This is a genomic window from Mycobacterium sp. 236(2023) (genome assembly GCF_029623955.1).
Taxonomy (GTDB): domain Bacteria; phylum Actinomycetota; class Actinomycetes; order Mycobacteriales; family Mycobacteriaceae; genus Mycobacterium.
Window position 1 is genome coordinate 1 of sequence record NZ_JARSBP010000007.1, and the last position, 115,343, is coordinate 115,343.

98 protein-coding genes and 1 pseudogene (1 of these 99 running past the window's edge) are annotated in these 115,343 nt (G+C 64.9%); 23 read left to right on the plus strand and 76 right to left on the minus strand.

Annotation, left to right across the window (positions count from 1 at the left end; translation table 11 throughout):
• Positions 1–143 (plus strand): annotated as a pseudogene (locus P9A17_RS25055) (pyridoxal 5'-phosphate synthase lyase subunit PdxS); the annotation flags it as partial.
• A gap of 373 nt (positions 144–516) precedes the next feature.
• The gene (locus tag P9A17_RS25060) at positions 517–1,284 is read left to right on the plus strand and encodes an enoyl-CoA hydratase (RefSeq protein ID WP_278041460.1); all 768 of its coding nucleotides are present in this window, start codon (positions 517–519) and stop codon (positions 1,282–1,284) included.
• Between the two features lie 29 nt (positions 1,285–1,313).
• Here the strand turns inward: P9A17_RS25060 and P9A17_RS25065 are convergent, their stop codons facing one another.
• The gene (locus tag P9A17_RS25065; RefSeq protein ID WP_278041461.1) at positions 1,314–2,231 is read right to left on the minus strand and encodes a TIM barrel protein; all 918 of its coding nucleotides are present in this window, start codon (positions 2,229–2,231) and stop codon (positions 1,314–1,316) included.
• A gap of 270 nt (positions 2,232–2,501) precedes the next feature.
• Positions 2,502–3,359 (minus strand): DUF2637 domain-containing protein, encoded by an 858-nt coding sequence (locus tag P9A17_RS25070; protein ID WP_278041462.1) that lies wholly within the window; start codon positions 3,357–3,359, stop codon positions 2,502–2,504.
• Positions 3,360–3,937: 578 nt separating this feature from the next.
• On the opposite strand from P9A17_RS25070, the gene P9A17_RS25075 reads away from it, so the two are divergent.
• Genes P9A17_RS25075 through P9A17_RS25085 form a run of 3 tightly spaced genes read left to right on the plus strand, consistent with a single transcriptional unit; the run spans position 3,938 to position 5,915 of the window.
• On the plus strand, positions 3,938–4,195 hold the full coding sequence (locus P9A17_RS25075; protein ID WP_278041463.1) for a hypothetical protein: 258 nt from the start codon (positions 3,938–3,940) through the stop codon (positions 4,193–4,195).
• Entirely contained in the window at positions 4,192–4,938 is a 747-nt protein-coding gene (locus P9A17_RS25080; protein WP_278041464.1) for a hypothetical protein, read from the plus strand. The genes P9A17_RS25075 and P9A17_RS25080 overlap by 4 nt, the downstream gene beginning before the upstream one ends.
• 41 nt (positions 4,939–4,979) lie before the next feature.
• Positions 4,980–5,915: a hypothetical protein gene (locus P9A17_RS25085; RefSeq protein WP_278041465.1), complete on the plus strand. Its 936-nt coding sequence runs from the start codon at positions 4,980–4,982 to the stop codon at positions 5,913–5,915.
• A 94-nt stretch (positions 5,916–6,009) separates the two neighbouring features.
• Here P9A17_RS25085 and P9A17_RS25090 read toward each other — a convergent pair whose 3' ends face one another.
• The 7 genes from P9A17_RS25090 to P9A17_RS25120 form a co-directional block, all read right to left on the minus strand.
• Positions 6,010–7,122 carry an NDMA-dependent alcohol dehydrogenase gene (locus P9A17_RS25090; RefSeq protein WP_278041466.1) on the minus strand — a complete coding sequence of 371 codons (1,113 nt, stop codon included), beginning with the start codon at positions 7,120–7,122 and terminating at the stop codon, positions 6,010–6,012.
• Between the two features lie 102 nt (positions 7,123–7,224).
• Positions 7,225–8,076 (minus strand): NAD(P)-dependent oxidoreductase, encoded by an 852-nt coding sequence (locus P9A17_RS25095; protein ID WP_278041467.1) that lies wholly within the window; start codon positions 8,074–8,076, stop codon positions 7,225–7,227.
• Positions 8,077–8,083: 7 nt separating this feature from the next.
• Positions 8,084–9,325 carry a cytochrome P450 gene (locus tag P9A17_RS25100; protein WP_278041468.1) on the minus strand — a complete coding sequence of 414 codons (1,242 nt, stop codon included), beginning with the start codon at positions 9,323–9,325 and terminating at the stop codon, positions 8,084–8,086.
• Between the two features lie 64 nt (positions 9,326–9,389).
• A complete protein-coding gene (locus P9A17_RS25105; protein ID WP_278041469.1) occupies positions 9,390–10,673 on the minus strand; it encodes an amidohydrolase family protein in 1,284 nt (427 codons plus the stop codon).
• 146 nt (positions 10,674–10,819) lie between these two features.
• Positions 10,820–11,881: an NAD(P)-dependent oxidoreductase gene (locus tag P9A17_RS25110; protein ID WP_278041470.1), complete on the minus strand. Its 1,062-nt coding sequence runs from the start codon at positions 11,879–11,881 to the stop codon at positions 10,820–10,822.
• 63 nt (positions 11,882–11,944) lie between these two features.
• Complete coding sequence (locus tag P9A17_RS25115) at positions 11,945–12,823, minus strand: mycofactocin-coupled SDR family oxidoreductase (protein ID WP_278041471.1); 879 nt, start codon at positions 12,821–12,823, stop codon at positions 11,945–11,947.
• 112 nt (positions 12,824–12,935) lie between these two features.
• Positions 12,936–13,574, minus strand: coding sequence for a hypothetical protein (locus P9A17_RS25120; RefSeq protein ID WP_278041472.1), 639 nt, complete (start codon positions 13,572–13,574; stop codon positions 12,936–12,938).
• A 224-nt stretch (positions 13,575–13,798) separates the two neighbouring features.
• Here P9A17_RS25120 and P9A17_RS25125 point away from each other — a divergent pair, with 224 nt between their 5' ends.
• Positions 13,799–14,881, plus strand: a complete 1,083-nt coding sequence (locus P9A17_RS25125; RefSeq protein WP_278041473.1) for a dihydrodipicolinate reductase — start codon at positions 13,799–13,801, stop codon at positions 14,879–14,881.
• Here P9A17_RS25125 and P9A17_RS25130 read toward each other — a convergent pair.
• The 12 genes from P9A17_RS25130 to P9A17_RS25185 form a co-directional block, all read right to left on the minus strand.
• Positions 14,868–16,106 carry a cytochrome P450 gene (locus tag P9A17_RS25130; RefSeq protein ID WP_278041474.1) on the minus strand — a complete coding sequence of 413 codons (1,239 nt, stop codon included), beginning with the start codon at positions 16,104–16,106 and terminating at the stop codon, positions 14,868–14,870. The genes P9A17_RS25125 and P9A17_RS25130 overlap by 14 nt on opposite strands.
• A gap of 9 nt (positions 16,107–16,115) precedes the next feature.
• A complete protein-coding gene (locus P9A17_RS25135) occupies positions 16,116–17,129 on the minus strand; it encodes a Rieske 2Fe-2S domain-containing protein (RefSeq protein ID WP_278041475.1) in 1,014 nt (337 codons plus the stop codon).
• Positions 17,130–17,138: 9 nt separating this feature from the next.
• Positions 17,139–18,341 (minus strand): acyl-CoA dehydrogenase family protein, encoded by a 1,203-nt coding sequence (locus P9A17_RS25140; RefSeq protein WP_278041476.1) that lies wholly within the window; start codon positions 18,339–18,341, stop codon positions 17,139–17,141.
• 2 nt (positions 18,342–18,343) lie between these two features.
• The gene (locus P9A17_RS25145) at positions 18,344–19,411 is read right to left on the minus strand and encodes an acyl-CoA dehydrogenase family protein (protein WP_278041477.1); all 1,068 of its coding nucleotides are present in this window, start codon (positions 19,409–19,411) and stop codon (positions 18,344–18,346) included.
• Complete coding sequence (locus P9A17_RS25150) at positions 19,398–20,246, minus strand: amidohydrolase family protein (RefSeq protein WP_278041478.1); 849 nt, start codon at positions 20,244–20,246, stop codon at positions 19,398–19,400. The genes P9A17_RS25145 and P9A17_RS25150 overlap by 14 nt, the downstream gene beginning before the upstream one ends.
• Positions 20,247–20,254: 8 nt before the next feature.
• Positions 20,255–21,886 (minus strand): AMP-binding protein, encoded by a 1,632-nt coding sequence (locus P9A17_RS25155; protein ID WP_278041479.1) that lies wholly within the window; start codon positions 21,884–21,886, stop codon positions 20,255–20,257.
• A gap of 88 nt (positions 21,887–21,974) precedes the next feature.
• A complete protein-coding gene (locus P9A17_RS25160) occupies positions 21,975–23,177 on the minus strand; it encodes an amidohydrolase family protein (protein ID WP_278041480.1) in 1,203 nt (400 codons plus the stop codon).
• A 20-nt stretch (positions 23,178–23,197) separates the two neighbouring features.
• Positions 23,198–24,061, minus strand: coding sequence for an enoyl-CoA hydratase (locus P9A17_RS25165; protein ID WP_278041750.1), 864 nt, complete (start codon positions 24,059–24,061; stop codon positions 23,198–23,200).
• A gap of 128 nt (positions 24,062–24,189) precedes the next feature.
• Entirely contained in the window at positions 24,190–24,744 is a 555-nt protein-coding gene (locus P9A17_RS25170) for a hypothetical protein (protein WP_278041481.1), read from the minus strand.
• A complete protein-coding gene (locus tag P9A17_RS25175) occupies positions 24,741–25,751 on the minus strand; it encodes a dihydrodipicolinate synthase (RefSeq protein ID WP_278041482.1) in 1,011 nt (336 codons plus the stop codon). The genes P9A17_RS25170 and P9A17_RS25175 overlap by 4 nt, the downstream gene beginning before the upstream one ends.
• Positions 25,752–25,798: 47 nt before the next feature.
• The gene (locus tag P9A17_RS25180) at positions 25,799–26,914 is read right to left on the minus strand and encodes an ABC transporter substrate-binding protein (protein ID WP_278041483.1); all 1,116 of its coding nucleotides are present in this window, start codon (positions 26,912–26,914) and stop codon (positions 25,799–25,801) included.
• Positions 26,907–27,971 (minus strand): dihydrodipicolinate reductase, encoded by a 1,065-nt coding sequence (locus tag P9A17_RS25185; protein WP_278041751.1) that lies wholly within the window; start codon positions 27,969–27,971, stop codon positions 26,907–26,909. The genes P9A17_RS25180 and P9A17_RS25185 overlap by 8 nt, the downstream gene beginning before the upstream one ends.
• A 105-nt stretch (positions 27,972–28,076) precedes the next feature.
• Here P9A17_RS25185 and P9A17_RS25190 point away from each other — a divergent pair, with 105 nt between their 5' ends.
• Positions 28,077–28,853, plus strand: coding sequence for a glucose 1-dehydrogenase (locus P9A17_RS25190; protein WP_278041484.1), 777 nt, complete (start codon positions 28,077–28,079; stop codon positions 28,851–28,853).
• A gap of 10 nt (positions 28,854–28,863) precedes the next feature.
• On the opposite strand, the gene P9A17_RS25195 is transcribed toward P9A17_RS25190, so the two are convergent.
• The 4 genes from P9A17_RS25195 to P9A17_RS25210 form a co-directional block, all read right to left on the minus strand.
• Positions 28,864–30,219 (minus strand): NAD(P)-binding domain-containing protein, encoded by a 1,356-nt coding sequence (locus tag P9A17_RS25195; protein WP_278041752.1) that lies wholly within the window; start codon positions 30,217–30,219, stop codon positions 28,864–28,866.
• Positions 30,220–30,236: 17 nt separating this feature from the next.
• Entirely contained in the window at positions 30,237–31,706 is a 1,470-nt protein-coding gene (locus P9A17_RS25200) for an aldehyde dehydrogenase family protein (protein ID WP_278041753.1), read from the minus strand.
• A 25-nt stretch (positions 31,707–31,731) separates the two neighbouring features.
• Positions 31,732–32,508 (minus strand): SDR family oxidoreductase, encoded by a 777-nt coding sequence (locus tag P9A17_RS25205; protein ID WP_278041485.1) that lies wholly within the window; start codon positions 32,506–32,508, stop codon positions 31,732–31,734.
• A 170-nt stretch (positions 32,509–32,678) separates the two neighbouring features.
• On the minus strand, positions 32,679–33,464 hold the full coding sequence (locus P9A17_RS25210; protein WP_278041486.1) for a GntR family transcriptional regulator: 786 nt from the start codon (positions 33,462–33,464) through the stop codon (positions 32,679–32,681).
• A 316-nt stretch (positions 33,465–33,780) separates the two neighbouring features.
• On the opposite strand from P9A17_RS25210, the gene P9A17_RS25215 reads away from it, so the two are divergent.
• Positions 33,781–35,064: an EAL domain-containing protein gene (locus P9A17_RS25215; protein WP_278041487.1), complete on the plus strand. Its 1,284-nt coding sequence runs from the start codon at positions 33,781–33,783 to the stop codon at positions 35,062–35,064.
• Between the two features lie 48 nt (positions 35,065–35,112).
• Here P9A17_RS25215 and P9A17_RS25220 read toward each other — a convergent pair whose 3' ends face one another.
• The 7 genes from P9A17_RS25220 to P9A17_RS25250 are packed head-to-tail and all read right to left on the minus strand — an operon-like array spanning position 35,113 to position 43,179.
• Entirely contained in the window at positions 35,113–35,643 is a 531-nt protein-coding gene (locus tag P9A17_RS25220; protein ID WP_278041488.1) for a hypothetical protein, read from the minus strand.
• Positions 35,640–37,172, minus strand: a complete 1,533-nt coding sequence (locus P9A17_RS25225; RefSeq protein ID WP_278041489.1) for an MlaD family protein — start codon at positions 37,170–37,172, stop codon at positions 35,640–35,642. Before P9A17_RS25225 ends, P9A17_RS25220 begins: the two co-directional genes overlap by 4 nt.
• A complete protein-coding gene (locus P9A17_RS25230) occupies positions 37,172–38,395 on the minus strand; it encodes an MCE family protein (protein WP_278041490.1) in 1,224 nt (407 codons plus the stop codon). Before P9A17_RS25230 ends, P9A17_RS25225 begins: the two co-directional genes overlap by 1 nt.
• Positions 38,392–39,756, minus strand: a complete 1,365-nt coding sequence (locus P9A17_RS25235) for an MCE family protein (RefSeq protein WP_278041491.1) — start codon at positions 39,754–39,756, stop codon at positions 38,392–38,394. Before P9A17_RS25235 ends, P9A17_RS25230 begins: the two co-directional genes overlap by 4 nt.
• Positions 39,753–40,844 carry an MCE family protein gene (locus P9A17_RS25240; protein ID WP_278041492.1) on the minus strand — a complete coding sequence of 364 codons (1,092 nt, stop codon included), beginning with the start codon at positions 40,842–40,844 and terminating at the stop codon, positions 39,753–39,755. The genes P9A17_RS25235 and P9A17_RS25240 overlap by 4 nt, the downstream gene beginning before the upstream one ends.
• Positions 40,844–41,866 (minus strand): MCE family protein, encoded by a 1,023-nt coding sequence (locus P9A17_RS25245; RefSeq protein WP_278041493.1) that lies wholly within the window; start codon positions 41,864–41,866, stop codon positions 40,844–40,846. The genes P9A17_RS25240 and P9A17_RS25245 overlap by 1 nt, the downstream gene beginning before the upstream one ends.
• The gene (locus P9A17_RS25250; protein WP_278041494.1) at positions 41,863–43,179 is read right to left on the minus strand and encodes an MCE family protein; all 1,317 of its coding nucleotides are present in this window, start codon (positions 43,177–43,179) and stop codon (positions 41,863–41,865) included. Before P9A17_RS25250 ends, P9A17_RS25245 begins: the two co-directional genes overlap by 4 nt.
• 511 nt (positions 43,180–43,690) lie before the next feature.
• Between P9A17_RS25250 and P9A17_RS25255 the strand changes: the two genes are divergently transcribed.
• The gene (locus P9A17_RS25255; protein ID WP_278041495.1) at positions 43,691–43,933 is read left to right on the plus strand and encodes a hypothetical protein; all 243 of its coding nucleotides are present in this window, start codon (positions 43,691–43,693) and stop codon (positions 43,931–43,933) included.
• Between the two features lie 264 nt (positions 43,934–44,197).
• On the opposite strand, the gene P9A17_RS25260 is transcribed toward P9A17_RS25255, so the two are convergent.
• From P9A17_RS25260 to P9A17_RS25270, 3 genes are all read right to left on the minus strand, one after another.
• A complete protein-coding gene (locus P9A17_RS25260; protein ID WP_278041496.1) occupies positions 44,198–44,734 on the minus strand; it encodes a DUF3618 domain-containing protein in 537 nt (178 codons plus the stop codon).
• Between the two features lie 21 nt (positions 44,735–44,755).
• Positions 44,756–46,762 carry a serine/threonine-protein kinase gene (locus tag P9A17_RS25265; RefSeq protein WP_278041497.1) on the minus strand — a complete coding sequence of 669 codons (2,007 nt, stop codon included), beginning with the start codon at positions 46,760–46,762 and terminating at the stop codon, positions 44,756–44,758.
• Between the two features lie 136 nt (positions 46,763–46,898).
• Complete coding sequence (locus tag P9A17_RS25270) at positions 46,899–48,206, minus strand: hypothetical protein (protein WP_278041498.1); 1,308 nt, start codon at positions 48,204–48,206, stop codon at positions 46,899–46,901.
• 442 nt (positions 48,207–48,648) lie between these two features.
• On the opposite strand from P9A17_RS25270, the gene P9A17_RS25275 reads away from it, so the two are divergent.
• From P9A17_RS25275 to mobF, 7 genes are all read left to right on the plus strand, one after another.
• Positions 48,649–50,265 carry a ParB N-terminal domain-containing protein gene (locus P9A17_RS25275; protein WP_278041499.1) on the plus strand — a complete coding sequence of 539 codons (1,617 nt, stop codon included), beginning with the start codon at positions 48,649–48,651 and terminating at the stop codon, positions 50,263–50,265.
• A 230-nt stretch (positions 50,266–50,495) separates the two neighbouring features.
• The gene (nrdH, locus tag P9A17_RS25280) at positions 50,496–50,732 is read left to right on the plus strand and encodes a glutaredoxin-like protein NrdH (protein ID WP_278041500.1); all 237 of its coding nucleotides are present in this window, start codon (positions 50,496–50,498) and stop codon (positions 50,730–50,732) included.
• A gap of 62 nt (positions 50,733–50,794) precedes the next feature.
• The gene (locus P9A17_RS25285; protein ID WP_278041501.1) at positions 50,795–51,379 is read left to right on the plus strand and encodes a DnaB-like helicase N-terminal domain-containing protein; all 585 of its coding nucleotides are present in this window, start codon (positions 50,795–50,797) and stop codon (positions 51,377–51,379) included.
• A 308-nt stretch (positions 51,380–51,687) separates the two neighbouring features.
• Positions 51,688–52,230 (plus strand): hypothetical protein, encoded by a 543-nt coding sequence (locus P9A17_RS25290; protein WP_278041502.1) that lies wholly within the window; start codon positions 51,688–51,690, stop codon positions 52,228–52,230.
• Between the two features lie 76 nt (positions 52,231–52,306).
• Positions 52,307–52,615: a hypothetical protein gene (locus tag P9A17_RS25295; RefSeq protein ID WP_278041503.1), complete on the plus strand. Its 309-nt coding sequence runs from the start codon at positions 52,307–52,309 to the stop codon at positions 52,613–52,615.
• Between the two features lie 386 nt (positions 52,616–53,001).
• Positions 53,002–53,961, plus strand: a complete 960-nt coding sequence (locus P9A17_RS25300; RefSeq protein WP_278041504.1) for a DUF4192 family protein — start codon at positions 53,002–53,004, stop codon at positions 53,959–53,961.
• A 405-nt stretch (positions 53,962–54,366) separates the two neighbouring features.
• Positions 54,367–57,171 carry a MobF family relaxase gene (gene mobF / locus P9A17_RS25305; RefSeq protein ID WP_278041505.1) on the plus strand — a complete coding sequence of 935 codons (2,805 nt, stop codon included), beginning with the start codon at positions 54,367–54,369 and terminating at the stop codon, positions 57,169–57,171.
• A 264-nt stretch (positions 57,172–57,435) separates the two neighbouring features.
• On the opposite strand, the gene P9A17_RS25310 is transcribed toward mobF, so the two are convergent.
• Together P9A17_RS25310 and P9A17_RS25315 are read right to left on the minus strand one after the other, a co-directional pair.
• The gene (locus P9A17_RS25310; protein ID WP_278041506.1) at positions 57,436–59,376 is read right to left on the minus strand and encodes a cyclic nucleotide-binding domain-containing protein; all 1,941 of its coding nucleotides are present in this window, start codon (positions 59,374–59,376) and stop codon (positions 57,436–57,438) included.
• Positions 59,373–61,271: an aminotransferase class V-fold PLP-dependent enzyme gene (locus P9A17_RS25315; RefSeq protein WP_278041507.1), complete on the minus strand. Its 1,899-nt coding sequence runs from the start codon at positions 61,269–61,271 to the stop codon at positions 59,373–59,375. The genes P9A17_RS25310 and P9A17_RS25315 overlap by 4 nt, the downstream gene beginning before the upstream one ends.
• A gap of 171 nt (positions 61,272–61,442) precedes the next feature.
• Here P9A17_RS25315 and P9A17_RS25320 point away from each other — a divergent pair, with 171 nt between their 5' ends.
• Entirely contained in the window at positions 61,443–62,945 is a 1,503-nt protein-coding gene (locus P9A17_RS25320) for an adenylate/guanylate cyclase domain-containing protein (RefSeq protein ID WP_278041508.1), read from the plus strand.
• 287 nt (positions 62,946–63,232) lie between these two features.
• Here the strand turns inward: P9A17_RS25320 and P9A17_RS25325 are convergent, their stop codons facing one another.
• The 11 genes from P9A17_RS25325 to P9A17_RS25375 all read right to left on the minus strand — a co-directional run bounded on the left by P9A17_RS25325 (position 63,233) and on the right by P9A17_RS25375 (position 74,845).
• A complete protein-coding gene (locus tag P9A17_RS25325; RefSeq protein WP_278041509.1) occupies positions 63,233–64,987 on the minus strand; it encodes an AAA family ATPase in 1,755 nt (584 codons plus the stop codon).
• Positions 64,988–65,003: 16 nt separating this feature from the next.
• Complete coding sequence (locus P9A17_RS25330) at positions 65,004–66,938, minus strand: hypothetical protein (RefSeq protein ID WP_278041510.1); 1,935 nt, start codon at positions 66,936–66,938, stop codon at positions 65,004–65,006.
• Positions 66,935–69,481: an ATP-binding protein gene (locus P9A17_RS25335; protein WP_278041511.1), complete on the minus strand. Its 2,547-nt coding sequence runs from the start codon at positions 69,479–69,481 to the stop codon at positions 66,935–66,937. The genes P9A17_RS25330 and P9A17_RS25335 overlap by 4 nt, the downstream gene beginning before the upstream one ends.
• Before the next feature lies 1 nt (position 69,482).
• A complete protein-coding gene (locus P9A17_RS25340; RefSeq protein ID WP_278041512.1) occupies positions 69,483–69,827 on the minus strand; it encodes a hypothetical protein in 345 nt (114 codons plus the stop codon).
• 1 nt (position 69,828) lies between these two features.
• The gene (locus P9A17_RS25345) at positions 69,829–70,122 is read right to left on the minus strand and encodes a hypothetical protein (RefSeq protein ID WP_278041513.1); all 294 of its coding nucleotides are present in this window, start codon (positions 70,120–70,122) and stop codon (positions 69,829–69,831) included.
• Positions 70,123–70,139: 17 nt separating this feature from the next.
• Positions 70,140–71,054 (minus strand): conjugal transfer protein, encoded by a 915-nt coding sequence (locus P9A17_RS25350; RefSeq protein ID WP_278041514.1) that lies wholly within the window; start codon positions 71,052–71,054, stop codon positions 70,140–70,142.
• A 5-nt stretch (positions 71,055–71,059) separates the two neighbouring features.
• Positions 71,060–72,013: a hypothetical protein gene (locus P9A17_RS25355; RefSeq protein ID WP_278041515.1), complete on the minus strand. Its 954-nt coding sequence runs from the start codon at positions 72,011–72,013 to the stop codon at positions 71,060–71,062.
• Complete coding sequence (locus P9A17_RS25360; protein WP_278041516.1) at positions 72,006–72,314, minus strand: hypothetical protein; 309 nt, start codon at positions 72,312–72,314, stop codon at positions 72,006–72,008. Before P9A17_RS25360 ends, P9A17_RS25355 begins: the two co-directional genes overlap by 8 nt.
• A gap of 55 nt (positions 72,315–72,369) precedes the next feature.
• A complete protein-coding gene (locus tag P9A17_RS25365; protein WP_278041517.1) occupies positions 72,370–73,023 on the minus strand; it encodes a hypothetical protein in 654 nt (217 codons plus the stop codon).
• An 82-nt stretch (positions 73,024–73,105) separates the two neighbouring features.
• Complete coding sequence (locus P9A17_RS25370; protein ID WP_278041518.1) at positions 73,106–74,383, minus strand: TraM recognition domain-containing protein; 1,278 nt, start codon at positions 74,381–74,383, stop codon at positions 73,106–73,108.
• Positions 74,384–74,524: 141 nt separating this feature from the next.
• The gene (locus P9A17_RS25375) at positions 74,525–74,845 is read right to left on the minus strand and encodes a hypothetical protein (protein ID WP_278041519.1); all 321 of its coding nucleotides are present in this window, start codon (positions 74,843–74,845) and stop codon (positions 74,525–74,527) included.
• Between the two features lie 345 nt (positions 74,846–75,190).
• Here P9A17_RS25375 and P9A17_RS25380 point away from each other — a divergent pair, with 345 nt between their 5' ends.
• Positions 75,191–75,511, plus strand: a complete 321-nt coding sequence (locus tag P9A17_RS25380; protein WP_278041520.1) for a trypco2 family protein — start codon at positions 75,191–75,193, stop codon at positions 75,509–75,511.
• Between the two features lie 24 nt (positions 75,512–75,535).
• The gene (locus tag P9A17_RS25385) at positions 75,536–79,264 is read left to right on the plus strand and encodes a bifunctional trypsin-like peptidase domain-containing/SEL1-like repeat protein (RefSeq protein WP_278041521.1); all 3,729 of its coding nucleotides are present in this window, start codon (positions 75,536–75,538) and stop codon (positions 79,262–79,264) included.
• Positions 79,265–79,417: 153 nt separating this feature from the next.
• Here P9A17_RS25385 and eccE read toward each other — a convergent pair whose 3' ends face one another.
• The 11 genes from eccE to eccCa all read right to left on the minus strand — a co-directional run bounded on the left by eccE (position 79,418) and on the right by eccCa (position 95,283).
• Complete coding sequence (gene eccE / locus P9A17_RS25390; protein ID WP_278041522.1) at positions 79,418–81,139, minus strand: type VII secretion protein EccE; 1,722 nt, start codon at positions 81,137–81,139, stop codon at positions 79,418–79,420.
• A gap of 10 nt (positions 81,140–81,149) precedes the next feature.
• The gene (mycP, locus tag P9A17_RS25395) at positions 81,150–82,814 is read right to left on the minus strand and encodes a type VII secretion-associated serine protease mycosin (RefSeq protein WP_278041523.1); all 1,665 of its coding nucleotides are present in this window, start codon (positions 82,812–82,814) and stop codon (positions 81,150–81,152) included.
• A complete protein-coding gene (gene eccD / locus P9A17_RS25400) occupies positions 82,814–84,331 on the minus strand; it encodes a type VII secretion integral membrane protein EccD (protein WP_278041524.1) in 1,518 nt (505 codons plus the stop codon). The genes mycP and eccD overlap by 1 nt, the downstream gene beginning before the upstream one ends.
• Positions 84,328–86,088, minus strand: coding sequence for a chromosome partitioning protein (locus P9A17_RS25405; protein ID WP_278041525.1), 1,761 nt, complete (start codon positions 86,086–86,088; stop codon positions 84,328–84,330). The genes eccD and P9A17_RS25405 overlap by 4 nt, the downstream gene beginning before the upstream one ends.
• Positions 86,089–86,146: 58 nt before the next feature.
• Complete coding sequence (gene eccB, locus P9A17_RS25410; RefSeq protein ID WP_278041526.1) at positions 86,147–87,664, minus strand: type VII secretion protein EccB; 1,518 nt, start codon at positions 87,662–87,664, stop codon at positions 86,147–86,149.
• Between the two features lie 75 nt (positions 87,665–87,739).
• Positions 87,740–88,597, minus strand: a complete 858-nt coding sequence (locus P9A17_RS25415) for an ESX secretion-associated protein EspG (RefSeq protein WP_278041527.1) — start codon at positions 88,595–88,597, stop codon at positions 87,740–87,742.
• A 93-nt stretch (positions 88,598–88,690) separates the two neighbouring features.
• Complete coding sequence (locus P9A17_RS25420; protein ID WP_278041528.1) at positions 88,691–88,993, minus strand: hypothetical protein; 303 nt, start codon at positions 88,991–88,993, stop codon at positions 88,691–88,693.
• 32 nt (positions 88,994–89,025) lie between these two features.
• Positions 89,026–89,349, minus strand: a complete 324-nt coding sequence (locus P9A17_RS25425) for a hypothetical protein (protein WP_278041529.1) — start codon at positions 89,347–89,349, stop codon at positions 89,026–89,028.
• A gap of 74 nt (positions 89,350–89,423) precedes the next feature.
• On the minus strand, positions 89,424–90,650 hold the full coding sequence (locus tag P9A17_RS25430; protein ID WP_278041530.1) for a PPE domain-containing protein: 1,227 nt from the start codon (positions 90,648–90,650) through the stop codon (positions 89,424–89,426).
• A 31-nt stretch (positions 90,651–90,681) separates the two neighbouring features.
• Positions 90,682–90,987, minus strand: a complete 306-nt coding sequence (locus tag P9A17_RS25435; RefSeq protein ID WP_278041531.1) for a PE domain-containing protein — start codon at positions 90,985–90,987, stop codon at positions 90,682–90,684.
• Positions 90,988–91,113: 126 nt separating this feature from the next.
• Positions 91,114–95,283 (minus strand): type VII secretion protein EccCa, encoded by a 4,170-nt coding sequence (gene eccCa / locus P9A17_RS25440; protein ID WP_278041532.1) that lies wholly within the window; start codon positions 95,281–95,283, stop codon positions 91,114–91,116.
• Positions 95,284–95,600: 317 nt separating this feature from the next.
• Between eccCa and P9A17_RS25445 the strand changes: the two genes are divergently transcribed.
• Positions 95,601–95,792, plus strand: coding sequence for a hypothetical protein (locus P9A17_RS25445; protein WP_278041533.1), 192 nt, complete (start codon positions 95,601–95,603; stop codon positions 95,790–95,792).
• A gap of 921 nt (positions 95,793–96,713) precedes the next feature.
• On the opposite strand, the gene P9A17_RS25450 is transcribed toward P9A17_RS25445, so the two are convergent.
• From P9A17_RS25450 to P9A17_RS25465, 4 genes are all read right to left on the minus strand, one after another.
• Entirely contained in the window at positions 96,714–97,232 is a 519-nt protein-coding gene (locus P9A17_RS25450) for a hypothetical protein (protein WP_278041534.1), read from the minus strand.
• A 644-nt stretch (positions 97,233–97,876) separates the two neighbouring features.
• A complete protein-coding gene (locus tag P9A17_RS25455; protein ID WP_278041535.1) occupies positions 97,877–98,353 on the minus strand; it encodes a hypothetical protein in 477 nt (158 codons plus the stop codon).
• A 287-nt stretch (positions 98,354–98,640) separates the two neighbouring features.
• Positions 98,641–99,387 (minus strand): hypothetical protein, encoded by a 747-nt coding sequence (locus P9A17_RS25460; RefSeq protein WP_278041536.1) that lies wholly within the window; start codon positions 99,385–99,387, stop codon positions 98,641–98,643.
• Positions 99,388–99,432: 45 nt separating this feature from the next.
• Entirely contained in the window at positions 99,433–99,612 is a 180-nt protein-coding gene (locus P9A17_RS25465) for a hypothetical protein (protein WP_278041537.1), read from the minus strand.
• Between the two features lie 39 nt (positions 99,613–99,651).
• Here P9A17_RS25465 and P9A17_RS25470 point away from each other — a divergent pair, with 39 nt between their 5' ends.
• Complete coding sequence (locus P9A17_RS25470) at positions 99,652–100,689, plus strand: hypothetical protein (protein ID WP_278041538.1); 1,038 nt, start codon at positions 99,652–99,654, stop codon at positions 100,687–100,689.
• Between the two features lie 333 nt (positions 100,690–101,022).
• Here P9A17_RS25470 and P9A17_RS25475 read toward each other — a convergent pair whose 3' ends face one another.
• The 4 genes from P9A17_RS25475 to P9A17_RS25490 form a co-directional block, all read right to left on the minus strand.
• Entirely contained in the window at positions 101,023–101,592 is a 570-nt protein-coding gene (locus P9A17_RS25475) for a hypothetical protein (RefSeq protein ID WP_278041539.1), read from the minus strand.
• A gap of 4 nt (positions 101,593–101,596) precedes the next feature.
• Positions 101,597–104,089, minus strand: a complete 2,493-nt coding sequence (locus P9A17_RS25480; RefSeq protein WP_278041540.1) for a chemotaxis protein — start codon at positions 104,087–104,089, stop codon at positions 101,597–101,599.
• 20 nt (positions 104,090–104,109) lie between these two features.
• Complete coding sequence (locus P9A17_RS25485; RefSeq protein ID WP_278041541.1) at positions 104,110–104,700, minus strand: hypothetical protein; 591 nt, start codon at positions 104,698–104,700, stop codon at positions 104,110–104,112.
• Positions 104,701–105,043: 343 nt separating this feature from the next.
• Positions 105,044–105,517 carry a hypothetical protein gene (locus P9A17_RS25490; protein WP_278041542.1) on the minus strand — a complete coding sequence of 158 codons (474 nt, stop codon included), beginning with the start codon at positions 105,515–105,517 and terminating at the stop codon, positions 105,044–105,046.
• Positions 105,518–106,184: 667 nt separating this feature from the next.
• Between P9A17_RS25490 and P9A17_RS25495 the strand changes: the two genes are divergently transcribed.
• A complete protein-coding gene (locus tag P9A17_RS25495) occupies positions 106,185–106,697 on the plus strand; it encodes a hypothetical protein (RefSeq protein WP_278041543.1) in 513 nt (170 codons plus the stop codon).
• Positions 106,698–107,071: 374 nt separating this feature from the next.
• Here the strand turns inward: P9A17_RS25495 and P9A17_RS25500 are convergent, their stop codons facing one another.
• From P9A17_RS25500 to P9A17_RS25535, 8 genes are all read right to left on the minus strand, one after another.
• A complete protein-coding gene (locus P9A17_RS25500; RefSeq protein WP_278041544.1) occupies positions 107,072–107,758 on the minus strand; it encodes a GAF and ANTAR domain-containing protein in 687 nt (228 codons plus the stop codon).
• A 76-nt stretch (positions 107,759–107,834) separates the two neighbouring features.
• Complete coding sequence (locus tag P9A17_RS25505; protein WP_278041545.1) at positions 107,835–108,167, minus strand: hypothetical protein; 333 nt, start codon at positions 108,165–108,167, stop codon at positions 107,835–107,837.
• Entirely contained in the window at positions 108,164–109,798 is a 1,635-nt protein-coding gene (locus P9A17_RS25510) for a PPE domain-containing protein (protein ID WP_278041546.1), read from the minus strand. Before P9A17_RS25510 ends, P9A17_RS25505 begins: the two co-directional genes overlap by 4 nt.
• Positions 109,795–110,103, minus strand: a complete 309-nt coding sequence (locus P9A17_RS25515) for a DUF2694 family protein (RefSeq protein ID WP_278041547.1) — start codon at positions 110,101–110,103, stop codon at positions 109,795–109,797. The genes P9A17_RS25510 and P9A17_RS25515 overlap by 4 nt, the downstream gene beginning before the upstream one ends.
• Positions 110,100–110,399, minus strand: coding sequence for a type VII secretion target (locus P9A17_RS25520; protein ID WP_278041548.1), 300 nt, complete (start codon positions 110,397–110,399; stop codon positions 110,100–110,102). Before P9A17_RS25520 ends, P9A17_RS25515 begins: the two co-directional genes overlap by 4 nt.
• A 24-nt stretch (positions 110,400–110,423) precedes the next feature.
• Positions 110,424–112,280, minus strand: coding sequence for a DUF4226 domain-containing protein (locus P9A17_RS25525; protein ID WP_278041549.1), 1,857 nt, complete (start codon positions 112,278–112,280; stop codon positions 110,424–110,426).
• A gap of 15 nt (positions 112,281–112,295) precedes the next feature.
• A complete protein-coding gene (locus tag P9A17_RS25530) occupies positions 112,296–112,448 on the minus strand; it encodes a hypothetical protein (protein ID WP_278041550.1) in 153 nt (50 codons plus the stop codon).
• A 57-nt stretch (positions 112,449–112,505) separates the two neighbouring features.
• Positions 112,506–113,582, minus strand: a complete 1,077-nt coding sequence (locus P9A17_RS25535) for a C40 family peptidase (protein WP_278041551.1) — start codon at positions 113,580–113,582, stop codon at positions 112,506–112,508.
• A gap of 434 nt (positions 113,583–114,016) precedes the next feature.
• On the opposite strand from P9A17_RS25535, the gene P9A17_RS25540 reads away from it, so the two are divergent.
• Positions 114,017–115,093 carry an IS110 family transposase gene (locus tag P9A17_RS25540; protein ID WP_278041552.1) on the plus strand — a complete coding sequence of 359 codons (1,077 nt, stop codon included), beginning with the start codon at positions 114,017–114,019 and terminating at the stop codon, positions 115,091–115,093.
• Here P9A17_RS25540 and P9A17_RS25545 read toward each other — a convergent pair.
• On the minus strand, positions 115,071–115,343 hold the 3' portion of the coding sequence (locus P9A17_RS25545; RefSeq protein ID WP_278041553.1) for a hypothetical protein. It continues 213 nt past the right edge of the window; only the last 273 of its 486 coding nucleotides appear in the window; its start codon lies off the right edge, out of view; the stop codon is at positions 115,071–115,073. The genes P9A17_RS25540 and P9A17_RS25545 overlap by 23 nt on opposite strands.

Consider the following 115,343-nt stretch of genomic DNA (forward strand, 5'->3'; position numbering starts at 1 on the left):
GCGCCGCGATCGTGAAGGCGACCACGTTCTACGACGACCCCGATGTGCTGGCCAAGGTGTCGCGCGGTCTGGGCGAGGCGATGGTCGGCATCAACGTCGACGACATCCCGGTCCCGCACCGCCTCGCAGCACGCGGCTGGTAAGCCTTGACGTGTGCTGGGTCGAATCGAGTGGATGCCGCCTCCCGGGGGAGAGGTTCCCAGACGAGGGCACGCCGATGAGCGACCGTCTCGAGCTCATCGCCGGCATCGGGGAAGTGTCCGTAGGTCCTGCGACTGCACAGCTGCGTGCCACGCATGGGAGGGCCGGAGCGGCAGCTGTGTCCGTCGGCAACTGCGACCAGGCCGCCTTCACCGACAGCACCCTGAGGACGACTTCCTCGGGCGCAGCATTCGGACATGAGACCTGCGGAGCGACCGAGAACGTCACGAGTCCTTGGGCACGCCACAGCGCGACACGGGTCGAATATAACCGTTTACAGTTCAACCCTCGGCCGCCGGAATTGAGGCACTCGCAATGACCGTTGAGACCACGCTCAGCCATACAGGCACCGTGCTCACCGTCCGGTTCAACCGGCCCGAGCAACGCAATGCGATGACCTTCAGCATGTACCGGCAACTGGAGGATGCCTGTCGACGAGCCAACGCCGACAACAACATTCGCCTTGTCGTCCTACGCGGAACCGGAGGCCGAGCCTTCGTCGCAGGTACCGACATCGGACAGTTCGAGAATTTCGACGCACACCGTGGCGTCGACTACGAGAGGCGGATTGACGCCGCCATCCGGACGTTGCTTGCCGTTGACGTCCCTGTCGTTGCGCTGATCGAGGGCTTTTGCGTCGGAGCAGGTCTGCTGATAGCGCTCGCATCCGACCTTCGCCTCGCCACGACAGACGCCTCGTTCGGCTTTCCCATCGCCCGCACACTCGGCAACACTGTCTCAGTACAAAGCTTGGCGCTTACGACACGCCAGCTTGGTCACGCCCGCACCGTCGACATGCTCATGACGTCGCGACTGCTCGGGGCGCAGGAGCTCCGTGCCGCGGGATTCCTCAGCAGCGTCGCCGACGAGATCGATGACGCAGCCGAGCGGCTCGTTGAACGACTCCTAGCGAACGCACCGCTGACGATGTGGTCGGTCAAGGAGACACTGCGCCGAATCACGGCATCCGTCCAAGGCGTCGACGCCGACGATGTGATCGCCAAAGTGTACGGCTCAACCGATTTCGCCATCGGGGCGGCGGCATTTCACGGAAAGGCGACACCACGCTGGACCGGTGCGTGAGTATCAGATCAAGGACCTACTGGAGCCGATCAAGCGCGCTGCGATCGGGGTATCCACCAGAATGGGTCTCCGACCTGTCCCTTGTAGGCCAAAGCGATCTGTCCCTCGTAGCCCGACTGCGCAAGCCGTGCGGCAAATCTAGCTACATCAGGGATATTGCAGCCGAGGGCGGGAAGCTCCGGCATTCGGGTGATGCGCACGTGCCCCACGCGATCAGCCCGCGCGGCAACGAGATTCACCACGTCCTCGCAGGAGACGGCGCGATGGTCGACATTGGCCGACACGAGCACATTGTCAACATCAAACTCGGCGCGGACACGGTCGACGAGGGCGATGGCCGACATGGTCGCATCCCAGGACTGTGCCCCGTCCAGAGGGTCAACGACGATGTCGGCATTGATGTGCGCCATGACCTGCGCAGCGTAGCCGATGTTCGCGGCAACCACGCTCAACGTGTCGCCAACGTGGGTCTCGTCGTGAAATCGGTACGCCGCCGTGAATGTTGTCGTCCCGAGCGCACTTCCGATGCCGAAAGCGATATCGCAACTTGCCCGATACAGCCGGCACAGTGACGGGTCCTCCCACAACGAACGGGCAGCCGTGCGAGTGGTGAGATCGATGGCGGTCAACGAGACATCTGCGACATCGACGGCCGCTAGCAGCGTGCTGAACTCGGCGTCAGTCGGGAGCGCACCGCGAAACGGCCAGTAGAACTCAACCGCGCCAAAGCCTGCCGCCCTGGCTCGTCGTGGTCGAAGCGCCACGTCCTCGTCGGCAAACAGCGCCGAGCAGTTGACGCTGAAGTCCGCCATCGCCCCCAACAACCCTTCTATTTCGCATATCAAAATAGTTATTCCACATAGAGAGACTACAGGAGTGTGCGCCTCTGAGGACGACAGGCTTTGCGCCGGGCGATTCCGCCGCTGACCGACTTCATCGACGCTCATCCGCGCAATTGTTAGCGCTGGCAGGAAGCGCACGGCCGTACGGGGTGAACGCTGCGATAGCCCTCGCGTCGTCCTGAAAGTGTTTGTCCACCAGCGCCATGTCGGGGTCCAGTCGGCGCCTTCCTCGGGCAGGTTGAGGGCGCCGCCACCACGCGCCGCGACCGCTGCGGTAGACAGACGCTTAGTCGCGCGGCGCGATGCTATGACCAGGATCCGACAGTCTGTGATGCTCTGACCGACACCGTCGAACCCCGTGGCGAGGCAACGGGGTCAGGTATCAGCGCCTCGGGAATCAGCGGCCGACAGGATGCGCGCCACGGTGCTGTGGTGCACGCGGTGGGTACGCCCGATGGTGCTCGGCGGCATCCCGGCTTCGCGCTGGGCCAGGATGGCGGCCACGACCTCGGTGTCCTTGGCGGTGATGCCCTCGCGTACAAGGGATTCGGCAATGGGCGACCAGCGTCGCACTGCGGCCTCGTCGATGTCTGGTACGTCGGGTGGATCGTCGGTGCTCTCGGTGCTCTCGGTGCTCTCGGTGCTCTCGGTGCCCGGCTCGCTGCCCGCCGCACTGGGCATGTCCGGCGCCGCCGTGCGCGATCTATCGCCGTCGTCGGAAGGCCCTGTTTCGTCGGTGATCTCGGCACAGGCATCTGTGACCTGATCGTCTCCGCTGGCCGCGAGCACTCCCGCACCTGACACCCGCCGGCTCAGCGACAGCAGGCATAACGTCGCCTGCGCGATCGCGACGTCGATCGCACACGGCCACAGCCAGGCAATCGAGGTCGGAAGGCCCAGGCTGACGGCCAGCGAGCGCAGCGCGTCGAACGACAACACGAAGGCACACGCGGCCAGCGCCAGTGTCATAGTCAGCGCCGCCCAGTAGATGGCTCCGCCGACCTGGACGCGCACCAGCGCGGACACCGAATGCGTTGCGGCCAGCAGCACCACCGGCGGAACCAGTGCCGCCCCGGCGGCAAGCCACGCGGTGGCGGCGGGGGCGTGCAGCAGCGCGTGGGCGATATTGCCGATCACCGACATCGCCGTCGCGATGACCAGCCAGCACCAGAAGAACCGGACGGCGCTGCGCTGTTCGACAGTTCCGTGGTCGAGCGGGGCGGTGAGAGCCATGGTCCTTCCCGGTCAGCCAATTCACGGCGCCTCAGGGGCACCATCATCAGCCTAAGGAGGACCCGCAGCCGCGATGTGCAGGATTTTGGAGGTACGCGCCTCAGCTTGCCACCATTGCGCCGCCGCGCTGACCGACTACAGCCGCCCATGACTGGTGCGCCGACCACCCCGCAACCTCCTTTACGGTGGATTTGCTGAGGAATGGGGTGGCCGCACTTTGAGGGTGAGGGTGCCACGGGTAGACCGTGGCGGCGGTCCGCGCTGGGGAACCGATGGGGGTTCGTGGTGAGTGTGTCGTTGGCCGAGCTGAATCGCGTCGATCCGGACGCAATCGATGCGGTGTTCAAGGCCGCCACCGACCGTGCCGCCGGCGTCCGCAACGCCGCCGGCGCTATCGGCGACATCGTCACCGCCACTCCCTGGGAGGGCAGAGCCCGCGACGCGGCGCTGGAGGCCACCGGTCGCATCCAGCTCGACCTAACACCCATGCCATCGAATGCGACGCGATCGCTAAGGCCGCCGAACTCGCCGAAACGGAGTTCCGCGACATCAAGGCGGAGTGGACCCCGGTGCAACGCATGGCCGACAAATGGGGCATCAGCATCAACGTCGAGACCGGCGAACTGTCCTACATGCCGGTGGAGCCGCGTCTGCAACGCAAAATGGAGGAACGCGTCGACATCATCGAAGCCGAGATCCAGAACCTGCTGCTGCGCGCCGGCGCCGCCGACGACGGCCCTGGCCGGCGCGATCCGCGTCGCGACCGGCCTGGAGACCGCCGAACAGCTGGGCGACCGGCCCGAGGTCCCGATGGACGAAGAGGCCGGCAACGGTGACGCCCAGGACCTGCTCGACGGTCAACTCAGCCCCGAAGCGTGGGCGCGTCTGCAGTCCGGCCACCACGCTGACCGAAGATCAGCGCAACGCACTGCTGCGCGGCGACACCGCCCAAATCCCGGTCGAACAGCTGGAATACCTGGCGGCACTGTCGAATTCGTTGGACGGGCAGAGTGCCAGCGAGCTCACCGGCCTGCTCGGCCAGCTGTCGCCGGAGCAGGGGCAGGCACTGTCGGGGGCGGTTGCGTTGGCGTCCAACCCGCATGTGGCGGCCGGGCCGGCGGCGCCGGGCAGGCCGGACGGGCCGCAGCGCGGCGATGCCGCCCACATTCCGCAAGCCTTCCAGCAGGTCCTCAACGGTCCGGTGCTCAACGAGCACTGGAGCCAACCCGCGATGCCCGGAACCCCGCAGCCACCCGGCGGACCGCAACTGCCGCAACCGATTTCGGCGCCCACTGTGGCGCCGGGGCTCGACGACCTGGCCACGTTCGTCGGCGCCGCCGACCCGACCCTGCAGACCGGGTCGACCATCAGCGATGGCCTGATGGACAAGTCGCGTGAGCTGCTCGACGTCTCGGAGAAGGTCACGATGCCCGTCTACCCCGACGGCCATATGCAGGACCGGCCGCAGTGGTATCACGACCGGGTCGACTCCACGTTGCAGCACATGCTGTCGGTGGCCGGACGCGACTCCATCTCGTTGCAAGACGCGGTGACCGGCCGGGTGCCGACGACTTCCTGAGCGACCTCAACCGCCACCAGTGGGCCGACGACGGTGTCGCGGTGAACGACATGTTCGAGACGGTCAGCAGCAACGCTCTGATCCAGAACGCCAACGATGCCACCGACGTAGCGCTCGCGACGCGCTCCGGGGAGACCGCACACGCTTTCGCTAACTATTGGGCCAACAACTGGGACACCCTCAAAGACATCGACGGCAACAGCGGCATCGGTCAGGTGAACTCGCACCTGACGCGCAGCATGGCCCACATGCTCGACCCCTACATCGGCGACATGGTCGGACGATCGACAAACCTGACCGCAGGCTTCGAGGCGCTCGACAGCCAAGCCGAACTGGCCAAATTTAACAACCAGCACACCCGCCAGCTGTTCGCGCTGATGAACACCGACGATGAAGCCGCGCAGTTTTTCAACACCGAAGCGATGAAAGACATGCTGTTCCTGCAGGATCGGGCCACCGACAGTCTGGCCCGCGATCCCAGCGGCGCGTGCTACTCGGATATGCAGGCGATGGGTCAGCTCCAAGGTGTCATCGATGCCGCCAACGAGGTGGAGTTCACCGAGCGGCGCACCGACGGCAACGCCGACGCACAGAACGCCTTCGACCGCCGCAACAAATGGATTGACTGGATCAGCCAGGATGCGGGCCATCTACCTGTCGTCGGCAGTTACACCGGGGATGCCACCTTCCTGCTCAGGCGGCTTTTCGAGCCGCCCGTGCCCCAAAGCACCACGCAGGCGCCCGCGCCGGCCGACATGAATTACGCCCACTATTACATGGTGGACAACTTCGCCCGCCAACAGCTGGGCGACCTGTCCAAGATCGACATCTTCCGGCCTGGTGGCGAATTCATGTCCTACGATCAGGCGCTCAATGATGTTGGCGCTAGCGGGATCACGGATAACGTCGGCCAGTACATCGATTCGATCAACAAGACCGGCCGCGACGCCGACAAGTACGGGCGAGCCCGTAGCTGACCCCTGTGGACCATCAATTCAGGCGGCCGATGCGTAGCATTTCGTTAACAAGTTTGTGTCGAGCGGCGGACAAGGCGCCGGTATCACGCCTGAATCAGTGATCGTGCACGATAACGCCACGGATGTTGTGCCCGTCCCTCATATCTGCGTACGCCTCGTTGATTTCGGCGAGTTTATATTCTTGGGTGACAGTCTCATCGAGGAGTAGCTTGCCCTCCCGGTAGAGTGACAGAAGCCGGGGGATGTCGGCGCGTGGATTCGCTTCTCCGTACAAGCTGCCAAGTAGGCGCTTCTGAAACAGCGTGAACATCGTCAGCCCCAACGTGGGTGTGGTGTCCGCCAAGTCAGCCATCGCCGTCATGACTACCGCACCGCCCTTGCGGACCATGTTGGCCGCGTCTTCGAGTGTGGAGCCCTTGAGCTGGCCCATAGTGAGGATCACGGAATCAGCCATTACGCCTCGGGTGAGATCGCCGACTAGAGCGGTGGCCTCAGGTAAGGCCGTGCTGAAGTGGGTGGCGCCGAACTGAAATGCTTTCTTCCGCTTGGCTTCTACTGGCTCGATGACGACGATCTTCTCCGCGCCCGCTAGCTTGGCGCCCTGGACCGCTCCGCTGCCAATACCGCCCATGCCGACGACCACGACGACGTCGCCCGGTCGCACATTGGCTGTATTGACCGCAGATCCCCATCCCGTCGTCACGCCGCATCCCAGTAAACACGCGCGTGACAGCGGAACGTCGTCGTCGATCTTGACGACCGACGCCTCGGGCACGGTGCCGTACTGGGCGAAAGTTCCGACGAGCGCCATCACACCGATGTCCTGACCACGGGCACGTCGCCGATAGGTGCCATCTAGTTGAGTGCCGGTCATGATCATCGCGCCAAGGTCGCACAGATTCTGCTGGCCAGTGGAGCAGAATCGACAGCGGCCGCACGCGGGAAGGAACGAGGCCACCACATGATCACCGGGCGCTAGGCCGATGACGCCGGACCCGACTTCACGCACGATGCCGGCCCCCTCATGGCCGCCGATGAGTGGAAGCGGAGCGGGCAGATCGCCAGCACGGATGTGCTCGTCGGAATGACACAGACCGGTCGCCTCCCACGAAACGAGTACCTCGCCGGCGCGCGGCGGGTCGAGCTCCACTTCCTCGACACTCCAGTCAGAGCCGTATTCCCACAAGATGGCAGCAGTCATGTTCACCGCTTCAGTCTAGAAATATCTAGCTCTTTTGATCAACTAATCCGCCTGCTTGGTAGTGATCGGTTGTCATCCATGCGCTGGTCTCGTGGCGACCCGGCTCGCTCAATTCGCTTCGTATCCGGGCGGATTAGCGGAGTCGACCCACATGTCGACGCGCAGCGCGGTTCCAGCGCAGTAGTTGTACTTGTCGAGGTCGGTCGCCCCGGCCTGGATAAGCACATCCTCGCAAAGCAGGCTCATACCCGTGAAGTGTGCGGCCGGTCTAGCGAAGACTGCGTAGGCGGCGTCTGCGCAGATTTCGGGCCTGCGGGATTGGCGCAATGGACCCTCTCCTCGCAGGTTGCGGATTGCAGCGGTCGCCACGGAAGTCCTTGGCCACAACGTGTTGGATGCGATGGCGTCACTACGGAGCTCCTCCGCAAGTCCTAACGCACACAGGCTCATTCCGAACTTGGCCATCATGTAGCCCGTGGGACTCAGCCACCGTGATTCCAATCTGATCGGTGGCGACATGGTGAGGATGTGTGGGTTGTCGCGGCCCCGCATATGTGGAATGCACGCTCGTGACACCGCGTAGGTGCCACGTACCTGGATACCATTCATCAGGTCGAACCTCTTCATCGAGAGTTCGCCCACTGGCGAGGTATCCAGCGCAGAGGCGTTGTTCACACATAGGTCGATGCCGCCGAACTGCTGCACAGTGGCCGCCACCGCGCCATCGACGGCATCAGCGTCTCTGACATCGCCGACAATCGGCAGTGCATGCCCTCCGGCCGCCTCGATGGCTCTGGCCGCCGTGAAGATGGTTCCGGGTAGCTTCGGGTGCGGCTCAGCAGTTTTCGCTATGAGTGCGACGTTTGCGCCGTCTGCAGCTACACGTTGGGCGATCGCCAGTCCGATACCGCGACTGCCACCCGAGATGAAAAGAGTCTTACCTGCCAGCGGCGCAACCATCGGCGGTCTAGTCCCACACGACGTCGAGCCGCGGCGGGGATCGGAACATGACGCCGGCGACGTAGGGTGGCGCGGCGTCGGGGTCCAGCCGGAGTCCCGGAAGCTCATCGAAGAGTGCGTTGAAGATCTTGATGCTCTCCAGACGAGCGAGATGCATCCCGAGACAGACGTGAGCGCCATGCCCAAACCCGATGTGCGGCTTGCGTGCTCGGAAGATGTTGAACGAATCGGCGTCTTCCCAGCGGCTTTCATCTCTGTTGGCGCTTCCGAGGTTCATCCACATCTCCGATCCCTTCGGGATCTCCACGCCAGCCAGTTCGGTGTCAGTACTCACCTCACGGACGAAGTTCAGCAGCGGAGTTTCCCACCGGATGCCTTCCTCGATCGCCTGAGGCAGAAGACTGCGATCAGCACGCACTGCATTGAATTGATCCGGGTGAGTCAGCAGCGCCATCGCCAAGGTTGCGGTCGACCGGGATGTAGTCTCCGCACCCGCGGGCAGCAGATTCCGCATGAAACCATAGATCTGTTCGTCAGACATTCTGACGCCGTCAATCTCGGCCTGAGACAAAATGGTGACCATGTCGTCCTGAGGCGACTTGCGACGGTCGGCCAGTACTCCGACGAAGTACTCTTTCATCTCCGTCGACGCCTTCATCGCGGTGGCCATGTCTCCGCGGAAACCGAGTAGATCAATTGCAAGGCGATGGAATTCTCCGATATCGGATTGAGGGAGGCCCAGTAAGGCCGCGATGACGCGCACGGGTATGGGCATGAAGACAGCATCGACGAGATCGGCGCGTTTGGCATCTTTGAAATTGGCAATCGTGCTGTCGACAAGCGGCCCGACCAGTTCTGCGTCCCAACGCTTCATCGACGACCGAGCGAACGCGAACTCATGCAGCTTGCGATACAGCGCGTGCTCGGGGTCCTGCATCTCCAGAATCGTGGGTCCTTGAAGCGGGCGGACCATGTCTTCATAGATCCTGGTACTGAAGGTCACGTTGTCAGTGAACACCGCCTTTACCGCATCAAACGAGTAGGAGGTGAAGGTCTTCTTGCCGTTCTTCGCAACGGCCGGCACGCCCATCTCCACCCAGCCGCCGTGGACGCCGCCCTTGGCGCGCAACTCCTTCAGCAGCGGGTATGGCGAGGCGTCACCGTCGGCGCCCATGCCCGTGTTGAATCTCTCCTGGGCTTCGCGGATACGTTGTTCGACGTCATCCTCGGCCACCGACGGCTCCACCATTCGCTCTACCTCTCACGTCACTGAGAATGCTGAACATTGCACAACCGTTGTGTGCAGCGACAGCTCAGGAGTTGCCCCGCGTGGCCTCGCTCAACACGTTGGAGGAACGCCCTCCGGCCTCGTGTTTGGAGAGCGCCTGTATGGAGACGTCATGTCCTTCAGCAGCTTTGCGCAGCGCGCCAACAGTGGCTTGCTCTTTGGTGATGTGAGTGAAGGGGTCCCAGTGGTACCACCGCATGGCGTTCTCGTATGTCATCTTGTTGATTTCGACATCAGGCACGTGGTGCTGCTTGAGTACCTCGTCGAGTTGCTCGGGCGCGTTCGGCCACATCGAGTCACTGTGCGGGTAGTCGGCCTCCCAGCAGATGTTGTCAATGCCCACGTCGTTCCGAAGCTGCACCCCTACATGATCAGAAATGAAGCAGGTCAAGAAGTGCTCGCGGAAGATCTCGCTGGGCAGCTTCCCCTTGAAGTCCTGCCCTGTCCAACCGGAATGCATCTCGAAGGTGCGATCCGCGCGCTCTAGGAAGTAGGGAATCCAACCGGTGCCGCCCTCTGACAACGCAATCTTCAGATCTGGGTACTCCTTGATGGGTCGGGACCACAGGAGGTCCGCAGCGGCTTGCACGATATTCATCGGCTGGAGCGTAATCATCACGTCCATCGGTGCGTCGTCGGCAGTGATGGCCAGTCGTCCCGATGATCCGATGTGTACGTTGACTACAGTGTCGGTGTCGACCGCGGCATCCCACATCGGCTTCCAGTAGTCGAAATCGTGGAAGCTCGGATAGCCAAGAGCTGCAGGGTTTTCCGTGAAGGTCAATGAGTGCACGCCGCGCGCGGCGTTGCGCCGGATCTCCTTGGCGCATGCCACCGGGTCCCAGATGACCGGCAGCGTCATCGGGATAAATCGTGCCGGATAGGCCCCGCACCACTCCTCCACATGCCAATCGTTGTAGGCCTGCACCAGAGCCAGCGAAAATTCGTGATCCTCGGTCGCGAACAGCCGTCCTGCAAAGCCGGGGAACGACGGGAAACACATCGAACCCAGGATCCCGCCGGCGTTCATGTCCTTGACTCGCTCGTCGACCTGCCAACACCCCGGCCGGATCTCATCGAGTCCTTGAGGTTCGAGGCCGTATTCCTCCTTCGGACGACCAGCCACGGCATTTAGCGCCACATTCGGGATCACGACATCGCGGAACTGCCAAGTATCCGAACCGTCCTCGTTGTGCACCAGCCGTGGTGCCTCATCAAGGTACTTCTTTGCCAGGTGATTCTTGAACATGTCCGGCGGCTCGACGATGTGGTCGTCGACGCTGACGAGGACCATGTCGTCCTTATTCATGACGTGCCCCATTCCGATCTTCGAAGTCTGCAGTTATTTATCTAGAGGTTTTGTCTACTGTTGAGGTTACCGTACAGCACCCGGCGAGCGTGAGGCTTCTACAGCATCCGCATTGCGCCGCACTACCGCTCCGTGCCGTAGCGCGGTCAGTCAGGCGACGGATCCCCCCACTTGTCGCGCACCGCACTCCAAGGATCCGCGCACCGCAGCCCCTTGCCGTAGTACGCCGACATTCGTGTGAGAACCAGCCGTGACGCCGGGGCGACGACGCGCAGAAGCACCCGCTTCCACCCGGAGTTGGAAGCGATCTCCGCCATCATGGCGGGCCAGGAGTTTCGTTGGAAACCGAGCGCTTCCTGAGCCGGGGTGGTGTCCATCCAGTCGGTGGTGAACCAGGCCGAATCGTCGTCAGGATCACCCGCTAAACCGACGGGCACGCCGTTCACGAGGCCCATTGCCGCGGCCATCGCCGAACCGACATCGCCCTGCAATAGCCTGTTGGTTTCGTCGGGGCCGCCGATGAGCAAGGTCTGGCCACCGACGTCGGCGGTACAGGCGGACACGAATGCTCTGGCCACGTCGCGGACGTCGACCGTCTGCACCCTTCCGTCCTCCGGCAGTAGCCGTTCGAGGTACATATTGTCCAAGTTCGACTGCGCCCCCGGATCGGTTGACACAACCCCGCCGAGCCGCAGAATCACCCACTCAAGTAGCGCATTACGCACCAGCGTCTCCGCCTCGACCTTGTGTCCGCCGTAGAGGTCTGTCGGGTTTACAGGCGTAGTCGTGGTGAGCACCTCAGCAGTGCGGTGCGGATTGCGTGCGCCGTAGACCGCGACACTAGACGCCATGATGAAACGTGGTGGCTCGGGGAGCTTTTCGGCGACTCGCAGCAATGTCGCCACGCCGCCGACGTTCACGTTGCGGGCGACATCGCGGCGGGCGTAGATCAGCGGCGGGATGACGGCGGCGAGGTGGATAACCGCGCGCGGCGCCACCTGCCGTAGCAGAGTTTCGACAGCGACCGGATCGACCAGGTTCGCGAATCGCACATCGACGATCTCACTGAAGGACGCCGCGACCTTCCGCGTTGCCGGCGTTTGCAGGTCGGTTGCCACCACGTGTCTGTTCTGCTCGGCGAGCATTCTGACGGTGGCGGCACCGACAAGTCCACAAGCGCCCGTTACCAAGACGGAGTCAGTTGGCATCAGCGGTTCATCCCTCCAAAACTCCGAGTTACCAAAGGCATAAAGACAAGAGCCCGGGATCGATCAAGCCGCAGGTCCGTTCGGGAACTTGATCATCGCCCCTGCGTCGACCCGAATCTGCTGGCCGGTGACATACCGCGATTCATCGCTGGCGAGATATACGCCGAGGTGTGCAATGTCCTCGGGCTCAACATATGGGATTGGCATCGCCTGGAAGTAACTGAACGCCGGCTCGGCGTCCTCACGCGCGATCGGTTTCCTGGCCTTCCTCAGGTCCGGTCGGAACACCGCATAGATGCCGTCGTTGTGCAGCAGATGAATGTTGACGTTCGTGGGGTGAATGGCATTAACCCGAATCATCCGTGACGAGAGGTGCAGTGCCATCTGCTCCACATAGCTGATCAGGGTGCTCTTGGCCCACGCGTACCCCGCACCGCCGGGTCCCATAAGCGGGTCCGTGGTCGTGCCGGGCATCATGCCCGCAGTCGAGCCCGTCACGATGACCGACCCGCCATCAGCGATATGGGGTAGCGATACTGCGACAGTGTTCAGGACCCCTACCAGGTCGACATCTGTGGCATCGACGAAGTCCGACGCCTGGGGATTGCCCATCGCCATGGGCAGGATCCCTGCATTGGCGACAACCACGTCAAGGTGCCCTAGCTCCGCTACGCCGGCGTCGAGGGCCTCTCGTAATTCTGGCCTTTCACGGACATCCGCTTTGTGCGTTATGCACCGACGTCCGTATTTCTCGACCAGTCGGCATGTCTCTTCGAGGTCATCGCTGGTCGCCAACGGATACTTATTCGACTCGATCTGGTCACAGATGTCGACAGCAATGATGTCGGCACCCTCGCGCGCCATCTCGACAGCGTGCGCGCGTCCCTGACCACGCGCCGCGCCGGTAACAAATACAACCTTGCCGTTGAGACGACTTCCCATGGCTCCTCGAAGCTTTCGCAGCTGACACGGACTCGGCGACTGGGTGTATCCCATCGCGCGGACAGCGTCATTTAAATCTCTATAGGTATCAGTTGTAAAGCGGCTGCGGGCGTCAGATGGCGTCCGCATCGATCAAGGACGCCACATGTTCGAGAATGCAATCCAGTCCGAATTCAAAAGCACGTTCGTTAACCCCTCCGACGATCAGCGATGCGACGCGTCGATCAGCCGACTCCCAATCGGCGTCGGATCCTTCAGACTCCCGAAGACCGGGATACCTAGAATTGACGTGCTTTAGCCGTTCGACAGCGACCCATCCAAAAACGTGCCGCTCCAGGGCGGCAACTACCTCCGCAGAGCCGGAACAAGTCAGACCGGCATTCTCCAGCGCGCTACTCGTGGCCTCCAACTCGCGCTTCCAACGAGGGCACGTCACCCAATCTGGACCGCCGCGCGCGCCGACGACCTCGACCAGAGCGGAGTTCAATTGCAGCCTAAGCCGCATCTGATATGCACTGTCGCGCAGGCCTTCTCGCCAGTTCGCGATATCGAAAGCGAGGCTGGGCACGGGGAAGTCACGACACGCGTGCTCGGCGACAGCTCGCCTAAGGCCGCCTAGACTGAGAAACTCCCGACCGATCTCAGTTGTACTGATACCAAGACGATGAGAGAGCTCGGTCACGTTGAACTCGACGGACCCGACCTCGTTGGCGAGATCCAGAGCCGCGTCGAGAACCGTTTCTCTCTCCATCTTTCTCCGGCCGCTCGCCGTCCGACGAGGCTCTCGCGTCTCCATATACCCGCCTCAGGTTTCGATAGTGCCCACTACAACCATCGGATCATAACTCGTAAATCTATAGATCTTTTACAATAGCGTGGCATACGAGCTTGCCAGCCAGGCACACGGGTCCGACCCGCGCTTCTCCCGGATGGGCATGCCAAGGCGAGGTGAGTGATAAAGATCGGAGCTGCGCAATGCATCGCGTTGTTCACGCGGGAACAGGTCTGACCGGACGGGAAGCGCTGCGGGCAATCATCGAGGACCCCGCCCTCGAACTGGTCGGGGTCCATGTGTCTACTCCAGCCAAGGTGGGCGTCGACGCCGGTGACTTATGTGGCATGCCGGTCACAGGTGTGATGGCTACCGATAAGTGGGACGAGATTCTCGCGCTCGCGCCTGCGTGCGTCTGCTACTGCGCCACCGCGGTGCGGCGCGAACCCGACGCAGTGGGTGACTTTGTGCGACTTTTAGAAGCCGGTATTAATGTCGTTGCTATTTCGGTGATTCCGATGGTGTATCCACCGACCGCGCCGCCCGGTTGGTTTGCCGCCCTCCAAGAAGCGACGCAGCGAGGCCGATCCACCTTTTACGCGACCGGCAGTGAACCTGGAGTGCTCAGCCTCAACGTTCCTACCGCGCTGTTGGCCTGCGCCGGGCGCGTCGACTCCTACCGAATGGACGAGTACGCCCTGGGTTTGGACGAGTCCTACCCGATTTGGGATGTGCTGCACGAATCCATGGGGTTCGGTAAGCCCGACGGTCACGTACCCACTCGAATTGCTTCAGGCAAGGTCAGCGCAGACTGGGAGACAGTGGTTCGCTACATCGCCGATATGTTGGGGCTGACACTCGACCGGGTCGAAGTCGACTGGGAAACCGAACTGGCGCCCGACGATCTGCCGACGGCGGTGGGTGTCATCGCACGCGGCACAATCTGTGCGCATCGCTGGCAACTTGCGGGAATGGTCGATGATCGACCCGTTGTGGCGGTGCAGTACTTCGCCACCGTGTCGACCACGCCGTGGCCCGAACGGTGGCCTCGGCCAGAGGGGGCCACGACACACGCCGCCCTTGTCTATCGTGTCCACGGCAGACCGCAGATGTCGATGCAGCTGACATTGGATCCTCACCTACCCGATGACGGAGCCAACCCGGGCATCGTCGCGACAGCAATGGCTGCGGTCAACGCGATGCCCGCGGTGATCCACGCACCCTTCGGCGTTGCGGCACAACCGCTATCGGGCCCGACCCTCGCTCCGAGATTCAACGCCTCCTGATCGCGTACTTCACGGGCAAGTGCTTGAGCCCGCCCACGAAGGTCGAGGCGATATGCTCGGGCGGACCTGCAAGTTCGATCGAGTCCAGCCGCGGCACCAGTTCATTGAAAAAGCTGCGGACTTCCATGCGGGCCAGGGCGGCACCCAGACAGAAATGGACCCCGTACCCGAACGCCACATGCTTATTCGAAGTACGCGCAACATCGAACCGGAACGGGTCATCGAAGACTTCCTCGTCCCGATTTCCCGAGGGATAGGACAGAAGCACCGACTCACCCTCGCGGATCCGGACCCCCCGGATATCATTGTCGCGCTGCGCAGTTCGCATGAATGCTCGCACGGGGGTGACCCACCGGATCATCTCCTCGGCGGCGGTTGTCATCATGTCGGGTGACGCCCGTAGACGCGCCAATTCGACGGGGTGGTCGATCAGCGCCCGGAGCCCACCGGAGATCGTCCCGGTCGTGGTGTCGTGGCCGGCGGTCGCGATGATGACGTAGTAAGACACAATTTCGATGTCGGAGAGGGGTTCACCGCCAATCTGAGCATTAGCGATAGCCGAAGCGAGATCCTCGGTCGGATTCTCCCGCCGCGACGCCGTCAGCGCTGTAAAGTAGCCGAACATCTCGAGCAGGGCGGCCGTGTCATCATCGGCATCCTTGCGCTGCATCTCTACGTCATCGTTGCCCAGGAGCTCCTGAGTCAAGCGCAGCATCATCGGAAAGTCCTGCTCCGGCACTCCGAGCAACGACATGATCACATAGAGCGGAAACTTGACCGAAACCTCCTGCACGAAGTCACATTCGGGACCGACTTCAGCCATGTGATCGACATAGATCTTCGCCAGTTCGTCGACACGATGCTGCAACGCGCGCATTGCCTTGGGGCGAAACCAATTTGCGCCGACAGCTCGAAGATCACGATGCTGCGGACCGTCCAAGTGGATGAGCGTGCTGATCCCGACGCCTGCGTGCAGGGCGTCCTGCTCAGCCTTGAGGAGAACAGGACGCGGCGCGTTCGTGAACACCTCGTCCGCTCGTTCGATCGCCATGATGTCAGCGTGCTTGGTGATCGCCCAGAACGGGTTGTAGCCGGGCGCCTCCACCCAGGACACGGGTGCGTTGGCGCGAAGATGGGTCAGCGCATCGTGAATTCTGGCGTCATCGGTGTTAGCGGCGGGATCGGTGAGAAGCAGGGCCGCCTCGCGCACGAGGGGTGAGTTCATAGCCATACCTCAGACAGATACTGTGCTCGGTGTGGCGGCATCCTCGTAGAACTGGGTTGCCCATTTGCGCATCGCCATGTACGGCTTGGCGTCGATCTTGGCCAGAGCTGGGCGCTCGATGTACTTCTGATACCGCCAGATGTCGCAGTCTTCCCACACCGTCTTGAGGAACTGACGTTCCACCTGAGCACGCACGTGATCCGGTGGTAAGTCTGAGGTGTCACCATCGATCTTCGGCCACCAGATCGAATAGAACATGTCAGACACTTCATCGTCGACCGGAGTGCAGGCGAATATCAAGCGATGATTACTTGATCCTTCGAAAGCACTCATCGCGAATCCGAGACCCGAAAAGTGGGAGTGGATGCGCAAAGCCATCTTGTCCGGGTCGTCGCTGCGGGCGTCGGGCCATCCGGTCAGGAATCGCCACTCTTCGTCGACGTGCTCCCAGTGCAGACAGACTGGAGTCACCGTAGCTCCGTGCACGTAGCGGAAATGCGAACTGTCAGGACCATTTTCGGCGACGATCTGGGGATGCACCGGGATGGCGTCCGCTCGGCTGGAGAACTCCGGATACGGGCGGTAATAGCGCGCCGGGTCGGTCTCGAACTGAGGGAACTTGTGAAAGATATCCGGCAGTTCCCATCGAGGCGGCTCGCCTTTCGGGTGGTACCACATGAAGATGCAGCCGTACTGTTCCTTGACCGGGTAGGAGCGCAGCTTCAGACCGCGATTGGGACGATCCGGTTGGTACGGGATGTAGGTGTTATCTCCCTGCGGACCCCATCGCCAGCCGTGAAAAGGACACTCGATGCAATCCCCAACCACGGAACCGCCGTGCCCGATATGCGCACCCAGATGCTTGCAGTGCGCCTCCAGCACGTGCAGTTGCCCGGAGTCGTCACGGTAGGCAGCGAGGTCCTCCCCGAAATACTTCAATGCCTTCACGGCACCGACTTCGTACTCCGCCGACCATCCGATCATGAACCATCCGGTGACCTTCCACGTGAATGGCACCTTCATGCAGTCCTCCTAAACCTTCGAAAACTGTTGTGTGGCCTCGGCTGGCGAATAATTCGGCCGCCCGAGGCCGAGCACGTGCTGCGCGATCATGTTGCGGAAGACTTCCAACGTTCCGCCGTAAATACCCGCGAGCGGTCCGAAGCGGTAGATGTAGCCAGCGAGCCCTTCGTCTGCGGCGCCCGGCACACCGTGTGACAGTGACGATTCCGTGCCCAAAAGGTCCATGAGGTCTGGTGCGCAATCCCGCATCGCCTGCGCGACAGCGACCCTGCCGAATATGGTCGGCGTGGATATGGCCGCTTCGAAGCGCGCACTGGACTTGCCCAGCCGGTAGGCGACGGTATCGTCCTCGATCAACGCTTGCCCGCCGTCGGACGAGGCAGCCACATGGGCGGCCACATCAAGCGCGTGCCCGAGGAAGCCGGCCTGGTGGTCCATGATGGACACGTCGGAGAGCCCATCTGGTGCCGCAGCGACGTCTCCGTGTTCGGTGCTGAGCGGTTCACGCAATACCGTCCAGCCTGTGTTCACGTCGCCCAGTCGGTAGGTGTCGTCGATCCTGACGTCGCTGTAATAGACGATGTTGGTCCGATCGCCGTCGACGGTGCGGATACCTTGGATCTCGACGCCAGGAGCGTCCAAGGGCACGAGAAACATCGTCAGGCTCTGGTGTTTTCGCGCGCTCGGATCGGTGTTGGTGATCAAGAATGTGTACTGGCAGTTGTGCGCGCCGGTGGTGAACATCTTTGAGCCGTTGATGACCCACTGTTCTCCATCGCGTACAGCTTTGGTTTTGCAGGTGGCGATGTCGGACCCACCCTCCGGTTCGGTATACCCCAGGCACATACGCACGCTGCCATCGAAGACTCCGGCGAGCACCCGGTCCCGGATTTCGGGCGACCCGTAAGACTGCACCGACCGTGCGACGATCGCCGTGGTCCCCCACGTGATCCACGGAACCTCGAAGCGGCGCTTCTCCAATTCCCAGATCCGTCTCTGCGTTCGGGTGAATCCCCCGTCCGTCTCCGGCCGCCATTCGCGCTCGAGATAGCCCGCCGCTCCCATCGCCAGGTGAACGCGCTCGTTGAAGTTGTCGCCGGTTTCGCGATCCTGTTGTCGCACTTCATCGGTGACATGAGTAGCGAGGAAGTCACGGACTTCATCGATAAACGCTTGATCGTCATCAGACAGTTGCACACGGGAGAAGTCCATCGTCAACTTGCTCCTTGGGTTGCTGCTTCGCGTTGGGCGATCCGCCTGCCGATGGCGACCGCGGTGGCCCCTGGGTCCCCGCCTCCCAAGGGCCAGCCGCGGGCGCGGACCAGATAGGCAGTGGCTGGAGCCTCCGTTGAGACGCCGAGACCGCCCTGCACGTGGACCGCCAGGGTCGCTCCCTTCGCGGCCTCATCCACCATGTACAGGAATGCTGACGGGGCGAGGTCCATACGCTCGAGCGGCTCGTTGTCGAGATACCACGCTGCACGGCGAGTGAGGTTACGGCCACCTTCGATGGCGATCGCAATGTTCGCCAACGGGTGTGAGATCCCCTGAAGAGTGCCGATCGGCACGCCCAGCGTGAAACGGGACTTCGCGAATTGAACGGCGATGTCGAGGGTTGCACTAAGCAATCCGACCAGTGATGCCGCGGTGAGCAGGCGCCATTCATCGAGTGCGCGTTCGTAGATCCTCGCGGCCTCGTGTCCCGAGCCGACCACGGTGCGGGTGTCAGCCTGTGCCGGGTCTACCCATGCCATCGGCAGATGCCCGAGGTTGTCGACCTTGGGCGGCCTGGTCGCAAAAGTCAGTGCCACGACATCATCACCGTCACGGATGATGACGCGGTCTGCCACTGAGGCGCAGCCGACTAGCAGCGGTCCTGCCGTCGGCCGCACTCTCGCGTCAAGCGCGACCACCACTCGGCCATCGATCACTTCCTGGGCGAAACTCGCGTCGTCCAGCGCCCCTAAATTCGCCAACAGTCGTGCGCCGCAGACATGATCGACCCACGGAACGGGCGCCAGAACCCGCCCGATCTCTTCAGCAAGAAGAGCGAGGTCGACCAGCGTGGCACCGTCGCCGCCCACTGACTCGGGTATTGCCATGCTGGTCGCACCTGTACCGCAAAGCCTTTCCCAGAGTCCCTTGTCGAAGCCGGTCCCCTCGGCGGCCCAGACAGTATCGATCGGACAATGTGTCGTGAAGAAATCGCGATACGCCGACTGCAGGTCTACCTGGTCTTGGGTCAAGTTGTAATCGAGGCGGCGTAGTTCATATCGGTCCATGCGCTCGATCCCCTTGTGCCGCGAAGAAGAAATTGTCGGCGTTGTTGAACAGATAGTTGTCGATGACCTCGGGCGGCAAGTCCAGCGCCAGGGCTTCCGGGACGACGCGACTCTGCCGCAACACCGGCCAGTCGGAAGCGAAGATGACTTTCGTCTTGCCGCGTGTGCGCATGAAATGCAGGAGGCTCTCCGGCAACCGCTTGGGTGACCATGCGGACGTCATCAGGCTTAGGTTCTGGTACTTGATCAGGAGCCGTATCGCGACGTCCCACCACGGGTCTGCGCCGTGAATCATGCAGAGCTTCAGCTCAGGAAAACGGACGCATACGCGATCGAGGTGAATGGGGTGCTGCGCTTCACCGGGGATCGGCGGGCCCGGCAGTCCAGTGTTCACACACAGCGGAAGCTCCAGCTCGGCGCATTTGGTGTACAGCGGGTAATAGATGGCATCGCTGGGCGGGTACTGTCCGTCGCCCCAGAAGCTGGGACCCACCGCCGCGTAGGTGACGGGCAAGTCACGGCGCAGCGCTGTGAGCTCACGCAGCGCCGGCATCGGACGCAACAGATCAAGACCGCCGACGCCGAGGCTTAGTCGTTCGGGGCATTCCTGAACGAACTTGCGCGCCGTGACTGATGGCTTGCCGAGGTTGTCCATCAACACCGCCCGCATCACGCCGTGTGCGTCCATTTCGTCCAGAAGCTCGGGCAACTCCACCTGGTCGTAGAGTGACGTGGGACCTTTGAAATAGTCATCGCGCACCTTCAGCATGAATTCGGGCTGCTGAGCCATCTCGCCGAAATGCACGTTCACCAAGCAGTCGATTACGCTTGTCATGTCATCCCTTATCCGGCGGTCGCCTCGGTCGGCGTCGGTACTGTCAGGGCAGCTGCCGTTCTGGCCCAGCGGTAGTCAGCTTTGCCATTGCCGAGTCGCCTAACGGCGTCTACAACGATGATCTCCTTGGGAATCTTGAAGCGCGCCAGTGATTCAGCACAGTGTTCGCGCAGCGCCACGGGGCTTACGACCTCGCGCAGTGAGACGAGTGCGGCAATCTCCTGCCCCCACCTTTCGCTGGGCCGGCCGACGACCAGAGCGTCGGTGACCGCCGGATGTGCGCGCAGCGCTTCCTCCACTTCTTCGACGAACACCTTCTCCCCGCCAGTATTAATGACCAGAGAATCGCGGCCGTGCAGACGCAAAGTTCCGTCGGACTCGACTTGAGCACGGTCGCCGGCGATGACCACGCGTATGTCCTCGACGCGCCGAAACGCTGATTGCGTTGCAGCTTGATCGTCGAAGTATCCCAATGGAATTCGACCGGAGCGCGCCACCCAGCCGATCTCGGTATCTCCCGCCTTCAGGAAACGGGCGTAATCGTCGGAAACGACCACCGTACCCGCGCGCAGTGCAAAAGTGTCTTTGCGGTCGCCGATCTGGCTGTGGCCAAAGCCCATGTTCCCAGTCTCCGAAGAGCCGTAGCCGTTGGCGAGGGTGATATGTGGCAGATGGTTGAGCAGCGCTTGCTGATGCTTCACGTTGGTTGCCGCGCCTCCGATGCCGATGGCGGCGAGTGAACTCAGGTCATAGGTATGCCGATTGAGCTCCTCGATGAGCGGGGCTGCGTAAGCGTCGCCGACCATGGTCATCATTGAAACCTTCTCGCGCTCAGCGATTTCCAGTGCGCCTCGCGCGTCGAAAGGCTGCCGGCTGTCGTGGACGACAACCGGAATGCCCACCAGAATCGCGTTGAACGCGGTCCACATGCCGGCGGCGTGCATGAGTGGTGAGAGCGCAAACCACGGTGCCGCAACCGTTGCGACCCGTGCGTAAACGTCGTCGATCGATTCATGGTCATCCCCACTCATCGACGAGACATACATATCCCCTTGACGCCACAGGACCCCTTTGGGCCTACCGGTAGTACCGCCCGTGCACATCATCAGCAGATCATCGGGTGAACTCATCAAGGCGTTGCCGGCATCCGAATCTGCGAGGGCGGTGTCGAAATCGATTGCACCGAAGGGCTGTACCGCATCACTGTCGTCGTCGATGGACAGCATCACAGGTACGGCCAGTTCTTCCAGAACAGCCGCGAATCTGGCCCCGAGACTGCGATGGAAGATGACAGCTGTGGGCTTGATGTAGGCCAGGAGTTCACCCACTTCGCGGGGCGTGTAGTAGTGGTTGACGTTCACGGGAATCGTGCGTGCCCTGAGACATCCGATGACCGCATCGGGATACAGGTCGTTGTGCATGATCAGGGCAACGCGATCCTGGCCGCACTCCCAGTCCTGCAGAGAATCACGTTCGTACCGAGCGCCGAGCCCCGACGCTGTCAGGAAATTGGCAAGCCGTACCGTGCGGTCGTGGACTTCGGCGAACGTGCGCCGCCGATCACCACAGATGGTCATGGTCCGATCCGGCACCTTGTCGACCACCGCGTCGAAAATCGCGGCTATAGTCCACTCACTCACCACACACCCCTGTGTCGTTCGATCGCCTGCGTTGGCGGCAAATCATCCGGTGACCGCTCTGCGCGGCCATTCCGCGTGTCCGGCTCGGTCAGGCTCTAGCTGTCACCGAGACGCCGAGAAGATCTAAGGCGTTGTCCCGCATGATCTTGCGGACATCAGAGTCACTGAACATTGTCAGATCCTCGGTGAATGACACCGGGGACTGCAGACCTTCACCGTGAGGCCAGTCCGAGCCGAAGAGGATCTTGTCGACGCCGACGGCCTCTGCCAAGGTGGCGAGATCATCCTCGTAGTAGGGGGCGATCCAGACGTTGGTCCGCAACTGTTCGACGGGATCCACCGGGAACAGCTTCGGGTGATTGTTTGCCGCCTTCTTGAGCCGCTTGATCAAGCGGTAGACGAAGTAGGACCCATTCTCGATGCTGACAACGCGCAGATCTGGATGACGGGTGAAGACGCCGTGGGCGATCATGGAGGCCATGGTGTCGTGAATTGCCCTGTCGTCCACCAGGATTTGATCGAGTGGGTCGGGCGGCCCCATGAAGGGTTCGAACTTGGATTTTCCACCCCACATTGCCGCGCCTTGAAGGTAACCACTGTCACTGAGGTGAAATCCGACAGGTACGCCCGCTTCGGCCAGTCGAGCCCAGACGGGGTCGTGGGATTGATCGCCCAGCGAACGCGGCTTGACGATGCCCGGGACTGGAGCCGGCCGTACGAGGACGAGCCTGGCGCCGGCGCCAAGGACAAAGTCGACCTCTTCCACCGCTTTCACCGGGTCGGCGAGAGAGATGATCGGCGCCGAGATGATCCGGCCGTCGGGCCGGTTGAAGCCCCAGTCCTCGTCCAGCCATAGGTTGAACGCGTGGACGGTCGCCATGGTGGCCTCGATGTCGCCCTTGAGCGCTTCCTCCACGCCGCAGACGAAAGTCGGCAGCATGAAAACGGTTTCGATGCCTTGGTCGTCCATGATCGGGATGCGGGACTCGCGGCTTTGGTACTCGGGGTGTTCGGCGAGGCGGTCCACCTTCATCAGCGAGGCGGGATCGACGCCGTCAGGGATTTCGCCGCGGAACATCAGATCAAGGCAGCCCGGAACGATGATCGGATCGAAGGTCGGGTTCGCGATGAAGCGATTCACGGTGTCGCCGATAACAGCAGTGACCCGCTTGCCCTCCTGCACCATCTGAACGCCGCGCTTGCGGAATTCCTTGGGCAGGTGACGGGTGCACGCATCGAGTGGCTCGTAGTAGTGGTTGTCGACATCGATGGCCAGGTAGTCCAGAGACATTTGGGGAATCCTTTCCAATTTCAGGGGTTGCGCAGACCAGCGCCTGCATCCACGAGCGACGGAAACTGTGGGCGTCGTTTCTCGAAGAACGCCGTGATGCCTTCGATGAAGTCGGGCCGGAGCATCGACGCGTGCATGAAATTCTCTGCGCGCGAACTCGTTTCGTTGATGTCGCGGAGAGCATCGCCGTACATCTGGTGTTTGATGACGGCCAACGAGGTAGGAGCGCAGTGCAGTGCCATCTCGTCGGCGTACTCCAAAGTCCTCGACATAAGATCCTCGGGCGCGACGACTTCCTTGATCATGCCCAGCTGTGCGGCCTCTTCGGCGTAGAAAGTCCGTCCGGACAGCATCAGATCGAGCGCATGATTCCAACCGATCAGTCGTGGAAGGATCCAGGACACCCCGTACTCTGCGGTGAGACCACGCCGCGCGAACGCTGTCGTCATCTTTGCGCCCGCCGCCGCGAACCGCACGTCACACATGAGCGCTTGGACCAGGCCTATACCCGCGCACGATCCGTTGATCGCCGCGATGACCGGCTTACTCATCGTGGTAACGAAGCTCGGGTAGCGCTCGCCGACGAGCTTGCTCATATCGGCGTCGCCGGAAGTGGTGGCATTTCCGATCGAGTCGAGATCGCCCATGTCGGCGCCGGCGCAGAAGGCCCGACCCCGTCCGGTGAGCACGACAACACGGACTGCGGGATCAGACTCGGCTTCATCGAGGCGCGCATACAGAGCCGAAGACAGCCCTCCGCTCCAGGCGTTCATCCGGTCGGGACGGTTCAATGTGACGACCGCGACGCCGGAGTCACGCAGCTCGTACAGAACTGGCGCCGTGTCATCGACTGTGATCTGCCGTCGCTCACCATTGTCAGACAATTCCACCTCGTAACTCCGATAGCAAAACATCTAAAGGTTATCGGAACTCTACACCCATCGTTACCGACGCTTCCAGGGATGGCGAACGCGGCCGCCAAGAGCGGCGCCTGAGCACTGCCGCAGCGGCATCAGGCGTTGCGCGCCGGATCAGAGATGATGGTGAGCGGCGCCTGGCGTCGGGTGCATTGAAATTCCTCGACGGGAGCCACTGGATGGCTTAGTTCCGGGTCGAGCGCAAGGTAGGCATGGGCCTTGAAGCGGCGCGCCGCGTCGCTGAGGCGGTGCGAACCCGAGCTGAATCCGATTGTGCAAGTCGACGATATGCCGCAGTCTCCCCAGAGGGCGATCGAATTGAACCGTCCGCGTGCAGCCCGATCCACGAAGGCACCAATCACTGAATCGGAACCGTAGAGCCCGGCGTCCACCGCGATGGCGTTGGCAGCTGTGGCGTCGTAGCCACTCAGGAGGGCACTGGTATCTACGGTATCGACGCCGAGAATGCGCAAAGCAGTGGATCGTCGTGACACCGGCGCGGCAACAGACGTATTCCATCCTTGCTTCATGTGGTCATAAAGCCAACCACCGATATGCTCGACGATCCTTGCAGGATCTGTCCCGATGGCGGTGGCGCAGTACCGTGACGGCCATTCACCCGGTCGAATAGATCTCTCCTTACTCGTCATTGGTCCCATTCGTAGGTGCCGAAGATATGCGGTGTAACTACCTTGCCGGGGGCGGATCCCATCACATCGTCGATGGCGCGAATCGCGGTCATAGCTACGGCGAGTTGGCCTTCGGAGACTCTGGGCAGTCCCGCCACCGGTCCATTGCTGATCTGGAGGTCGAGGGTCATCGACGGCACGCCGGCCACGATGACACGGACAAGGAACTGTCCGGCAACTTGCACATCCCATTGCGGGATATCGCTGGTCACCGACCAGTACTCCTCAGCGACCAGTACAGCCTTATCTCGCCGATACGCCGTCCAGCACAACTTCTGTCCGACGACGGTACCGGCTTTTATTGTCGCGCAACGCAATAGCACATCGCGAGGAACCACGGCGGTTTCGATCGTCGGTTCGATTCGGTCGATATGACAGTCCAATACATCTGCGGCGCCGCCGAGGGCCTGTTCGTATTGCCGTGAAACGGCCCTGAACATCGGCGAATCGACGGTGATCTCCTCGGGCCGCTTACCCATCCCCATCAGGTCGATGAGCATGCCCGTTTCGGAAATACCAGAACAGTCCACGAATTCCTGGACGGTGATGCAGTCGACACGTTGCGATAGCGCGGTCACCGACGTTGCCAAGCGTTCGAACACATACCCCGGATGTTCTCCCGCCGCAAAGAACCGGGAACTGCCCGCACGACACGCAGCGGCGATCCGCTCGCCGGTTTCGCGGCCATAGCTCGGGAGGTGGTTGTACGACGTTGTCGTGATCACCGTTTTTCCTGCAGACAGCAGCGCCACGATGTCGTCCACGTTGGTGTCGACGGTGCCGGCCTTGCTCGCGGCATGCAATACGAGGTCAGCGTCGAGTGCGAAGATCGCGCGCTTGTCGGTCGTGGCCAAGACACCTGTCGCCGGACGGTCCACAAAGACGCCTGCATCGACGCCGGCTTTCTTGTCCGAGTAGACCAAGACACCGACCAGGTCGAATTTAGGGTTGTCGATGACCTCCCGCAACTGCGCCAATCCGACGGGTCCGGTGGCCCATTGGATCACCCGGATAGTCACGAGGCGGGCCTCGGGTCGATGAGACCCTCGATGGTGGCGTAGAGCTCGCTTCTGCTGGCGTCGGGCAGCACGCGCCGCGCAACGAGGAATTCGCTGCCCATCCAGCCGTGCCGAATGTACTTGCCGAAACGCAAGCGGGTGCCCGGAGCGCCCGTGGCCGCCGGCATCATCTTGACCTTCTCGAGCGCCTCTTTGACGCCGGCTCCGGTGAGCGGGCGCGCTGTGGCCAGCGCGGTCAGCATGAGCCTGCCCACGTCGTAGCAGTACGGGGGGAAGAAGTACTCGGGTCGCCGGCCGTGGCGGGCCTCAAACGCGTCGAGGAATCGCCGGCAGGTCTGATTGCGTTCATCGTACTGATCAAGCCCGATCCAGCCGGCGAACTGGCCCCGCCACCAATCGCTTGTTGCCGCGAACTCGAAAGCCGTTGTGGTGTAGCGAGGTGGCATCCAATCGAGCGTTCCGAGTGCGGCGTTCATCCCGATGATTCCCAGCCCGAACCCCACGTGCATGATGCCGTCGGGTTTGCTCGCCGCCAGCGTCGACATCGCCGCAACCTTTTCCGATTCCACCTGCGGTATCGCGACTTCGGCGACGATACTGATGCCTGTGTCGTAACAGGCGACCCGCGTCGTGCGTAGGTACTCACGTCCGATCAGTGAATCTTCGAAAGCGACGCCGACCGTGCGGCATCCGTCCAGAGCCGCCACTGTGGCCATGATGATCGGCTCCTCTTCCATGGAGCCGGCCGGTAGTCCGAAGACCCATTCGCCGAGCATGCTCTCCGATGCCCCCATCGTGATGATCGGCACTTCTGCGAGCGTTTCCACGTGAGGGCGGAGCGCGACGCCGTTCTCGGACACCCACGGCCCGAACACGACTAGGGCATCTTCTGCGACGAGTTCATCGAACGCATCGCGGACCGCGCGGAACGACCCGTTGGGCAGCCCTTGAACGGCTCGAACCACGAATTCGACGGGACGCTCCAGAATGCCGTTGTCGACAAATTGGTCGGCGACAAGCTGAAGGCTCGGCAGGATGTTCTCGTCGTACCCGCCGTCGGCATCCAGATAGTCGATCAGCAATCCGATTCGGGCAGGCGTTACGTCAGCCATGGGCTACCTTCCAGTCGTGTTGTACGTCGGCGAGATCGAGCACTCCAGGGGGCGCCGCCAGAGCCAGCGGGACGGCGTGCACGGCATGCATCGCCGTTGCTAGACAACCCATTTCGGTGTGATCCTCGCCGGCAATGCCGAGGACGAGGTTGCATCGCAGACTCGGAGCCCCATCGAATTCGATCTCATAGCCCTCACTACCGGACCACTCTGGAGCTACATCGTCGGCCATCCACGTGACGTGCTCGACAGAGATCGTGAAGTCATCACATACGGCTCGCACGCCCAGCTTCATCGCTGCGACGGTCCCCGCCGGTATGACGCCCGCTGCGACCTTGAGCTCGGCGTCAGTCGTCACGGTCTCCCGGAACGGTTCAAGACTGTGAACTTGCGCCCCCAGCGCCTTGGCCAACACCGACGCTGTGCCCAGAAATGCAGCTCCAGCACGGCTCGGATCACTCAACAGTGCCGCCCTTGACTCAGGATCATGCCCGTAGCCCATGACATCAAAGATGAGACTTGCGCTGGGATACCCTGCGTAACAAAGAGACTCGCGGACTGCCAGATGCCCGCAGCGTGCCGAAAGCCGCGCCAGCACGGGGGCCACCGATTCGCCCCAGAAGCCGGGAAACAGCCCGAGCCCGAGAAATGAAGACCCACCGTGAGCACACGCCTCATCAAGGCGCGCGCCCCATTCCGGCGCGAAGGCGTGCACATCGATGAACGAACTACCAGTGGCGATGACGTCGATTCCCGACCGCAGGAGCGTCGCGACATCCCCGATGCATTCGTCCGGATAGCGTTCCACCGCGCCCATGTAGAGGACTGCGTCGGCGTCCAATGCCAGGATTGCCTCGATCGAATCAGTCGCGGTCACACCTGTGGCGGCCGTCCCGGCGATCTCCCCAGCGTCGACTCCGATCTTGTCCGGGTCGTAGACCCGAACGCCAACCAGCTGATAGGCAGGCGAATCGATGATCGCGCGCAGCGCCAGTCGACCAGTGGTACCAGTGGCCCACTGCACCACCCTGGCTGGCAAATCGCTCATCGTCGCCATCTCCAACTCTCAAGTCGAATGCGTGACATCACATACATCTAGAGGTATAGGCTAGCTCATCGCGCGCCCGTCCTGTGACGCCGCATCCGATGGAAGGGACCGCCGTTGACGAATCCTGGTGAACTGTTCGACCTCACGGGCAAAGTCGCCCTCGTGACAGGCTCCACCCGGGGCCTCGGGAAGGCGATGGCAGAAGGATTCGCACGAGCCGGGGCCAACGTGGTCGTCAGCAGCCGCAAGGCCGAGTCGTGCCAACAGGTCGCGGCAGAGATCGCAGCGGCCACCGGAAGGGATGTGGCGGGTGTCGCCTGCCACGTTGGCGATTGGGAGTCCATACCCGCGATGGTTGAGCAGGTTGTCGAGCGGATGGGCCGGATCGATGTGCTGGTCAACAACGCAGGGATCAATCCGGCAGCACAGTATGCGGCTGATGTTTCGAAAGAACTGTGGCAGAAGATCTTCTCGGTCAATCTCGAGGGTCCATTGCGCACCAGCCAGTGTGTCGCGCCGGTGATGCGGGACGGAGGCGGGGGCAGCATCATCAACATCGGTTCGATGAGCGGGTACGGGTCGATACTTCAATCCGCGGCATACGGCGCGTCGAAGGCTGCGCTTCGCCATCTCACGGCGACCATGGCCCAGGAGTTCGCCCCCTGGAATGTCCGCGTGAATATCCTGAGTCCGGGCCCGTTCCTTACCGAAATGATGGCTGCGGCCGAGGGCGCTCAGCCCGGTGCACTGGCGATGATGGCTGCGACGAATGTGCAGAATCGCGTCGCCGACGTGGCAGAGATCGTCGGACCCGCCCTGTACCTGGCCAGTGATGCTTCCTCCTACGTCACCGGAGATGACCTGACGGTCAGCGGCGGTATGCGCAAGTAAGGAGTTCAGCTCAGCCGACACCGGCCGACGCGGCCGCGGAGTTCGTCTGGGCGGCACGTGTGAACCCTGCAGGCAACTCACGGGTACGCATGTCGTGTTCGTAGTGGAAGAAGTCGACCTGCTGGGTGTGCCTGGCGCTTCCTTGGCAGTGCCCGGTGTAGAGCTGCTGATCCGCCACGATGATCCGCTCCATCTCTGCGATGGTCGGCAGCGCATAGCGACCGATCGCATACGCCGCAAGAAGCCGGGACTGGCACTCGACGAAGGGGAACAGCGTCGGCACCGACTGCGCGAAGCCAATGAAGACCAGGTCGTCGAACCCAGGCTTGAACATGCGTTTGTAGAGCGGCAGATGATTGCCCGGAGCGCTGAGGAACTCAGGGTCGAAGAACGGGAAGGTGATGTTGTATCCGGTGGCATAGATGATGACGTCGAATTGGCCACTGGTGCCGTCGACGAAGTGCACCGTGGAGCCGTCCAGCCTGGCGACGTTGGGCTTCGGTGTCACATCGCCAGAACCCAGTCGCAGCGGCAGTTCCACCGATTGGGTGGGGTGTGCTTCGAACAGTTTGTGGTTGGGTTCGGGCAGTCCGTACATGGTGGGCTTGCCCGTCATGATCGGAGCAACCAGCTGCATCGCTTTGCGCTGCCAGGACAGCGGCAGGCGCGGTGTGGTCCGCCACAGCGTGTCGCCGGGACGGCCAGCGATGTATTTGGGCACGATCCACGCGCTGGACCGGGTCGATAGCGTGACGGCGTTCTCTAACGTCCTCGACGACAACTCGACAGTGATGTCGGCGGCACTGTTACCAAGGCCCACGACCAGAATGCGCTTGCCGGACAACGACAATGGCGTCTGCGGGTCGATGTAATGATGGGAATGCATCGTCTCGCCGGCGAATTCGCCAGGGAACTCCGGATACCGAGGATCCCAGTGGTGTCCGTTGGCGACGACGAGCAGGTCGAACTCGCGGGTGTCTCCGGCTTGATCGTCGACCGTCCAGCCGCCGGCAGCTTGCCGGGTCGCTCGCACCACGCCGTTCTGGAACTCGATGTGTTCAAGCAGTCCGAACGCCTCCACGTAGGCGTCCAGATAGTCCTTGATATCCGAATGGTGCGGGAACGCCGGATAGTGCTCCGGCATAGGGAAATCCTTGAAGCACAACCGCTGTCTGGAAGTGTCGATGTGCAACGAACGGTAAGCACTGCTGTGACCATTGGGGTTGCCGAAGGCCCAGTTCCCCCCGATACGATCCGAGGTCTCGAAGGTGGTGTACGGCACGCCGTAATCCTTGAGCATCTTCCCGGCCGTCAACCCGCTGATGCCGGCGCCGATTATTGCGGTGCGCGGGATACCTTTGATCATCTGAGCTCCTCCGCGCGTCAGCTGTTCGAGGACACGGCGCCGGGCCATGCGACCGTCTTTGTCTCGGTGAAGATCTCCAGCCCTTCGAGACCGCATTGCCGACCGATACCGGACTGCTTGTAGCCGCCGAATGGGGCGTCCGCCCCGACGAACAGCGCCCCATTGATACCGAGCGTGCCGGTACGGATTCGCCTGGCGACTGCCTTGGCCCTGTCGACGTCACCGGCAGTGATCATCCCTGACAACCCGTAGATCGAGTCGTTCGCGATACGGACGGCGTCATCGTCATCGTCATATCCGACGATCACGAGCACCGGTCCGAAGATCTCTTCCTGGGCGATGACCATCCGGTTGTCCACGTCGGCGAAAAGTGTTGGTTCAACGAAGAACCCACGATCAAGATGCTTCGGCACTCCGCCACCGGTAACAATCCGCGCACCCTCACTCACCCCTGTGGCGATATATCCCAACACGCGCTCGCGCTGCTTCGCCGATACCAGTGGCCCCTGGAACACGTTGGGATCGGTGGGGTCGCCATACTTTGTCGCCTCCAACGCCGACTTCGCGACCTCGACCGCCTCGCCGTACCGGGAATTCGGGATCATCAGCCGGGTGGGCATCGCACACCCCTGACCCGCGTGCATGCAGACAATCGACGCGGCTCCGGCCACCGCGCGCTCGAAGTCCTCGACATCATCGAGAATCAAGTTGACCGATTTGCCGCCCAACTCCAAGAATGTCGGTTTCAGCGACTCCGACGCCGCGGCCATCACCCGCCGGCCGGTCACGGTCGAGCCGGTGAACGCCACCATGTCCACATCAGGGGAGGTCGAAAGCACCTCGCCGACAAGATGATCAGAAGAGGTCACCACATTGACCACACCTGGAGGGATGTCGGTCGATTCCGCGATCAGGCGTCCGATTCGCGTCGCGTTCCACGGGGTGTCCGGGGCCGGTTTCAACACGCAGGTGTTCCCCATTGCCAGGATGGGACCCAGCTTGTTCAGAGTGATCTCGAGCGGAAAGTTCCACGGCACGATCACACCGACGACGCCAATCGGCTCTTTCCACACCTCGCGCGCTGCAACGAGGCCTGTTCCGAACGGGTCTTTGTCCTCGAGGGGCCGCGACCACGGGAAGTCGTCGATCATCGCGGCAGGCCAGCGCAGCGCCTCTTGCATCGGTACGTCCAGTTGCGGACCGTAGGTGGTGAGCACCGGGCAACCGACCTCGGCGACGAGTTCGGCACGGAGTTCCTCACGCTCCTCTTCCAGCGCTGCCTGCAACTGCAACAGACCGCGTTGACGCGCTTTGGGGTCGGTGGCCCACGGGGTGCCGTCGAAGGCAGCCCGTGCTGCGGCGACCGCTCGATGCATATCGGCGCTAGTGCCGTCGGAAACTGAGCCGAGCACCTCCTCGGTCGCTGGGTTCACATTGTCGAATCGCGCACCTGTTTCGCCGTCGACGAGTTTGCCGTCGATCAGCATCCGTGCTTCGTGCATTCGAGATTCCTCACTGTCGAAGGGCGCGAGGCGTTGCTCTCGGCGCAAGTGTCAGGGACGGGAAAGTGCCGGCGTTACTACAGGTCAAGACCGCTTCGACGGTGTTGATGACGTCGTCGACCTCGACAAGATTGCCGTTCATATAACCCAGCGACATCCACTGCGTGGACGCCTGCGCAAGCACTTCGGGGTCCAGCAGACCCGGCAGTCCGCTGCGCGAATCCCCCTCTCCCCCTAGCGAGTCCCCGACGGTCATACGTGTGAACCCGACGTCGGGGTGCTCTGCGCGCCACGCATCAACCAGTTTGTCGAGGGCCGCCTTGCTTGTGACATATGCACCTGCCATCGGCCACGGGGGTGTGAGCGACGCGCTCACCGATGACAGATACACCGCTGCCCCACCGCTATGCCGAAGATGGGGAAGAGCGGCGTTGGTGACAAGCGCGGCTCCGATCACGTTCGTGCTCATCAGCCGCGACCAATCCGCCTCGCCGACTTCCTCTAATGGTGCGAGTAGGAACACGGCGGTCGAGTAGATCAGTGCATCGATTCCGCCCAGCACTTCGGCGCTGCGCGCGATCGCGGCGCGACAGGATTCCTCATTTGTGACGTCACAGGTGATGGCGACTGCTCCGTGGCCGGCTTCTGCGGCGGCGCGGTCGAGTCTGTCTCGCCGGCGCGCGAGAAATGCCACGTGGGCGCCGCGTTGGGCCAGTCCGACGCCGATACTGCGGCCGAGTCCGCTGGATCCGCCCACCACCACGACGCGCTGCCGTTTATTCGCCACTACTGTGCTGCCCAAGTGCTGATCCAACTGACCACAGACTCCCACTCATCGTGCGTACAGCACAGAAACATCTGATATTTCGAGTGAGGTCAACCTACCTCAGGGCATCCCGAGGGTCTACCAAATACCTCTAGATATTTGTTGTGCGATGCGGCGTGGCCCGTGAGGCGTCAGAGATGCGGCGTCAATTCCACGACAGCCGAGCCACGTTCGCCAAGCAACGATCGACGTAGCCGAGCCATGTGGGTGTTCCAGTGCGCCTGTGCCGCATCGCCTTCGCCTGCCTCGATCAACTGAACGAGGCCCTCGTGCGCACGAATGGCGCTGCGCCGTGCGTTGACGTCTTGAAGGCGCGACTGAGTGAGCACATCTTCGATGGCGCGACCGATCACCTCGTTCAACATCTCCGACACGAGGGTGAGTGTGCGGTTCCCAGCCGCATCGACGATCGCCTCGTGGAATGCGACTTGCGCGTTCGTGAATCCGACGGCGTCGCCGACCTCGCGCTTTTCCTGGGCGATGATGTCGCGAAGTTGCTTGGCGACGCGTCCGCGTCCACGCGATGCCGCAACGGCACGTGCGGCGGCAGGTTCGATGATTGTGCTCGCTTCGAATACATCGGCGAGGTCGACGCTTCGGGCTCGCAATACGAGCGCAGCAGCTTTTGCCGTCATCCGGCGGTCAGGCCGATGCACGGCTACCCCGCCGAGGACGCCTCGAAGGATGGAGATAAGGCCTTCGGCTTCGAGAATGCGCAGGGCTTCACGCAATGTCGGGCGTGAGACTCCGAACCGCTCCACCAACTCGGCCTCGGTGCCCAGCGACTCCCCCTCGGCGAGTTCACCGTCAAGGATGTCGCGGCGAAGCTCATCGGCGACCTGTTTGGGCTTCTCTCGGGAGGGTGTTGCCCCGCCGGCGGCCTGCGTCTCCCGCGGAATACGAACCGTCTTGGCCACCTGCGCACATCCTTATCCTCAAGAGCCGATCAGCGGTTAATTCTATAGTGTTTCCCCCTTTGGTCGGTGTACAGCGCGAGGGGCCAACTCCGCGCACGGCTCGAGAAAAGGTCTGATATTTCGCAGCAATCACTGCGGATGTTTGCTCCTTCTGCAATAGTTCGCACGAGTGATCTCGTTAGTGAGCCGCTAGCAACAGGTTTCAATTTTCGCTCGCTGCCAAATTACGGCAGCCGGGTGAAACGGGGCATTGCTGGCCAGGCGACCGTTCGTGACGGAAGCCTCGACATCGCGGCCCGGTGTGGAAGGAACCTCTATGGAGAACGTGATCGCCGCGCTGTCGGCATCCGTGGACCCCGGTTCGCTGATCAGAGGGCTCGCCCAGCAGACATGTGTCTTCACGCCGAAAGCCCAGGGCGCTACAGTGAGCCTCTACACACCGTCCCGCGGCTTCGCCTTCGTATCCACCCACGGCCTAGTTGAGCCGTTACTCGGTTTGGTGGTACCTCCGACCGGGACGTTTCACGCTGCAGCCCTCGAAGCGCGCCGCCCGCACGCCTGCCACGACGTCTCTTGCGACCAGCGGGTACCGCCACAGATGCGGAATGTTGCCGCTGTGCTGAACATTCGCTCTTGGGTCGTGGTACCCCTGCATCACCGCGGCATAGAACTCGGGACGCTGTCGGTGGTCGCCTCCGACCCGCATGCCTTCACTGAAGTCGACATTGCCGGTGCGGCATCCACAGGGCGTTTCCTTTCGGCTCTGCTCGGCTCTCGCCCCGACATGTTCAACCATCTGGACGGCGGCCCCTCCTCCGAACCGACAGGTCACCCGTCCCCGGCCGGTGGCCGCTTCCTTTCGTCGGTGCTCACGCCCAACCGGGCTGCCAAAAGCCGGATGCATCGCAGGCTCGACGCGCTCCTGTCGGACCAGTCCAACCTGCGGGCGGTCTTTCAGCCTATCGTCGATCTCCAAACACGACAGACGTGGGCGTTCGAGGGCTTAACCAGGTTCCCAAGGGACGCCGATCTCGATGTAGGGCAGTGGTTCGACACCGCGCGGGAACTCGGCCGCGACGCGAGCCTTGAACTGATGGCAATGCAGGTTGTTCTGACTGCAGCACAACATATTCCGCGGGAGGTACTTGTTGCGGTCAACCTCAGTCCGACAATTGCGATGAACCCTGTGTCACTGAGGCTCCTCGGCGATTCACCCCGCCCGGTGATCATTGAGCTGACCGAGCACGAGCCCTTCCCCGACGACCTCAACGAGGGTTTGAAGGCACTGCGCGACAGCGATGTGAAGATAGCGATCGACGATGCCGGGGCGGGCTTTGCCAGCCTGGATCAGCTGGCCCGACTGCGCCCGGACATCATCAAGATTGATGGCGGTTTGACCGCCGGCTCTGAAGCAGACCCCGTCAAGCGAGCAATGATGGCGGCGATCGTACAGCTCGCGAGCGAGTGGAATGCTCGGGTCATCGCCGAAGCTGTCGAGAACGCCCGACAGCTCGACGCACTCCGCAGTCTCGGCATCAACCATGGGCAGGGTTACTTTCTCGGCAGACCCTGCCCGCTGGAATCTCTGTCGTTCGCCTGACGGTAGGTACTGCGCCCCTTCTCATTCCGGTGACGCTGCCGCGACAGGTCAGTCGGCGCGACGCATCGATAGCGGCATCCTGACGACCAACCAGTCGCTGACCCCGCAAGCGCCGCTGACGCCGAGAGTCTTGTCTTCTCCCGTCAGGATCGACGACGTATTGGACAGGTCGACGACCCCTCTGTCGTCCACGCGCCAGAACCGAAACAGCTGCGTCCCAGGATATGCGGTGCCGTCGGGGCACCGTTGCCAGTCCGGAATGACGTGCTCGACACTGAACGCTTCGCTGTCTTTGCGCAGCGGTGCCGTCCAACCCTGATCGCTGACGACAACACCTTCGCAGGCATTGGGCGCCGTACACGTGGACGAGATCGTCCACGTGCTGTGCACTGTCGGAACGTCGCTGTATTTCTGTCGCACCCTGGCCCACTCCCCGTCGGAGACCACGACGAATATTCCGTTCAGCGCATACTGCTCGGAGGCGAATCCCGTGGGACAGCAGGCGATTTGCGCAGCCACCGCACCCACCAGAGCGATCGCCCCGAAGGTGGCTCGACGGATAACTGCCGGTCGCGTCATGGCAACAACATCTCGTCAAGGGTGCGGGGTCCGGTGCCCGACACCAAATCCGCTTGCTTGTGCATCCGACCGTCACTGATGTAGGTCCCTGTCGCGGGGTCATAGTTGGCAAAAGCCACGGGCGGCGGCGCGTCCTCAGGTGTACTTGAGTGTGCGCTCGGGGTCGCCGGCTGCGGCACCACGCCCGGCACGGGCACACCCGGCACCTGTTGACCCGTCAGTGGCGGAGGCGTTCCTTCCGAGGGTGTGTAGACACCCTCAGAGTCGACGCGGCTGTCGAGCGGGACGCCCTGTGAGACCAGGTTGGGGTCAAACGGATAAGGGCCCAGCGCGTGCTGGCGCATCGCCAGCGGCTCAAACGGTTTGTCACTGTTACACAACTCGACCGTCGGCGCCCTCTTGCCAGGGTTGCTCATGCATGGATAGTTCCGCGCGCCGCGCACGGCGATCGGAGAGTCCTGAGGAAGCTTGCAGTACAAGCCATCTGGCGTATCGATGTCAGACGTGTCTTCCGGAGACCGCCATTGCGAAGGCGGTAGGAAACCCACCGTGCAGGGCGGCGGGTCGCCCAAGGTGACCGCGAAGTCGCCGAGCGCGATACCGGTGGGATTGTTACTGGGCACAGTCGCTTGGATCGTCGCGACATTCGGTGGCAGTAAGACCAGAAGTTGCTCCAGGGAGGGATGGTAGGTGACGCCTACTTGTCCCAACGACGTCAAGTTGGCGAGCAACAACGGCAAGGTGGGTTTGACCTCCTCGAGCAGATCCGACACTTCGGCGGCGAAGCCAGGACCCCGCTGCACGATGGTCCTCACCTGCTGGTCGTCATCGACGATCTGCTGACTGACGGCGGCCAGTCTGCTCGTCCATACCCGCAACGAATCCGTGGACGCGGCCTGACCGTCGAGGAGCGGAGCACTGTCGTCGATCAGTATCCGGGTTTGATCGCCGACACTGCTGAGATCCTCGGACAGGGTCGCTGTCGAATCGATCAACGAGCCGAGATCGTAACCGGCACCGTCGAAAGCCTTGAACGACTCGTCGAGTAACGACGAGATGGCACCCTTGGGTACCGATGCTACAAGGCTGCTCGCCGCATCGAGCAAGGGTCCCACCGGCTGGGGCAACGACTCCTCGTCCACCGTCAGAACGGACCCGTCGACCAAGAACGGGGGATCGCTGTTGGGAGGCTGGAGGTCGACATATTGTTCGCCGATCGCCGAGACGCTGCGGATCTGAACCGCGACGCTCGAAGGGATCTTCGGTGACGAGTCCAGCGACAAGGTGGCAACCACCCGCCTGCCGTCCACCACTTCGACGTCGGTGACCTTACCCACTTGCACGCCACGGTAGGTGACGTTGCTGAAGCGGTACAGGCCTCCGCTGCTGGGTAGTTCGAGGGTGACGGTGAGATGTCCGACGCCCAACAGGCGCGGGACTTGTAGATAGCCGAACACCATGGCCACGGACGCAACGAGTGAGGCGATGGCGAAGACGACGAGTTGGACACGCACGAATCGGCTAAGCATCAGTTGCCGCCTGCTTCTGCGGGTCCCGGTCCCTGCGGCGCCGGAGCCGGGGCGTGGGCATTGGGGGGCGCCTCGCCGGGCAGCGCGCCAATCGGATCGGGCGGCTGCGGCGGCGGGTTGAGTGCCGCGGTCATGGGATCGTCGGTGTAGGGGATGCCGAAGGGCTCGCCGGGGGCGGGGACGAGCTGCACGTCGTTGTCACCCCATCGGGTCCCAAGGAACATTGTCCGCTTCAGCCTGGGAATCGTGAGGTCGACCGAAGCCCAGAGATTCATGTAATCGCCCTTGAGGCCGCGATCCAAGGTGTCCTGGTTGTAGGGGAACTTCGTCGCGATCGACAGCGCGGTGGGCAGGTGAGGTCCTACGTCGGCGAGCGCCCGAATGGTCGGCGCCAGGTTGTTGAGGTTTTCGACCAGATCAGCCTGGCCGGCATTGATGACCTTCACACTGGTGTCGCTGAAGTCGCGGAGTCGCTCGAGTGCGGTGGTCACGCGCGGCCGCTGTTCGGCCAACACCTCCAATGCCTTGGGGAGCCGTTCGAGGGCGTTGCGGATGACCTCGTCCTGGCCTGCCAAGGTGGTCGCCAGGCGACGCAGAGCATCGATAGTCGCCGCGATGTTGTCCTGCTGTTCAGCGAGAACCCCCATGAGGTGGTTGAATCGAGCGATCAGGTCTCGAATCTGGGATTGTTTGCCGTTGAGTACCTCGTTGAACCCGTGGATGATATCTCCGGCCTGACCGAGACTGCCTCCGTTGACAACGGTCGAGAGCACCGAAAGAGTCTGCTCGGTGGACGGAAAGATCGACGAATCTGCCAGCGAAATAGTCGAATTGGGCTGCAGTCGACCGCTGGGAGCTTCCCCGACTCGCGGGTCCAGCGCCAGGTGAAGTGAACCGAGCAACGACGTCTGCCCGATAGTCGCGACCGCATTCGCGGGTATTGCGACTTCGGGGCGCACCGAAAACTGAACGTCGACGTGCCAGTCGTCGAACGACATCTTCTCGACGGTTCCGACGATCACATCAGACAGCATCACCGGCGAGTTCGGTTCCAACGTACTCACGTTCGCCAGCTCGGCGTGGTAGATCACTCCCCCTGGCCCGCCACCCACGGTCCCGGGCAGCGGCAGCGAGTTCAGGCCGCGGAAGCCACATCCAGGCGCTACTGCCACCACGGCGCACCCGATGGCAGCCAGCTTGACGATCCTGCTCGCGCGTTTCACGGGCGACCCCCTGCCTCGGCGGGCAGCAGCATTTCCGGTAGCGAGCCCGCCGGCGGTGCCAGCCCCTGTGGCGGTGAGACCGGCAAGGGAGGCGGCGGTGGGCCGTACCCAGCAGGCGGCGGCACGTCGTTGTTGCCGGTGTAGGCGCTCACCGCCGGCGCCCTCTCGGGGAGCTGCGGCTTCGGGCCCTCGCCCCCCGGAGCGAGGCGGGGTTCGGAGTAGATCACCTTGTCTGGGGAGGGCGCAGGAGCGAGGAACGGGCTGAACGGGATCGGTAGGTAGTTGAAGTTCAGCGACTGCAGTGCCGGACCCAGATACTGAGCGCAAAGTTTGGCAGTCTCCGGTGCGGTCGCGTTCTGGATTGCGCCGATGTTGCCGCAGATGAACGCTAGCGGGTTCGACATGTTCGGGAGCACGAATGCGCCGACCGGAGCACCGTCGTCAGGGTTGTAAATGTTCATCTGATTGGCGATCGCGTTCGGGGCGACATGTAGGACGTTCTCCAGATCGATCCGGTGCTCGACGAGGTTCTGCGTCACCTCCGTGAGGCGAGCGACCTGTTCGGATGCCTGCGGTCCCGTGTTGGCGACGAAGTCATGGATATCGCCGACAGCGATCGACAGGTCTTTGAGCACCGCGTCGAGATCCGTGCGGCTGTTATCGAGAACACTTGTCAGCGTCGCGAACTCGCCCTGAAACTGCACGATCTGGTCGTTGCTGGCGCGCAGCGCCGAGACGAAAGTCTGCAAGTTCTGCAGCACCGAGGCGATGTCCTGGCCGCCGCCGCCGAGTGTGCGCCCCAACTCCGAAAGCTGGGCCAACGTCTGACGAAACCTGTCGCCGTTTCCCGCCATCGCCGCAGAAGCGCTATCGAGGAACCGCGAGACGGCCGTACCTTCTGCACCGCTCTGCGGTCCGAGATCGGTTGCCAGGCGCATCAACTGCTGCTTGACCTGATCCCATTCGACCGGTATCGCGGTCCGTTGTAGCGGTATCGTCGACCCGGCGGGCATCGTCGGGCCTTCGTCGGCATACGCCGGCGTCAACTGAACGTAGCGGGGAGCGAGCAGATTCTGCGCCACAATGACCGCCCGAGCGTCTTCGGGAATGTCGATCCCGGAGTCGATTTTCATCGTCATCCGCACGATCGCACCGTCGGCGTGCATCTCCTCGATCGTGCCCACTTTCACACCCGCGACACGGACATCGTCACCGCTGTAAATCGCCGTTGCGCTGGCAAATTCGGCGAACAGCGTCGTCGGACCGAAAAATTGCAGGCGCACCAACGTCGCCACTCCGCCCAGGGCGATCACGCCCAGCAGCACGAGCAGGATTCTGCTGCTTCGTTTGATGGTGTTCACGGATGCCCGCCGCCCTGCAAAGGGATCCCGTTGTAGGGAAACGGCAGTTCGGCGCGCGGACCCGCGTTGTCGGGCGGTTGGCCCTGGTTGACTCCTCGCCGGAAGCCGAAGGCGTAGTCAAGAAACGGCTGCAGCGTCTGCAACGGCAGGATGTTCGGCTCAAACGCCTGGTAGTAATATCCGCTGGACACTGATTCGCCCTGTGTTAGTTGATATTTGGCGAGCCCGGGGAGCGCCTTTGCGATGTTGTCGCGGTTGCGCTGGAGCACCTCGGTGACCGAGTTCAACCGCTCCAAGGTGGGCGCGAGTTCCGCCTCATTGTCAGCAACAAGGCCCGAAAGTTGCCGCGACACCGCGGCTACATTGGCAAGCAGACTGGCGATGTCCTCGCGCCTGCTGTTGAGCTGAGCCACCAAATCATTGGCGTTGAGAATCAACGAGTTCACCGCGCCGCTGCGCTTGGCGAGTATCTCAGCGACATCACCGGCGCTTTTCAACAGGTCGGCCAGCGAGTCTCTCCGCGAGTTCAACTCGCGGGAAAGCGCGGCGACACCGTCGAAGGTCGCCGCAACCTGCGGGCTGATCGCGTCGATTGTGCTCGCCAGCGTGTCGAGCGATTCATTGAGGCTTTGTGTGTCTGTGCCTGCCGTGTTCTCGGTCAAGTCGCCCACCGCGTCACTCAACGAATACGGAGCCGATGTCTGCGAGACGGGAATGAGATCCCCCGAACTCAATTTCTCCTCGCCTCGCGGTTCCAGCGTCAGCACCCGCTGTCCGAGCAGGCTTCCCGTGCGTACGTGCACTGTCGTCTCAGACCCAAGCGGCGTTCGCGCATCGACGGTGAAGGTGACCACGGCCTTACCGTGGGAGAGTTCGATACCGGTCACGCTTCCCACGATCACGCCAGACCTTGAGACATCATTGCCGATGGAAAGCCCACCGGTGTCGGTGAATTCAGCCCGGTACTTCACGCTGGTGGCCATGTTGATCAGGTATTCAGGCGTGAGGCCCACCAGTGAGATCAGCAGGATGACCACTACGCCGATGAGTCCGGATCGGAGAAGTTTGGGTCCGCGGTACTTGAGCATCAGGAGTCAACGCACCTTCCGCCGTCCTGCCGTATCCACGGGAACAAGGCCGTCCGGCCCTGCAAGTCTGTCACCCGCACCGACAGACCACAGATGTAGAAGTTGATCCAACTGCCGTAGGAGCCCAGGCGCGCTAACTTGCGGTAATTCTCCGGCGCCTTCTTCAGGGCGTCGTCGAGCACGTCCTTCTCACCGTCAAGCGAGGGCGCTAGCCGGTTGAGCTCATCGACGGTAGCCGCCAGAGGAGACCGTGTGGCGGACAGCAGGTCCGCGATGGAGGCAGTGCCGTTACTCAGTGCGGTAATTGATTCACCGATCGGGTCGCGGTCCTGGGCGTAGCCGGCGGCCAACTGCTCGAGACGTTCAATTGTCATGCCGAACTGGTCACCGTTCTCGGCGAGAGTGTTCACCACTGTGTTGAGGTTATCGAGCATCGCCTTCAAGTTCGCTCCGTCAGCGGCGATCCGATTAGTGAACGCTGACGTCCGGGCGAACAGTGACTCCAGATTCTGGTCCTGACCTTGAAATACCTGAAGCAACGAGGCTGTCAGTGCATTGACGTCCTGGGGGTTGAGCCCTTGCAGCACGGGTTTGAGTCCGCCGATGAGCAGGTCGAGATCCAGAGCGGGTACGGTGCGCTCCACAGGAATTTGACTGCCGCGCGGTAGGATTCGAGTCGACCCTGGGCTGTCGACCAGTTCGAGGAAACGGTCGCCGACCAGATTGAGGTAGTGAACGGCCACCTTTGATCCGGTCGTCAACGTGACGGCGGGGTCGGCATCGAAATCTACGATCACTTCTCCGCTCTGTTGAAGCCGGACGCTTTGCACCGTGCCGACGCGCAGTCCGGCCGCCCGCACAGTGTCGCCCTCCTTGAGTTGCGAGGAGTTGGCGAAGACTGCCGAATATCTGGCAGAGGAGCCGTAGTAGCCGTTGTCGAAGACCATGAACAAGAATGCGGTCAGGGCGACCATCACCGTGGCGAAGGCCAGGAAAGACAGCGCAGCGCGGCGGACGTTCATCCCGGTTGTCCGATCTGGGTGCTGTTGCGGGGCGGGCCGGCCAACGGGCCAAGCAACATCTGCTTGAGGCCGTCTGCATTAAGCAGAATGCCCTGCGTGCCAACCTTGGTCGGATCAGCGCCGACATCGGCCACTACGTACGGCGGTGTCGTGCCGAACGGGACGCGGGGTAGCCCGTTGCACTGCGGACCACCCGTCGCAGCCACCTTGGGCAAGTTGGTGGGATAGCGGTAACGCTCGTGCGCGAGGACAAAGCCGATCGAGATCGTGATACCCGGTTCTTCCAGGGGCGTCACCTTGTTGAGTTCGACGAGTCCAGCGAGGCTGCAGTAAAGCCCCTTGTTGTATTGACTGGTGAGTGCTGTCGTCGGCACCAGCAGGTCGAGCATGTTCGCCAAGGAGTCCCCGTTGGCCGTCAGCACTTCGTTTCCGATATCCGCCAACCCTGTTGTGCCCAACAAGAATTCATCGATGTTCCGCCGCTCCTCAACGATGGTGTCGCTCAGCGATGTCGCATTTCTGACGATGGTCACCACGTCGTCGGAAGCGTCGGCATAAGCACCGATGACCTCCGGTGCAGTTTCGAGGTCGTGCCAAAGATTCGCCAAACTCGGATCAGTTTTCACCAGTAGGCCGTCGAGCGCGTTGAGTGCCTCACCGAGATCCTTGCCACGACCATTGATGGCCGAAGAAATGGCCCCTAGTGTTCGGTTCAACTTCATGGGATCGATCGCCGAGAGCAGCATCGACAGCCGCTCAAAGATCGTGTTGAACTCGACTGTCACTTGGCTCGACTGAAGAACTTGTCCCGCCCGAAGACTCTGTGACGCAGGACTATTCGGAGGTATCAACTGGACGAACTTGGCACCGAACACAGTGCTCGACGTGATACCGACCTCGACGTTGGTCGGAATGGTACGCAGTTGATCCGGATCCATTTCGAGGTGCAGCGCGGCGGTACCATCCGGGAGTTCCTCGATGGACGAGACCTGTCCTACCGGAACCCCTAGCAGCTTGACCTTGGCGTCGGGATTCATCACCAACCCAGCTCGGTCGGAAATCACTGTGATGGGCACAGTACGAGCGAAATCGCCGCGGAACGACACGACGCTCAACGCGACTGCCGCGACGACGAACATCACGGCGGCGGCGCCGGCCATGAGCCGGATTGGCAACGCACTCATGATGTGCCTTCCTTCAGGCAGATGCCACAACCCGCCGCCCGGCACTCCCCGATCGCCACGACAGCAGCCACCGGGCACCTCCCAATAATTTGTCACCGACGATGTATCGCTGTCGCGATCGATGGTCAAGGTACCGCACGTTATCCCATGGCGTCACTAAAACATCTAGAGTGTTTCGTGGTTCCAGCATCGATGTGACGACGTGCACCTGTCGAATAAGTGCTGGATGGGGCCAATAGTTGTGGAAGGAAGCGATGTTGGAGGAGAAACTCGTGATTGGCCATGATCCGGTTGCGGGTAGATGTATCTATATCTATATATAGGCTTATCGAGAGTAGATTCGAGAACCCGCCAGGTGTCCACAGACAGAGCGGGAGTGATACGAGAGCGAGGTCTCGTAGTGCCGTTGGCAAGTCTGTTGCGGGAAAGAGCTCTGGTTGTCCCCGTCTCTTTGAGCGCTGCCCTTGCATTCTTGGTGTCGCCCCCGCCACCCGCTTGGAGCGGCAGTCCTTTAGGCAACTTTGAACTTGTCATTCCGCAGCGTTATGACTTCCACACCTGGCTATGGTGGATAACCGAATGTCCGGCAGTCCCGCAGCCAACGCCGGATTGCATCCAGGTGCACGGGATTCCACGACCAGTGGCCAAGGCTTTTAACTACAGCGGTATCGCGCGGACGACTGACGACATGTACACCCTCGTGATCGACGACCCGTTCGGACTGCGATGCGGGGACATCTACTACGGCCCCGCATACCCAACACACGACGTGTATACCTGGGACAAAGGGACCATGCGAGGAACGCTGGACTCCACTTTCGACATTGGATGCGATGGCGCGCCCGGTCAGGTCGCCTACGACTTCACACTCTCCCGCGTGTAAGAGTTGGGTAATGCGTTGATGGCATGATTCCGGTCGAATTGCCCACCGGCACCACCGACGTCGTCGCCGTCTGCGATTACCCCGACGTCTAGGGCAACACCGCCGTCTACCCCATGGGTGACCCGATCGCGTGGTCAACGTTCGCTGCGATCATGTCGCGTGATAGTCGCGCTGGCCATCGCCCGAAGGCGACCTCGACCCAACCTGGTGCCGGGTTTGCCGACCAAATGCGGGGCAGCTCAGAGGAACTGGCACTGTGCCGGTTTAGAGGTCCAGGCTGTAGCCGGTTTCACGTTCGGCGCTGATGCCTCGCTCGTCCGCGCGGCTCTTTACCAAATCCGTTACACGAGCCGGTATCCGAGCTGGATCTGCTCGGGACGCGAGCTCGTGGGCAGTCTGCGCAAGGCCGGCGCGGGTGATCAACGAGAACGCGAATTGAGCGGCTTCAGCCGAGTCACTCCGAACCGATGCTTGTTGACCGCCCGATTGTTGGAGACCTGCGTCGGAGCGTTCGTAGAGGTGGGCGGTGTTGGTGCGGCGACCGCGGGTCAGGGCCACGTAGAGCAGGTTTCGGGTGGTGGCCTCGCCTTCAAGCGAATACTGCTCGATGTATCCGACGACGCGCCGATGGCCGATGCGGAACACACAGCACTCATAGGGATCGTCGCCACTGTCAAGATAGAAGAATCCGCGATCGTCGGTTCGACCGATGAGGATGGATCCGTGAAGACCCGTTGGACCGTCGAGGGTTCGATGGGCGGGTCTTTGGTGGAGCTCAGGGGTTTCGAACCCCTGATCCATAGATTGCCTGAACGTGGTATCTCAACGCACCTGCCGCGACAGCGCGTCGACCAGCGATCCGTTGAGGAATTCGGTGGCCGCGTAGCCGCCGCGCTCCAGCGCGGCGATCACCGTCGGATCGTCGACGATGATGGTCGCCCCGCGGTACTGCGAAAACGGTTCCGGTAGACCGTTATAGCCGCCACCGCCGGCGCCGGCGTCGGTGCGCACCACGATCCGCACGTCGGGCGCCCCGTCGTTGAGCGTGATTGCATCGGGCACTGTGCGGGTGTCGCCGGGCTCGCCGGGTCCACGGTTGAACGTGCCGCGGTAGCGGAACCCCAGCCCCGACAAATACTGCGCGGCAGGAGAATCCGCCAGCGCCGCGGTGATGCGGGAGTCCGATACGTGCACCACTTCGACGGTCTTGCCGTCGAACGCGGGATGTTCCTGCCGGATCGCCGCCTGCTCGCGGGCCGCGCTGTCGAGGAGCTCTTCGGCTGTCGTGGAGCGGCCCAGCATCCTGGCGACCCACTGCAGTTGGTCCTGCCACGTCCACACCGGAGCGCCCTGGGGGCGGGTCACGGTGGGGGCGATCAACGCGAGCTTGTTGTAGGTGGCGACGTCGATGGCGGCGGTGTCGATGATCAGGTCGGGGCGCGCCGCGGTGAGCACTCCGGTGTCGAGTTCGGGCAGAACGCGGGTGTCGCCGGTGAGCAGGCGCTGCTCGTAAGGCGGCAGCAGGCCGCCCTCGGTGACCACCGCCACCGGCTGCACCCCCAGCACCAGCACTGCCTGTGCGTCGCCGGGTCCCAGCGCGGCGACCGCGCGCGGCTCGGCGGTGATCTCGGTGACCCCGCGGCTGTGGGTGAACGTCTGCGCCGGATAGCCGGGTGCCGGTTCGCCGCCGGACAACACGACCCCGGCGATGGCGGCGGAGCCGATCACTAGGACCGTGGCCACCAAGGCGGCGATCCAGCGCGGTTTCCGCCACCACGGCGGTCGTCGCGGCGGCAGCGCCGGCATCGCGAACCACGCCCCGCCCGGCGACGGCCCACCACCGCCGGGAGTCCCGCCAACCGGTCCAGCAGCTGCCGGTGGCGGCCCACCACCGTCGTCGCGGAGGTCGGGCGGCTGCGGCGGCATAGGCACCAAGTTCCCGCTCATGTCCCACGGCGCGGTCACCGAGCCGGTCGGGGCGCTTCGGGTGCCGGGGGCGGAGGACCCGAGCGCCTGGGCGGCCGCCTCGGCCAGCTCGCGGCCGTTCTGATACCGATCGGCCGGGTTCTTGGCCATCGCCCGGGCGATCACCTCGTCGAACGCCCGGGGTAGCCCGGGGGCGGCGTCGCTGGCGCGCGGCGGGGGCGCGGACAGGTGCGCGGCCACCGTCGCGGCCATTCCCTGCGATGTCGAGAACGGTGCATGCGAGGTCACTAGCCGGTACAGCGAGCAACCCAGCGAGTACACGTCGGAGCGGCCGTCGAGTGGCCCGCCGGCCAGGCTTTCCGGCGATGCGTAGGCCACGCTGGCCATCACCGTCCCGCTCTGGGTGAGGTGGGTGGCCTCGTCGAGGGCGCGCGCAATGCCGAAGTCGGCCAGGAACACCCGCTCGTCGCCGGGCCCGAGCAGGAAGTTGGCGGGTTTGATGTCGCGGTGCAGCACGTGGCGGCGGTGCGCGTAGTCGAGCGCTTTGCCGACTTCGGTGACGATGTGAACCGCCCGCTGCGCGGTCATCCGTCCGGCTTTGAGTTCGCGGTCGGCGTCGCTGCCAGCGACGTATTGCATCGCGATCCACAGCTGGCCGTCGGCTTCGCCGCGGGCGTAGATCGTGACGATGTTCGGGTGGTCCAGGCTCGCGGCGAGCTCGGCTTCGCGTTCGAACCGTTCCCGGAACTGCGGGTCGGCCGACAGCTCGGCCGACAGCACCTTCAGCGCGTCGCTGCGCGGCAGCGTCGGGTTGCGCGCCCGATAGACGGTGCCCATGCCGCCCTGGCCGAGGATGCCTTCGATGGTGTAGCCCGCCACCACCGAACCCGCGCTCCACGCCACGTCGTCGACCCACCCTTGCCTTGCCTGCACCGATCACGCCGGGAGCTCCTCACAGCTCCCTTCGGCGTCGTCACACCTTGTCACAGGGTGGCACGGCACCCGAGGACGCCGCACGGCCGCCGGCTGAGCGGGGACGCTATTCGCCGGACAATATGCGGTACTGCGCGGCGATCTGCTGTTTGACGTCGGCCGGGCTGGCCGAGAATGAGGTGAACGCGTACTGGTCGGAGCGGGCCACGCACTTGTAGCGCCACAGGACGCGTTGCCAGGAGATCGCGGCTTCGGGGGGCAGTCCGTCGCGCTGCTCGAAGCATCGCGCGTTGGGCAGGCCGGGCACACCGCCGAACGGCCGCACTTCGGCGGGCTTGCCGATCTCCTGGGCGAACCGGTCGACGATCTCGGCGGCGCCGGCGGGACTGTCAGCCTCATAGACAGTGGTCAGCCGCTGGGAGACGGTCTTGACGCCGGCCGAGGTGAACAATGTCGACGACTTCAGCGGGTCGTCCTCGAAGTGCAGCCAGGCGCGCGGATTCCAGGCGCCGACCATCCAGGGCACCCGGTTGTCCGGGGCGTTGAGCGTCTTGGCCAGCAGCTGCCCGGTCGGGTCGAGCGGCAGGTCGGCCAGCTTCGACAGCTCGGTGGGCACGAACTGACCGATCAGTTGCTTCTGCCGGTCCAGGCAGGCTTGCGCGATCACTTCCGCCGACCGCCGGAAGAAGTCCAGGTCTCCGCGCACCGACTGGGCGTATTGATAGAGCACGTAGGGGCCGTGCGCGGTGAAACTGCCGACCACTTCGCGGGCCGGCAGCACCCCCTTTGGGGGAACTTCGAAGGCGGTGGCGATCGCGTCGGGATTGCGGTCGAACGGGATCCGGCGCCCCGCCGGGGCTCCGAAGGGTGGCGGCAGCGCGGCCGCCATCTCCGGGGCGGCCGCGGCGGCGGCGGCCGGATCCGGGAACCGCATCACCACGTTCTTCAGCGCCAGAGCCGGTTCGGGACTGTTGGGCAGCGGATCGATGCGCACCGTGGAGAACCCGGTGACCAGGTTGTATTTGGTGGCCACCGCGACGATGCCCGGGGAGGCCACGTCGTTGAGGGTCATCATCTCGGGGACGGGGATGGTCCCGGTGACGGCGGTGTGCAGCGCCCCTTCACGTTTGACGAGCGTGGCGTCGATTTCCCACGGCCCGACCACATACTGCGCGAGCCGCTGACCTTCAAGATTGCCCTGAGCGTTGCGGTCGTCACCGACGGTGCCGAACGGATGGGTGGGCACGGTGCCGTACGGGCCGGTGTCCATCAGGGCGACGTTCGCCTCGTCGGGATGGGGTGCGTCGGTCGCCGGACGCGCCGTCCCCGACAGCGTGGACGAGCACCCGACTAGGGCAGCGGTGAGAACCAGCAGGAACGCAGCCCGCACTCCCCGAGCGGCGCTGCTGCCCATCGCGATCCCTCCCCCGGCGTGCACGGCCGTCCGGCGGACGGCGCGACAACCCCATACTGCCCGACCCGGGTCGCGATGATGCGCGGGTCGGTACCGACGGCCGGGTTGCAGGGACCGGCGCTGCGCGCCGACCGGTGGAAGCGCCTGCGGCGCTACGAATCTGTTGGCACTGATCCCCTTCGGGGACAGTGCTTTTCGTTGCCTTCTCTGGCTCTCCAGTCTAGCTGGCGGGCAAGTCACGCAAGGACACCGGCGGCGCGGGCCGCTGCGCGGCGCTGGGCCTGACGGCGCACACACTTTTCCCCGAGACGGCCTCCGGCCTGGGAAAACTGTGCGCCCGGGACCTTGCGTTTGGTTGCCTTCCGCCAGCTGACGACCTTCGTGCCAGAAACGGCGAAAAAACAGGCGGCCACCAGGTCGCCCCTACCGAAGGAGGTCCGGCATGTCCGGCACCAGCACCACCACCGAGGGCCTGACGCACGATCACGGCGCCATCGCCCATCTCGACCCCACCACCATCGTCATCGGCGACAACGTCCGGGACCTGCCCACGCTGAACGACGCGTTCGTCAGCAGTGTCCGCGAACACGGAGTGCTGCAACCCATTACCGCGTTGCGTGACAGCGGCACCGGGCAGGTCACCGTGCTCGACGGCCAGCTGCGCACCCTGGCCGCCCGGGAGGCCGGGCTGGCCACCATCCCGGTGTACGTGCGCGACGACACCGCCGCCGACACCAAAGTCGCCGTCGCGGCCCGGGTGGCCCACCAGATCGTCACCAACGACCAGCGCAGCGCCCTGACCGACGCCCAGCGGGCCCGCGGCATCCAGCAGATGCTCGACGCGGGAGTCACCGCCGCCAAGGTCGCCAAACGACTGGCCGTGCCCAAAGACACCGTCGCCGCCGCGCGCGCCGTCACCGCGTCGACCCGCGCGATGGACGCACTCGACGACGGCCAACTGAGCCTGGCCGAGGCCGCCGCACTGACCGAGTTCGACGAGGACCCCGACGCGATCTCCCGTCTGCTCGGGGCCGCCGGTCGACCCCAGTTCGCGCATATCGTCGCCGCGCTGCGCCAGGAACGCCAGTCAGCGCAGGCCTACGACGACGCCGCCACGGCGTGGCGGGACCGCGGTTTCACCGTCCTCGATTCCGCGCCGCTGTGGCGAGACACCGGGTGTGTGGCGCTGCGGTATCTGCGCCGCGACGGTGAGACCGTCACCGACGCCGTGGTCACCGATCCCGCCCACTGGGCGGCGCTGCTGGAGGAGACCGCCAGCTTCGTCGACCGCGACACCGGTGAACCAGTCGCCGAGGACGACATCGATTTCGACACCGAACGCGACCCCGACACCGAGGCCGCCGACGGTCTGCGCCACTTCCGCACCGTCATCGAGAAGCCCACCTTCGCGCCGCAGTACTTCTGCCTCGACCACGACGCCGCCGGACTCGATCTGGTCGAGTACTTGGCCAACACCAATCCCGCGACACCGTCAGACCCCAACCCCGGCGAGGAAAACGGTTCAACGGACGAGGCCGAACCTTCCGACGTCCAGCGCCGGGATCGCCGGAAAGTGCTGGCGCTCAACCGACTCGGGACCGCCGCGCAGCAAGTGCGCCGCGACTTCGTCACCAAACTGCTCACCCGCAAGACCCCGCCCAAAGGCGCGGCCATTTTCATGGCGGAGTGCCTGACCCGTGACGGCTACCTGCTGACCCAGCACAACGGCGCCGACCTGGCCGCCGAACTGCTCGGACTGGCCGACGCCGACGCGGTGCGCGACACTGTCGCCAAGCTCGGCGCGAGCGGTGATGGTCGCGCGCAAATGCTCACCCTGGCCTTGGTTCTCGCGGCATTGGAGGCGCGCACCCCCAAAGATGCGTGGCGTAACGCCGCAACCTCCGCAGGGGTTAGCGGGCACTGGGCGCGATCGGTCACGACAGTGGACTACCTGACGTTCCTGGCGGCCAACGGCTACACGTTGGCACCCATCGAACAGGTCGCCTCGGCGGCACTGTCGGCTGACGAGCTGTTCGACCGCGACAACACCGACGGATAATGGGCAGGCGGTGGGGGCGGGCTCACGGGATCGCCCCCACCGCCGATATCCATTCTTCGCAATGCACACATTAGAAAAAGCAGATATTCGAATACCGTTGCCGGAGCGGATATCAAAGAATGCTCTGGGGACAAGAAATTTCCTGCGGATATCCGCAATCAGTGCATTTCCTTGTCGCACAGCGCAAATAGAATAAAGCAAGAGAAAAGAAACGCAGAAAGGTCCGCGCCATGCATTCCATCACCGTCTACACCAAACCGGGATGCCCGCAGTGCCGGGCCACCACCCGGGCCCTGGACCGCGCCGGCCTGGACTACGACTGCATCGATATCAGCACCGACCCCGACGCCCGGGATTTCGTGATGAGCCTCGGCCATCTCCAGGCGCCGGTGGTCGTCGCCACCGACCGGCACTGGAGCGGCTACCGGCCCGATCACATCACCGATCTTGCCACCGACGTTGCCTGACAACAGGAATCGACCAGCACAGCGACCGCCCGCTAACCTCGCACCTCGAAACGGACCACGCTATGACCACCGCCCCCGACACCCCCCGTCCCCGCGCCCTCGCGCTGGTCCCCGACGGGGACGAGCCGACCGCCCCGGCCGTGGCGCGGATCCTGCACCACTGGGATCCCGAATCGCAATTGCTCGGCGCGCTGCTGCATCTACCCTGCGATGCTGTCGCCCCCATCCTCGAACTCGTTCCCGCCGAGGCGATCTGGCGTCCCGAGCACCGCTGGATCTACGAACTCATCGATCACCTCGTCGGCACCGGCGCCGACCCTGACCCGGTCGTCGTCCTCAGCACCGCCCGGCACCGCCCGCCAGTCGACGCGGCGCATCCCGGTGAACCGGTCACCCCGGGCCGCCACCATCGCCTCGCTGTGCACCTGGCCGACCTGTACACCCGGGTCATCACCCCGGCTGCCGCCGGCCAATACGCCGGCGAAGTCCTCGACAACGCCTACCGGCGTGCCGTCGCCTTCCACGGCACCCGCATGACCCAGCTCGCCGAAACCGATGCCGACCACGACACGCTGACCACCTACCTCACCGCCATGCGCGCCGAACTCGCCGATCTGTGGCGCCGCCTGCAGGCGGCCCATCGGTAGGGCGCGGGGTCTTCGTCGCCTGCGGCGCCGTCGGGTTGGGTGCCCACTCACCTAATTTGCCTGTCAGCGTGGGCCCAGTGTGACCGCCGGGGCCCCGTCACGGTCAACCCACACCCGCGCCGAACTCCGCAGGCCGAGTGACCTTTACGGCCCTACCGGATACGCCGAGGCGCTGACGCGCCGGCGCGCGGGGCCGCAAACCCTGCTCCGTTCGCCCCGGCCTCTTCGGGGTTGACCGCGCCACCCCGCCGGTCCCCCATCCCACACGCCAACCGGCGCACTCATCACCTACTGCAACGGAGAACATCATGACCACAACAGCGGCCGTGCACACCACGCCCCCGGCCACCATCACCCACACCACCGCCGTCCTCATCGGCGACATCGGCTCCGACATCGCCGTCTATCACGCCCAAACCTCCGACGCCCGCATCGGACTGATCTTCGGCACCACCCTGATGACCTTCTACTCGGCGGCCGCCGTCCAAGGACTGCTGGAAGCCTTCGCCGCCGCCCGCGGCGCCTCCACCCGGCTCCCGCGCCGCATGGCACCACCGAGCGGCCCCGCACCGCAGGGGCCCTTCGCCCGCACCACCCTGGCCGTCGAATGGACCCGCCGGCCCGCCTACTGCGTTGTCCCGCAAAGCGGAACGACCAAAGCGGGCACCACCACCGCCCACTGGATCGACCTGCACTGCGGACCGCTGACCTTCCAGATCCGCGACCACATCGCCCTCACCTCAACACTGCTGCTGCTCACCCGCACCCACAAGACCGCGACCGCGGTCTTCCTCGACGGTCCCCGCCACCGCACCGACCCCACCCGCGACGACTACCGCCCCACCGGCTAACGCCCCAGCGCACCCGGCTACCAACACCCGGTGGCCGGGTGCCGCACGGCACCTTCCGCATTGGACAATCAATGTCATGGACATCGACTTCGCGCTGGGCCGGCAGTTCCTCGATGTCGACGGCCGACCCCGCCAACTGCGGTTCCGCCGCACCGATACCGACACCACCGGCGACGTGCTCTCGGGCACCGGACAACTCATCGCCGTGATCGCCGATCCACACCGCCCCGACACCGACGACGTCGTCACCCTCAGCCGCCCCGACGTCGCCTTCGCCGACATCGAAGCCGCCCTCGACGGCTGGCAGCAGTGGGCCGCCCTCGGCGAGGAAGCCATCAACCTCACCGAGATCCGCCGCCGCCTCGAAGCCGCCGGACTGCACTAGCCGCACACCACGCCCGCCGCGCCCAACCACAAGACGCGGCCCCCTGACCCCCGCGCGCCACGCTCCGCGCGGGGTATCGGCGCCTGCGGCGCCGTCGGGTTGGGTGCCCACTCACCTAAATTGCCTGTCAGCGTGGGCCGAGTGTGACCGCCGGGGCCCCGTCGGCGTCAACCCACGGCGCTGATCCCGCTCGCCCGTTCTCCGCTGCGCTCCGCCCGTGCGGCACCGGCGACATTTCGTCCCCTACTCCAAGCTCGCTGCCGCTCGCGGGGGACGAAATTCCCCTCCAGCGCGGCGCCTCACAGGGGTTGACCCCGCCACCCCAGCGGTCCCCCATCCCACACGCCAACCGGCGCACTCATCACCTACTGCAACGGAGAAACATCATGACTACAACAGAACTCAACCTCACCAGCCCCGCCGACATCCTCGCCGCGCTCCCGCACATCCTCGGCTACATCCCCACCGACGACCTCATCGCGCTCACCTTCGACACCGCGCACACCACACCGCACATCACCCTGCGCGCCGCGATCCGCGCACCGCTCACCCTCACCGACGACGACGCGCACCGCTTCCCCGACCTGTGCGGTCTCACCGCCGACCGCACACCCGGAGCGCTGCTGATCGCCATCACCCCCGAGCACCGCAGCGCACCCACCGCACACCTGCTCGCCACGGTGCGCACCGCACTCCACCGCACCGGCATCCTCGTGCACCGCACTCTCACCACCGCGACCGTCACCGACGCCGGCCACTGGCTCGACCCCGACACCGGACACCACGGCGCCACCAAGCCTTACACCGACTCCGCCGCCACCGCGCTCGGCGTCCTGCAGGGACGCGTCATCGCCGCCTCACGGCAGGCCATGGCCGACGAATTCACCGAAGCCGAGCTCGCCCCCGAAGTCGACACCGACGACCTGCCCAGCGTCGCCGCACAAACCGCCGCCGACCTCCAACGGGTCATCAGCGAGAACGGACATCCGTCAACAGATCTCGCAGCACGCACCGCCCTCGTCGTTAGCGCCCACGTCGGACTCCGCGACGAACTCCTGCGCCTGGGCGCCGACCACGAACTGGCCGCCGCCCGCACCTGGACCCTCATCGCCGCCCACCACCGCGGCCGCCGCCGCGCCGAACTACTCGCCATGGCCGCCCTCACCTACTACGCCGCCCAAGACACCGTCCGCACCGGCCTCGCCCTCCACAACGCCCGCGAAGCCCTCGACCACGACGCCGAGCTCCCCACCCTCGCCCTGCTGACCGAGCACGCACTCCAAACAGCACTGCCGCCCAGCCGAATCCGCACACTCCTCACCCGAGACGACAGCAGCCGGACCTAAGCGAGCCCGTCACCAGCGCCGGCGCGGCCACACCCGCCACGGGCCCCGCGCCGGCGCGTTACCACCCGGCCCAGCCAGCCGACAGCGACGCACCAATTTCGACGCACACCAAACAGGCCAGCGCCACCGCCTCGGCCGCCAACGCGACCACCGCAAACCAAATCTTGCCCACACCAACCCCTTCCACCACAACCTCACCCCACCCTAAAACCGCCCCACCCACACCCCACGCACCAATCGCCCCGCCACCCACACCCACCACCGCACCCCCCCACCCCACCATCAACCAAAAAGCGTCTGGCACATTGGCACAGGGGTGCAATACTGGTTTCGGGCGCGCTGCGCGCACCCGAAACGCTGTTACCGCAAGCGGTTTGATATCCGCGCCGTCTGGATGAGTTTGTCATGTTGACCATTGCGCGTCTGAAGCGCCGTAGCATCGCGTACTACACCGCGACAGCGAATGAGGCGAAACAGGCTGCACTGGACCGGCAGAGCGCCAACGGTGGCCTGGCCGAGTACTACACCGAAGGCGATACGCGGATTCCGACTTGGGTCGTGATCGGTGACAGCGCGGTGGTTTCTGCCGTGACGGGACTGAGTGACGGCGCGCTGCACGGGGGTGAAGCGGACAACGACGCGGTGACTACCTGGCTGGATAACGGCAGGACGCCCAGCGGTATTCAGGGCCGCGCGTTCACCGACAGCAGCGTGCACGGCTTCGATCTGACCTTCGCGGCTCCGAAAAGCGTGTCACTGATCCGTGCCCTCACCGACGATGTCGCCGAGAAGATCGTCGCGGCTGCCCATGCCAAAGCAGTGAGCGCGGCGATGGAGTATCTGCATCAGCACGCGGGTTACACCAGGGTGCATAACCCGCAGACCGGGGCCAAAGATCTGCAGCGCCTGCCTGGTTTGGTCGCCGTCGCTTACCAGCACGAGACGTCGCGCTGCGGCGATCCGCATCTGCACACCCACGTCATCGTGCCGAACCGGCAGCCCCGCCGGGACGGACAACTGGTCAGCCTGGACTCGAAGTCGCTGCACCACGAGGCAAAAGCCGCTGGCATCGTGTATCAGGCAACGCTGCGCCGCGAGCTGTACGCCGAGCGCGGTTTCGAATGGAACCCCGTCGACGCGCACACCGGGATGGCCGAAATCGCCGGTGTCGACAAAGCGTGCATCAAATCGTGGTCACAACGCTCGACGCGCCTGCGGGAATGGGCGCGGGACAACCTGGTCGTGGTCGACGGTGAACCCACCGCGGCGCAACTGGCCGCCGCGCAGAAGGCGACACGCCCGGTGAAACCGGAGGGCCTCGCGTGGGCGGATCTGAAGGCGCAGTGGCGCACCGATGTGCGGGGGCTGGTGCTGGACCGCGCAGCGCACTTCGAGGCGCGCACCGCACGTCGCGCCGATGCGCGCTCACTGGATGCGGCGCACATCGCGCACATGACAGCGCACATCGACAAGGCCGCGTTCACGCGCGCCGATCTCGTCGAAGTGGTCGGCGCGCAACTGCCCATCGACGAGCCGGTGGAACCGCGCGCGGTCATCGAGCGCATCGTCGACGCCGCGGCGATCCGCGTGAGCGCAGTGCGCGCAGCGCACGAGCGGGAGGGCTCGGAGCGATTCACCGTCGCGCCGGTGATAGTGGAGGAGGAACGCATCCTCGACCTTGCGGACCGGCAAGGGGGCACCGCGCGTCTTGATGTTCGCGCCGAGGATGTCGGTGACCTGTCGGTCAATCAGCAGCGCGTCATCCGCAGTATCGCGCTGTCACCGTTCCTCGTCCAACCGCTGCAAGCCCCGGCGGGTGCGGGAAAAACTCACTCGCTCAAGGCGCTGCGGGCAGCGGCACACCGCGCGCGCAAGGAGGTGCTCGTGTTAGCACCGACCGGAAAAGCTGTCGACGAAGCGATGAGCGAGGGGGCCGGCGATCGCGGGCTCACAGTGGCCAAGGCGCTGCATCTCATCGCCGACCGTCGCCTCGAAGTCACGCCGTCCACTCTGGTGATCATCGACGAGGCCTCCATGCTCGGTACCCCCGAACTCCAGAAGCTTATGAGTTGCGCGGCCGCGGGCCGTTCAAAGATGGTGCTCGTCGGTGACCCATACCAGTTGGCGCCGGTGAAGGCGCGCGGCGGCATGTTCGAGCAGTTGTGCGCCGAACTGCCGTGGTCGCAACGGCTCGGTGAAGTGTGGCGGATGCGCAGTACCGAAGAGCGCGACGCGTCGCTGGCGCTGCGGTCCGCGCAGGGTCGTCGTCTGCGGACCACGGTCAAGTGGTACCGCGATCACGGGCGCCTCCACACGGGTGATCCGATCGCGATGGCCACCGACGCTCTCACGGCATACACCGGGGACCATCAGCACAAGCGCGACGCCCTCCTCATCTGCGACACCTGGGAGATGGCCGACGCACTGAATCGCCGCCTCCACGACACGTACAACGCGGACGGCCCCACCGTCCGATGTGGACGAGACCAGCAGGTCGGGGTTGGAGACTTGATCATGAGCCGCAGCAATGACACAACGATCTCCGTGCAGCCGGCTGCTGCCAACGGCGGCAGCCGAGTGGATCAAGTTCGTAACGGAAACCGCTGGCTCGTGAAAAGCGTTGATACAAAGAGCCACAGGGTGACGGCCGAACGTGTCGGCGATGGCGCAAGAGTCGTGTTCGAAGGTGACTACCTGCGCGACAGCGTCACATTGGGCTATGCGGCCACCGTGCACTCCGCGCAGGGCGTCACCGCAGACCGGTCCTACGCCATCGTCAGCGAATGCGCCTCGCGGGCAATGCTGTACGTCGCGATGACACGTGGTAGGGACGTAAATCAGGCGTACATCTACCAGCGTTTCGGAGGAGAAGCCGACCACGAACATTCCAAGCCTATCTTCGGCGATGCTGTTCACCTCAGCCAGCGCGGCAACAAATACAGTGCGGCGCATCGATTCCGAGGAATTCTCGCGAACGATGACAGACCGCGAAGCATGCACATCGAGGCTGACCGCGCGGATCGGGGACTTCTTTCTGGCAACGTAGTCGAGGTGCTGCAAAGGAACGACATGCGCCGCGGTCGGCGAGACGCCGCGTGGCGAGCGGCCGGGATGGCCGAAAGTGTGTGGAACGCAACTTCGGAGCGCCTTGCGAATTCCATCAAACGGAGCCGAGTGCGGGGTCGCGAAGGTGTCAGTGCGGAATTGTGAGGCCGTGGATATAGCTGACGTTGGTCTTCCCTGACCGAAGTCATCAGCGGGAATCTAGTTGGGCGACAATAGTCCTGACTACGGCAGGTCACCTATACTGGTGGCTGCTGGACTCTGTAAGGGGCATGAATTCGATTGCGCGCCCTATTTCAAGCCGAATGCCGCTCTGCAGAATTTTGAATGATCCGCGCGGTTCATAGTTTGGTCTCGATTTTAAGTTTACTGAGTTGTCCAGCGGCTTTTCGGGAATCAACTAGGTTGGTATCAGGAGAGGGCGGCACGCAGCGGGGCGCCGGGGATCTGGAGCAGGACGGTCCCCGACGTAGCGGTCGCGGTCGCCGACCGTGGGGTGCCTGGCCTCAACGCCGTGTACTCCCCGAACAGCTGCCCGGCAGTGATTGTGCGGACGAGGGACTCCGCACGTTCCATCCGGACCTGGCCGGAGACGACAAAATACGCGTCGTCTCCGAAATCATTCTCCCGAAAGATCACCGAGGAATGCTCGCAGCGGCGCACGGTCACGCCACCGGCGACCGCATCAATTGTCTCGGCGTCGAGCGCCGCGAGCAGGGGCACCTGCGATAGTGCGGTGAGATGGTCGGCCGGCGCGGGTAGGTGCGCTGTGCGCTCCGATGAGGCAGCCTCGATGACCTGGCTGGTGGCCGGGAAGCCGGTGAGGATGGCGAGGAAAGCGTTGCGCGGCAATGTCCAAAGCAGACAGTTCGTCGTCGCCCGGACGGTGGCGGTGCGGGGACCGTCGGCTAACAGCGCCAGCTCGCCGAAGAAGTCGTCAGGCCCCAGCGACCGCACAAACCTGCGATCGACGTACACCTCGAGCTCGCCATCCTCCACAACGTAGAACGCGTCACCGTACTCACCCTGATGGATCACCACCTCCCCCGCGGCGACGTCTAGGGGTTCGATCTGGCTCGCCAGGCGGTCCCGCAGAGAGTTCGGCAGTGGGTCGAAAAGTGCGACCCCGTCTAGTGCTTCGATCCGCTCCCGCGTCTCGGCCACTCTGGCATCGGTCCGCAATACCGGCAACGCGAGGGCGATCGCGCCGACCGCCGCCGCCACACCCAAGACGTACAGGCTGGTGCTCACCGACCACCGATCGATCAGGTAGGCAGCGGCCCACACACCGGCGGCGGTCGCCAGGCACCCGGCACCCTCCAGCGTTCCTAACACCCGGCCACTGGATGACAACGGCACCAAGCCTTGGATTTGAACCTGGCTAGCCGTGGTCACCAAGGCGGCTCCCGCGCCGAAGGCGATGCTTGCGGCAAGGACGAGCACCGCGTGCGGGACCGCGGCGGTGAGACCGAGACCGAGTCCGGTGACCAGGGTGGCGAAGACGAACCACGGGCCGAGGCGGCGCCGCCCGATCGCGCCCAGCGCCGCCCCGGCGAGTAGCCCACCTGCGGCGACGCCAGCGAGGAGCACGCCGGGCCCCGCGTCACCCCAGCCGAGAGTCTCGATGGCCAGCGGGATAACGAACACTTCGCTTGCCCCCAGGGCCGCGAACCCCAGCATGGTGATTAAAGCGACAGCACGTACATCACGCTGAGCGATGGCGCGCGTTCCGCTGATCACCTCCGCGACCGCGCGCCGCAGACCTGATCCCGGGATCACCGGCGGGAGATCTGACGCCGCCACCCGTACGATCGCCGCCGCGGCTGCAGAGCCCAAAGCGAACAAGGCCGCAGCTGACATTGCGATCGCCGGTGTTGTCGCGGCCAACATTAACCCACCTGCCACTGGACCGACCAGCACGCCGACGTTCTCGCTGGCGCTGAGCCAGGCGTAAGCGCGGATGAGTTGCTCGGGGCGCGTGGTGACCGACGGCAGCAGGGCCGCACACGTTGGTCGGACGAACAGCGTGGCGATCCCCTCGACCACCGCCACCACGACGAGCACCGCCACTGAGGGGAACAAGGCTGCCGAGACGACCGTGAAACCCACTGCGAGAAAACGCAGTCCGAGCATCAGGGCGAGAACGCGCTCACGTCGGTACCGGTCGATGATGTACCCGACGGCCGGGCCGAGCATTCCGGCGGGCAGCACCGATGCGACACCGATCGCGCCAATGGCGCCCACGCCGCCCAACGAGAACGCGAAAACAGTTGCTACCGAGTACCACATCCACTCGGCGATCGACCCGGACAGCCGACTGACGATCAGTAGGCTGACTGCGCGTGAACTCAAGAGCGCTGCAGTCGTGTGTGAACGGCGTCTTGGATACGCTCTCTCAGAGCGGGTAACCGCGCCGCGACCGCGTAGGCATGTTGTGGTACCACGAGGAGCCGCAGTGGCGTAGTCGCCACGACGTCGGCCAGTCGCGGATAGCCGAACCCGCCACCCCAGTCGGCGGCGGCAAGTTCGCCGAAGAAGTTGCCGGATCCCAAGGTGCGGACCAGCTCTGCATTGACGAACACCTCGACCGTGCCGTCGAGGATGACGTAGAAGTCGCGGTCGGGGTCCCACCGCCGCACAATCTGTTCGCCCGGTGCGGCCGTTCGCACCTGGCATGCCGCGGCAAGGAATTCGACTGTCTCTTCGTCGGCGTCGGCGAACACCTCCAGCGCGGCCATCTCCTCGACGCTGATGTCGATGACACCGTTCCAGGTAATTGGAACCGAGGGCGTACGGCTGACTATCTGAGTCAGGCCAACGGCTTTGGTCGCGGGCGCGGCTACATCGCGTGATTCCAACCAAGTCAGCACCCCGCGTACGTCCTCCCAGCCAGAGGTGTGGTTGAGCACGCACAGACGGATCGCATACCGCCCCTGCAGCCGGGTGGACGACACAAGTCCGTAGCCAGATTCTTCGAGAGCCCGAACAAGCTCAGCGTTCATCGCACCGAGCCGCGCCTCGTCGTCGACTTCGCGAAAACGTCGACGGAAGCAGATGATTCCCAGTTGCGCAGGCAGCAGGAGTTCGAGATGGACACTGCTTTCGACGTATTGCTGTGCCGAGGCCGCGAGGTCGAGCGCCCGGTCGATGGTCGCGCGGAACGCGTCGAGTCCGAAGTAGCGAATCGAGATCCAGATCTTGAACGCCCTTGCCATCCGGCTCAGTTGAAGACCGAGATCGGCGAAGTTAACCTCGCCCGACGACACCACCGCGTCCTTGAGGTAGTCGGGTGTCATCTCGAATGCCCGCAGCAGACGCCGTCCGTCTCGTACGAGCACTGCCCCACATTCGAACGGTTGATACAGCCACTTATGCGGGTCGAGGGTCGCCGAGTCGGCGCGTTCGATGCCTGCTAATGCGGTACGCCCGCGTTCGGTGAGTGCCGCGAATCCCCCGTACGCGGCGTCGACATGCATCCACATGCCGTATTTCGCACAGATGTCTGCGATTTCGTGCAAGGGGTCAATGCTGCCGCTGTTGGTGGCCCCTGCTGCAGCGGAGACGAAGATGGGTCGGCGCCCTGTGCGTACATCGGCCTCGACCGCACCGACGAGGGCGTCGGCGCGCATCGCATACCGGTCATCGACAGGGATGATGCGCACCTGATCGGGGCGGAAACCTAGGATTCGGCCGGCGCGCGCCAGCGAAGAATGTGCTTGATCCGACACGTAGGCGACGACGTCATCGGTCATGGGACCGACGAGATACTCGCGCGCAGCGGCCAGAGCCGTCATGTTCGCCGACGAACCTCCGCTGACCAGAACGCCCGCGGCCGTCTCCGGAAGACCGAGCCAGTCGGCGAACCAACGCAGCACTGTGAGCTCGACTTGACTCGGACCCGCCGACTCCATCCAGGCGCCACAGTATGCGTTGACCCCCGCGGCAAGAAAGTCACCGAGGGCCGAGGGCCAAGTTCCGTTGGACGGAATGAAAGCGAAGTAGCGCGGGTGCTCGCTGCGGGACATGAAGGGCAGCACATCCGCGCGGAGGTCACGCAGAATGGTTTCGAAGCTTTCGGGGCCGCTGGGCGGCGTGGCAGGAATGCGGGCGACCATCTCCGACGGGGTGGCCCTCCGCAATGTAGGGGCATCAGACGCCGTCAGATGATCAACCAGAAAGTCGACCATGGCGTAGCCCTGCTGACGCATCGAGTCAGCGTCGATAAACAAGGGATCGTCGGACTTCACTGCCGTGACGGTACCGACGTCCGCTGGGCTTTACAGCACTTCGAAGATATGTAATCAAGTTTCGTTGGCTCAAATCTGCTCAACGACAAGGTCGTTGACTATTCAAGCGCCGCGTTTCGCGCGTTGGTGTCCGCCGACCGCGCTGGCGATGACTGTCTTAGTCTGTGGCCCATGGGGAGGTACTGGCAGTGGCTATGGGACCGGCACGGGCGGCACTACTCGTGGGCGCTCATAGCGACTGGCGTCGTTATCGGGGTGGGTGGTTACCTCGCCCTTGCGTTGCTAATCGTGGGCTTCGAACGGTCTGATCATTTCGGCGCGGCGGTCGTCGTGACAGTGATCGCCGTGACGATCTATCAGACCGCGGTCACCCTCCTGGGGTGGCGGTGGTTACGTCCGGTGCAACTGTGGGCTGCTGGCTGCGATGTCGACCGGCTGGAAACGTTGAAGGGCACCTACGCCTACTCAAGGAAGTTTTCGAGACACTTGGTGTGGGGTGCCGCGGCATGTGTCGCTGCGATTGCAGCGGCCGTCGGAGTGATCGTCGGCGCCTCTGCTCCGAGAATATTTCAATACGCTGTGCTGGGTGCGCTTCACGGAGCAGGTGCTTCGCTGACCACGTCGAAAGCCATCATGGAAGCGGCTCTGTGGCCAGTTCGGATGGCGCTCATCGGCGATTCGGACATCGGGGATGGCCTGCCACGTTCTCGGCCATCATTCGCAACGCAAGTCAATCGATCGATGGTTGCCCTCGCCTTCATCTTCACGATGGGCGGGACCCTCGTGGTCGCTGTTTACAGATGGACTGCCGACTTCCCCGTCCTTTTGGGTGTCGTTGCGGGCGCTATCACGCTGCTGTTTGGTGTGCCGTTCGCGGTCGGCAATGGGCTGGCTCCACGATTGCGACCGATTCGCGATCTCGCTGCCGGCGCCGACCGCGTCGCCGCCGGTGATTACAGTCAGCGGTTGCCCGTGGGTCAGGATGATGACTTGGGTGTGCTAGCGGCAGCGTTCAACAGGATGCAGGCCGGACTCGCTGAGCGACAACGTCTTCGGTCGGCGTTCGGAAGTTACGTTGATCCCGCCTTGGCGGCACGGCTCCTCGAACAGGGTGACGAGGTGTTTTCTGGAGAGCGCCGCGAGGTGACGCTGATGTTCCTTGATGTGCGTGACTTCACTCCGTTCGCCGAGGCCAACACCGCCGAGGACACCGTCGCCCGCCTCAACGATTTGTTCTCCGTCGTCGTGCCTGCCGTCGTCGACGCCGGCGGTCACCTCAACAAATTCCTGGGTGACGGCGCGATGGCCGTGTTCGGCGCACCAAATCACGTGCCTCAGCATGCCGACGCCGCCGTGTCGGCCGCTGTCACGATCCACGCGCGTGTCGCCGAGCGCTTTGATGGCGACGTTCGTATCGGCATCGGTATTAACACCGGTGTGGTAATCGCGGGAACCATTGGTGCCGCGGGCCATCTGGAATACGCGTTGATTGGCGATACGACAAACGTCGCCGCGCGCGTCGAGCAATTAACCAAGATCACCGGGGACCCGATACTCCTCACAGGCATGTGTGTCGATGCCCTGTCGTCGCGACCGTCGGGTCTTGTCGACCGCGGCGCGCATGCGCTCAAGGGGAAGTCCGCATCGACACGAATTTACGGTCTCACACCGTGACCGGGCCCAGACGAACTGTTCGTACCCCTCCGACGACGGATCGACAACGACTGACTGACGAGGTTGTCGAATAACTCAGGCAACAGGAACGTTGCCTGAGCCCTTCGCATCATCCTGCTCTCGCGCCTCCGATTCATCTAACCGTCTCGGCAGCGGCGCGTCGCTCCGTGATTTTCTCCCACTGCACGCGCGCGGCGCTACGTCCCCCGAAGATCGTGCACTCGAGAATGTGGAAACCGCGTCCGTAAGCGTGCCCCGCTGACCCCGCGGTTCGGATCGCCACTCCCCTACTGCTGAGCCGACGCCAATGCCCTGCGCATGTCGTCGTCGTTGACGATCAGCACCGAAGGGTCGCTCTGGGCAAGCTCGGAGAGCTGCGCGGGCGGCATGGTGTGCAACCGCCGGGCACGTTCACGCTTGCACGCGATGATGACTTTGCGGGCGAATCGACCGTTGCCGGCGATGTCGAGTGCGGTGCCGGAATTGACTGGGGTGGAACGCAATCGGTCGGCTTCGGCTTCCAGCAGTGGCCAGGCCTGTTCGGCGATGGCGATCTTCTCTTTGGCGGCGATGTGGCGTCCGATCTGGACCATTTCGGCGGGGGTGTAGCTGTCGAAGGACAGGGTGAAGTGGAAGCGGGAGGCGAGGCCGGGGTTGGCGGCCATGAAGCGGCGCATCTCGGCGGGGTAGCCGGCGACGATGACGACGAGTTGGTCGCGGAAGTCTTCCATGTATTTGAGCAGGGTGTTGATGGCGTCTTTGCCGAAGGAGTGGCCTTCGGTTTCGGGCACCAGCCGGTAGGCCTCGTCGATGAACAGCACACCGCCGAGGGCTTCTTCGCAGACTTCTTTCATGCGTTGCGCGGTTTGGGAGACGTAGCCGACGACGAGGTCTTCTTCGGTGACTTCCATGACGTCGGGGCGCTGAATCTTGCCGAGCCCGAACAGGATTTCGGCGACGATGCGGGCGAAGCTGGTTTTGGCGGTGCCGGGTGGCCCTTCGAGCACCATGTGGTTTTCGTTGGTTGTCGAGGTTTCTTCGCCTTGGGCGGCAAGGAGTTGGTCGATCTGAATCTCGGTGCGCCACACCGCGATCTGCTCTTTTGGGCCTTCGAGGCCGATAAGTTCGTCGAGGCGGGCTTGGGCGGTGGCCAGCACGTCCCGCTGCTGTTCGGCCAGGGCCGCGGCGTCGCGCTGGGCGCGGCTGGTTTCGGTGGCGGGGTTCCATTTGTCAGTGCGGGTGGCGATGGTGTCGGGGTCGGTGACGATGAGCCGGTAGCCGGGGTTGTCGAGTGCTTCCCGGGCGGGCGGTGCTATGTGCCCGTCGACGACGGCGGCGTGGAACGCGGCGCGGGCGGCTTCTTCGTCGCCGAGTTCACGTAGGCACCAGCCTTTGGTGAGGGCGGCGTCGGCGGTGATGTACGGGTTGTCGGTCTGGATGCGGTCGAGAAGGTCCAGCCCGTGCTGGAACTGCCCGAGGGTGGCGGCTCCGATGGCGGTCATGGCGTGGATGGCAGCGGTGACGGGGTCGAGGACGTAGGTGGCGTGCGCGGGCGGGGTGACCGCGGTCGCGGCGAGCAGATCGGGCCAGCGCCGGGTGCAATGGTAGAGGCTGGCGAGCATGAACTGCTGCCACTGGGCGGCTTGGGTGTCTTCGGCGATGATCGGGTCGGCCAGGGTCCGGTCGGCGTCGTCGTAGTGGCCCGCGGTGATCTGTGCCGCGGCGAGGGCCAACCCGATGGTGGCGCGCGACCACACCGGCACAGTCAGATAAAGCGGGGCCGATACCTGGGCGAAGAGTTCGCCGTCGGCGAGTCCGATGCGCCGGGTTTCGCGGTAGAGCGCGCGGGAGTGTTCGTGGGCGCCGGCGACGGTGTCGAGGTCGTGGTCGCCGCAGGCCATGCGGCCGAGCCAGGCGTCGGACATGGTGGGGTTGTCGCGGGTGACCTGGGCGAAGATGGCGCGCGCACGGCTCTGGTCACCCACGCGGTAGTGCTCGATCGCGGTGTCGAAGGCGCGGCGCTGCTCGGTCGGCGAGGTCATCGGTGGCTTTCTGCGGTCACAGGTCGGTGTTGGGTTCGACGGTAGTCGGTCGCGGGGGTACCTCGTTCCACTGATTCGGGTCCGGAGGGACGGATTCGTCGTCGGGCGGCGGTTCCGGCAGGGGGACGTCGTGGTGGGATTCGATCATCGGAGGGACTTCCACGGGCAGGTCACCGGGGGCGCGACTGGGCGGCGGGTCGAGCCGGGGTGCTCGCTGCTGGCTGTGTCCCCGACGCGACACCGAGTCAACGGGTCCTTCCCCGCCGTCGCGTCGCTCCCCGATCGCCGGCACCCCGTCGGGGGTCGCTGGCCGGTCCCCGCTTGCCGCGGCGCGCCCACCACCTCCCTGCGGCGGCGCTGCGGATACCCCCGGAGCCGGGACCGCTGGCACGCTGACCGCCGGAATGCTGCCGATTGGGTCGAAGCCGGGTTGCGGGGCGCCGTGGACGGCACTCGGTTCGGTGTTGTCCCAGGGCGCGTTCTCACCGGCACCGCGTCCTCGCCGCAGCAGCGATTTGCCGCCGGCGGCCGCGGCGGCACCGGCCCCGCCGACGGCGGCGTGCAGCCCCATCCCGACGGCGACGCTGGCGGCCTGACTGAATACGCCCCGCCCGGCGGGTCGCCCGGCGAGGTCGGCGCGGATGTGGCGCAGCAGGATCAGTCCGACGAGCGCGACCCCGCCCATCATGAGCACGTGCGCGAATGGGTTGGTGCCGCCGAGCTCGGTCGGCAGCGGCGCGGACACCAGACGCTGAACCGCCAGGCCGATGACGCTGACGAACACGATGTAGATGAGCACTTCGATGCCGTGCCGGAAGAACTGCCACACCACGTCGGTCGCGCGGCGCTGCGGTGCGCCGGGCACCGCGCCGAGCCACAGGGTGGGCAGCAGGATCACCGTGGTCCAGATCGCGCGCACGGACACCCTCAGCACCGCCCACCCTGAGGCCACCATGAACATCGCCAGCAGGCTGGCCGCCGCGATCAGGATCAGCCCCACCCACGCGTTGGTGGCGTCGACGTGGGAGGCGTAGTTGACCGCGGCTCGGTCTCCGCATGCGGCCATCGCCCGGATCGGTGCGTTCGGGTCGCCGCCGCGCAGCGACGCCGACCAGGCCGGCCCGCAACCACCGACGTGGTCCACGACATGTCCGAAGTTCCACAGTTGCAACGGTTCCCGCACGGTGTGCGTGATCAGGCTGGCGGTCAGGGTATCGACCTGGCCGCTGGTGCCGGCTCCGCCGAGGGTGCCGTTGTTGGTGGCCGCGGCGGCCACCGAGAAGCCAATGTTCCGTCCGAAGCTAAGCAGCCCGTCGGGCCCGTACATCAGCCCGGCGGGGTCGGCGAACACGGCGATCGACAGGGCGGGCAGGGTCAGCGCGATTCCGATCATGGTCCAGCCGCGGCCCACTTCCCCGCGTTTGGCGGTGGCGGCGCCGCAGAACACCCCGATCGGCACGGCGAGCAGCAGCACCCCCACGGTGGTGGCGACCTGGGTGACCGCCCCGGTGACGGCGCGGGCGATCTCGCCGATGACGGTCAGCCAGTAGGTGCTGACGGTGAGCTTGAGCAGCCACAGCGCCAGCGCGACGATCCCGATGAACAGCCCGGCTTCGGCGGTCAGGATGTTGGCCGCCGCCGCACTGGTGGGGACGCGAGCCATGGTCGTCGCCAGCCAGGGCACCCACGTCCCCGGATCCCACTCGAGACCCTCTGGGGCGGTTCCTATTTGGTCGCGCAGCGAGGCGATCGCGAAGTAGTAGTCGCCGATTGGGACTCCGTAGCTGTCGCGCAGCCCGATCCAGTTGAGCACCATGCCGTTGGTGGCGGCGGTGGCCTGCGGCGCCGCGCACACCGCGACCACGCACAGCGCGTGCAGCGCCGCCAGGGCCAGCAGGGGGCGGCCCAGCCGCGGGTGGGTGAGGTACCAGACGGTGAGCCGGGCGGTCATTCCCGCGCCCACCGGCGCGGGTTCGTGTCCAGGGCGGAGGCCAGCGCCGCGGTCGGCGCCCCGAAGAGGCCGACCTTGCCGAAGCCGCCGAATTCGTCGAGGTACCACGCTTCGCCTTCACGACCGGGGATGACGCCCCCGTAGGCGGGGTCGATGGTGTCGTCGCCGTGGTCGACGAGGCGCACGGGACTGGTGTTCTCGACGTAGTTGCGGAGCAGTTCGGGGTGCCGGTCGAGGTCGCGTCCGCACCACAGCAGCGTGTCGCGGGCCAGTCCGGCGTCTTTGAACGCCAAACACAGCCGCTGGTCGATGAATTCGTCTTCGAGCACCGCGAAGTCTTTGATGGGGTGCTGGCTGATGCCGACGAACCCGGTCTGCGATTTGCGGCCCTGCCGGATGATGCGGTTGCAGCATTTCTGTCCGCCCGGTGAATTGGTCAGCGGGGCGGCCTCTTCCACCACCAGCACGTCGGGCTGGTGGGGGCGGCCGAAGAAGATGCTCTGCGCGAGATCGGCGGCCAGCCCGTAGATCGCGGCGCCGGCCCGCTGCCGCGGGGTGGTGCGGTCGTGCAGATGGGCGACGTATTCCTCATCGACAGACGGTAATTCGAGCCCGGCGGTGTTCCACACCACCACCTGCGCGGCGGTCAGGTCGGTGACGGGCAGCCGCTCATCGAACAGCGCCTGCAGGTGACGTTCGGTGCGCAGCCCGTCCAGCCCGACGAGTAGGTCGTCGTCGGCATGGTCGCGGCCGTCACGCAGGTCGCGCAGGAAGCCGATCAGGCGTGCCAGCGAGCCGATGCCGTGGGCGGCGCGGTGGTCGGCGGCCAGATGCGCGCGCAGGCGCGCGGCCTGGCGGCTCATCGCCGCATAGCCCAGCAGTGGCAGCAGGTGGTCGACGGTGTGCTCGGCGGCGTCGGCGACGGCGAAGATGCGCAGCGGGTCGATACTCATCTGCGGGGCGGCGAGGTCGACGACCACCAGGTCGGCGCGGTCGGCCAGCGCACGCTGATGTTCACGTGGTGCCCCGGGATCGAAGATGTGCACGCCGGCGCCCAGCGCCAGCCACGACCGGATGAGCAACTTGCCGACATGGGATTTGCCGCGGCCCGGGGATCCACAGATCACCAGGTTGGCCGGATTGTCGCGGCCGGGCGCGCCGAGCAGATCCAGGAACACGACGTCGCGCAGCCCGGGGCTGCTCAGGTTCATCCCGAGCGGAACACCGGTGCGATTACCGAGCTGCGCGGCCAGCAGCGGAACGAACTTCGCGAACCGTTCGGTGGTGCTGGGATTGCGGAACTCCCCCAGTGCCGCAATGTCTTCGGCGCCGGGGACGAACGCCCGCCACAGCGCGATCTGGCTGCCGCGCCAGCGGCGCGATCCGATGTTTTGTCGCCGGTAGGTGCGCGTCACCGCGCCGAGCGCATCGTTGACCGCGTCGGGGGCGGGCCCGGCCGCGGCGACGACGATGGCAGCGTTGACGCCGCGCTCGGCCGAGCCGCGTTTGAGCTCCGAGGCCAGCTCGCGTCCGGAGGCGAGTTTGCGGACCAGCTCGTCGTCGCTGTCGGCGTGGCGGCCGCGCTGCCGGTACTGGTCGCGGATGTTGGTGATCACGTTCTGCGCCACGGATACTGCTGCGTCGGCAGCGGTGAAGGTCAGGTGCATCGTCCAGTCCAGCACGGTGTCGGGGCTGGTGAGGTCATCGAGCACCTTGAAGATGGTGGAGCGCGGCCAGGCGATGCCGTTGTCGGGGAAGCTGTCGAGCGGGACGAACGCCTGGTAGCTGTCGGCGACGCCGTCACCGGCGTCACGGAAGGTGCGCAGGTAGATATCGGCGTCGGTGCGGGCGGCGCGCCACCGCCGGTCGCGCAGCGCGGCGGCTCCGGGATCCAGGCGGACCGGCGTGAACGCGGAGCCGGGCAGGCTGGCCTGCGGATCGTAGGTGGTGGCGGGCAGCGGGTGCGGCCAGGCGCCGCGGCTGGCTGTGTAGTTCCAGTGCCACCAGATCTGTTCTGCGCTGGCCGGTTTGGCAAAGAAGGCGGGTGGCAGCGCGGCCACCTTCTGAGTGGCACGACGGCGATACTCGGCCAGCGACGGCTCGGTGTCTTTGTCACGTCCGCGCACCGCGTCGAGAAGTCCGCGCCAGTTGCCGCCGGCGGTGTCATCGGAGTGGTCCAGCGGCACCGACAACCAGTAAATGCGGCGACGGGGACGGTGCGCGGCCAGGGTCGGCTCCCAGGTGCGGCAGTCGGCGATCCATCCGGCAGCATCGGCGGTTCTCGTCTCCCCCGCGGCGAGTTGGGGGTGGCCGCAGAGCATGCGGCGCAGCACGGTGCGCGGCGACACGGGCACGGTGAGCCCGCTGATCGAAGAACCCGACGGCAGGGTGCGCCACAGTTCGGCGTGCTCGGCGGCCACGTTGTGCTGCCATTGCGAGGACAGGAACAGGAACGGCACTCCGGACAGTAGGTACTCGGCGTACATGCCGTTGTCGGTGAGGCGCAGATTCCCGACGACCAGCTGCGGTGCGAGCGAACGCATCTCAGCGGTCGCGTGGGTGGGTCGACTGGACTGCGGGGCGCAGGTCGGCCAGCCACCACCGGGTGCGGGTGGCCAGCGACGGTCGGCTGGCGGGCAGCCGGGACAGCGCCCACACCGCTGCGACGGTGAGCAGGACCCCGACGATCAGGATGCGCAGGGCGTGGCCGCTCGTCAGATTCGCCGTGACGGCGGCGCCGGTGCCGATGAAGCCGAGAACCGCGGCGGCGGCATCGGGGGCGCGCCATTTTTCCTTGAACGGCAACGTGAATCCGTCGCCGGAGTCGCCGAGGTGGATGGCGACCGACCGCTGGTCGGAGTAGATCTTGGCGGGCGCGTCAGAGGTCATGTCACTGCCCCCACGGGCTTTCCACCCGCACGGTGTTGCGGATGCCGTGGTCGTTGAATTCGCGGGTGACCATCGCGGCGATACCGACCGACAGCAGGATCAGCACCGAGAAGATGATGGTGCCGATCTGGGCGGTGATGCCCGATCCCGCCCCTTCTTTGGCGTGGGTGCGGATCGCGGAGAATGTGCCGATCACCAGGGCGATGGCGGCGAGGAAACCGATGGTGCCGAACGCCAGGTCGGTGCCGGAGCTGAACAGGCCGCTGGCGGCGAGAACAGTGCTGTGCTGGGTCATGACTCCTCCCAAGGGTGTCAGTTGTGGGGCTGGGCGATGGGTGCGGGGTCGCCGTCCTCACCGATCTGAGGGGTGAGGTCGATGGCGGTGATCATCCAAGTGCCGCCGCTGTTTTCGACGGTCAGCGGATACACCAGGGTGACGGTGGCGAACTGCGAGGTCTGCGCCAGCACGGTGGCGAGGACGTGCAGTCGGGTGCCGGGGTCGGCAGTGTCGGGGACGGCGCGGTCGGCGGCGACGCTAGCAGGAACCGCGCTCTGGTACCCGCCGACCGGGGCGAGTCCGGATCCGGCGCGCACGTACCGGTCCAGCGGGGTCCCGGCAGTCAGGTAGGCGGTGGCGAATCCGCTGACGAGACCGTGGACTGGGTGGTTGACACTCACGGTGTGCCGGTAGGCGACGCGGAAGTCGGCGCCCTCGCCGGGACCGTTGATCCGGGCGGGCAGGGTCAGGGCGCGCGGCTGGAAGTCCCACATCGCCACCGGCACCCGATAGAAGGATCGTATGGGCTCAGCGGACGCGTAGGGCCGTTCGGTCACCGACACGGTCGCCGCGTACAGGTCAGCCTCGGCGGTGCCGCCGGTGTGGATGACCGACACCACCTGCGGCGCGGTGACTACCGCCGCCGGTGTCGTGGGCAGGGCGATGCCGTTGTCGGGCAGCGTGATGAACCGGCTCAGACTGTCGGCGTGCTCGGCGGTGGCGGTCAGCCAACTGACGATGAAGTCGGAGGCGAACGCGCCGACCTGATCGCCGGTGTTGCCGACGCGCTGGGCGATCGCCACAAAGTCGGGCCGGTCGGGGACGACGAACACTTTGACTGCGGCGGCGCCACCGAGTGCAGCCGCCAGACACACTGTGAGCGTGCCGATCTGACGAGCCATCGCGTGGCTGCGGTGCAGCCGCTGGGTCCAGGTGCGGGAGACGGGCATGGCGGTCAGCTCGGCTCGTGTCCGAAGAACTTAAGCGAGCTCATCGCGAACGTGGCATCCACCGGGTCCGCAGGCTCGCCGTCGGTTGGCCACGGCGCGGTGGTGGCGGTCGCCTCGTCGGGAATCAGCCCGCCGCCCTGCCCGAGCACAGAGTCGGCGAAACCGGGTACCGCGTCCTGCCGCGGGTCGCGCAGCGGCGACGCCGGCGGCCGCGCGGTCTGCAGGATCGTGACCGTGACCGCCGACGCGAGCACAGTGCGCGGCAGAGGCGTGGTGACCGGGCCGTGCGCGTTGCCGGTGTCCTGGGTGAACACGGTCCGGTTGTCGTCATTGAACACGTACTGCAGCCGGCTCACCACGCGATGTTGCAACCATTCATCTTGTCCCCCGGGAGTTTTGGCGACCCAGCCGGGTGTCACGGCGACCGCCGTTACCACGTGGCTGCGACCGAAGTCGATCCGCAGCACCTGCCCATCGACGCGGGCGCCCTGCGGGCCGCGGACACACACCCAGGCGGAACCGGCAGCGGCTTCGGTCAAGGATTGCGCCGAGGTGGATCCCGCAGGGCAATCAGCGCTGGCGGTGTACCGGATCGCCTGATCGGGTGTGGTCACCGCGGGCGGCGCGCTGGGCGCCGGTTGCGGAGCCGGCGCGGACGGAGCGGCAGTTGCCGAATCCGATTGGGCGGGTTCGCTGTTGAACGACACCATCGCTGCGACGATCGTGGCGGCGGCAACCAGGACGCCGGCACCCAGGACCACTGCCGCTTTCTTCGCTCCGGCATTGACCGTCGGATCGGGCGAGGAGTCGTCGCTTGGGGCGTCGAGGTCGATGGGCGCGGCAGGGGCGCCCTCCTGGGGCCCGAGGTCGTCCACGGACCGGGAGATGGTTGGTGGCGCGGTCGTGGGTTCGCTGCCGAACATCACATCGGCCCCCCAATGCTCGGTCGAGTCATCCATCCCGGCGCTCCATAACCTGGCCTTCCACCACAAGCGGTGCGGGTGTCGCGGGTGGGGGCACCCAGACCGGGATGTACGCCCAGCCGCCGCCGGTGTGTTGAGGAAGGGGTTGGGGGTGGTACGGCCGCGCGCTGGCCGGAGTTCTGGATACGGCGGAGCGCCGCCGCCGTTGAATGACAGTGCTCAGCAGAAACCCGGCGAGGACAAAGGGCAGCAGCGGGAATACCAGCGATGCGCCGACGAGCACCGGCAACACCACGATTCCGAAAGCTGTTGCGGCAACGATGATCAGAAGTCTCATGTCCTGACGCTATCTGTGAGTAGTGACAATATCCGGTCCGCACGGCCGTGCCCGGTCATAGGTGAGTCCGCCCGCCGGGCGTGTTCAGCGGTACGGCATCGATGAGTCCGATGCCGGTGGTGTCGTAGCCGCCGAGGATCGCGGCGGCTTCCGCGGCGCTCAGTGACGGTGTCGCGGGTGTCAGCGGCCACCACGAGCGGGAACCGTCGAGGGCCAGCCAGCCTTCGGCGACGGCGAGAATCGCCGCAGTCGCGGGCACCACCACCAGCTGGGCGCATATCCACGGCAAGACAACGGCATTCGCGAGACCCGGTGCCGGGTCGTAGAGGATCACAACGGGCGCGGCGAGGATCGCCGACGCCCATAGGAGCGCTGTGATCGGGAAAGCTCGCAGTGTCCCCGGGATTAGGCGGGTCAGACCTCGGTAGAACAGCCAGCCGGCGAACCAGCCGATCGGGATGGTTATCCCCAACCCGACAACGACTAACAGCTCGACCTGTGAGGCTGGGGATTTACTGGTGCGCAGCCAGATTGGCGGTAGAACGGTGTCGTCGTGCGGATCGGCGACCGCGCTGGCGATATCGCGCTGGCGGGTCCTGATGCGGCGGCCCAGCCTTTCAGCGCGTCGCCGTTGGATCGTCGACCAGCCCTGATGCGAGGCGATCCACGCCCGCCGAAGATCGTCGAATCGATCCTCTCTCAATGTCATGAATCGAGCCTAAGTCGGGGCGATGAGGTCGATATGCACAATTTTTTCAGGGCGCTGCTCTGCCCCATCGAGCAGTCTGCGGTCAGCCGGTCCGTGTTCGGGCGCTGCGTAATTCGTCGAGATAGGAGACGAAATCGACCCAGTCGATGAGCTCGACCATCTGACCCGGCGTCCCGCGCACCAACAGACGCGCTTGCCCGATGTTGGCGGGACTGAGCTCTTCGGGTTCGAAGGCGTTGCCGAAGTGGCGCGCGGTGTTCGCGGCGTCGTTGTTGTGGTCGTAGGACTGGTGGCTGCGAGTGGTCTTGCCGGCCCAGAACGCCGCCGAGCGCATCAGTTCCTCTTCGTGGGCGCCGTACATGATCAGCGTCGCCGGGACGACATCGCGGATGGCGCGCCCCTGCAGCGCACCGTAGACGACATCGAGCTGCGAACTGGCCTGCGCTGCAGCGCAGATCGACACTCCGAGACCGCGGGCCTCGGCGAAGTACTGCAGGATCTTCGGCAACGGGGTGTTGGGCAGTTCGTCGAGAAACATGCCGATGCGGGGAAACTGTTCCCACTGTGCCACTTTGATGCGCTGGCGGCGGATCAACTGTTCCATGAGGGTCACCGCCAGCGGTGCCACGGTGCCGTCGGACGGCGAGAGCACGTACAGCGTGGTTCCGGCGTCGTCGAGGGAGTCAGGATCGAAGCTGGGTAGTCCGCGGTCGCGGGTGGAGGTGCGTAGCCATGCCGTCAGCGATTTGGAAACGGTCATTTTCACTGAGTCGCGCTGTTTGTCGACCATGTCGAGGATGCCTCGGACACGCGCGGTGAAGAGCGGGTCAGCGGTCCACAGCGCGGCGGTGACCCAGCTGGGCTCCGTGCTGACCTGCCGCGGCCACTGCAGCGGGTTGCCGGCATCTTCGGCGGCCTCGAGGAGCCATTCCATGCCCATTCCTGTGCCGGCGGGGCTGGCGGCATACAACAGGACGGTCAGCGGGGCGAAGGCGAGGTTCTCCCACATGCCGTTGTCGGCGGCGGGGCGGGCTTGTGCGCCGCCGAATCCGACAGCCGACATGCCCAGTAGGGTTTCGGCGGTGGCCTGCGCATCCTCGAGGGTGCGGATCAGCATGGTGGGGTCGTAGCGACAGGGAACGAAGTCGCTGGGATAGGTCGGTGGGGTGATCTGCCGCAGGTCGAGCAGCAGGGAGGTGCCCCAGCGCCGTGAGGACACCATCTGCATCACGTCGTCCTTACTAGAGGACACCACGGCAGGCCCGGGCCAGAGCACAGCGCTCTGCGCGAGCCATCGACGGGTCTTCCCGGTACCGGGCGGTGCCAAGCCGAGAATGTGCGGCGCGGTCTGTAGGGGCACCAGGCGGCTCCGCGATCTGTCGCGCACCCACCCGCCGAAAGGCGTTAGTGGCGAGGAGAATTCATCGCGGCTCACATCTCGACGCTAGTGCCTGGCGAGGGTGACCCCGTGCACAAAGTTAGTACGAGAGGCCCGGATCCGTCAGAGATCGCGCGGGACTTTGGCGATCCGGGCAGATTCCTCGTTATCGCGATTCGTCAGCCGGGTGCCGGCGTTGCCGATGTTTTGGCTGAGCGCGTCCAGTGTGTCACTGTGGCGTGTGCCGACCTTGGTCCAGTGGTCGCCGAGGGAGGCGAGCTCCTGGGCGGAGCGACCGACGATCCCGGACAGGCTGCCGGTCAGTGTGGCGTGAGTTGTGGTGTGGCTCAGCCGGACATCATCCGCGTGCGAGCCCACCAGCTTTCGGGCGCGCTGAACTTCGTCGGTTTCCTGGTAGATGCGTTCTGACAGTGATTTCGCCATGGTTAGAGCGTAGAGGCGGGCAGTCGGTGGGTTGTGCGCAAAATTGGTCCCGCCGTAATCGGTGATACCTCTGCGGGAATGCCACCAGTGCCTGCGCCGCATTGTTCTGGTCTCGCGAGAAGGATAGGTGGCTGGGCGGCGGTCGGATTCGAGAGAAAAGCAGCCGGTGTAGACAGCAAAATCATAGGTCAGGTCGAAAGTAAGCGGCGCGCTGAGCAATTGCTGGCCACGACCGCAGAATTGGGTAGGTACGAATTGCGCTCGCGCAGCACCTCAATTGATGCGAACCCCTTAGCATGTAGGTAGTCCGTGCCCACGGGGGGTGTGGCGAGGAAGGGGCATGGGATGTCTGCAAATGTGGGTTTGGCAGAGGCGATCTCCGCACTTCGTGACGAATTGACCGCTGCTCTGCAGCAGGGGGCAGACGAAGACTTAAGATTTGGGCTTGATTCGGTCGAGTTGGAGACCGAAGCCGTTGTCACGCGGGAAGCGAACGGTAAGTTGGGTTGGAAGATAATCGAGGCCGGCGGTAGTTTCGAATCCGCTAAGACTCAGCGAGTGCGACTGGTGCTGACGCCCGGCTTACGCGGATTCGACGGTCGAGTCAGCAACGACTTTTCGATTTCCGGTCCTCATCACGAAGGTGACTCTTTTACGGGAGCTTGATCCGATAGGGCGAAAGGAGACCTTATGTGGTCAAGCCTCAACGACTCGAATGAGGTCTATTTGAGTCGCGTCGTCGCTGTTATAGGCGGTAATTCCAAGCGCGATCTCACCATCAGTAGTGGTTATCTGGTCGCTCCACACCTAGTCTTAACTGCTAAGCATGCCGTCACCGATAAACTGCAGTGTAAAGCCTTCAAATATATCACTGTCCAATCCGCAGGAACGGACGACGCCGCAGATGTAAGCATCGATGCTATCACTTACTGCGACGATCTCGATTTTGCAATTATCAGACTCCCGATCACCGCCTCGTGGGCGGAGGTCGAAGGAAATACAAGTTTTGCAAGAATGCGGCGCGACCGTACTGGCGTGATTAACGATTGCTCGGCGGTCGGTTTTCCTCTTTACCAGCGCAACGCTGCCGAGTCGATCAGAGATGTGGGCGAAATTCATGGCGTCATTTATCAGCTAGACGGTGTCGCATCCGGATACTTACTCCTGAGGGAACCAATCGTCCGTCCTTTCGGGGATAGCTTCGAGTACGCGCGCACCAGTCTTCCGTCAACGTCGAAGAACAAGCGGAATGCAAGTCCTTGGTCTGGCTTCTCTGGCGCGGCGGTATTCGCACAGGGCAGGATTATCGGCGTAATTGCCGAACATCACGGTTCCCAAGGACAATCGGCGGTACGTATTGTTGGAATCGACCAACTATTGCGAAGCCGGGAACCGAAAACTCGCGCGGTGATAGACAGCCTAGGTGTTGCAGAGCCAGCGTGGCTCACTTCAGACGAAATCCCCGAAATCATTGATCTGGTGGATTTAATAGGAAACTGTGCGATAGTTCAAGTAAATGAGATTAACGCATACGACGTCGGAGCAACACGATCACATTACAGCGACGGCGTATTGCCAAAAGCGGACCCTTATATAGAGCGAACGAGTAACGAGGTCGATTCGCGACTGAGGGGCGCAGTGCTTGGAGAGCAATTGATTGTCCTGATCGGTCCATCGAAGGCCGGGAAGACACGCACGGCTTTCGAAGCGCTCGCCCGAACCCTCCCAACCGCTCGAATGATCGCGCCAAATGCACACACGGTCCAGCAGCTCGCCCATCACCCAGATCTGCAGGCGACCACCGATCACGTCATCATCTGGCTCGATGAGCTGAATCGCTTTCTGGTGGCGTCGTCACCACTGACACCTGAGGTGCTTGCTCGCATCCGTATGAGACCCGGACCAACCACGATAATTTCAACGCTTAGGACCGAGCAACGCGCTCAATTGCTGCAGCAAAACGACGAAGTTACTCGAAACAGCAAACGTCTGCTTGACAGCGCTGTCGTCGTAGAACTCCGACCCACAAGCGAAGATCCTGATGAGCAGTCTTCAGCAGCCCGTCGTTACCCAAAGGAAGACCTTAGGTTCGGGCTGGGTGCACAACTCGCGGGCGCTCCTAGCCTAGCCGAGCACTATGCCTCGTCGCGCGACCACTCTCCTGTGAACCGCGCCGTTCTCCAAGCGGCGATTGACTGGCAGCGAACAGGTCGCGAAGACGCGATTCCTGAGCCCCGTCTTAGGTCCATCGCCGCTGCCGTGCTCGCGGAGACGTCACCATGGAGCGATGAAACGAAGATTCCCGATGCCATAGCAGAAGAGAGAACGCCGTTAGAGGGCGGTGGCCTAGTAGCAGCACTGATTACTTCGCGCACGCCCGACGGCGGTCGCGCGTACCGAGCGTTTGATTATCTTGTCGCGATCGACGACGGCCAGCACGGGCCACAACGGGACATCCCTGATCACGTCTGGTCCGCTGCGCTGACGGAAGCAACCGCAGCTCAGAGCCACACTATGGCTCTTCAGGCATACAACCGCGGCTACTTGTCCGCGGCGAAACGCGCTGCAATGGCTGCGGCGGACCATGATCATCCAGAAGCGATGTTCTTACTCGGATACCTAGCAGCCGAACGAGACGAACCGAAAGACATTAGCGCTGGGGTGTACTGGTACGAGCGCGCCGCGCAGGTGGGAAGCGCAGGCGCGATGACTAATCTAGGATTGCTCTATATCGAAAATGAGTCACTTGGTAAGTCCGACGAGGCGCGCGTGTGGCTGGAAAAAGCTGTTGATGCCGGCGGGAGCCCGAAAGCCCTTGTGCCTTTAGCCCGACTAATAGAGAAGGACCAAGATCCTGACCTGAGTAGAGCCGAAGCACTCTACGCCCGAGCCGCGACTGCTGGCGACACGCGCGCAAAACGCCACCTCGCTCGCCTCTTCGCTTCATCGTCCAAGCTATCGCGTTTAACTGATGCGGAGAAGTTATACATCGAACTCGCTGCGCGCGGTGAAGCATCCGCCATGCGTCATCTCGGCGCGCTGCTCTGTCGGTCCGAGTGGAAGCGGCCTCGGTTTCGCGAAGGCTGCCAGTGGTACGAGAAAGCTTTCAAGGCAGGCGATTTAGAGAGCGCGCATCAGCTTGGCCACACTTATCTGACGGCTTTTAATCCACCGCGCACCGATGACGCCAGGCGGTGGCTGTTGACTGCCGTCGAGGGCGGCGATAGCAGCGCAATGCAAGATCTTGCGTGGATGTACGCCATGAAACAAAACCCTCCTGATCTGGGTGAGTCTCTGCAGTGGGCTCGAAAGTCCGTAGAGGCGGGAAGCGTATATTCCCACGGTTTAATCGGCCAAGTTCTGGCTGACCTCAGTGATCCCCCGGACCTAACGGCGGCCGAGGATTCTTTCACTAAGGGTGCGATGCTCGGAGACGTATACAGCATGCGGCGCCTCGGTGAAATCTACTCCGCCGATTATATCGAAACGCCACCTCAGCGAGGCCACACCTGGCACCACTGCATCATCCATGGCACATGGACAGAGATTGACCAAAGTCCCAGACCGCAGCCGCTGAAATCACACGTTCGCGCCGCCATCAAGTGGTATGAGCAGGCGGCCGAAAAAGGTGATTCTGACTCGATGCGGCGCCTCGCGACCTTGTACAAAGAATGGGCAACTCCCGTTAGATTGAGAGAATCGGTCTACTGGTATCAGATGGCTGCGGACCAAGGGGATGCGGACGCGATGTCCCATCTCGGGCATTTCTACGCGTATGAGAAAGATCCGCAAGACCTCGAAAAAGGTATCGACTGGTATATTCGAGCCGGCGATAATAACGTTGTAAATGCGTATTCAAACGTCGGCTATATATTCCAGTACTTTTACGGCGATCTGGATGCGGCGACATCTTGGTATAAGAGAGATGCAGAAGCGGGCAGTGTTTATGCGATGAATTGGATGGGCCGCTTCTTGTTGTTCGATGGCGATCCTGCCAATCTGCGTGCTGCGCAAAGCTGGTTTGAGCGCGCTGCAAAAGCGGATGACACTGAGGGAATGCTCGGCGTTGCCGACATTCTCCTGAACCGTCTGATGCCTGCGCAACCGAAGGCTGCGGCGAGATGGTACGAGAAAGCAGCTAAAGCTGATTCGGTTGAGGCCATGTTTGCCCTAGGGCACATATACGCCAACAACATGCGACCGCGCAATGTGCGATCCGCTATTTTGTGGTACCGGAAGGGGGCGAATGAAGGCGACTTAAATTCGGTTATTGCGCTCGCCGATGCGCTCGTCAACGATGTCACGCCGCCGGACCTCCAGGAGGCGTATGAACTGTACAAGCAAGCTTCAGACTGCGGTTCGCAAGAGGCCAAGGAAAAGATGCGGCTGATCAAGCGCCGAATCCGAGGCGAGACATAAGCGACAGATGTACATAGGCCCAGAAATGTACACAATGTCCCCCGTTCGCTCGCTAGCTTCCTGATGGAACCCCCGAAATCGAATTTCTGAGCCCAATGTCGTCGTTCACAGGTTATGTTGAGCCCGGTGGTGTCGGACCCCCACCCCCACCCCTCACCCCGTCCAGGCCTGCTCCTGCCGAAACGCAACGATGGCGACGTCGAAGTTGTACTTGCCGGCGGTGATTCGCACGGTTTCGCGTGATTTCTGCTCGAACAGCAGGTCCGGTGCGGGCCCGCGGTCGTGGCGTCCGAGCGTGATGACGGTCGCGGAGAGGCCGGTGGGCGGGGCGTTGCGGGCTTGGTCGTTGACGATGATGGTGGGCACGAACTCCAGCGGTTGGCGCCGCGCCACGACGGTGATGTTGGGCTGCGCCAACGATTCCCAGCGGCGCGGGTCGGCGGCGTAGATGGCGATGCGCTCCCCCACGGCGGCGGCGCGGATCAGGAGCTGCCGCACGTAGAAGTCGGAGGTGTTCATGACGACGCGGGTGGCACGCTGCGGGTCGGTCAGGGCCAGCATGATCATGTCGTCGCGCTGGATCGACGGGATGCTGGTTTTGTTGTCTCGCTCGGCGGCGCCGACGAGAATTCCGGTGGGCCCGATGGGGATGGTCAGCTGGGAGGGATCGCCGAGAGGCCGTGTGGGCAGCGCGATTCGGGGGCGCGCTGTGGGGGCGGCCCGCAACACCGCGGCGGCCTGATCACCGGGCAGGGTGTTGAGGTTCAGCGTGGGCGGCTGCTGGGGCCGTTGGGGGTCGTTGGTGCGCAACAGGGCCGACACGAGGACGGGTCCGCCGCCGTCGGACTGGACGCGGCGTTTCTTGGTCAGCATCGTCACCTGCACCACGTCGTCGGTGCGCAGCGCCCACATCTGCTGCAGCGAGGCGGTGGTGATGTCTTCGGGTGAGAAGTAGTAGGTCGTCAGGAACCCGGGGTGCCCGTTGACGCGGCGCCACCCGACATCCACGGATTGCGCTGTCCGGCCGCGTGTTTGGGAACCTGAGAGACTGGATCGGGCCCCGACCAGCTCGCGCGCGGGCTGATCCTCGTCGCTGTAGTCGTCGACCTCCGGCTCGGGCGGTTCGGGGGCGTCGGCAAGCCCGGCGCCGAGGCGGTCGAGTGCGGTGTCGAGTTCTTCGGCGGTCAGCGCGGCCGCCCGGATCTGGACCTGCTGCAGCGCATTGATGATGCGTTCGGTGGCGGCCGCGGCGGCAGCACCGATCGAGCGCCGATAGGACAGGGCGGCCACCGAGTCGGCCAGGTCGAGGCGCACGATGAGGTGGGTGTCGCGATGACCGGCTGCGGCCCGGTCGGCCAGCAGCGTGGAGTACAGCGGCGGATAGCCTTCACCGCGGCGGACGCGGTGCCCCGAGGACACCACGTCGATGCCGGCCAGCTTGAGCCCGCCCGGCTGGTCGAGCAGACCGGTGAGCACCTCCAGCGGTAAAACGTTGGTGCTCAACGATACTGACGAGCCGCGCAGGAATGTCGGCGTGTACGCCTTCCCGAAGACCCGCACCATCGTGACGGCCTCGTACTCATCGACCCGTACCCCGCACACGAGGTCGCCCTGGGCGATGTCCACCGCGGCGGCGGCAGGTTCGGGGTGGCGACGCCGGCGCCGCCACCGCGTCAGCGCCGCGATCCAGCCTGGCAGGTTGCGCCGGTGCACCGTGACGATCAGCAGCAGTAACACACCGGCGGTGATGGCTGCGGCGGGCCACCACTGAAACCGGGCGGGCGGCAACAGGATCAGCGCGGTGATGGCGACGACTTCGACGGTCAGCACGACCGGCAGCGCCATCCGCAGTCCCAGGGTGCGTGCCTTGCTCATCGCCATCCCTTCATGACATCCGCCTACGCACACCGGTGACCGCGGCGATGACGGCTGCCAGCACCAGAACTGCTGCGCCGCCGATCAGGGCCATGTTGCGCGGCCGCAGGTCCGGCCCGGGTGGCGGGGGCGGCACATAGAGGTCGGTGGTGAGCCGTTCCACCGGTTTGGGGTCACCGACGGCGACGTCGAAGGTCAGCGCGGCGACCGGGTCGACCACTCCGAAGCCGACCTGGTTGTCGACCCCGCGCGGTGGGTTGTGCGCGGTCTCGGTGATACGCCGCATCACTTGGCGCGCAGTCAGTTGCGGGAACTTCGCCCGCACCAGTGACACCACCCCGGTGACGTAGGCCGCCGAGAAGCTGGTGCCCCAGAAGTTGTTGCCCAGGCCGGGGTCGCGGTCGGGCAGCGCGTTGACCGCGGCGCCGTTGGTGTTGGACAGCCCCATGATCCGCCAGCCGGGGGCGGCCACCGATACCCACGGCCCGTTGATGCTGTCGGGCATCGGCTGCCCATCGGGGGTGACGGCGCCGACGGTGAGGACGTAGTCGGAGAACCAGGCCGGGGTGACGATGGTGCGCACGCCGGCCCAGTCGCGGGGGTCGTCAGGGTTGAGCGGGTTGAACGCGGGGTTCTGTCCGCAGTCGGGTCCTTCACCCTTGTTGCCCGCGGCGGCGACCACGACGACGTCCTTCTCGACGACGGCGTAGCGGATCGCCGCGCCGAGTGCGTCCTGGTTGACCGGCGCGGCGGCGTTGATGCACGACGCCGCGGAGATGTTGATGACCCGCACCCCCAGGTCGGCGGCGTGCCGAATGGCCTTGGCCAGCGTCACGATATCGCCGGCTTTGCGCTTGGCCTGGTCGGGATCGTTGGGGTCGGGGCGTGCCGGGGAGAACGCTGTCGAGGACTGCCTGATCGAGATCAGGGTGACGTCGGGGGCCACCCCGATCACGCCGTCGGGGCCTTGGGGCGGTGGTCCCCCGATGAGCGGTTGCGGGCCGCCGGGGTTGGCCGCGCCCTGGGCCGGCGCGACACCGGGTGGGGGCGGAGGCGGCGGCGCCCCGGGCGGCGGCGGTTCCGGCGCGGGGGGTGGAGGCGGCGGTGGTGCGGTGACCGTGACGGTGGACGGCTTCGGCGGTGCCGGGGGCGGGATGGTGGGCGCCGGGTTCGCGTCCACGGCAGGCGGCGGTGCCATCGGTCGGGCGCCCGCGGGTCGGGCGGTGGGGCGGTCGGCCGGATTGGCCGGTGCCGCACCGATAATGGAGGCGACGATGGTGCCGTGGCTCTCGCAGTCGGTGAGCCCGCCGTTCTCCAGGCCCATCACGTAGTCGCCGCCGGGATACAGCGCTGGGAATCGCGGGTTGGGGGTGACACCGGTGTCGATCAGCGCCACCGACACCCCGGCGCCGGTGGAGTACTGCCAGGCTTCGCGGATGGCGAGCATCGCGTTGCCCGGAGGAGGTTGTGCCACATCGGGATCACCGATGACCACCGGGGTGACGCACGCTTTGTTCTGCCGCATCTCCTGGTCGGGGCCTGGGGTCTCGTCCGGGGGCAGCGCGCCGGGATCGATGACCGGCGGTGCGACTGCCAGGGCGGCCGGCGGCGCGAGGAGGTTGGCGGCCAGCAGCGCGACCGCGCCCGCCGCGGCGGCGGTGGAGCGAAAGCGCATCAGTGATACCTGACGTAGGACAGCAGGCCGATCGCCCAGGCCGCGAACGGGATGATCAGCGCGAGCAGCAGATACTCCAGGTACTCGACCGCTTGCCGGATCGGCGGGGAGAAGATGTGCGACGGGACGGTACCGCCGGCGATCAACCCGGCCAAAGCGACGGCCAGCACGCCGCCGGCCGCCCACAGCCCGGTCGCCGTGTCGGTCGGGGCGGCGTGCAGACCGTAGTGCGCCGGGATTGCGATGAGCGACAGCGACGCGGCCACCACGATGGTGATCGCATGGCGGCGGTCGCGGAATGCCCGCGCCCGCAACACCAGAATCAACGCCACGACCGCGACCACCGTGACCGACGGCCACTGGGTGGCATTGCCGGGGGCGATCGCGAACCACGACGCCGCGAGCGCGACCAGACCGACGCCGAACAGGGTGCCGGTGAGGACCCGGTTGGATTTGCGGGCCACCTCGGCGACCTGCTCGCCGGTCAGCGTGACATCGTGCGGTGCGGACTCGACCGGCGACACGGTGTCCTCGGGCTGGCCGGGAGCGCGGGCGAAAAGGTCACGCCCGGTGATGGATCCGAAACTCTGCCGCGGCACCTTCGCCATCCACAGGCCCATCGTCGGTGCCGAGCGGGCCGCGATGAGCACGGCGATGAGCAGCACGATCGCGATGCGCTGGCCGGGCACCGCGAAAAACATCCGCACCGCCGCCGCGCCGACCCCCGCGGCCGCGACGGTGATGATCGCAGTTGCCGCCGACCAGTGCCGCCCGGTGAACCGGGCCATCATCAACGCGCCGACGATGGCGATCAGCGACGCCAGAAACCCATGGGGCGCAGCGGGTTCCGGTCCGGGCGGGCCGCACGCGCCGGCCAGCACCGCGGCAATCAGTCCCGCCCAGGCGGCGCCGTCGATGGTGCCGCGCGGCAGCCCGGTGCGCGCACCGAGCATTGCGCCCACGATCAACACGAGTGCCACGCCACCGAAGATCGCGGCGATCACCCAGTTCGCGTCGGCCGACCAGCGCATCCGCCACAGGATGACGGCGGCGACTGCGAGCGCGGTCGCGGTCAGCGATGCCGCGACCGTGACCGCGTCGCGGGCGGACACGACGGGGAAATGCTCGGAGGCAAACCGTGCCAGCGCGGTGGACACGTTCTCGATGTTGGGTCCGTAGCGCTGCGCGGTTTGGGCGGGCACCAGGGCCAGCAACTCCCCATCGCTGACCCCTTGGGCGGCGAGCGAGATGTCGTGCGCCAGCACCGTCATTCCGGCGGCGCGCGCGAACTCGTAGGTGCCGCGGGCCAGTTCGGTGTCGCCCTGGGTGCGCAGGATGCGGTTGATGGTGTCCCGGGTGGCCTCGGTCAGCGCCGACAGCGGCACCGCCGCGGGCAGCACCAGATCGATCTGGTGGGCGTCACCGACCAGGATTGACACCCGGCACGATGCCGGCACCAGCGGCGCCCCGGGAGACGCCGGTGGGGATGAGGGCAATCCGGGCCGCACCGCCGTCATCGGCGGTCCCGCGGCGCATCGGTGGTGGTCGGGAAGTGCTCGGCGATGGCCGCGGCGATCTCCACGAAACGCCGCCGCGTCAGCCGGTTGAGTTCGTTGTCGACGTCGACGACACCGCCGGGGCGCAGGTTCATATCGAACGGCACCTCGATGACCGGCTGGCCGCGGGTGGCGAAGTGCTCCGTCACTGTTTTCAGCGTGGACTTGTCGACGTGACCGTCGTGGTCGTTGACGACGACCACGGACCGGTGCAGCAGACCGGTGTGACCGTTGTCGGACAGCCATTGCAATGTCTGTCCAGCCGCTGAGGCGCCGTCGATCCACGGTGATGCCACCACGATCAGCGCGTTGGCATCGTTGAGCACGGTCTGGGTGACCGGTGAGTCCATCGTCGAGCCGCAGTCGATGATCGAGATGGTGAAGTGGTTGTCCAGCCGTGCGGTGGCGGCGCGGTAGATCTCCGGGTCGAGCACTCGTCGCCGCGCGGTGGACGCCTCGCCGGCCAGCACGAACAGGCCCGCGTTGTTATTGCCGACACGGGTGCGCATGTCGGCGAAGGTGTGCAGGTGCTGGTCGGCGGCCAGTTCCCAGTAGGAGCCGGCGGCGTTGGGATCGACGCGGCTGCCGAGCTTGCCGAACGCGGTGTCGGCGTCGATGGCCACGACGCGGTCTTCTTGGCGCAGCTCGGCGAAGATCGAGCCGACGGCGGCGGCAACAGTGCTCTTACCGGTGCCGCCCTTGCCGAGCACAGCGATTTTGTAACGGCCCCGCAGCAGCGACCGGATCTTGGCTTCCAGTTCGGCCTGGCGTCGTTCGTCCGGCGACTGCCCGAGGTTGATCAGTCCGAACGTGCTGCGGAGCAACCACTTTCGCCATCCGCGCGCCGGGGGGATCTTGCGGCTCGGAACGAGTTCGCTGCTACGGATCTGGTCGACATAGTTGTAGTTGTCGTTTCGCCGACCGGGCTCCGGGCGGTACGGGTCGGCAGGTCGTGGTGCCGGGTCGGCCGACGGTCGCGCCGGCGGTGTCTGGTTCCAGGGCTGCTGCCGGGGATCGGCCTGCTGCGGCCCGCGCGGGTCGGCCGGGGGCCCGTACTGCTGTGGGTAGGTGCCGGTGCCGGTGGGCGGCTGCGGTCCGCGGGTTTCCCACGGCGGGGGCGGCGGCGCGTCGTCGCGGAACGGTGGCGGTCCGAAGCTCTGCCGCCCCACCACATCGGTGACGCCGGTGTTCTCACCGGGCGGTGGTGGCGGCGGCGTGGGACTGGGGCGTGCTGGTCCGCCCATGATGGGATCGGGCCACGCCGGGCGTTGCGGTGCGGACGCAGTGTCATCGGTGCCGGACGCGGCATCGTCAGTCGTTGGCTGCTGGGGTACCGCCGGCGGAGACGGCCACGCGGCACCGCCGAAAGGCACGGCGCCCGGCCCTGCGGCATCGCCGGTTTCGCCGGATGCGGTGAACGAATCGAACGTCGGGCGGTCCTCCCCCGGTGTCGGGGTGTGCCGGCCCGGCCGCGTTCCGGGATCGGTGTTCTCGTCCGGGTCCTGGGCGGCGTGGTTTCCGCGCGGCGATGTTTCGGCGGGCGCGGCCGCGTAGGAGCCGTTACGCGGGTCGAAGCTCAGCGGCACCGACGTCGGCAGCGGCGGCATGCCGGGTGTGGGCGACACACCGGGCAGCGGCGGGGTCACAGGGGGCGACGACTGGCGGCGGGACGAATCCCCTGCGGCGTCGTCGATCTCGCTCTTCTCGCGATCGGTCACGGTGTCCATCCTTTGCGGCGACGATGTGGGCGTGCGGTCTGTGGTGGGGCTGGCGGTGCTAGCCGGGCGCTGCGGCGGCCTGCGTGGGTAGCGCCTCGGACCCGACGAGCGGGGCCAGCGTGTCGTGTTGGGTGAGGGCGTCGGCGCGGGTGAGCGCCGGGCCGGGTGCGAAGACCCGGATGAGCGGCCAGGGTGCCTGCCGGGCGTTCTGCGGTGAAACACCCAGTGCCCGAAGGGATTCCTCGGTGATTTCGATGCCATACCGCACGCCCTGGTCGGAAATCCACCACAGCGATTCGCGGCTGTTGGCGGCGGGTGCGGCGCTTGTCGTCATCACCAGGTTGGTCGCTCCCGGGGCGATGTAGACGCGGTCTGCCTCTACCGAGTTGGGGTCGCGGACGTTCTTGACCAGCGGGATGAGGTTGTTGTCGGCGGTCAGCGGGATCGGCAGCCCTTGCCCGGAGAGCACCGTGATCTCGGCGGAGCGGTCGGTGGAGCCTTTGGACCACGACAGGCAGGTGGTGCCTTCCACGGTGGTGTCGACCAGTTCGAGGCGTGTCGTCGGGTAGAACGACACCGGCAGCGACTCCACCACGGGGACGACGGCGAGTTTGTCGGGGGCGACCTCGATCGGCGCGACGTCGCCGAATGAGTTCGCCGAGCGCAGCAGCGACGCCACGAACGGCGAAATGCGTTGCACCCCATTGGGAAGCAGCACATACAGGGTCATCGATCCGGGCTGCTGCAGGTCGCGTGCTTGCAGCACTGACCCGATCACCGCACCGGGCGCGATGTTCCACTGCGACGGCTGCCCCGCCTGCGGCACCGGCGGGCTCACCAGGGGGTCGGTCGCCGGGAGCGCGTCGAACAGTGCCTTGGACAACGGGATGGGGTCGGGTGCGGTCGAGTCGACGCCGAGTGCCAACGCCACCGCCTTGTTGGACAGGTCGATCTCGGAGCGGTGCCCGTCCCAGATGACGTAGGTCTTGTCGGTGTAGCGGGCCAGGATCGCGCGCGGCATGCGCAGCGGCGCCGACCGCATCCCGACCGACAGCGGGCCGGCGATGGCCGAAACGACCGGTGTGCTGCCGGCCGACGTGGTAGATGTCGCCGCCGGCGCGGTGTCGCACACCGCCCACTGGGAGGCGTCACCGGTGCGCAGCGGCATCGCCGCGGGCGCTCCGACGATGCCGACGGTGGGGCCTTGCGGGTACTTGGCCAGTTCGGCGGCTTTGACGAAGGTCGGGTTGTTGGCTTGGCCGGCGATGAGCCGAGCGCTGGCCAGGTTCAGCGCGGGATGCAGGCGGCCGTCGACCATCACGTACACCGCACCGGTGTCGCGGTCGGCGAGGATGTTGTCCTTGCCGACCTGGCCGGCCGGCTTGAACCACGACAGCACGAACATCAGGGCGACGGCGAGCAGCGTGAACGTGATCCCGAGGATGAGGGCGGCGCTGCGCCGCTGCTCGGGGTCGTATTCCAGCCGCACGCCGTGATGGCTGAGCGCCGCCGCGTTGCGGCGGTTCCAGAAGTAATGCGCCGTGACCTGCAGGCGCGACGTCAGATTCAGCGCCATCGCGCTGACCTTACCGACCCCGACATGCGGCAATGCGCCGTTGCCGAGATGCTGTGACGGGTGGGCTTCACGATGTCACGCGGCCTTCGGTGCGGCGAGCAGGCGGGCGAGGTCATCGGCCAGTTCGGCCACTGTCGCGGGCCACATGCTCATCCATTGGCGGCCGTCGGCACCGGTCGTCGTCGTCATGCTGATGCGGCCGTACTCGGTGTCGGCGACGGTCAGCACCTGCGGGTGGACGTGATGGCTGATGCCGCGGTCGACGACCGCCACGACCGCCATCGCCGACTCGTCGTGGCGGGTCCCAGCGGCGAGCACCTCGGCTTGTTGGGGCTGCAGACCCAGGCGCGCCATCGCGGCGGTCACGGTGTCGCGGCCTCCGGCGTGGGCGTGCTCCATGGTGGATTGCAGAAGGTCGGTCGGCAGGTTGAATCCGTCGATCTGCGCGGCGGGGCTGTCGCCGAGGGCGGCCAGCAGCGGCTGGCACATCAATTCGACCTGGGCGCTGGGGCTGTCGGCCTCGCCGACTGCGTCGATGACGACCTCGTCGCCGTCGCGGGCGATCATGGCGAGCCAGCGGCGGTGTTGGCAGACCGCCATGATGCGTTCGTGGACCAAGGGCGTGCCGTCGGTTCCGTGGCCGTTAGGCCGCCGGATCATCAGCAGCACTTGGCGTTCGGGGCGACCGAGGACGGTCATCCAGTCCCGGACGATGTCGTCGACGTCGCCGCGGGCGTCGATGACGCCGGCGGCGACCAGGCCGAGGTATTCGCCGGTCTGCTGGATAGGCAGCGGTCCGGCGGTGGTGTCGACGACGAGTTCGCCGTGCACCGACGGGATGAACGGCTTGACGCGCAGCGCGACGGGCATGGTTTCAATGCCCAGCAGTGCCTGCAGAATCCACAGTCCGTTGACTGTTGTCGTTAAAGACATCGCGGTTCCCCCAAGGACCTCAGCATGTTGATGGGGGACCAACCGTCGCGGCTGGCCCCCCACCGTGGGTGAAAAGTTAAGGCCGACAGGCCATCAGATCGAGTTGAACGAGTTCATGCTCGCGATGTCGGTCCCGACGAAGTTTTCCACCGAGTCGCCGACGGTGCTGCCGTGGCGGATCAGCGTCTGCTTGCCCTCTTCGATGCCCTGCATCAGCAGGTTATGGATGTTGGCGAACGCCGGGGCGCCCTGCTCGGTGCTGAAGAACTCCGCAATGCCGGCCAGTGTGTTGTTGGCCGAACCCATTGCGTTGTCCAGTTCCGCGCAGCACAGCGAGACGCCGTGCTGCCAGTCGGCGACGCCGGCCTTGTTGACGCCAATTACCTCTTCAGCCATGGTTCAAATCCCTTTCGTGACAGACGTTTTGGTTAGAGGCTGGACCAGTTGCCACCGCCGGCGACGGCGGCGATCTGGGATGCGTTGTCCATGTCGGTGTTGTCGAAGCCGTGCACGCTCTGGCGCAGTGCGTCGATGGCCAACTGCCACCGCGAGGTGACCTTGTTGACGGCGTCCTGGATCTCTCCGGTGGTCAGCACGTTGGTGGTACCGGCCTGGCCGGTCAGGTGCCCCATCGCGTGCAGGTCGTCGCCGCTGTGGGCGTACCGCTGAATCTGGTTGACCGTGTTCTCCATAAGTTCCTGGAGCTGGTCGGCGGCCCCGAGAACCTCTGCCTTGCCTACTTTTTCAGTCATCGGACGGTGTATCCCCTCTGTGTCGAGTTCGTTCTGTTGTCGAGTCTATGGGCGCTGAGATGACCCTCTTTGCACTAATTTCGGTTTCGACTCCCCCCATCGAACTCGGGACGCGCCGCCAGTTGCATGGTGCGTCCCGGTGCCCGCTCGGAGCTTGAGCCGGCGGCGTCGCGGCCTGCCATCGGCGGCGCGCCGTACAGGCCGTTGCCACCCATGCCGGTTGCGTTGACAGGCAACGGCTCCGGGGCGGCTGCCGCTCCGAAGCCGCCGGGCAGCCGCGGCTGATTCGGGGTGTTGAAGCTGCTGGCGGGGCGGGTGTAGGTGCTCGGGACCACGCCCGAACCTCCGCCTCCGATGCCGCCGCCGGCGCCGCTGGTGAACGCGGCACCCACCGGCGCTCCGCCGGTGGAGCTCATCAGGTCAGAGTCCACGGCGTCGCCCTCGGCGCCGGTGAGGTTGCCGGCGCTGGACAGCTGGCCCAGCAAGCCCATCGGCAGTTGCACTGCCTGCGAGAGCATTTGGGGAACCTGGCCCAGCATCTGCGGCGCCTGTCCGAAGATCTGCCCCATCTGTCCGGCCATCTGCATGGGCATCCCCATCATCGACGACAGCCCTTGCGACGCCATCGCGGCGGGGGCCTGGGCGGCCGGGGCTGCGGTGGACGCCGTCTGGCTGACCGCTTGGAACCCGGATTGCAGTGAATTGGCGGCCACCCCGGCGCCGGCCTGAACGACACCGGCCAGCGGGCCCGCGGGGTTGGCAAGATTCGGTGCGAAGGGCGGCGGGGTGGAGAGCACACCCAGTGCCGCGGTGACCACGGATTGGTAGGTCGAGGTCAGTGAGGCGTTCTGCACCCAGAAGTGTTCGGTGTACTGCACTTCCAGGCCGATGATCGGCCCGATGTTCTGGTTGAACCAGTTCGTCGCGATCAGTCCGCTCTGGGTGACGCGGTTTTCGGTGCAGACCGGGCCGGGAATCATCGAGTCCATCGCCAGGGTGTAGGCGTCGACGATCTGCATTGCGGTGATGGAGCCCTGCTGCAGCCACGCCACCGCCATACCCATGACCCCCGACAACCCGCTGGCGTGGGCGACCATGCCGGTGCTGCCCAGGCCCTGCCAGCCGCCCGCTGCGGTCGACGCCGCCCCGCCTTCGAGGACGGCGATCTGGCTGGCGAGCACGTCGGCCAGCGTCTGCTGGGCGACGGCGGAGGCGGCCGCGGAGGCGCCGTGGTCTCCCGCCATCAACGTCCAGTAGTTGACCTCGGGCGGGTTGGCAGCTGCATCCCCGTACGTCGGCATGAGTTACCTCGTGGTGCGGATCTCGTGGCGCTCAGAGCGCCAGGTTGCCCATGTTCGCCACATCCTGGGCGACATAGCTGATGCCACTGACTGCCACGGTATCGGCAAACAGGGCCCGGCCGGTGGTGATCTCGGACAGCATGGCCACCGCTGCGGCTCCCCGGGCGCACAGGCCGGCTGCTGCGGCGGCGGAAGCGCCGTCCCCGCCGGGGGGAAGCACGGCGCACACGACCGGAGCGGCCCCGGCGGTGGAGGCGAACTGGGTGCCGACGCCCGACGACTCGATCGCCGACTGCAGTGCCAGCAAAGCCGGATTGACTCCCATCAGATCTGCCATGATTTTGCCCTCCCTGGTGGTGTTCCGTTGCGTCTTCAGTGTAAGCACGGTTTTGGGGTGGTCGCTGCACGTGTTTTATTGACGTCAGTGTCGACAGGCAACGGATTCCGTTGGAGATAAGTTGCCTTAGGTGGGCGGCGGTGGCGACGCCGCTGGTGCGGGCGGTCGTGGCGGCGCCGTCCAGCCGACCAGTACTCCGTCGGGCCCCGCCGGGGACGCATAGATGGCCTTGCCGGGCCGCTGCGGCTCGGCGTGGATGCCGCTGACGATGATGCCGTTGTCCCGGCGGCCGTTGAAGATGACCACCGGCGGCAGGGAGCCGATGATGCGGCCCAGCACGCCGGATCCGACGGCTTGGAAGCTCCAGTTGCGGATGTCGGCGGCGGCGATCACGTGCAGTCCCAGCTGGTCGGCCTGCTCGACGTAGCTGGCCAGCTTGGTCAGCGGATTGTCGACCGACGCCCAGGCGGTCGCATCGTCGATGACGAGGAAGATTTCCCGGCCGCTCCAGAACTTGCGGGTCAGCAGCTCCTCCTGCGTGGCGCCCGGCGGCGGCATGCGCCGGTCGAGGACCTCGCACAACTTCTGGATGCCCTCGCGGATGGCGGTCTGCGTGTAGGCGTACTCCACGAGGTAGTCCGGCGGCACCACACCGATGTTTTTGCGCCGCGGGTCGAACACGACGATGGCGGCTTCTTCGGGGCTGTAGCGGGCCATGATGCTGTGCATCATGGTGCGGATGAAGTTGGTGCGGCCCGATTGGGCGCTGCCGACGGCAACGAGGTGCGCGTGCTCGGCGAAGTTGACGTAGGCCGGGGCCAGCGTCGCCTCCGCCAGCCCGAACGGCACCATCTCCTTCGGCAGCTGGGGATCGACTCGGGCCAGGATGTCGTCGAAAGCGACTTCTTCCGGAAGCCGCAGCACCTCGCTGACGTTCTCGACTCCGGCTACGGCGCGCACCACTTCTCCGAGCCCGCGCACTTCGACCCGGCCGGAGGGGCGGTTGGCCAGTTCGGGGACGCCGACCATGAGGTGGAAGCCCGACGGGCTCAGACCGCGACCCGGGACGTCGGGCACTTCGCGGGCCCGGCTGATCCCGTCGACGCGGGGCACCTCCGATTCGCGGGGGTCGGTGAGGCGCAGCTCCATTTTCTGCGCGATTTCGGTGCGCAGCCCGGAGCGGATCCCGGAGATGGTGCTGGTGTGGGTGACCACGACCCGGACGCCGTAGTTGCGGGCGCGCAGCAGGCTCAGCACCGTGTCGACGTGCTTGGACGCCTGGTCCTGGAAGTTGGCCCAGCCGTCGATGACGAGCACCACGTCGCCGCCGTCGATGCCGATGTCGGTCGGGTTGGGGCCGAATTTGGCTTGCCGCACCATCGCGATGTCGAGGCCGCGCGCCGCGAACTGTCGTTCCCGGTCCTCCACGATCTGGCGGACTGTAGCGAGCACGCGGGCGACGCCTTCGGTATCGAACACGGGAACGACGGACGCCACGTGGGGAAGGTCGGCGACGGCGGCCAGCTGGGGTCCGCTGGCTGCGATGCAGTAGAACTGCACGCGCTCCGGCCGGTACAGCAGCGCACCGGTGGCGATCATCGTCATCACCGTGGTCGTGGCGCCGCGGGTCGGGGCGGCCACGATCATCGCGTTGTCGGACAGCAGGTCCAGGCAGAACACGTCCTGACGGTGTTCGCGGGGCCGATCTTCCAGGGCGACAGGCATTTTCAATCCGGGGTTGTCGCCGTAGTCGACGTCCCACGGTTTGCCGCGGTAGCGCAGCACCAGATCATCGGCGGGCGGCGGATCGCCCAGCGGCGGCAGCCACAGCTGCCGCGGCGGGCCTACCCCGGCGGCTTGTAGCGAGTCGATGAGGACGTCGACGACCAGCGGATTCTTGCGGGCTGCGCCGACCGCGGGGGCGGTCGGCTGCGGCGCGACCTCCGGTGTCGGCGGCGCGACCGGGGTGGCGAGGGAGTTGTCGATGTCGACGGCTTCGTCGACGGTGAACGGGCGCGGGTCAAACCACGTGCCGGCCCGCACCGGGGCCGCGACTTCGTCCTCGGTGGTGGGGATGTATTCCGCGGACGAGTAGAAGAAACGGAACTCGCGCGGCTCGCGCTGCGCGACCCGCAGGTACGCGGTTCCCTCCGCGCCCTTTTCGGGGAGGTGCGCGGCGACCGAGCTGCCGATCGCCTCCCGGGAATCCTCTTCCCGTCCGGTACGCGCGGCGATGGTGAAGCCCAGCAGCTTGCGCACATCGCGAAGCTTCTGGGTGTCCAGCGTCTGACCGACCAACTGCAGGAACATGTGGTACGAGCGGCCCTGACGGACGATGCGCCAGAACAGTTTCTGGAATTTCGGGCCCCACTCCGGGTCGCCGAGCATTTCCTGATACTCGTCGCAGATGATGAACAGGGCCGGCACCGGCGGCAGCGTCGGGTCCGTCAGGCGCCGCTCGTTGTAGGTGGTCAAATCCGGGACGCCGTCCATCGAGGCGCAGAGCGCGCCGCGGCGGTCCAGTTCGCCGTCGAGCGCTTCGTGCATGCGTCCCACCAGGTGGCGTTCATCGGTGAGGTTGCTGACGCTGGCCACCACGTGCGGGAACCGTTCCAGCGTGCCGGCCGCGGATTTGAGCTTGAAGTCGGAGAACACGACGTTGACGACTTCGGGCGAGTGGGTCAGTGCCAGCGCGGTGACCTCGGTGATGATGCCTTCGGACTTGCCGGCGCCGGTGGTGCCGATGAACAGCGAGTGCATGTTCATGCCGTGCTGGCTGCCCTCTTTGAGGTCCAGGTCGACGGGTTGTCCGCTCTCGTCGAGCCCGATCGGGAACCGCATCCAGTCCCGATTGTTGGTCTGCACCCGTCGGGGCGCCCACAAACGGTCGACGTCGAGGCGGCGCGGGTCGCGCACCCCGACCACGTCGAGGAGGGTGCGCTGCTGCGCTTCGGTGTTGGACACCGAGGCGATGGTGCTGCCGCCGACCCGGTACCGGGCCAGGGACCGGGCGAAGCGCTCGGCTTCGTCGGTGCTGAGCTGGTCGGCGGTGGCGTAGAACGCGTCGTCGAGTTCGTCGGAGCCTTTCGGCACTCCGCCCAGGACAGTCGGGTCGTCGGTGGGCAGCTTCTTGCGCAGGGAGCCGTCGGTGAGCCGGTAGGTGGTGGACGGGGCGAAGCCCACCCAGTGCTTGGCGCCGTAGGTGTCGGGGGGACGCACCGGCGTCGAGGTGGCCAGCCGGAGGAAGCAGGTTCCGGCGTATCCGGCGCTGCCGGTCAGCCCGGCCCAGTCCTCGGGGGTGCCGCAGCTGTCGTCGATGACGATGCGCAACGGGAGGACGGGGGCGACGTCGCCGCCGTGCAGGCCGCTGCTGGGCGGACTCCATTGCGGCCGTTCGGTTTCGGCCTCGTCGAGGAAAGCTTCCAAGCGCGCCGGGGAGGAGAACAGCAGGCGGCGTTCCCCGCAGCCGTCGCGCTGGGTGCTGTGCTGCATGTGCGGCAGCCACTTCGTCCACTCCCAGGCGGTTGGGGCGGCGGACACGACGATGATCTGCACGTCGGTGGGGCTGTGGAAGGCGGCGAGCTGGCAGATCATCGCCCGCGCCAGCGACCGCACTTCTTCGGTGTCGCCGACCAGCGACAGGCCGGGGAAGCGTTGCAGCCAAATGACTTTGGCGATGTCGTCGATGTATTCCTGCTCGATGAGGAATTTGCGCAGTGCGTGTCCGGTGGCGGGCTCGATCTGGGACGATTCGGGGATCTTAGGCTTCTCGATCGACATAGCCAGCCGCACCCGGCCGACACCGACGCGGACGACAGCGAATTCGTCGCTGCCGGGCGGCCGGTCCCACATGCGCACTGAGCCGGCGACGCCGACGAGGCGGTCGGGTTCCCAGTGGAAGTGGTCGCGGTGTTTCCACTGCTGGCGGCGCTGAACTTCGACTTCGTCGCGGATCTCATCGAGTCGGGAGAACCAGGTGCGCCGGAACAGCGTCAGCTCGCCCCAGGACATCTTCTGGGCGGCGCCGCGGCCGCGGAACAGCATGCCGACCATGCCGACGAGCATCATTACGCCGAAGATGCCGAAGCCGGTGGCGAAGCTGCGCATGCCGGAGACGTACATCGCGACGATGAACCCGACGACGCCGACAACCAGGGTGATCGGCAAAACAATGGCCCAGATGCTGCGCGGGGGTGGGATCGGTGCGGCGATGGGCGGCTCGACGGCGATCTTCCCGCCGGCAGTGGCGGGTGGCCGGGGCGGCTCGCCAGGACGCACGAAAGGCTGAGTCGTCACTAATTCACCCTAACGCCGCGCGAGTGGGCCCCGTTGCGCTGATTTCTGAGCTTGTTGGTGCTGGTGGAACCATGGAGCCGGTATGCGGCAACAGGCCCTCGCCTCCGTCGCCTCAACTTAAGTGCTACTGGTCAAGCTGGGTGAAATAGCTCATCTTGTACTCGGATCCTGGTGGCCCTGGGCCGCGCAGGCGGGTCCATCATCGTCATCTGCAATTGTCTTACTGCTTCGAATCCTGCCCCTCTGAGCAGCGGATACGAACATCCGCACAAGAACCGCGCAACTAGATGCGTGACCCTCATCGAAGGAGTCATCCCATGCGTAATACCGTTATCGACCCAGTGACCAGCGCGGACACGACCTATTCAGCGACCGACGTCGAAGACCACCGCGTTCCGTTGCCGCCTGAGGCGAACCACGTCGAAGAGTTCGAGGTTGGGCAGCGCTACACCGCCCCTGACCTCGACGGCGGCGGTGAGACTGGCAGCGTGAACGTGTTTGCCTACTAGCGCGCCGATGGGTCGCTCGTCGCAGACAGCATCGCGCTCGTCTTGCGCTCGGATAACCGTGGTATCGAGTCTGAGCAGGTGCACGACACGGCGACCCAGCTTCGCGAACTCGCGCAAGCAGTGCTCGCCGGGGCCGAGCTGACCGAGCGGTGGCGCGCCTGGACGCCCGATGGTGGTTGACGCTTCATCAAATCGAACAAGCGCCCACGGCCCACACGGGTTGTGGGCGCTTGCGTGCGTGCGTCGTTCCCGCGCCCCAGGCGCTCGCCTGCCTAGCCCTCCTCCGGTTCGTCGCGGCTCCTGTCCGCGTCTCGAACGCGTGAAATGCCCGCGAACGGTGACCCGCCTCGATCAACCCTGTACCGGATGCTGCGAGCGCGATTTGATTGGAACCAATGGGGATTGACCCGACTCCGCTTCAATTTGCCGGAGCTTCGCCGAGCCCAACGCGCGCCACGTGCGTCCTTGAACACGATCTCAACCCCGAAGTACAGCGTTACGTCGGCGACGCCATAAAGGTCCATGTTCAAGTTCTCATCGTCCAACCGGAACATGCCGGGCGGCAGGACGCGCAGAGACGAAGGGGCGTAGTAGTTGGAGAACCTATCGCCACCGTCCACGTGACTCTTTCGCTCACCTAGTTGCGCTAGTTCAAGAAGCTCCCACCGCATGATTCGGGAGAACAATCGCACGAGCCACCCCCTCTCGAAAGGGTCATACACGAGCGGTAGATACACAAAGACGTCGTAGACGGGAAGCCCAGAATCGTTGCCCAGTCGGACTTCTACCGGGCCGCTGCCTTCGCGACCAATCCACGCGTAAACCTGACGCGCTTGCTCGGTGCGCCACTGGCGCCACCACTGATACACGAGAAACATCAGTGTGAGGCTTGTTGCCCCACCGCCGACCCATGTCGCTATGTCACCCCACTGGGGAGCCAACGGACAAAACATGTGGCGATTGTGACAGCTGGCTGAGCAACTGCACGACAGGCTTTAGCCGCCGGTGATCATTGTCGGCACCTACGCCGCCGACAATGGTGCACAACAAGTCTGAAAACATGCTGCTGGCCCAGAGTGCCATCGTCGCGGCGCGGCTGCGCTTCTCCGCGGGTTGTGACTCGTCGGCGGCGACGGCTTCGAAAGCGGCTATGAGTTGCGCAAGTTGCCCTTCCGGTGATGGCCACTTTTTCGTAACCCGCAGGGCTGCGCCGGTCGGCTTGCCGAGATAGTCGACCTCACCGTTGGCCTTCGTTGTGGTACCAACGAAAAACGGCTCGCAGTGAAGAGCTCGGAGCGCACGCCGGACGGTGTCTCGATCAAAGCCCGTCGCTCGCTCCAGCAACCTTGGACTGGGGGCGCGGTCAGTCTCAACATTAAATTCGACCGCAGCTTTAAGAACCGGCAGGTCCCGCAACTCCCACGATGGTGCAGATGCCACGCCCGGCAGTATGCGGGAGCCCACCGACATTCATCGGAACCTGTCGGCACCGCTGTTCCTCGACGGACTAGAGGGGGCCAACTCCGCGAGCTGTATCCGACGTCGGCACTCGCGGTATTCGTTCACGTCCGAGACAGGGCACCACCTTCTCAGGGCTGACGTCACGCCACGGCTGACGTGACCAGCTCTCGTGAGTCACAGTGACTCACGAAGGGTTCCGGTTCGCGGCCGGAACTGATCGCGACCCAGCACTGGACCGGGTCACTACCGTCACAGTGGGTATACCGGTCGGTTCGTCAGTCTAGATCGACGGCCTGCCACAATGAGAGCAATCCTCGAAGAACTGCTCGACGCGCACACCGACCGCCTGTAGGGCTTCGACATTCGTTCTATTCACGTTTCCTCCCTACACATTTGGTGGCCGCGCACCCCGCGCAGCTCGGCGTCGACCTCTTCCACGGGCGGGCGGGTCAGGGGCAGTCCGGGTAGGTCTGGGACACAACAGTCATGAAGGTTGTTGCATCACCGGGGTTTCCGTAAAGGCTGAGGAGCTTTTGGTAGACGCCGTGGGGTGGTGTCCCCATTCCATACTCGATGCACGTTTGGTGTGCCCGCAGCGTCATCAGGGCGGGGTCTTGGATGTATCAGCCGCGGCTCACCATGGCGCTAAGGAACTGGCGGTCGAACTCCGCCATCTGGCTCACCGTGAAGTTTGGGTTGTCGACGTGACGTGCTTCGGGTACCGGCGCGGACACGGTGCGCGTTACGGTCGGTGCTGGGGGTGGTGGTGGCGGGGGTGAAATGTCGAACCCCGACGGTCCGACGGGTATCAGCTCAGGATCGTCGTCGTCCCACTCCGGGCTGACCATCGCGACGTCGCCGAGAGTGGGCCGACCGAGGTGGGGCAGCGCGACGACGGCCGCGAGACCGATCGCCAGGACGGCTGCCACGACACCCGCCGCGGTAATGCGTGCCGGCGTCCACCAGCGCGGCTCGGGTTCATCGTCGACGAGCGACCAGGCGGTGTGCGCTTCGGTCTCGTCGATCGCCTGGCCCAGCTGCGTGATGTCGGCTTGGGTCAGGGCTGTGTCGGATCGTTCGTCTGTGATTTCGTCCCCCATGCGCGGGGATCGTAATCTGTCAGATTGACGTACGCGACAAATGTGAAGGCCGCGAGTTCATGAGCGCGGGAGTTAAGGTCCGCTCCTGTTGTCGGTGTCCGTCGTTATCGTCCGGCTATGAGTGATGCGGCAGCGTGGGCTGTTACTGCAGCCAACAAGTTTCGCGAGGTTGAGCGGATAAGGAGAGCCCGGCGGCGAAGCTTCTGGCCGAGGGGTTAACAGCACTCGCGGAAACGATCATAGACCTCGACGGAAGGTAGCCGAGAAGTACTAAGCGCGAGACATTCTCAAACGTCCGCGTCGCGAGGTGGGGGCTTCACTTGCTCTACTTTCGACTTCGGGATCATCTTTTCGCAGATCCACAGCAGTCCTGTGTAATCGACGCCCTCGGCGATGCCGCGAATGCAGTCCTCAGCGGGGACACCCTTTGACGGGTCGCCGAACGGGTCCGGCTCCTTGCTGGCGCTGATCTGCGAAATCACTGCTGTTAGATACATGCCTGCGTCATTGATCAGTGGGCCGATCCCCGCGTCTTGCTTGCGCAGCTTCGTCTCACGGTTTTGCCAGTAGGGCCGAACGCGGCTGAGGAAGATATCTACGTGCGTCACGCGGCCGAGCGAGGGTGCGTCGACATATCCGTGGATACTCGCCTTCGCCGTGGGTTCCGGGTCTGGGCCGCGCTGCATCCCTCTCCGAAACATGCTCCACTCGGCCGAGAACCGCACCAGGTGCACTGTTCGCTTGTTGACTGGGCGGCCCTCGAAAGCGAGCGGAAGCGCTTGGCCGAAACCGCCCCAGCCGCCGCCGGCCCGAATCGCCTTGCCGGACTCTTTGGGCTTCGTGAAATCCAGACGGTAATGCTCGTTCGGATGGTCTGCGTCAGGTCCATGGATGCTGACCTTCACCATCTGCATCGGCCTGAACGTCGACTTGATGTAGAACGACGTCGCGTGGGACTCAATGAACCAGGTGTAGCCGCACACGCCGGTTGCCTTATCGATGATGACGAACGCAATGGCGTCTTGACCGTCCATGCTCGTGGCCCCCACACAGCCACTGAAGCACAATGCCCGGCGTCCTTATGGGACGTCGCCGAGTCCCGCTTCGAAGTCGGCAGCGTCGAGCAGGCCCTCCAGCGCGGGCATCATGCCCTGGATCGACAGCATGAACTGCTGTGCACTCGGAGCCAATCCGCGCAATGACTCGGCGAACTTCTCCGGGTCACCCGCGACACGGCTCGGTGTGTTGCCTACGGACACACCGAACCGGATTCCGTGAACATGGCTATCGTCGCCTGCATGCCGTATGAGCAGGGGGTCTCGGACTGGCGGGTATACAGCGCCGAGCAATCTGTCGGCCACGACCGGCCCGTCAGTGCCGATGAATGCCAGGAGCTTGTCGAACAAGCAGCAGCCAGCGACTGGTTTCAGGAGTGGTTCCCGCACACACCGGCCATCGAGGTAAAGGTGGAGGGCGGCGAGCACCCCGACCTCGGCCTGATCTCTTCGTACGCCACGCACTGGGGTTATCCGCTGCCGACCAAGTGGCTGATTTCAGTGCACCCGAAGATGATGACCGCCCGCGTGCTGCTCCACGAACTGGCCCACTGCGTGCAGCCCATTTATGAAGCCGCAGAGGGGCTGCGGACCGATAGAGACCAGAGCTACCACTGGAACCGACGCAAGCACCGCAGCCACGGTGAGTACTTCACCGCCGCGTTGGGCGTCATAACCGACAACATGCTGCCCGACGACGATGGCCAACTTTTTTCAGCCTGCCGTCACTACGAGGCCCCAATCGCGTCAGTCGAAGCACTCCGCGAACAGGTTCTGGCGCAGCCGGAAATCCTCGACGATGAACAACGGTGGTTCAACGAGATTCAGCGACAAAGCGCCGAGATCGAAGCGCGCTACGAGGCTGAACACGGAGGTGAGCGCAGGATGGTGATCCCCCAGACTCCTTGGGGTTTCAACATCGAGTGGTACCGCCGTGACGTCCGTCGAAGAATGGGTGGACGCCTCGTCTCGCAGAAGCGGGTTGCCGAAGCGGTCGCGAAAGTGACGCCGTGCTCGGCCCGTCACATCTCCGCTCTGGAGAACAGCCGCGAGCGTCCCGAGGATCCAGCGCAGTTGAAGCGTGCGATGCTCGTCGCCATCTTCCTTGGCCTCGACCCGATCTGGACGCGCTATAACCTCGGACTGACGCGTTGGGACTGCGGAGGTATCACAATGCGGCAAGCCAGAACGATGAACTGGCGCTGGGCCAGGTTGGTTGCACACCTCAACAAGCTGCAACGCGAGATGCCGCCGCGCTGGTACGTCGAGGGCGGACGCTGACCCGCTACGACCAGTACGCTGAGGGCAACGGAGGGCACGATCGACACGGCTGTGCTATGGATCGTCGCGCTGGCGATCTCGATGACGACCACATCCGTGATCGCACTCGCATGGCGTGCACGGCGCCGCCGTCTTGAAGCGCCCGAGGAACAATACTGGCGGATGGTCAAAGACATTCGCCGGAAGCTTCCTACGCGCTCGGAAAACTCTTGGCCGGAATGTTCGGCTCGGCCGGATAACACCGTTGGTACGCCTGCGCCGAATGGTCCCCTACGTAGCCAAGGGCTTCGAGCTAAATAATGCTCGTCGCCCTGTGCTGTTGCGTCCCCCCGCCTAAATCGGCGCGAGACCACCACCCACACTCGGGCCTGGACCAGCGCCACCGGGGTCTTGGACTGGCCAAATCGGTTGCGGGGAGCCCCATTCGTTGAGTTCCCATTCGTCGTCGTCGAGTCCCCACGGACCCTCGGGCGGCGGAGCAGGACTGAAGTTGGCGGCTTGAACCTCGCCAGCGCCAGCGGGACTGATTGGGCGGTCGGCATTCGGGACACCTCCGCCGCGCCCGGCGGCGGAGGCGGCCTGCTGGGCCTGTAACGATTCGGGAACTGCCTTGATCTTGGCGGCCTCTTCGGCATCGGTAACAGCCATCTGCTGAACGGCGCTCTCGGTCGCAGCGAGCCCCCGGGGAGCGCGGGGTGCGATCTCGGCCACGGAGGCCGCCACCTTCGAGGCGACGGTTCCGGCGATCACCGCGGCGGCCCCGTCAATCGGCGATCCGCCAGCAGCAGGCGGGATGGGACCAGGCTTCGCTGCCTCAGTGATGGAGGCTGCCTGGGCTTGCGCGGCCGCGGTGAGGTCAGCGGCGCGCTGCCGAATGTTGTCGTTGTCCCCTTGTGCATACATGCGGTCACTCCGTTCCTACGGGCCAGATGCGAGCTTCGGTGGTGATTTGTGCTGCAACGTAAGCAATCTCAGCGTGTGGACGGTCTCCGCCGCGCCAGAGAGCGAGGAGCTCGGCGACTCGGGCGAGGTTGTGGAACGCGCGCGCGTGCGGGGTCGCTGGCACATTGTCGGCGAGTCGACCTGGCCGCTGGCTCGCGCTATCGAGCGTGGCGTTGAGTCGGGCGAGTTCGAGGTCGTTCCATTGCGTGTCCCGCGCCGCCTCACCGGATCCCAAAGCGGTGGCCACCTGGCGGATGACCGGCGGAACGGAGAATCCGAGAAGGCTCGACGCGCGCGACAGTGCGACCCGCACCGCGTTCTCGGTGATGGACCATGCCTCCTTGCGATCCGGGGCCAGTTCACCACTTCGGGTCAGTCGTGCGTATTCAGCGCGGTCCAGCGTTTCGAGACGGTGCATTCTGGTGCCATCAAACGTTGGCGCCGCGGCATCAGCCGCGATCGGCGAAACTCGCAACGAGCAGTCCTCGTAGTGCGGCACTCCGGCGTCGCGGGCGGGGACCGCGGATCCGCCATGGTCGGTGGAGACGGCGACCGCATACAGCTCGATGTTGGGGTCGTGCTCGCCGCACGCGGCGGCATAGCCCAGCATCGTCATCGCAGGGTTCACCCAACTGAACCATCGCGCCCGGAAGGCGTCACTCAACGAAGGATCTGAGAACAGAGTGCGTGCCGACCGGGGCAGGAACACCCCTGACGGGATGTAGCCTGCGCCCTCGCTGCTCACCACGACGGTCTGCACGCCCGACGGCGTCTTGAACACGCCCACGCACCAGTCGATAGCGGCATACAGGCGTGACGCGTGCATGAGCTCGTAGACCAGACGAGATGCACTCTCCAGCAACGGATCCGGAAGCGTTGATCGCAACCCGGCACCTGCTCCAGCAGCTGCCGCGCCGACGCCGGAAGCGATCACTCCGGGCGGCAACGGTGCCATGCCAGGCGCCGCAGTTGGCGGCGGGGATGCGGCCGGAGCGACGGGCGACGCCGAGCCGGCCGCGGGGGCAACCGGCGGCGAGTTCCGGGGCAGGTCCGACGTAAAGGGCGGAAGCGGGCCCGCAGCGGCCCCGCCCGCGGGCGGCGCCATCATCGGCGCCCCGATTGGTCCGCCGACCGGCGCCCCGCCAGACGACGAGATCGGCGTCGGCGCAGCCACATTCGCGCCGCCCATCGCAGGCGAGACCGCGGCCTGTGTCGAGGGTGCGCCAGTGGTCGAGGCACTGTGTGTTGGCGGCGGGGGCGCTGCCGGGGGCGGAAGGAACGATCCTCCCCCGCTGTTGGCGCTGGCGTTCAGGCCGGCCTGCAGTCCGCGGCCGAAGTCATTGCCAGCAGGTGTGGCGGAGGCGCCGCCGCCCCCAACGCCGGCACCCGCGGACGAAGTGAGCCCGCTGGCCGGGCCGCCCAAACCGGCGCTACCCATTGACGATGTCGACGGTGCTGAGGATGTCAGGCCACCGCCTCCGCCAATGCCTGAGGACGAAAAGCCGCCACTGCCACCCATTCCGGACGACAGCCCCATTCCGCCGGCACCCGAAGATGACGGACTGCTCATGCCGGGGAACATCCCGCTCGGGGCTGAGGCAAGCGGGTTTGTCGCTTCACCAAGACGCGGATCGTCGGCGAGTTTCGGTGCGCCGCCTTCGAGTGGTCGGTCGATGGGTGAGTTGACGTCCTTGCTCAAGTCGTCGAGCGTCCCCTGGTTGGAACCTGTGTCGGAGGGCTGATCGACTTCGCTGGGATCAATCGAATCATCCGTCGGCCGATCGATCGGGCTCTCGTTACTGATGGGTTCAACCTCGAGAGTGCGATCAAGGGCGGGCGATTCTTGTAGCGGCCCAAAACTCTGCGGCATACCGCCCATCCTGGGGTTGCCACCACCGCCACCACCGAAGCCAGTGAGCTGAATGGGGACACCGCCCATTGAATCGGACGGCACTCCAATTCGCCTGCCCTGGCTCATAATTTCGGCGACCACGCTCGAGCTCACGGCCTCAGCACGCCCGCGCGCTTCGGCGATTATTGCCATGATTTGCCCAGCGGCAAGACCCGCCGATGCACTAGCCATGAGGCCGCCTGCCGCCAGCGATTGCTTCAACTCTTCGATCTTCTGATTCGCCTCGAGATCGATGGCGTCCAGGCGACTGCGCGCGTGGTAAACGAGCTGAGCCACTTCGTCGACTACCTCTGACATCGTTTGGTACATGTCAGCTTGGTCTCCGATGGCCATCGCGTCCCGCATGTACATGCCGTGCATGCCGTCGATAGCCTTGCCGGCGTTTTCGTTGTACAGCCCGTCGGCGCGTCGGCGGATGTCGGCTGCGGAGTCGGCGTCTGCGATCGCTTTGGTTCGTTGCGCGCCAGAGACGTCAGACCAGGAATCGGCCGACGTGAGTGGCCACAAACCGCCGACGATCGCGGCAGAGTACGGCCGCGTTGGCATTGCCGAGCTGGTGCCGACAGCTACCATTTGATGCCCAGCTCGTCGCAGCTGGCTTTGACACCGCCGTATGCGACGAGGCTGTCGGTCCACGCGGCAGAGTCGTAGACCTGCTTAGGTCCCGGTCGGATGCTGGTCACATACAGGCGAATATCGTCGATGTACCGCTGAAGATCCCGCCGAAGGGCGGGATCGGCGTCTTGGCCTCCATCAAGAACGTCCTGAATGCGCGTTACCCAAGCTTCGGAAGTTGATACGTATTCGGGCAGCCCGGCGTCGCGGGCAGGCGTTCCCTGCTCGCCGAGGCCAGTCCATGCCCGCGCGTCGTTGTTGCTTTCGGCCATCAGCGGGGCGATCTCTTCGCACAGAGCCTTGTCTTCAATTATGGTATCCGCACTCGCCGTCGGTTCCGGTGGCGCGGTGGGCGCCATCGGCGCCGACTCGTCGCCACGGGTCAACGAAACGACGAGCGCAGCCGCCGACAGAAGCACCGCCAGCGAAACGCCGATGATGCTGAACAGCTGGGGCCGAGCTTTCGGCCTGCCTGCCTGTTGCGGGTACGGGGGCGGCGTGCCATGACTCGGTGATGGAGGTTGCCAACCCTGCGGAGGCATGGCTGATCGACCTGTTGGTGGGTATGGCGCGGGATGACCTCCATCTGCAGTCATAGTTCCAGGGTAAGGGCAGGCCAAGGTGCAATCAGCACCAAAATCGGTGGCAGGCTGCGCCTTGCGGACGACGCTCGCCCTCCACCAGGGATTTTCGTAACGCGTAGCGCTCTATTGATGCCCACGAATCCGCGTGGGATCGGCCACTTGCGTCGGGGACCTCGGACCTTTCGAGTTGCCCCGCAGATTGAATAGCGCGACGTCCGTCCGATGTAGGCACCGGAGGACGTCAGCAGCCAACCATTTGATGATGGCCGGCGAGGCTGCTGAAACCTGACAGAGCTGGTGCCTACCAGGAAACTCCTACATCAGCGCAGGTTGACTTTACGGCGAAGTACGCCATGAGACTGTCCGACCAAGCCGCTGCGTCGTAAACCTTCGGGGGCCCCGGCTTTACGTTCGTCGCGTAGATACGTATGTCGTCTATGTAGCGCTGCAAGTCACGCCGGAAAGCCGGAGCCGCGTCCCGACTGTCGTCCAGAAGCTGCTGTGCACGGGGCACCCACGCTTCAGTCTTGGTGATGAACTCAGGTAGCGCCGCATCGCTTGCCGGAGTTCCTTGCTTCCCCAATTCTGTCCAGGCATTGGCGTCCCGATTGCTCTCGGTCATCAACGGCGCGATCGCTTCGCACAAAGCCTTGTCTTCAGAGGCGGTGGACGCGCTCGCCGCCGGTTCCGGTGGCGCGGTGGGCGCCACCGGCGCCGACTCGTCGCCACGCGACAGCGAAACGAAAAGCGCAGCCGCCGACAGAAACACCGCCAACGAAATGCCGAGGATGCCGAAGAGCGAGCGCGGAGCTCTCGACCTACCTACCTGCGGCGGATTCGGGGGCGGCGCACCATAACCCGATGGTGGAGGCTGCCAACCCTGCGGAGGCATGGCCGATCCGCCTTGTGGTGGGTACGGCGCGGGATGACCTCCATCTGCAGTCATAGTTCCAAGGTAAGGGCAGACCAAGGTGCAATCAGCACCAAAATCGATAGCACCGCTCGCGCTTCGCGACAGCTCTCCCGCTCACCAGGAAACTTTCATACGCGAAGCCGTCAGTGGCGATTCAGCGACGCAACGCGGATCCGCGTGAATCAGTCCGATTTGCGCCGGGGTGGTCGACCTCGGCGTGACTCACCTATAAATTCGCCGTATCTCGCCCGCTAGGCTTTCGAGCGTTTGGCGTATGGCACGCACGGGGGTAATGGCTTTGGTTGATGGTCGCGACGACGACGATGTCGATACGGATCGGTTCCGATCCCTAGCTGCTGTCCCTTATGGGCGATGGGACAGCGGCGTCGAATCTGCTCCTCACGGTTCGGCGACGGGGTCGCAGGATTGGGAATTCAGATCAGCGCTTCCGACAGCTTCGCCTCGTCGTCGCGGCAAGCCGCAGCACCTCGGTCTGGCAGCTCTGGGTGTTGTGGTTGTCGTCCTGGCGGTGGTCGCGGCGTGGCTGTGGTGGCCGTCGGCGTCAGACACCGATTCAGACGCCGCGCCCGAGACTTCGGCTGCCGCGCCACCGAACAACCCCGACCAGACACGGCTTCAAGCCCTTCTGCCGACGGGATACACCGAGGACGCGTGTCGGCCGGCTGACCCGTCCGCCGGCGCGCTGGCCGCGCTGGAATGCGATCGCAATGGGGACACTGGAGGTCCCACCACAGCGACCTACGTCTTGGTGGATGCGGCAAAAGATATTGACGCGGTGCTCGATTCGCTCATCGCAGACCTCGATGTGGTGGTCTGCCCCGGCAACATCCAGTCGCCAGGCCCCTGGCGGCGTAACGCAGATCCGAACTCAGTGGCGGGAACACTGGTTTGCGCCAGTCGCGGTACTCAGAATGTCGTGGCGTGGACGACGGAGACCTCGAATCTGGTCAGCGTCGCCTATGGCGAAGGTGCTGATCCGTCGCTGGGTGACTTATATCGTTGGTGGACAACGCATTCCTGACCACTGCTGTTGGTGACCCATCATGACCACGCCGTGCGCGTGATCACCACCAGCGATGCCGTCGAGGGTTGATCCAGGAAAACTTCTGCACTTCAACGTGATTGGCGTGCATTAACGTCAAAGGCAGCCCCGATACCTCAGCCGGGGCGAGAAGGGGCCCGGCGCACCCCCACCCGTTGCCGGGCCTCTTCGTCCATTCTCCGGCGTACGCACAGATCGCGAAGGGCGGCGTTGATTCAGATCATGCCGCGCAGCAATCCTGCGGATACGTGCCCAGTCCTAGGCGGGCGATTTCGGGTCACATCCTGCGGAAACCCTGTCCGACAGAGATTGTCGTCGTCGGTAGGTTGTGCGCCATTCGGCTGCTGTCGAGGTCAGGCGTCCCCGTCTATCGTCGCAACGAGGTCGCGCGCAATGTCGACAATCTTGGTATTCGACTCTTGGGAGAGCCGGGTGAGGAGGCTGAAAGCTGCCGTTGAGTTGACTCTGAAGCGTTCCATGATGATTCCTTTGGCCTGGCCGATGACATCGCGACTGCTCAAGGCGGCGTCAAAACTGGCTTCGGCTGCCGCGCCGATCAGCGCCACCGAGGCATGCTGGGCCACGATCTCTCCGATCAGCATCGGTTCGTCGGCGAACACCCCGGCCTCGGAGGCATACAGGTTGAGGGCTCCAAGGTTCCGATTCTGGACGAAGAGCCGAAAAGACAGCAGGCTACGAGCTCCGATGTCCATCGCGGTCTCGCAGTAGCGCGGCCAGCGTGTCTCGGCAGCCATATCGTCGATAAGCACCGTCCGGTGCTCGCGCAGCGCACTCAGACACGGTCCTTCGTTGAGTTCCGACTGGATGGCGTCGAGTTTGGCCACGATCGGATCGCTGGGGACGCGCGGCTTGACCTTAGGGCCCTCGATCAGCGAGATACCTGCCCAACGAACGCCGGGCACGACCGCAACGGCGCCTGTCACGATGGATTGCAGGGTCGACTCCGTATCGCTTTGACCCTGCATCTCTAGCGCCAGGTCGCCCAGGACCTGCGCCAGCTCGCGCTCGCGCCCACCCATCCTTCAATTCTAGGGTCTCTATAAATGAGCGCGTCAAGGTCCGGGCCTGCGAAAATGACAGTACTCGACGTCCGCCCTATTCCCCCGCTTCGGACGTCTCGTCCCAGAACTGCTTGCGGGACAGCTGCATTGCCTCGTTCCCGGCTTCGAAGAGGTCGTTGAGCTTCTTCTCTAGGCTGAGGTTGGTCAGCCGGGTGCGGACCGCATCGTCGATGAAGAGGCTCACCAGCCGTCCGTCGTCACCTAACGTAAAGCGCACCAGGCCTTCTGGGTCTTCCACCTCGGTGCGCAGCGCGGTGAGCCGGGCGATCATGTCGTCGAGGCGCTGCAGCGTGGAGGCGATTTCGGCTTCGCAGTACTTCACTTTCTCGGCGTCGCCGAGGTCGTCAAAACTGGACGGGCCGCTCACTTGTCGTCGTCCCGGGTGGGCATGGTGATGCGGCGGACCACGGGTTTGAGCGGCGGGTCGTCGTCATCGGGCGGGTCGTTGCGGGGTGCGGAGGCGGTCGCCGATTGTGCGATGCGGTCCTCGGCGACCTTGCCCGTCACCGATTCGGTGTGCGGCTCCGGTGTCTGGACGACTTTCTTGGCGCGCTGTTGCGGTTCCTGGCCGGCCCCGCCCTGCCCGCCGGCGCCGCCCATGCCGTGCATGGGCGCCATCGGCATTCCGCCCATCCCGCCGGGCGCTCCCGCTGGCGCCGCGGGTGGGGGCAGGGCACCGCCGCCGGGGGTTGTCGGCAGGTTGGGCGGCGGACCGGTCGTGGGTGTGGTCGAGGGCGGCAGGTTCACCGCTCCCCCGCCGCCGGCGGGCAGCGTGCCCGCACCGCCGCCGGCGCCACCGGAGCCGAGCCCGTCCGCGCCCAGCCCGCCGGGGTCGCCCGCCTTGCTCAGCGCGCGCACGCGTTCGGCCTGGTTTCCTTCCAGCCCGGACTTCATCATTCCGCCGAGCTGCTGGCTGAGCTGACCGGCCATCTGCCCCACCATTTCGGGCATCTTGCCGACGGAGCCGAACATTCCGCCGACGGCGCCGCCGATCGCGCCGAGCATCTGCGACATCATCTCGGGCAATTTGGAGGCCATCTCGCCGGCCTTCTCGGGTGTCATCTGTTCCCCGGCCTTGCCGGTGGGGTCGCCGGGAACCCCTGGTGCGCCGGGCATTCCGGGTGCGGCACCGGGTCCGCCGGCGGTGCCGGTGCCCGCCTCGGTGGCGGTGTGGTAGCTGCCGTAACCCTGTGCTGCTTTGGCGTCCATCTCGGCTTTGCGCGTGTACAGCTCGCCCAGCTGGACGGCGTACATGCCGCCGGAGGCCATGTTGGCGGCGGAGACCTGTTCGATCTGGCGGCGCAGCGTCTCGTATTCCTCGGGGGTGGGGATGTCGGCGCGGGCCTGCACCGCGCTGGCGCTGTGATGGTCGGCCTGCTGCACCAGGCCGCGGGCCCATTCAGAGGATGCCTCGAATGCTTCGGCGTACTTCGTGAGATGGGCGCGCACGACATCGGTGGAGACCTCGCTGTCCCAGGAGTCGGGCAGCGACGCCGACGCCGAGCGCACGGTGTCGGCGGCTTCGTCGAGGGTCGCGGCCACTCGCATCCAGGCGCCGATGAACTGGTCGCCGACGTGCGGGCTGCCCGAATGCACGGCGGCGGACAGTGCTTCGCCGGGCAGCGGGGCGGGCGGCGTCAGTGGGGGCCGCACGTCGGGCATCAGCGGTGGTGAGGGCGGGGCCCAGCCCGTGACGGTGACGACGTCGGGGACGCCGAGTTTCTGCAGCCCGGTCTTGTTGAAGAGGTCCTGGACAACGAATCCGGCGGAGACGTTGGTCAGCTGCGCCGCAGTGGCCGCTAGACACAGCGACTGCTCGGCCACCGACGTGATGAGCAGCGTGGCGCCCGTCGAGAGGCGCACCGCGCCGCCCGCGGACGCCGGGTCGGCGCCCAGCGGCGGATGCGCCGGGTCGCCGCCGATGACGTTGGCGAGAGCTTCGGCGATCCGCTGCGCGACCAGGATCAAACCGGCAGGGTCGACGTTGATGGTGCTCACAGCGCTGCCAACCGGTTCCGGGCGGCGGCGAGGTCGGCCTCGGTGGGCATGCCGTCGAGTGCTTCGGTGGCGAGGTCGGCCTGTTCCCACTGCCGGCGCACCGCGAGCTGGCCTTGCAGGTAGGCGACGTCGGCGCAGGCCATGATGCGTTCGGCGAGTTCGTGGCCGGGCCGGGTCATGGCTTCGGGCTCGAGCTGGACACCCAGGATGTGGCCGCGCACGGCCACCCGAACAAACACCGCCGCGTCCGCAGTGGCGGCGGTGAAGGATTGTTCGCTCAGCGGCAGGGCGTCGTGGTCGCTCACAGACGGAGGCGCTCCGCGCTGGACTCATCGACGTCGGTGAAGGCGGTCGCCTGGCGGCGCAGCAGGTCGGCGGCGCTGCGATGGGTGGTGGCGTGCTCGCTGAGAGCCGCGTCGCGTTGGGCGAGCAGGTCGGCGACCGCGGCTTTGACCTGGTGCATGATCGGGCCGTAGGTGCTCACCGCGGCGTGGATGTCGGCGCTGGCCTGCTGGGCGTCGCCGATGGTCGCGGCGACCTCGTCGTGCTGGTCGGCGACGGTGCGCAGTACCTGGGCCTCAACCCGGATCTGGTCGGTCATGGTGTGCTCCTTCGCTTGGTGCGATTATCCCGCACGGCTGGGTACCGCCGGTGCGGCAATGATGCGGGAGGGATCCATCCAGCCCAGGAAATCCGGGCTGGACGCCACCGACGACAACGGCACCACCTCGCCGTCCTGCAGCGCTTTGACCGAGCTCAGCGCGACGACGTAGCGGTCGGCGAACATGCCGATGGCACCGCAGGACAGCGCCGATGGGTCGATGGGGTCGGTGACGGGGGTGCCCGGCGGTGGGAGTTCGATGCCGGCGTCGCGGAACGCTTGCTCGACCGGCGTCCCCGACAGATGAGAGGTAACGGCGCGCGCCACGTCAGCGGTCTTGGCGTTGGACGTCGAACCGTCGGGCAGCGCCACCGTTGTCGGGGCCGGAGGCGGGCCGGTGTCAGCAGCCGGCGGTGCCCCCGAACCGGCATCGGTCGCCTCCGGCACCGGCGGTGGGGGTGGTGCCGGCGTGGGCTCCGGCGTGCTCACCGCTGTCGGTGCCTCTACCTCGCTGTCCGCATCCTCGGATTCCTCTGCCTCGTCGAGCTTTTCGGGTTCCTCGGTACGGCGGGCAGTATCACCGAGCTGTGAGATCAGCCCTGCCAGCGGGGCGGTCGCCCCCGCGAGCTGTCCGAGCGGATCCATGCCCATGCCCAGTCCGGGCGGCATGCCACCCAGGGCGCCCGGCAGCGCCGACGCTAGCGAGGCCATGGGATCTGTTGCGCCGGTTGCACCGGCGCCGAGGTCACCGAGTCCGAGATCGGCCAGCGTCGGGTCGGGCATCGCGTCGGCCGGACCGAGAGTGACAGGTGTGGCCGCCTCGGCGGCGGGCGTCCCGGCAGGCATCGGTGGGGGCGGATCGCCTGTGGGCGCGCCCGTGCCCGGGGCGCCGGGATCGAGCGCGTACAGATTCGACAGTGCCTCAACGGCTTTGGCTTGGTCGTCGGCGGTCAGCGTGCCCGACGACACCACGTCCCCAATGGCGGCGACCTGCCCACGCAGAAACTTCAGGAACGCCTCTTCCCCGGCCGGGGTGTCCATCGAAAGCGCCGGGTTGTTGATGGCTTCGACGATCTTCTGCTGGATCTGCTGCAGCTGCTGTTGGCCGTCGGAGGTGGTGGCGTGCGCCTGCAGCATCACCTCCGACAGCGCGCCTTCGGCCTTGCTGAGGTCGCTGTAGCGGGCAGCCATGTCGTCGTGCAGCTGGCGCACGGCGTCGGCGGCGCGCCCGGACTGCTGTTCCTCGGTCGGCAAAGGCTCCGCCGACGGGGCCGGGGCGGGGTCGGTGTCGTTGAAGTCGTTGGCGGTGATCGGGTCTCCCCCTGCGGTGTAGTAGCGGCGTTCGCCGGTGACCGGGTCGTCGACGTAGTAGTCGCCGCGCGCGTTCTTCGGTGTCAGCGTGCCCAAGTGGTCGTGATAGCCATGCGGCGCGGGCGGCGTCGCGCCGACGAGTGGCGCGATCTGCTGGCCTTCGGCGTCGACCGGGGCATACAGGCCGTCGTCGCCGCGCCGATATCCGGCGGGCGGAACCGCCTGGCCCACAATCCCGTTGGGGTCCAGCGCCGACACGGTGCCGTCGGTGTTGAGCACGTAGGTGGTGTCGGAGCCCGAATTGCGGTAGGCCAGCGTCCCGTCGGCCGGCACGGGTGTGCCGTCGCCGAACACCAGCGCGCGGGGGGCGCCGACGCTGTCGGTGTCGAAGTGCATGTTCGGGTCGCCGTAGGCGACCCGCGCCTTGTCCAGCACGCCGCCCCAGTACGGGTCGGCGCGGTCGATGAACTCGTCCGCTCCGGGCGGTGCCCAGCCGGCACCTCCGGCGCGCAGCCCGCCGGGATCGGGGTCCCAGCGGGTGTGCTCGTCGAAGCGGCGCAGCTCGGTCATGACAGTCGCTGCGCTCTAGAACCAGCCGCGGCCGAGGTCGTCCTCCAGGCCCACCGGTGGGACGAATGCCGGGGGGTCGGCGGGCAGCCGATCCCCGCCGAACAGCTGCGCAACCCGGTCGAGCATGTCCAGGACCTGGCTGGTCTCCTGCTGCAACGTGGGCTCCATATCTCCCCCTCAAGGTGTTCCCTCGAGCGTATTTCCTGCCAGAGTTGGCCGTGTGCACTAATTTTCGGTGGCCTGAGCCACTGCTACGGGTCGGCGGGCGACGTAACTCGGCGGCATCGCGGTAACCCGCACCACGTCGCCGGTCTGCGGGGCGTGCACCACTTGGGTGGGTGAGATCGCGAGTTGCACGTGTCCGGGGCCGCGGTCGTCCCAGCTGGCTCGCGGGAAGATGAGGTCGCCGGCGCGGACTTCGCCGGGCGGCACCGCGACCCCTTGACCGACCTGAGTGTAGGTGTCGGGGCCGAGGCGGACCCCAGCTTGCGCCCACGCCCACTGCGTCAGCCCGGAGCAGTCAAAATTGTTGGGACCTTTGGCTCCCCACACATAGGCGACGCCCTGCTTGCTCAGCGCCGCCTGGACCGCCTCCCCGCCAGGGCCCGCAGGCACCGCGCCGGCACGTCCGTCGACACCGGCGGCGAGCACCACGTCGCCACCGCTGCCCGATCTTGTGGACGGCGGCGGTTCCAGGGTCGGCGATCCGGAACCGAAGGACGCTGGACTGAAGCCCGAACCTCCGCCGCCGCCCGCGCTCAAGCCGCCGAAACCGTTGCCGCTCAACGCACCGGCGCCGCCCCCGGTGGCCCGGGCGGAGTACACGAGTGCGCGCAGCAGAGCCGCCATCCGTGCGTCGCGTAGTTTGTAGGCCTGCACTACCTGCTGTTGCTGGGCGATGCGCGCACGCATCGCGGTGAGCATGGCCTTCTCCCCCGCCGGATGACCGGTGTAGGGAGCGAGCCCGGTGACATCGGCTGTGGCACCGGTGATTACGGTGCCGGAGCGGCCGTGCCCAGACCGGTCAGCCGCCGCGGCTTCGCGCAGTCCACTGCCGAGGCGCTCGTCGACTCCCGACAGCGTGTCCAGGCTCAGACCTGCCCGCCCACCGAATTGCCCGTAGCTGAGCGCGAATTCACCGGAGAGCCCTGAGGCGCGAGCCACGCCATCGCGGACCAAGTCGCGTGCCCCGCCCAGCCCCGACGCGGCGGACGCGCCGCCGGAGGACGCGGGTGTCCCGAACAGGGCGTGGCCGCGCCCGAGAACATCTCCGGCTTCCGCCACGATCGTCCCAAGTGACACCTCTTCAGTATCGAATAGCGCAGTAGGGCCTCTGTGCACAATTTCCTGCGATCGATCAGTCACAACGCGGCAGGGCACCACCCTTGGTGCAGTTGCGCCAGGCACGGTTAGACTCGTGATGTCTCCCACGCCCTGGCTCGTAGGCTTCTTGCCGCGCATGGTGGCTAACCCGTTGGATGCCGGATACGTCGACGGAGACGAATGACCGGGCTCTTTCCGGTCCGCACGACCCGGCGCCGCGCTTAACCCCTTGATGCCGCGTTAACCGTTGGCTAACACCCATGCGTGCCGGCGCCGGGGTACGCGCGCGCTGGCTCAGCTTGGGCCTTCATCGGGCCTCGATGTGACGATTTCGCGCCGGAGGCCCGCTCTCCCACCGTCGATAATGGTGTGTATCAGCGTCATTCAACCAGCTAGTTAAGGTGCGGTGAACCATGCCCCCAATCGTCATCGGTATCGATGCCCATAAGTCCAGCCACACGTGTGCCGCAGTAGACGGCATGGGACGAGTTCTCGCCGTCAAGACCGTGGCGGCTACCACCGCCGGGCACATGAACCTGATGGCTTGGGCGCGTATGTCATTCGGTGACGATCTGAAATTTGGCGTCGAGGACGTCCGCGTCGTCACTCGGCGCCTGGAGGAGGATTTGTTCGGTGCGGGTCAGGTGGTTGTGCGAGTGCCCGCCAATACGATGGGCCGCGTCCGAGCATCGGGTCGGGCCCGGGGGAAATCAGATCCCATCGACGCCACCGCCGTGGCACGCGCAGTGCTGCGCGAACCCGACCTGCCAGAAGCTTTTCAGGACCCGCTTAGCCGCGCCTTCGGGTTGCTGATCAATCGCCGTGACGTCCTCGTGCACCAACGCACGGCGACGATAACCCGGGTGATCTGGCGCATTCACGAGCTGGACCCTGAACGCGGTTCGTCGCTGGGTTCCCTCAACTACGAGGTGCATCGCGACCCACTTGACCGTTGGCTGGCAACGCAGTCAGGAGTCGTTGCTGAGATTGCCCGCCAGGAATTGTCAGAAGTCGCTGTGCTATCCACGAAGATCGGTGATCTGCGCAAGCGCATCAGCAAAGACGCGCGACAGTCGTTGCCGAATATGCTCACCGTGGTGGGGTGTGGCGAGTTGATGGCCGCCAAGATTGTCGGCGAGACCGGCTCGCCGCGCCGGTTCAAAGATGAGGCCGCGTTCGCGCGATACGCGGGTGTTGCGCCCCTACCGCACTGGTCGGGCAGCACGGAGGGGCGCATGCGTATGACTCGATCTGGCAATCGGCAGCTGAATATGGCTTTGCATCGGATCGCTGTCGTGCAGATTCAGCGCGAGGGCCCCGGCCAGCGGTACTACCGCAGGAGACGGGAGATGGGCGACAACTATTACTCGGCGATGCGACGGTTGAAGCGGCGCATCGTCAGAGTGGTGTTCAGCCGCATGACAACTGACCTCCGAGCCCATGCGGAGAGAACAGCCGACGATCAGACTACTCGTAGCTCAGGTTCGTGAGGTTCTCAGCTGTTCGCATGGATTCGCCGGCTTGTTGCGTCATCAACGCCTGCATCTCGGTCATTGCGCGCCGCAACGCCATGAGTGCCGCGATCTCGGCAGCCGGAATCTCCGACCATTCGCCGAGGGTTTCGCAGCTCTCCGCGGCGCGGCTCGCCACCTCCCCCGCCTGGGCCGCGCTGTGGGCATGGCTGTCGGCGGCGCGGGCCAGTTGCTCGACGAGGTGCGCATCGCTGGCCGCGCATTCGTC

What these genes read in the sequence shown, in the direction of transcription:
- P9A17_RS25320 (WP_278041508.1), top strand. Translation starts at nt 61,443, where the DNA reads ATGGGGAGGTACTGGCAGTGGCTATGGGACCGGCACGGGCGGCACTAC.
- P9A17_RS25200 (WP_278041753.1), bottom strand. Translation starts at nt 31,706, where the DNA reads ATGCTGATCGACGGCAAACTCGTCGACGGCGAAACAGGTGCGCGATTC.
- P9A17_RS25330 (WP_278041510.1), bottom strand. Translation starts at nt 66,938, where the DNA reads ATGACCGCCCGGCTCACCGTCTGGTACCTCACCCACCCGCGGCTGGGC.
- P9A17_RS25130 (WP_278041474.1), bottom strand. Translation starts at nt 16,106, where the DNA reads ATGAACTCACCCCTCGTGCGCGAGGCGGCCCTGCTTCTCACCGATCCC.
- P9A17_RS25225 (WP_278041489.1), bottom strand. Translation starts at nt 37,172, where the DNA reads ATGCTTAGCCGATTCGTGCGTGTCCAACTCGTCGTCTTCGCCATCGCC.
- P9A17_RS25325 (WP_278041509.1), bottom strand. Translation starts at nt 64,987, where the DNA reads ATGACCTCGCCGACCGAGCAGCGCCGCGCCTTCGACACCGCGATCGAG.
- P9A17_RS25220 (WP_278041488.1), bottom strand. Translation starts at nt 35,643, where the DNA reads ATGACGCGACCGGCAGTTATCCGTCGAGCCACCTTCGGGGCGATCGCT.
- mycP (WP_278041523.1), bottom strand. Translation starts at nt 82,814, where the DNA reads ATGCGCTTTCGCTCCACCGCCGCCGCGGCGGGCGCGGTCGCGCTGCTG.
- P9A17_RS25115 (WP_278041471.1), bottom strand. Translation starts at nt 12,823, where the DNA reads ATGGGAAGTCGTCTCAACGGCAAGGTTGTATTTGTTACCGGCGCGGCG.
- P9A17_RS25295 (WP_278041503.1), top strand. Translation starts at nt 52,307, where the DNA reads ATGGACATCGACTTCGCGCTGGGCCGGCAGTTCCTCGATGTCGACGGC.
- P9A17_RS25475 (WP_278041539.1), bottom strand. Translation starts at nt 101,592, where the DNA reads ATGTATGCACAAGGGGACAACGACAACATTCGGCAGCGCGCCGCTGAC.
- eccB (WP_278041526.1), bottom strand. Translation starts at nt 87,664, where the DNA reads ATGGCGCTGAATCTGACGTCGCGCCTGCAGGTCACGGCGCATTACTTC.
- P9A17_RS25530 (WP_278041550.1), bottom strand. Translation starts at nt 112,448, where the DNA reads ATGGAGCCCACGTTGCAGCAGGAGACCAGCCAGGTCCTGGACATGCTC.
- P9A17_RS25140 (WP_278041476.1), bottom strand. Translation starts at nt 18,341, where the DNA reads ATGGACTTCTCCCGTGTGCAACTGTCTGATGACGATCAAGCGTTTATC.
- P9A17_RS25095 (WP_278041467.1), bottom strand. Translation starts at nt 8,076, where the DNA reads ATGGTTGCGCCGCTGGCAGGTAAGACTCTTTTCATCTCGGGTGGCAGT.
- P9A17_RS25240 (WP_278041492.1), bottom strand. Translation starts at nt 40,844, where the DNA reads ATGCTCAAGTACCGCGGACCCAAACTTCTCCGATCCGGACTCATCGGC.
- P9A17_RS25125 (WP_278041473.1), top strand. Translation starts at nt 13,799, where the DNA reads ATGCATCGCGTTGTTCACGCGGGAACAGGTCTGACCGGACGGGAAGCG.
- P9A17_RS25275 (WP_278041499.1), top strand. Translation starts at nt 48,649, where the DNA reads ATGTCCGGCACCAGCACCACCACCGAGGGCCTGACGCACGATCACGGC.
- P9A17_RS25245 (WP_278041493.1), bottom strand. Translation starts at nt 41,866, where the DNA reads ATGAACGTCCGCCGCGCTGCGCTGTCTTTCCTGGCCTTCGCCACGGTG.
- P9A17_RS25300 (WP_278041504.1), top strand. Translation starts at nt 53,002, where the DNA reads ATGACTACAACAGAACTCAACCTCACCAGCCCCGCCGACATCCTCGCC.
- P9A17_RS25360 (WP_278041516.1), bottom strand. Translation starts at nt 72,314, where the DNA reads ATGAGACTTCTGATCATCGTTGCCGCAACAGCTTTCGGAATCGTGGTG.
- P9A17_RS25290 (WP_278041502.1), top strand. Translation starts at nt 51,688, where the DNA reads ATGACCACAACAGCGGCCGTGCACACCACGCCCCCGGCCACCATCACC.
- P9A17_RS25375 (WP_278041519.1), bottom strand. Translation starts at nt 74,845, where the DNA reads ATGGCGAAATCACTGTCAGAACGCATCTACCAGGAAACCGACGAAGTT.
- P9A17_RS25145 (WP_278041477.1), bottom strand. Translation starts at nt 19,411, where the DNA reads ATGGACCGATATGAACTACGCCGCCTCGATTACAACTTGACCCAAGAC.
- P9A17_RS25060 (WP_278041460.1), top strand. Translation starts at nt 517, where the DNA reads ATGACCGTTGAGACCACGCTCAGCCATACAGGCACCGTGCTCACCGTC.
- P9A17_RS25120 (WP_278041472.1), bottom strand. Translation starts at nt 13,574, where the DNA reads ATGGAGAGAGAAACGGTTCTCGACGCGGCTCTGGATCTCGCCAACGAG.
- P9A17_RS25135 (WP_278041475.1), bottom strand. Translation starts at nt 17,129, where the DNA reads ATGAAGGTGCCATTCACGTGGAAGGTCACCGGATGGTTCATGATCGGA.
- P9A17_RS25445 (WP_278041533.1), top strand. Translation starts at nt 95,601, where the DNA reads ATGCGTAATACCGTTATCGACCCAGTGACCAGCGCGGACACGACCTAT.
- P9A17_RS25455 (WP_278041535.1), bottom strand. Translation starts at nt 98,353, where the DNA reads ATGGGGGACGAAATCACAGACGAACGATCCGACACAGCCCTGACCCAA.
- P9A17_RS25365 (WP_278041517.1), bottom strand. Translation starts at nt 73,023, where the DNA reads ATGACATTGAGAGAGGATCGATTCGACGATCTTCGGCGGGCGTGGATC.
- P9A17_RS25500 (WP_278041544.1), bottom strand. Translation starts at nt 107,758, where the DNA reads ATGGGTGGGCGCGAGCGCGAGCTGGCGCAGGTCCTGGGCGACCTGGCG.
- P9A17_RS25150 (WP_278041478.1), bottom strand. Translation starts at nt 20,246, where the DNA reads ATGACAAGCGTAATCGACTGCTTGGTGAACGTGCATTTCGGCGAGATG.
- P9A17_RS25075 (WP_278041463.1), top strand. Translation starts at nt 3,938, where the DNA reads ATGGCCGACAAATGGGGCATCAGCATCAACGTCGAGACCGGCGAACTG.
- P9A17_RS25105 (WP_278041469.1), bottom strand. Translation starts at nt 10,673, where the DNA reads ATGAATAAGGACGACATGGTCCTCGTCAGCGTCGACGACCACATCGTC.
- P9A17_RS25480 (WP_278041540.1), bottom strand. Translation starts at nt 104,089, where the DNA reads ATGCCAACGCGGCCGTACTCTGCCGCGATCGTCGGCGGTTTGTGGCCA.
- P9A17_RS25285 (WP_278041501.1), top strand. Translation starts at nt 50,795, where the DNA reads ATGACCACCGCCCCCGACACCCCCCGTCCCCGCGCCCTCGCGCTGGTC.
- P9A17_RS25350 (WP_278041514.1), bottom strand. Translation starts at nt 71,054, where the DNA reads ATGCCCGTCTCCCGCACCTGGACCCAGCGGCTGCACCGCAGCCACGCG.
- P9A17_RS25435 (WP_278041531.1), bottom strand. Translation starts at nt 90,987, where the DNA reads ATGGCAGATCTGATGGGAGTCAATCCGGCTTTGCTGGCACTGCAGTCG.
- P9A17_RS25355 (WP_278041515.1), bottom strand. Translation starts at nt 72,013, where the DNA reads ATGGATGACTCGACCGAGCATTGGGGGGCCGATGTGATGTTCGGCAGC.
- P9A17_RS25215 (WP_278041487.1), top strand. Translation starts at nt 33,781, where the DNA reads ATGGAGAACGTGATCGCCGCGCTGTCGGCATCCGTGGACCCCGGTTCG.
- P9A17_RS25380 (WP_278041520.1), top strand. Translation starts at nt 75,191, where the DNA reads ATGTCTGCAAATGTGGGTTTGGCAGAGGCGATCTCCGCACTTCGTGAC.
- P9A17_RS25340 (WP_278041512.1), bottom strand. Translation starts at nt 69,827, where the DNA reads ATGACCTCTGACGCGCCCGCCAAGATCTACTCCGACCAGCGGTCGGTC.
- P9A17_RS25185 (WP_278041751.1), bottom strand. Translation starts at nt 27,971, where the DNA reads ATGGCGACGATGAGCGATTTGCCAGCCAGGGTGGTGCAGTGGGCCACT.
- P9A17_RS25485 (WP_278041541.1), bottom strand. Translation starts at nt 104,700, where the DNA reads ATGCCTCCGCAGGGTTGGCAACCTCCATCACCGAGTCATGGCACGCCG.
- eccD (WP_278041524.1), bottom strand. Translation starts at nt 84,331, where the DNA reads ATGACGGCGGTGCGGCCCGGATTGCCCTCATCCCCACCGGCGTCTCCC.
- P9A17_RS25420 (WP_278041528.1), bottom strand. Translation starts at nt 88,993, where the DNA reads ATGGCTGAAGAGGTAATTGGCGTCAACAAGGCCGGCGTCGCCGACTGG.
- P9A17_RS25385 (WP_278041521.1), top strand. Translation starts at nt 75,536, where the DNA reads ATGTGGTCAAGCCTCAACGACTCGAATGAGGTCTATTTGAGTCGCGTC.
- P9A17_RS25180 (WP_278041483.1), bottom strand. Translation starts at nt 26,914, where the DNA reads ATGGCTGACGTAACGCCTGCCCGAATCGGATTGCTGATCGACTATCTG.
- P9A17_RS25065 (WP_278041461.1), bottom strand. Translation starts at nt 2,231, where the DNA reads ATGAGCGTCGATGAAGTCGGTCAGCGGCGGAATCGCCCGGCGCAAAGC.
- P9A17_RS25415 (WP_278041527.1), bottom strand. Translation starts at nt 88,597, where the DNA reads ATGTCTTTAACGACAACAGTCAACGGACTGTGGATTCTGCAGGCACTG.
- mobF (WP_278041505.1), top strand. Translation starts at nt 54,367, where the DNA reads ATGTTGACCATTGCGCGTCTGAAGCGCCGTAGCATCGCGTACTACACC.
- P9A17_RS25260 (WP_278041496.1), bottom strand. Translation starts at nt 44,734, where the DNA reads ATGGATCAGGGGTTCGAAACCCCTGAGCTCCACCAAAGACCCGCCCAT.
- nrdH (WP_278041500.1), top strand. Translation starts at nt 50,496, where the DNA reads ATGCATTCCATCACCGTCTACACCAAACCGGGATGCCCGCAGTGCCGG.
- P9A17_RS25270 (WP_278041498.1), bottom strand. Translation starts at nt 48,206, where the DNA reads ATGGGCAGCAGCGCCGCTCGGGGAGTGCGGGCTGCGTTCCTGCTGGTT.
- P9A17_RS25170 (WP_278041481.1), bottom strand. Translation starts at nt 24,744, where the DNA reads ATGACGAGTAAGGAGAGATCTATTCGACCGGGTGAATGGCCGTCACGG.
- P9A17_RS25540 (WP_278041552.1), top strand. Translation starts at nt 114,017, where the DNA reads ATGCCCCCAATCGTCATCGGTATCGATGCCCATAAGTCCAGCCACACG.
- P9A17_RS25070 (WP_278041462.1), bottom strand. Translation starts at nt 3,359, where the DNA reads ATGGCTCTCACCGCCCCGCTCGACCACGGAACTGTCGAACAGCGCAGC.
- P9A17_RS25100 (WP_278041468.1), bottom strand. Translation starts at nt 9,325, where the DNA reads ATGGTGGAGCCGTCGGTGGCCGAGGATGACGTCGAACAACGTATCCGC.
- P9A17_RS25525 (WP_278041549.1), bottom strand. Translation starts at nt 112,280, where the DNA reads ATGACCGAGCTGCGCCGCTTCGACGAGCACACCCGCTGGGACCCCGAT.
- P9A17_RS25470 (WP_278041538.1), top strand. Translation starts at nt 99,652, where the DNA reads ATGCCGTATGAGCAGGGGGTCTCGGACTGGCGGGTATACAGCGCCGAG.
- P9A17_RS25345 (WP_278041513.1), bottom strand. Translation starts at nt 70,122, where the DNA reads ATGACCCAGCACAGCACTGTTCTCGCCGCCAGCGGCCTGTTCAGCTCC.
- P9A17_RS25110 (WP_278041470.1), bottom strand. Translation starts at nt 11,881, where the DNA reads ATGCCAACTGACTCCGTCTTGGTAACGGGCGCTTGTGGACTTGTCGGT.
- P9A17_RS25195 (WP_278041752.1), bottom strand. Translation starts at nt 30,219, where the DNA reads ATGATCAAAGGTATCCCGCGCACCGCAATAATCGGCGCCGGCATCAGC.
- P9A17_RS25160 (WP_278041480.1), bottom strand. Translation starts at nt 23,177, where the DNA reads ATGTCTCTGGACTACCTGGCCATCGATGTCGACAACCACTACTACGAG.
- P9A17_RS25460 (WP_278041536.1), bottom strand. Translation starts at nt 99,387, where the DNA reads ATGGACGGTCAAGACGCCATTGCGTTCGTCATCATCGATAAGGCAACC.
- eccE (WP_278041522.1), bottom strand. Translation starts at nt 81,139, where the DNA reads ATGAGCAAGGCACGCACCCTGGGACTGCGGATGGCGCTGCCGGTCGTG.
- P9A17_RS25425 (WP_278041529.1), bottom strand. Translation starts at nt 89,349, where the DNA reads ATGACTGAAAAAGTAGGCAAGGCAGAGGTTCTCGGGGCCGCCGACCAG.
- P9A17_RS25335 (WP_278041511.1), bottom strand. Translation starts at nt 69,481, where the DNA reads ATGCGTTCGCTCGCACCGCAGCTGGTCGTCGGGAATCTGCGCCTCACC.
- P9A17_RS25520 (WP_278041548.1), bottom strand. Translation starts at nt 110,399, where the DNA reads ATGACCGACCAGATCCGGGTTGAGGCCCAGGTACTGCGCACCGTCGCC.
- P9A17_RS25430 (WP_278041530.1), bottom strand. Translation starts at nt 90,650, where the DNA reads ATGCCGACGTACGGGGATGCAGCTGCCAACCCGCCCGAGGTCAACTAC.